The sequence below is a fragment of the Streptomyces sp. NPDC050534 genome (genome assembly GCF_044457745.1).
Taxonomy (GTDB): Bacteria; Actinomycetota; Actinomycetes; order Streptomycetales; family Streptomycetaceae; genus Streptomyces.
This window is the reverse complement of sequence record NZ_JBITHF010000010.1, coordinates 228,002-341,157: the sequence shown is the minus strand read 5'-3', so window position 1 is coordinate 341,157 and position 113,156 is coordinate 228,002. Positions and strand designations below refer to the sequence as shown.

Sequence of the window (113,156 nt, the reverse complement as noted above, 5' to 3'; positions counted from 1 at the left end):
TGCACGCCGAGGAGAAGGTGTCACCTGTCTCCGGGTGCCTGCCCGGGCTGCTCCAGCTCCCCGCGTTCTTCCTGCTGTACCACCTCTTCTCGAACGCCACGGTCGGCGGGGAGCGCAACGGTCTCCTCGCCCATCAGCTGTTCGCCGCGCCCCTCGGCGGACGCTGGGCGGACGCGCTGGCCGGAGGCGGGGCGTTCGGGGCGGCCGGGCTCGTGTACGTCGGGCTGTTCGCCGTGGTCGCCGTCGTCGCGAGCTTCAACTACCTGCGGGTGAAGCGCACCATGGACACCGCCGGCGCCGTCCCGGAGCAGATCGCCGGCGCCGCGGCCATCGGGAAGGCCGCGCCGTTCCTGTCCTTCTTCACGCTCGTCACGGTGGCCGTCGTACCGCTCGCGGCCGCACTGTACGTGGTGACGAGCACGACGTGGAGCGCGGTCGAACGGGCCGTGCTGTACCGCTAGGACGTGAGGTTACGGTCCAGTCCGTGAACCGGGTATTGCGGACTGGACGCCGACCTTGGAGGATCGACCAGTCCTCCGATGGCTGCACCCATCGGTCGGACGCCCGCGATCGAGGGAGACTGTGATCATGAAGCTGCTGCGAGTCGGTACGGCGGGAGCGGAGAAGCCCGCGCTGCTCGACGCCGAGGGGAATCTGCGGGACCTCTCCGGTGTCGTCCCGGACATCGACGGAGCGCTGCTCGCCGACGCCGGTGCGCTCCAGCGCATCCGTACGGCCGCCGAGGCCGGTGAGCTGCCCTCGCTGGACGCGACCGGGCTGCGTGTCGGGCCGCCGCTCGGGCGGATCGGCAAGGTCGTGTGCATCGGGCTGAACTACCACGACCACGCGCGCGAGACCGGCGCCGAACCGCCCGCCGAGCCGGTGATCTTCTTCAAGGCCGCGGACACGGTGGTCGGGCCCAACGACACGGTGCTGGTGCCCCGGGGCTCGTCGAAGACCGACTGGGAGGTCGAGCTGGCGGTCGTCATCGGGCGTACGGCGCGGTACGTGGAGTCGGCCGAGGAGGCGCTCGCGCATGTCGCCGGGTACGCGGTGGCGCACGACGTGTCCGAGCGGGAGTTCCAGATCGAGCGCGGCGGCACCTGGGACAAGGGCAAGAACTGCGAGACGTTCAACCCTCTCGGGCCGTGGCTGGTGACGGCGGACGAGGTCGCCGATCCGCAGAACCTGCCGCTGAAGCTGTGGGTCAACGGCGAGCTGAAGCAGAACGGCACGACCGCGGAGCAGATCTTCCCGGTGGCGGAAGTGGTGCGCTACGTCAGCCAGTTCATGACGCTGTACCCCGGGGACGTCATCAACACGGGTACGCCCGCCGGGGTGGCGATGGGGCAGCCCGAGCCGAAGCCGTATCTGCGGGCCGGGGATGTCGTCGAGCTGGAGATCGAAGGGCTGGGCCGGCAGCGGCAGGAGCTCAAGGACGCGTAGGCGTCATCGCTTGCTGAGGAACTCCTCCAGCGCCTCCACCACGAAGCGGTGGTCCTGCAGTTGGGGGAGGCCGCTCACCGTCACCGCGCCGACGACGCCCACGCCCTCGACGTTGATCGGGAACGAGCCGCCGTGGGCCGCGTAGGTGTCGGGGTCGAGGCGGGAGGAGTCCTCGAAGGTCGTGCCCTTGGCGCGGAAGCGGGTGCCCACCAGGTAGGAGGCCGAGCCGTAGCGCTCGACGACCCGGCGCTTGCGGGCGATCCAGGCGTCGTTGTCGGGTGCCGAGCCCGGCAGCGCGGCGTGGAAGAGCTGCTGTCCGGCGCGGTGGATGTCGATGGCGAGCGGGGCCTGGCGCTCCAGGGCCAGCTGCACCAGGAGCGAGCCGAGGGCCCACGCGTCCTCGAAGGTGAAGCGGCTGAACACCAGACGGCGTTCCTGGGCCTCCAGTTCCTCCACAGAAGGAGTGATCTCCGGGTGGAACTTGGGCGTGATCTCGTTGTGCGTCACAGCGTCACCGCCACCTGGTCGCGGGCCGAACGGCGGGCCGCCTCGAGAACGTCGAGGGTGGCGGCCGCCTCGAGAGCGGTCACCGGGTTGGGACCGCCGTCGGTGAGGGCCCTGGTCACGGCCGCATAGTACGCGGGGTAGTCGCCGGGGAGCGTCGGTTCGGGACGGCCGCCGCCGGTCACCGGGGACTCCCCGGCGCCGACCCGGCCCCACAACTCCTCCGCCTCCGTGCCCCAGTCGGCGGCCGTGCCGGGCCGCCGGCCCTCGCGCAGGGCCGCCTCCTGCGGATCGAGGCCGTACTTGAGGTAGCCCGCCTTGGAGCCCAGTACCCGGAAGCGCGGGCCGAGTTGGGCGGTCGTCGCGGAGACGTACAGGTGGGAGCGGACGCCGCCGGCGTGCGTGACGGCGATGAACGTGTCGTCGTCCGCCTGAGCGCCCGGGCGGCGGATGTCCGACTCGGCGTAGACCTGGACCGCGGGGCCGAAGAGGACCAGTGCCTGGTCCACGACGTGGCTGCCGAGGTCGTAGAGGAGACCTCCGATCTCTTCGGGGTCGCCCGATTCGCGCCAGCCGCCCTTGGGTTGCGGGCGCCACCGCTCGAAGCGGGACTCGAAGCGCCATACGTCGCCCAGCTCGCCCTCGGCGAGCAGCTTGCGCAGGGTCAGGAAGTCGTTGTCCCAGCGGCGGTTCTGGAAGACGGACAGGAGCAGACCGCGGTCCTCGGCGAGGGCCGCCAGCTCGCGCGCCCCGGCCGCGGTGCCGGCGATCGGCTTGTCCACGACGACCGGGAGGCCGGCCTCGAGAGCGGTGGTCGCCAGCGGGACGTGCGTCTTGTTCGGCGACGCGACGACGACCAGATCCAGCTCGGCGGCGCGGCCGAACAGCTCGTCGGCGGTCGCCGCGACGCGTACGTCCGGGAACTCGGCCAGGGCCTGCTTCTGCCGCTCCGGGTTCGAGGTCACCACCGTGTCGAGGGCGAGGCCCTCGGTGGCGGCGATCAGCGGAGCGTGGAAGACGGAGCCTGCGAGGCCGTAGCCGACGAGGCCCACGCGCAGAGGAGTACGAGTCATGGCTCCACTTTCGCAACGCTGTTGCCAAAGTGCAAGCGCGGGGGACAATGGCGGGGTGGACAGGACGAACGCAGGGGCGGGGACAGGGGCGGCGACGGCCGCCGGACGGGCGGGGCCGGCGAGTGCGCCGGTCACGGCCGGTACGTCGGGCGTCGTCGGCGCGAATCTGCCCGCGCTGCGCAGCCACAACATGGCGCTCGTCCTCGACCTGCTGCGCATGGCCGGCGCGGAGGGGATCAGCCGGCTCGAGCTCGCCGAGCGGACCGGGCTGACCCCGCAGGCCGTCAGCAAGATCACCGCCCGGTTGCGCGCCGACGGGCTCGCGACCGAGGCGGGCCGCCGCGCCTCCACGGGAGGCAAGCCCCGTACGGTGCTGCGGCTGGTGCCCGAGGCGGGTCACGCGGTCGGCCTGCACCTGGACCGGGACGAACTGCGGGCGGTCCTGGTCGATCTCACGGGCGCCGTGACGGGGGAGCGGCGCATCTCGCTGGACCTGGGGGCGGGGCCGGAGGCCGTGGTCGGCGCGGTGGCGGAGGAGGCGGGGGCGCTGGCCCGCGGAGTGCCGGGTGCCGGCTCCCCGCTCGGGATCGGGGTCGCGCTGCCGGGCCCGCTCGACCACACCCGCGGTGTCCTGCACCGCGTCACGGGGTTCCCCGAGTGGGACGGCTTCCCCCTGCGCGACGCGCTCGCGCGAAGGCTCGGCGTGCCGGTCGTCGTCGACAAGGACACCAACGCGGCCGCGCTCGGGCTGGCCGTCGGGGGCACGGGCGGGGCCGGTGAGAGCGGGTCGTTCGCGTATCTGTATCTCGGTACGGGGCTCGGCGCCGGGCTGGTCATCGGCGGCACCGTGCACCGCGGGGCCCGTACCGGAGCAGGGGAGTTCGGGCACCAGGTCGTGCAGCTGGACGGGCCGCCGTGCGGCTGCGGCAACCGCGGCTGCGTCGAGGCGCTGTGCCTGGCGGCGGTGGCGCGCGGCGAGGTCGACGAGGCGGCACGCGTGCTCGGCACCGCCGCCGGCAACCTCGTCGCGCTCCTCGACATCGACCGCGTCCTGCTCGGCGGCCGCACGATCACCGCCGCGCCCGGGGCCTTCGTGCGAGGAGTGGGCACGGTCCTCGGCGAGCGCGCCCGGCGCGCCGGCGAGGAGGCCGTCCCGGTCCGGGTCGCCTCCGGCGGCGTCGCGGAAGGGGCGGCGCACCTGGTGCTGGCGCCGTTGTTCGGGCGGGCGGACGGGTGAGACACGCGCGCGTGCGCTGATCGAGGGGACTTCCGGGGGCCCGCGGAGCGGCACCACCGGCCGCCCGCACCCGTCCGGCACAGTCCCATGATTATGCGACTGTGCACGACCGTCTCCCTCTGCCTGGCAGCGGCCGCCGCCCTCTCACCCGTGGCGACCGCGGCACACGCCGCCCCCGGTGCCGGCTGCGCCCCGGACGACCGCCACTTCCCCGTCACCACCCGTATCCACGGCGGCCCGGACGCCTACGAAGCGGGTGGCGGATACGGCACCTGGTATCTGGACCTCACCAACACCACCGCCCGGGCCTGCGGAAACATCCACCCGGTCGTGGTGCTCGTCGACGACAAGCGCGCGCTGAGGCCCCGGCAGCCGCGCCTGGACTTCTACGAGGGCGGCCGCCCGCACCCCGTGAGCTTCGTGAGAACCGACGAGGACGAGCTCGTCGGCGCCTTCGACGACGGCCTGCCCGGCTTCACCGTCGCGCCCGGCAAAACCGTCACCGTGAAGGTCCGCCTCGCGCTCACCTCGGACGCCGTACCCAACGAGGTCACCGCCAACGCCGCCGTCGTCCAGCGGCACAAGGACGACGGCGACTGGGTCGGGCAGTCCGGCGACTACCGCTTCCGCGTCCAGGGCGGCACGGGTCCGGCCCCGGACGGTACGAGCCCGGACCCGGACAACACGAGCCCGGCCACGGACGGCACGAGCCCCACCGGCACCGCGTCACCGGGCGTCGGCCCGGACCTCCCGTTCGCCGACGAGCTCGCCCGCACCGGCCTCGGCACCCCGGGCGGAGCCCTCGCCGCCACCGCGGTCCTGCTCGTCACCGCCGGAGCCGTGCTGCTGGCCGTCAAGCCGCGCAAGCGCCGCTGAGGAGCCGCGCCGGGGCCGGCGTGCGGCGTCTGCGACGATCCCTCCCGTGGACTACCCGAACGACCAGGCGCCCGGCGCCCCCGTGCGCGCCGGCATCCCGGAGCACGGCCGCGTGCCGAAGTACTACGCGGTGAAGGCGCGGATCGACCACCTCGTGGCCGAGCTGGGGGAGGGCGGCGCCATCCCCACCGAGCGCGACCTGTCCGAGGAGTACGGCGTCGCGCGGGAGACCGTGCGCCAGGCGCTGCGCGAGCTGGTGCTGGAGGGCAAGCTGCGCCGGCAGGGGCGCGGCACCGTCGTCGCCGGACCCAAGCTGGCACAGCCGCTGTCGCTGGCCAGCTACACCGAGGGCGTACGGCGCCAGGGCCGGACCCCCGGCCGCAACCTCGTCACCCTCGACCGGTTCCCCTGCCCGGACGCGCTCGCCGCCGAGACCGGCCTCGAACGCGGCGAACCCGTCTGGCACCTGGAACGCGTGCTGCTCGCCGACGACGAGCGGGTCGGCCTGGAGAGCACCTACGTCGCCGTGGCCCGCGTCCCCCGCCTCGGCACCGACTTCGAGCCCGACTCCTCCTTCTACGGCTACCTGCACGACATCGGCATCTTCTTCGGGGACGCCGACGAGCGGATCGAGACGGTGCTGGCCACCCCGCGCGAGGCCCTGCTCATCGGCACCCCGCCCGCCCTTCCGATGCTGCTCATCCACCGGGTCTCCCGGGACACCGGGGGCCGGCCGCTGGAGCGGGTGCGGACGCTGTACCGCGGGGACAGGTTCTCGTTCACGGCACACCTTCAGGGCTGAATACCTCCCGGCACCCGCGCACCCTCATCAATAACGAAAAGATAACGGGTCTAGCCCAGATGTTAGCGTGATCGCATGAAGGTGACAGTCGTCGGAGCAGGCGTGGTGGGCACCATGCACGCCTGGCAAGCGGTGGAGCGCGGCCACGAGGTCGTCCAGATCGAGCGCGAGGCCGAGGCGCGCGGCGCCTCGCTGCGCAACTTCGGGCAGATCTGGGTGAGCGGGCGGGCGGGCGGCGAAGAGCTCGACACCGCCCTGCGCGCACGGGAGTTGTGGGAGGAGATCGGCGCCCGGGTCCCCGGACTCGGCTTCCGGGCCAACGGATCGCTCACCCCGGTCCGCGGCGACCTCGAACTCGCCGTCGCCGAGGCCGCCGTGGCCCGGGAGGACGCCGCCGCCCGCGGCTACAAGCTGCTCACGCCCACCGAGGCCCGCGGCCTGAACCCCGCCCTGCGCGGCGAGTTCACGGCCGCCCTCCACTGCGAGCGGGACGCCGCGGTGGAGCCCCGTACCGCCCAACTCGCCCTGTGCGAGCGGCTGTCGGAGTCACCGGGCTACACCTTCCTGCCGGGACGGGAGGTGCGTGAGGTGACCGGCGCGGGCACGGTCAGGGACGACCACGGCGAGGTGCACCGCGCCGACGCCGTCGTCCTGTGCACCGGCGCCTGGCTCGGCGGGCTCGTCCGCGAACTCGCCGGACCGGATCTCCCCGTCCGCCGCGTACGCCTGCAGATGATGCAGACCGACCCGCTCGGCGAGTCGCTCACCACGTCGGTCGCGGACGCGGACAGCTTCCGCTACTACCCGGCGTACGCGTCCCCCGCCCTCGACGAGCTCGTCTCCGGGCAGCCGCAGGCTCCGACGGCACGCGACCACCGGATGCAGCTGCTCATGGTCCAGCGCGCCGACGGCGGCCTGACCATCGGCGACACCCACGAGTACGAGCACCCCTTCGCCTTCGACACCCTCGAGGACCCCTACGACCACCTCACCGAGGTCGTCGAGTCCCTCCTCGGGCGCCCGCTGCCTAAGGTCCGGCGCCGCTGGGCGGGCGTGTACGCGCAGTGCACCGACACCGGCCGGGTCGTGCACCGGCAGCGGGTCGCCGACGGCGTGTGGCTGGTCACGGGTCCCGGCGGGCGCGGCATGACCTGCTCGCCCGCGATCGCCGAAACCACCGCGAACGAACTGAACTGGTGAGGAAGTTGACCACAGACACGACCGCAGACGTCACCGCCCACGACATCCGCCTCGTCGTCCTCGACATGGCCGGCACCACGGTCGCCGACGGCGGGCTCGTCGAGCTGGCCTTTGCGGCGGCGGCACAGCGCCTCGGCGCGGACCCCGAGTCGATGCTCGACCACGTCCGCGCCACCATGGGCGAGTCCAAGATCTCCGTCTTCCGGCACCTGTTCGGGGAGGAGGCCAAGGCGCAGGAGGCCAACAGGGCCTTCGAGGAGGCGTACGCCGGGCTCGTCGACGGCGGCAGGGTCGAGGCCCTGCCCGGCGCCCGCGAGACCATCGAGGAACTGACGGCGCAAGGCCGCACGGTCGTCCTCACCACCGGCTTCGCGCGCACCACACAGGACGCGATCCTCGCCGCGCTCGGCTGGCGGGACCTGGTGCCGCTGACGCTGTGCCCCGCCGACGCCGGGGGCCGGGGGCGCCCGTACCCCGATCTGGTCCTCACCGCGTTCCTGCGCACGGCGGCCGCGGACGACGTACGTCAGGTCGCCGTCGTCGGCGACACCTCCTACGACGTGCTCACCGGCATCCGCGCCGGAGCGGGCCTGGTCGCCGGCGTCCGCACCGGCGCCCACGGCGACGAGGCGTTCCGCGCGGCCGGCGCCACCCATGTCCTCGACTCCGTCGCCGCCCTGCCCGCGCTGCTCGGGGGAGAGGACTGGAAGCCGGCCACCGGAAGCTGATCGATAGGCTGAGGGGCACGCACCATCGCGTACGGCAGGAGACGGCACCATGGCAGACCGCAAGCCCATCGAATCGTGGCTCACCGACATGGACGGCGTGCTGATCCACGAGGGCGTTCCGATCCCGGGCGCCGACGCCTTCCTGAAGAAGCTGCGCGAGTCCGGCAGGCCCTTCCTGGTGCTCACCAACAACTCGATGTACACCCCGCGCGACCTGCATGCCCGGCTGCGGCGCATGGGCCTGGAGGTGCCGGTCGAGTCGATCTGGACCTCGGCCCTGGCCACCGCCCAGTTCCTGGACGACCAGCGGCCGGGCGGCAGCGCCTACGTCATCGGCGAGGCGGGCCTGACGACCGCCCTGCACGACATCGGGTACATCCTCACCGACCACGAGCCCGACTACGTCGTCCTCGGCGAGACCCGTACGTACTCCTTCGAGGCCATGACCAAGGCCGTGCGGCTGATCGACGCCGGTGCCCGCTTCATCTGCACCAACCCCGACGAGACCGGCCCCTCCACCGAGGGCCCGCTGCCCGCGACCGGTGCCGTGGCCGCGCTGATCACCAAGGCGACCGGCAAGAAGCCGTACTTCGCGGGCAAGCCCAACCCGCTCATGATGCGGACGGGCCTCAACGCCATCGGCGCGCACTCCGAGACCAGCGCGATGATCGGCGACCGCATGGACACCGACGTGCTGGCCGGCATGGAGGCCGGGATGCAGACGTTCCTGGTGCTCACGGGGCTGACCCGGCCTGAGCAGGTCGAGGACTTCCCGTACCGGCCGTCCAAGGTCGTCGACTCCATCGCGGACCTCGTCGACCGCATCTGAAACCCGCCGGCACCCGAACGGAGCAGTGCGGGCCCCGCTGAGGATGCGGTGCCCGCCCCCGCGGGGGAGCCTCCTTGTATCTGGAGGTTTTCACGATGGGTTCACTGCGTCTCACTCTCTGTACCGGAATCCTGGCCGTCTGCGCCCTCGCGCCAGGGGCGGTGTACGCGGCCGACGCCGGCGGAGCGGGCCTCTCGGTGACTCCGTCGTCCCCCGCCGCCGGCAGCGAGGTGGCACTCCGGGCGACCGGGTGCACGCTGCGGACGGCCACCGCCGCCTCCAGCGCCTTCGTCGCGGACGCACGGCTCTCGGGCGCCGACGGCACCCTCACCGGGGACACCCGCGTCCGCGCGGCGGCCGAACCGGGCTCCTACGACGTACGGATTGCCTGCGGCGAGACCGTGATCAAGAACCGGATCACCGTCGTGGCGCAGACCCAGCAGCAGGCGCAGGCCCGGTCCGGGCAGCGGCCGCCGTCCTCGGCCGTTCGCGCCGCCCCCGCCTCGCCGGTCGCCCCCGTCGACGCCGGCGGCGGTGGCACCGCGCACTTCGCCTCCGTGGACGTCCGCGGGGCCGGGCCCGGCGCGGGACAGACGATCACCGGGCTGGTGCTCGCGGGCGCCGCCGCCGGCGCCGTGGGGTTGCTGAGCGCGCGCCGGAGGCGCGGGACGGACTGACCCGATGTCCGCCCCCGACCGCGAGCGTTCCACGGGCTCCGCACGCCTGCTGACGGCCGTGTCCTGGGTGGTGCTGCTGTGCGGGCTGTGGCTGTGGGGCAGCCGGGTGACCGACGTGTCGTGGAACGTGCCGGCGACGGCCACCGGTGACCCGGCCGCGATCGGGCGGCCGTCGGAAGCGGAACTCCCGCCCGCGGTAAGCCCGTTGAAGGACGCGCTGCCGCAGCGCGTCGACATCCCCGCACTGGGCGTGCAGGCACCCGTGATCGCCCGCGGCCTGGACGCGCGCGGTGCGGTCGAGCCGCCGTCCTTCGCCCAGGCGGGCACCGTCGGCTGGTACGCGGCCGGGACCACGCCGGGCGCCGACGGGGCCGCGCTGCTGGTCGGGCACGTGGACACCGAGACCCGGCCCGCCGTCTTCTACAGGCTCAGCACCGTGCGGCCCGGCCAGACCGTCCGCGTCCTGCGCGACGACGGCACGGTCGCCGAGTTCACCGTCGACGACGTCCGCGTCCAGAGCCGCGACCGCTTCGACGCCGCGCGGGCCTACGGACAGCACCGGGCGGGACGCGCCGAGCTGCGGCTGATCACCTGCGGAGGCACCTTCGACCGGACCGGCCGCACCTACACGGCGAACGTGATCGTCTCGGCGTATCTCACGGGAACCGGCCTGTGAACCGTCCCCCGCGCCGCCGGCATCCGGCCCGGTCGGCGGTCTGCTCCCCCCGAAACCGCCGACCGGGCTGGTCCTCGACCGCGCGCGCACGGGCTGCGGGAGTAACCCGGCGTCCGGCGCGGGAGGTTCTGGGGCCTGGTGAATCCAACGCGCCGGGGGCTGGGGCCGTCTGAGAAGACTCTAGAACGGATGAGCGCCCGAGCCTAGAGTCTGAATGACGCCAGGTTCCGCTACGGTGGCTCTCCGTCATCTCCGCTGGTGATCCAGGGTCTTACGGCTACCCTCCGGGTCCACGGGGCGTCCGACACCGCAGTTCGCCGGCGTCCACGGTCCCCTCATGCCTCGGCCGCCCGGCGGACGGCACCTCCACGCGGCAGTCGGCCACCCGTCGGGGCCGTAACAGCTGACCGACAAGGCGCGGGCGACCTCGTGGGCGCCGAGGGCCGTATGTCAGGATTGAGGCTTGGACCGGTGCACCCAAGGGGGAGTTGGATGTACGGCATGAGGGGGGCCGGACTGCGGACCTCCGCGGCGGTGCTGGGGGCGGCACTGCTCGTCGCGGGGTGTTCCTCCGGAGGCGGCGGCGACGACGCCGGCGCGAAGATCACCCAACAGCCCAAGGAGAGCGACCCGTTCTGGGTCAACCCGGACGGGAACGCGGCGCGTCAGGTGGCCGCCTACGAGAAGTCCGGCAAGGACGGGGCCGCCGGGCAGATCCGCAAGATCGCCGAGCAGCCGACCGGCGAGTGGATCGGGCCGGAGAACCCCGAGCAGGAGGCCAAGGGCTTCACGGAGGCCGCCGACAAGGCCGGCCGCACCGCGCTCCTTGTCCTCTACAACATCCCGCACCGCGACTGCGGCCAGTACTCGCAGGGCGGCGCGGCCGACGGCGACGCGTACCGCAGCTGGATCGACGGCGTGACGGCGGGTATCGGGGACCGGGCGGCCACGGTGATCCTCGAGCCGGACGCCGTGCTGCACCTCGTGGACGGCTGCACCCAGGGCGAGTTCCAGGAGGAGCGCTACGACCTCCTCAAGGGCGCGATAGCCAAGCTCAAGTCCCTGAAGAACACAGCGGTCTACCTGGACGCGGGCAACGCCGGCTGGGGCCACCCCGACCAGATCTTCCAGGCTCTGAAGCTGGCGGGCGTCGACCGCGCCGACGGCTTCGCGGTCAACGTCTCCAACTTCTACTCGACCAAGGACTCCATCGCGTACGGCAAGCAGCTGTCCGCGAAGGTGGGCGGCAAGCACTTCGTCATCGACACCAGCCGCAACGGCAACGGCCCGTACACGGGCGGCAATCCGGACGAACGCTGGTGCAACCCGCCGGGCCGGTCCCTGGGCGACACCCCGACGAAGAGGACCGCCGACCCCCTGGTGGACGCCTATCTGTGGGTCAAGCGGCCGGGGGAGTCGGACGGCACCTGCAAGGGCGGCCCCAAGGCGGGCCAGTGGTGGGCGAGTTACGCACTCGCCCTGGCCAAGGCCAGCAAGTAGCCCGTGGCTACGGCACCTTGACCCACTGCGCCTTGCTCGGCGTCCCCTGGTCGTCGTCCACGAACAGCATGTACCAGCCCGACTGAACGAGGTTCTTGTTCTTCGGCACGGTCACCGTGATCTTGCTGCCGGAGGTCTTGAAGTCCAGTGCGATCGACCGCTGATCGACGTCCGTGACGTGGGTCGACGCGCTGGGCCTGATCAGCCGTACCTTCTTGATGGCGGAGGCCTGCGGTGAGCTGAACGTCCCCGTCCCGCCCCGCGCGATCGTCTGCGGTCCGCCCGAGAGCGACGGCCGCGAGTCCCGGTACAGATACGGCGGCGTGTAGATCTCGATCCGCTGCTCGAACTTGCCCGGCTTGGTGTTGGCCTTGTCCGCGTAGAGCGAGTCCGAACCGAAGAACATCACCCGGCCGTCGGGCAGCAGGATCGAACCGGAGTGGTAGTTCCGGCCCACCAGCGGATCGGCGACCCGCTCGAACGTGTTGGTGTCCGGGTGGTACAGCCGTGCCTGCAGGATGTTGGAGTCGCCGCGCCCGCGGTAGTCCTCGGAACCGCCGGAGACCAGCACCGAGTCGTCGGGCAGCACCGAGGACTGCGGGTACCGCGTGCCCTTCTCCAGCGTCGGCCCGTCCGTGAACTTCGGGTTCTTGTCCTTCAGATCGATCAGCCGCGTCTTGTTGCTGGACGCCTTGGACTCGCCGACCCCGCCGCCGCCGATCACCATGAACTTCTCGTTCTGGGCGGGCGGCAGCAGCACCGTGCCGGACGTCTCCATCTCCTTGGCGTCGCTCAGCCCGGGCAGCTTGGAGAACTTGTTGGTGTCGACGTCCCAGACGCCCGGTATGCGGCCCACGTTGTCCGGCCCGTATCCCGCGTTCGAGCCCGAGTAGAAGATCTTGCCGTTCTGCATCAGGAACAGCGCCGGGTAGGTCGGGAACTGGCGGATCGTCGAGGTGTACGTCCACTTCTTGGTCTTCGGGTCGAAGACCTCGTTCTTGCCCGGCACCAGCTGACCGATGTCGTCCAGGCCGGAGACGCTCAGGATCTTGCCGTCGCTCAGGGTGGTGAGCGTCGGGTACCAGCGGGCCTCGTTCATCGGGTCGACCTTGATGTACTTCTCGGCGACCGGGTCGAACTCGTAGGCGTTCCTGATCCCCTGGAAGTCCTTCTTGTCGAGCGCGAGCTTCTGCGCGATGCCGTAGGTGTTGCGGGCCTCGGCGCCGGTCAGGCCCTGGATCCGGTAGTTGTCCTGGGTGCCGGTCTCGTACTTGGTGCCGCTCTTCTTCGCCTCGACGTAGATACGGCCGAGCCCCGGGTCGTTGCGCAGGAACTTCCCGGTCGCCTTGTCGAAGACCTTCTTCGCACGCGGCACGAGCACCGGGTCCTTCGAGACGAAGGTCTTGCCGTTCTCCTTGCCGGTGAACTTGGTGCCCGCGGGCAGCGTGATCGGCTTGTCCGGGTTCTCGTTGTGGACGACCATCAGGCCGCCGGCCTTGGTGACGTCGCCCTTCAGCTTCTCGTACCGCTTGGTGCCGCCCGCGATCAGCAGATTGCCGTTCGACAGCTGGGTGTGACCCGTGCAGAACAGGTCCGCCGGCGTCGGCACCTTCTTGATCGTGCCCTTGACCGGGTCCCAGATCCGGGAGTCGAACTTCTTCTTGTCGAAGTTGTCCTGGTTGTTGCCCGAACCGGCGACGAGCAGCACCTTGCCGGTGCGCAGCAGCGCCGCGTGGATGGTGTCCTGGCGGTACTCCGGCGGGAACTGGATGATGTCCCAGTGCCCGTTGTCCGCTTTGTACTCGGGCTTGTTGATCTGGTACTCGTGGTACTTCTCGGTGCTGAAGCGGTAGAGCCACGGCCCGTTCATCCCGGCCAGCGCGAGTACCACCGCCGTACCGATCGCGAGTCGACGGGCGCGGCGGTGGCCTGCACGGTCGTTCATTCCTTACGTCCCCCAAATCCACCCAGAGCGATCTGCATCGTCTGGTCATTTCCTGCGCCCGGGTCGGCGCCCGTGCCCGAACCCGGTGCCGTCCAGCTGGGCTTGTGCGCCGAACCGTGCGGCGCGTGCTGCGCCGGCAGCGGCTGCGGCTGGTACTCGGGCGCGTGCCCCGCCGGGACCTGCTGCTGTGCCGGCAACTGGACCGGCGCGGGCGGCTGCTTCTTCGCCTGCCGCACCGAGTACCGCCAGGCGAAGATCGGCGACGCGGTGATCAGCAGGGCGAACGTGGCCCAGATGATCATCGCCGGGTGCGAGTGCCCGAGCGTGAAACCGGCGGCGATCGAGCCGCCGAAGACCAGGATGAAGAACAGGTGGATCCGGAAGGTCCCGAACAGCGTGTCCGGGCTGGCGGAGTCGCCCTTGGGGGTCACCACGAACTTGCTCTTGCGGCGCAGCACCGTGTCCATCAGCGAGCGTGCGTAGATCGGCGCCGACAGGGCCGACATCACCATGCCCGCCACACCGCCGGAGCCCTCCGGCTCGTGCGGGGAGACGTTGTGCCGACGGTTCCAGACGTACAGGCCGATCTGGAGTGCGGACGCGTTGCCGTACAGCATCAGCCAGACCGTCGGATCGATGTTCACGCCGGAGGCACCCAGGCCCAGGAACAGCGCGCAGCTCAGCGCCGCCAGGATCCAGTTGAGGGCCGACATCGGGTAGAAGATGATCATCATCGTGTAGTTGAAGAGCTTGCCCGGGGGCAGCGAGAACCAGCCCTTCCAGTACTGCTTCAGGATCGTCTCGTACGTCCCCCGCGACCAGCGCAGCTGCTGGGTGAAGAAGTCCGTCCAGGCGGCCGGGCCCTCACCGACGGCGAGCACGTCCGGCGTGTACACCGAACGCCACTTCCTGCCCGTGGCCGGGTTCCTGTGGCGGTGGATCTCGAAGCCGGTGGCCATGTCCTCGGTGATCGAGTCGTACAGGCCGCCGATCTGCTTGAGCGCCCTGATCCGTACGGCGTTGGAGGTGCCCACGAACATCGGGGCGCCGTACCGGTTGCCCGCCCGCTGGATCAGCGCGTGGAAGAGGAACTGCTGGGACTCGGCCGCCTTGGTGATGGGGTTGTCGTAATTGCCGTACACCTGCGGGCCGATGACGAAGCCGACGTCCGGGTCGCGGAAGAAGCCGAGCATCCGCTCCAGGTAGTTGGGCAGCGGCACGTGGTCGGTGTCGACGGAGGCGAAGAAGTCGTAGTCGTCGCCGTGCGCCTCGAGCCAGGCGTTGTAGTTGCCGTGCTTGGTCCTGGCGCGGTGCGGGCCCTTCTTCTGGTTCCACTGCGGAACTCCCTTGCGGGAGAAGTGATGTACGCCGAGACGGGCACAGACCGCCTTCACCTCGGGGTCGTCGCCCTCGTCGAGGAGCCAGATGTGCAGAAGGCCCCGGTGCCGCAGCCGTACGGCCGCCTCCAGGGTCTTCGTGACCATCTCCAGTGGTTCCTTGCCGGGCACGTACGTCGTGATGAACGCCACTCTCGTGCCGGTCTCCGGCACCACCGGGATCGGGTCGCGGGCCACCAGCGTGGCGTGCGCGTTGGACAGTACGTTCATGCAGCGGAAGAACTCGATCAGGCCGATCGAGACAAGCATCACGACGTCGAGCACCGGCAGGAAGTCGAAAGCCGGGTAGTCGCGTTCGGTCCAGTGCTCCGGCTGCAGCAGCCAGGCGAGCAGGATCAGCGACAGCAGCGGCGCCGCGCCCAGCATCAGGGCGGCACGCAGACGGTGCGGTTCCTGCGAGAGCAGCGAGCGGTACTGCACTCTGTACGGCTTGCCGGGTTCGGGCTCGGTGAGGGGACCGGCCAGCCGGCTGTAGTGCTCGTAGTCGTATCTCGGCAGGTTCGACCTGATCCTGCGGAACTGGCCCGTCGTGCTGTTCCGGTGCGAAGGCACGCTGAGCTGGGTGGTTTCTGACGGGTCGAAGTTCTGCCGGGCGCCCTTCGGCGTCGACGTCATGAGTCATCCCCCCACACGCAGGTGACCGCGTGTCGTGTCGGTTCCTTCCGCCCGTGGCCGAGTCCCCTCGCGACTCTTCACAGACGTATCAGTGGCGGGCCGCAGTCCCCACACTTTCCACACCTATGGACATGGAACCGCGACCTTCCGGTTGCATGATGCCCCCCTCGGCATCGGCTCGTGCACGGGGCCCCTATCCCCGCAGAACCGGGCAACCGCTTACTTGCCCCCCAACTGCCGCGTATCCGCAGCATCTTGGAAAACAGGGTTCTACAGCGTTCATCATGATCGCAAGATGCGAAACACGGTGTTTACCGGTCATACGCGTTCATTGTGGCGCGTGTGAGGGTCTCGTGGATGCGTTGTGGACAACCGGGCGCGGATGTTGCCGAAGTGATCCCTTATCGCCTCCTCCGCCCGTACCGAGTCGCCCGACCGCACCGCGTCGAGGATGTCCCGGTGCTGTCGGCAGGTGACCTTGGGGTCCTGCGGCACGCCGCCGAGATCCGTCTGCACACGGTGGAAGGCCTCCCAGAACGCCTCCAGGACCTCACCCAGCAACACGTTGTCCAGACCCCGGTACAGGGTGGCGTGAAAGGCGCGGTCGGTGTCCGCGAGGCCGGCGCCCCCTTGCGCCGCCTGGTGTTCCATACGGATCACGAGTGCGTCGAGTTCAACGAGGTCCGTGTCCGGGATCCGGCCCGCGAGCCGGGAGACCAGACCCGTCTCCACCGCCTCGCGCAGTTCGAGCAGTTGGAGCAGGGAGTCCTCTCCCCGGTAGTGCCCGGCGACGGTGCGGAAGGCGAGGCCCTCGATCATCGGGGCCAGCGACATCGGGCCGACGTAGGTGCCGAAGCCGTGCCGGATCTCCACGATGCCCATCGCCTGGAGCGCCTTCAGCGCCTCGCGCACCGAGTTCCGGCTCGCACCCAGGTACTCCATCAGTTCGGGCTCGGTCGGCAGCGGCGCCCCGGAGGGAAGCCTGCGGTCGACGATGAGCTTCTTGATCCGCTCCTGAAGGTCACGCGCTGCCATGGCCAGAGAGTATCCGGCCAAACAGGAGAAAGGCCCCTCGCTTGCACGAGGGGCCTTCTTCTGCTCTGTGCGCCGCCAGGGACTCGAACCCCGGACCCGCTGATGCTGCATTTCCCGGGGGACGACCCCCGGACCCCCAGCCGCTTCCGCGGCACCGGAGGGAACCCGCCGTAACGCCGAAGGTCCCCCGCGTTTGCGAGGGACCTTCACTTCCGGTGCGCCGCCAGGGACTCGAACCCCGGACCCGCTGATGCTGCATTTCCCGGGGGACGACCCCCGGACCCCCAGCCGCTTCCGCGGCACCGGAGGGAACCCGCCGTAACGCCGAAGGTCCCCCGCGTTTGCGAGGGACCTTCACTTCCGGTGCGCCGCCAGGGACTCGAACCCCGGACCCGCTGATTAAGAGTCAGCTGCTCTAACCAACTGAGCTAGCGGCGCCTGCCGACGCCGTAACTCTACCGGACCGGCGGGAGTGGTCCCGACCATCCGGGGGCCGGGTCGGGGAAGGGGGCTGTACATCATTCGGACCGTCAACATGCGAGTCCGGAAGACCGTTGGCAAAGTGATCAGTGTGGACAAGCGCGGTCTTTTTCATCGGGAGTGTGAGGGGAATCGCATGGCGGCACCGGTATTCGAGGAATTCGATCCGGCGAGCGACTGCGACTGCCCCGGATGTGCGCACTGGCGCCGCGTCCTGCCGTATTCACGGACGGTCCGGCACCCGGCCGCCCGGCGGGCCGTGATCGTCGCCGCGGCCGCGTCCACCGCGCTCGGCGCGGGACAGGTGGCCCCGGCGCTCGCGGCCCCACAGGCACCGCCCGCCCCCGGCGTCCCCGCAGGTGACGGGCACCGGTCCCCGCAGGGCCACAAGGCCCCGCTGTACGGCCGCAGCGCCAAGACCACCGGGCCCGCGGACGTGCGGAAGACGCCCACGACCACCCGCGCGGAGATCATCAACCGGGCCAAGAAATGGGTCGACGCGCAGGTGCCGTACAGCATGACCGACTACTGGTCCGACGGTTACCGGCAGGACTGCTCCGGCTTCGTCTCGATGGCCTGGGGCCTGCCGCAGAACGAATGGACGGGCAGCCTCGGGCAGTACGGGAAGCAGATTTCCAAGGAGGAACTCCAGCCCGGCGACATCCTGCTCTTCCACAATCCGCAGAACCCGGAGAAGGGCTCGCACGTCGTCATCTTCGGCGGCTGGACCGACTACACGCACAGCAACTACATCGCCTACGAGCAGACGCCCCCGCAGGCCCGCAAGCAGGCCACCCCGTACGCCTACTGGACCAACTCCGACCGGTACGTCCCCTACCGGTACAACGGGCTCGCGCCCGACCCGACGCAGGCGCAGCCGGGTGCGCCGGCCACCCAGAGCACCCGGACGCCCTACCCGGGAGCGGCGTACTTCGGCCCCGGCGCGAACAACAAGTACGTCACCCAGCTCGGCGAGCTGCTCGTCGCTCGCGGCGCCGGGCGCTTCTACACCTCCGGCCCCGGCCCCCGCTGGTCGGACGCGGACCAGCGTGCCACCGAGGCGTTCCAGCTGGCCCAGGGCTGGCAGGGCGACGCCGCGGACGGGCTGCCGGGGCCGCGGACCTGGGAGCTGCTGGTGTCCGGGACCGGCAGGCCGGTCCCGGCGACCGGGAAGGCGGGCCATTCGGCGCCGTCGTCCAGCGGGGTGCCCGCCTATCCGGGGCGGGCGATGTTCCGGCCGGGGGCGGTCGACGACTACGTGACCCGGCTGGGGCAGCAGCTCGTGAAGAAGGGGTTCGGCACGTACTACACGACCGGGCCGGGGCCGCGCTGGGGCGAGGCGGACCGGCGCAACGTCGAGGCCTTCCAGCGCTCCCAGGGGTGGCGCGGCGGCGCGGCGGACGGCTTTCCGGGGCCCGAGACGTGGAGACGGCTGTTCTCCTGAACGGTTCCGCTCTCCCCAGGGGCCGCTCCTTCTGAACGGCTCTGTTCCACCCACCTGTTGTGACGCATCTGGCGCGGAGGCTGGAGGCACGCATGAGTACGACGACCACGTCACAGACACCCGAGTCCGAGGGGCCGGGCCGGCCCGGACGGCTCATCCAGAACGAGTCGACCACCGAGATCCCCGTCCATCTGCTGTTCCGCGACGACCCGGACCCGGTGTCCGTGCCGCTCAGGCCGACGGTCGTCGGCCGCCGGCACGGCACGGGCGAGCAGCCCCGGTTCCGCCGTCCGGCGCCGGCGACGCCGCGGGCCGTGCCGCAGGTCGACCCCGAGCTGGGCGAGCGGCGGGCGCGGGTGCTGCCCGGAGCGGCGGGCGTGCTCGCCGGAGCCTGCGGGGCGGCCGGGTGCGTGGCCACCTCGTGGTGGGCCGGCGTCCTGCCGCCGCTGGCCGCGGCGGCGCTGCGGCTGCCCGCGCACCCGGGGGCCGGGCTCGGTCCCGCGCAGTGGGCGGCCTACGCGGGCGCGGGCGCGCTCGGCGTCTTCGGGTTCGGCGGGCTGGCCCGTGGCCGGACCGGACGGGCCTGGGTGCTCGGTCTGTTCGGCCGCTACCGGGGCACCGTCCGGCGCACCGGGCTGATGTGGGTCAACCCGCTGCTGCTGCGCCGCCGGGTCGACGTACGGCTGCGGCACTGGCGCAGCGAGCCGATGCCCGCGGCCGACGGCAACGGCGTCGCGCTGCGCGTGGTGGTGCTCGTGGTGTGGCGGGTGCGGGACACCGCGCGGGCGGTGCTGGGCATCGAGGACCACGAGACCTATCTGCGCGAGTGCGTGGAGGCGGCCCTCGCCCGGGTGCCGGTCGAGACGCCCGACGGAACACGGGGTCCGGCGGAGGCGGCCGGGGACGCGCTGACCCGGCTGACCGCGGCGGACGCGGCACCGGTCGGCCTGGAGGTGTTCTCGGTCCAGCCGGTCAGGATCGAGTACGCCCCCGAGGTCGCCGCGGCGATGAACCGCCGCCGTATCGCCGCGCTGGACGCGCAGCACCGGGCGAGCGTGCTGACCTCGGTGGTCGACTCCGTGGAGGACACGGTGACGCGGCTGACCGTGCGCGGACTGGTGGACCTCGACGACTACGAACGCAAGGCGCTGGTCAAGGACTTGACGGTGGCGTTCTGCGCGGGGCGCGGCGAACAGATGCCGTGATTGGTATGGACACGTCTTGGTATGGACACAGCCAAGTAACCGCAATATTCTGCACTTGGTCTAGACCTGCACGCCTCATGGAACTTCCCCCACGTTCTTCAGGAGCGGCAGCATGCGCAGAAAGACCAAGTGGTACGCCGCCGCGCTCGGGCTCACCACGGCAGGAGCATTCGTGCTCTCGGCCGGAAGCGCGAGCAGCCACGGCTACACCGACCTCCCCATCAGCAGGCAGAAGCTGTGTGCCAACGGCACGGTGACGAACTGCGGCGACATCCAGTACGAGCCGCAGAGCGTCGAGGGCCCCAAGGGCTTCCCGGCCTCCGGGCCGGCCGACGGGTCCATCTGCTCCGGCGGCAACTCGCGCTTCTCCCAACTCGACAGCTCCAGAACGCCGTCCGGCGGCGCCTGGCCCACCACGAAGGTGACGGGCGGTCAGAGCTACACGTTCCGCTGGCAGTTCACCGCCATGCACGCCACGACCGACTTCAAGTACTACGTCACCAAGCCGGGCTGGAACCAGAACCACAACCTGGCCCGCTCGGACCTCAACACCACACCGTTCCTGACGGTGCCCTACAACGGTCAGCGTCCCCCGTCCACCCTCTCCCACAGCGGCACCCTGCCGTCCGGCCTGAGCGGCCACCACATGATCGTCGCGGTATGGACGATCGCGGACACGGGCAACGCGTTCTACGCCTGCTCGGACGTCACCTTCTGATCCCGCCGGACGGGGTGCGTGCGCCGGGAGGCTCGGTCCCGGCGCACGCGCCCGATCTCTGAGCCTTTCTTGAGCGACCGCGGCACTACCCGTGGGTAGGTTCCTGGCAGGCCGACCGTACGGGTGCGGCGGACCGAGACCGGGGGACCCCATGGACGTGCTTTTCTATCTCCTGCCCTGCCTGATCATGACGGTGGCCCTGGTCATGGCGTACCGCGTGATGCGCCGCTGGCTGCAGATGCGCCGCGCCTGGAACAGCGGGCTCACCGCCCAGGGGCGCTGTCTGCGGGTGTTCACCACGACCCATGGCGGCGGCAACGACACCTCCGTCCGCACCACCCTCCACCACGTCTACGAGTTCCAGGCCAAGGACGGCCGTCCGATCCGCTTCGAGGAGGAGGACGGCCCGGCGACCCGCCTGGAGGGCGATCCCGTCACCGTCTACTACTACGCGGACGGGCCGGACGTGGTGGCCACCGCCCAGGAGCCGGGCCGCGTCAAGCACGCGGCGTCGACGGTCGCGACGCTGGTGTTCCTCGGGGTGATGGTGGCGTTCTGCATCGGCTTCATGGCCACGTTCCACTCGATGTCCTCCTGGTCGGCCGACACCGGGTCCTCGACCACCATGCCGTAGCAATCTGACGGTCCGTCAATTACCGTGCGCGCCATGGAGTCCAGTGGCAGCGCGCGGGGCACGGTCGCGGAGCTCGTGGCGGAGCGGTTCGGTGACCACCGGCCGGGGCTGTGGTGCGAGGACCTGGTTCTCACGCAGCACGAGGTGGCCGCCGGAGCCGCGGCGCGGGCCGCGCTGCTGGCCGACCTGCTGCCGCCCGGCGCCGAGCCGCACGTGGGAGTGCTGCTCGACAACACTCCTGAATATCCGATGTGGTTGAGCGCGGCGGCGCTCGCGGGTGCCGCCGTCGCCGGGATCAACCCCACCCGCCGCGGCCCGGAGCTGGCCCGCGACATCCTGCACACCGAGTGCCGGACGGTCGTCACCGAGCGAGCCCATCTGCCGCTGCTCGCCGGCCTCGAACTCCCGGGCGTACGCATGCTGGTGACCGGCACCGAGGAGTACGACGCGCTCCTGGCGCCGTACGCGGGCGCCGAGCCGGACCCCTCCCGGGCCGCGCCCGGCGACCGCCTGCTGCTGTACTTCACCTCCGGTTCGACGGGCGCGCCCAAGGCCGCGATCTGCTCCCAGGGGCGGCTGGCCGCCGCCGGGCGTTCGCTGGTGGGCCAGTTCGGGGTGCGCCGCGACGACGTGCACTACGTCTGCATGCCGATGTTCCACGGCAACGCGGTGATCGCCGACTGGGCGCCCGCGCTCGCGGCCGGCGCGGGCGTGGCGCTGCGGCGGCGCTTCTCGGCCTCCCGGTTCCTGGCCGACGTCCGCTCGTACGGGGCGACGTACTTCACCTACGTGGGCCGGGCCGTGCAGTACATCCTGGCCACCGAGGAGCGCGCCGACGACCGCGACAACCCGCTCCGGCTCGGCTTCGGCACGGAGGCGGGGGCGGTGGACGCGGCGGCCTTCGAGCGGCGGTTCGGGGTGCGGCTGGTGGAGGGGTACGGCTCGTCGGAGGGCGGCGCGGCCGTGCAGTGGTCGCCGGGGACACCGGCCGGGGCGGTCGGGCGGGCGGCGCCCGGTCTCGTCGTACTCGACGCGCAGACGCGCAAGGAGTGCCCGCCCGCCTCCTTCGACGCGGCGGGGCGGCTGCTGAACGGGGACGAGGCGATAGGGGAGCTGGTGAACCGGGGGCCCAACCCCTTCGAGGGGTACTGGCGCAATCCGGCGGCCGAGGCCGAGCGGCGGCACGACGGCGGGTACTGGACCGGCGACCTCTTCTACCGGGACGCCGACGGCTACCTCTACTTCGCCGGCCGCACCGACGACCGCCTCCGCGTCGACAGCGAGAACCTGGCCGCCGCGACCATCGAGAACATCCTCGCCCGCTACGAGGGTGCCGCCGCCGTAGCCGTCTACGCGGTGCCGGACCCGGTGACCGGCGACCAGGTGATGGCGACCCTCGCCGGGACCTTCGACCCGGCGGGCTTCGCGGCCTTCCTCGAGGCCCAGCCCGACCTCGGGACGAAGATGGCGCCCCGGTTCGTCCGGGTCGTGGAGCGGATGCCGGTCACGGCCACGAACAAGATCCACCGGGCCCGGCTGCGGAAGGAAGGGGTCCGGTGCGCGGACCCCGTGTGGTGGCGGCCACCCGGGGAGCGGGCGTATCGGCGGCTCACCCCGGAGGACGCCGAAGGGCCCCTCGTGTCCACGAGAGGCCCTTCATCGGTGCGCCGCCAGGGACTCGAACCCCGGACCCGCTGATTAAGAGTCAGCTGCTCTAACCAACTGAGCTAGCGGCGCATGACTCTCGCCGCCCATCGGAACCGTGTCCGTGGATGGCGACGAAGAAAATACTACCTGGTCCGCGGGGGTGCTTCCGACCACCTCCCGGTCCGGCTAGATCGCCAGGGAGAGCAGTACCGGCGTCGCGTTCCGGTTCAGGGCGTCCGCGGCCTGGCGCAGGCGGTGGGCGTCCTCGACGGGCAGCGACAGGGCCAGGCAGCCGACCGACGTGCCGGCGCTGACCGGGACGGCCGCGCAGACCGTGCCGACCGCGTACTCCTGGAGATCGAGGTGGGGCACGGTGGACGGCTGGGCCTCGAGGTGCGAGAGCAGCAGCTTGTCGTTGGTGATGGTGCGCGAGGTCAGCCGGGCCGGCCTGTGCCGGGAGAGGTGGTCGCGCCGGCCGTTGTGGTCGAGCTGGCCGAGCAGGCTCTTGCCGATCGCGGTGGCGTGCGCCGAGGAGCGGAAGTCGACCCACTCGTGGACCACCGGGGTGGTGGGTCCGTCGGCGTACTGGGCGATCTTGACCTCGCCGTCGACGTACCGGCTGAGGTACACGGCTGCCCCCACCGAGTCGCGCAGCCGGTCCAGGGTGCGCTGGAGCTTCTCGTGCAGGGCCAGGTCCCGGCCCTCGGCCGAGCCGAGCCGGGTGAGGGCGTCGCCGGTGACGTACGCCCCCTCGGTGACCTGCTCCACGTAGCCCTCACGCCTCAGCATCCGCAGGAGGGTGGTCAGCCGCTCCGGGGCGAGGTCGGTGAGGCGGGCGAGTTCGGTTTCGGTGACTCCTGTCGAGTGCCGTGCCACGGCCTCCAGGACGCGCAGCGCGTCCTGGGCCGAGTGGTACGGCGCGGTCGGCTCGTGCTTCAGCGCCACGGTGCATCCCCCTGCGCTTGCTCGGTCGCTCTGCAACTTGGCCGTGATCCGTACAGCGGAACAGTTCCACGATAACGGTCAAGCGGCTTGTTGTGAGCGGCTGTTGACGAGATCTGGACCCCGCCGCACCGCTCTCAACAGCAGCGCAGGCACGCCGGCACATGCCAGTGACACGAACCGGCGCGCGGACCTCGTAGGTTGAATCGCGTTCAACCTACGACGTCAGAGGACCGCGCTGAGAAATTCCCGCGTGCGGTCGTTCTCGGGCTCGCTGAAGATCTTCTCCGGCGGGCCCGACTCGATGACCCTGCCGGAGTCGAACATCAGCACCTGGTCCGAGATGTCCCTTGCGAAGTTCATCTCGTGGGTCACGCAGAGCATCGTGATGTCCGTGGTGCGGGCGATGTCGCGCAGCACGTCGAGGACACCGGCGACCAGCTCCGGGTCGAGCGCGGAGGTCACCTCGTCCAGGAGCAGCACCTGCGGCCGCATCGCCAGCGCGCGGGCGATGGCCACCCGCTGCTGCTGGCCGCCGGAGAGCTGGGTCGGGCGGGCGTCGCACTTGTCGGCGAGGCCCACCATCTCCAGCAGCTCGCGGGCCCGCTCCGTCGCCTCGTCCCTGGACATGCCGAGGACGGTGACCGGGGCCTCGGTGATGTTGCGCAGCACCGACATGTTCGGGAACAGGTTGAACTGCTGGAAGACCATGCCGATCTTCTTGCGGACCTCGCGGATCTGCTTCTCCGGGGCCGGGAAGAGCTGGTCGCCGGCGACCGTGATGGTGCCCTCGTCCGGCTTGGTGAGGGTCATCAGCAGCCGCAGGATCGTCGTCTTGCCGGACCCGGACGGGCCGATCAGCGTGACGTGCTTGCCGGAGTCGACGGAGAAGTCGAGCCGGTCGAGCACGGTGTTCGACCCGAACCGCTTGGTGACGTGGTCGAAGCGGATCAGTTCGCCGCCGTCCACCGGCGGGTTGGCGTCGGCGCCGGGTTCTTTCATCAAAGGGGTGTCAGCGGACAAGACGTCGCTCCAGGGCTCGTACGAGAAGGGAGGCCGGGTAGGCGATGACGATGAAGGCCACGCCGATCACCGTCAGGGGCTCGGTGAACTGGAAGTTCTGCTGCGAGAACAGCCGTGCCTGGCCGAGCATCTCCAGGACCGTGATCGTCATCAGGATCGGGGTGTCCTTGAGCATCGAGATGACGTAGTTGCCGAGGGCGGGGACCACCCGGCGGATCGCCTGCGGCAGGATCACCGCGGTCCAGGTGTGCCGTACCGGCAGGTTCAGCGCGGTGGCCGCCTCCCACTGGCCGGCGGGGACCGCCTCGATACCGGCCCGGTAGACCTGCATCGTGTACGTCGAGTAGTGCAGCCCGATCGCGACGACACCGGTGGTCAGCGCCGACCAGGTCAGGCCCCACTCGGGCAGCACGTAGAAGAAGAAGAACAGCTGCACCAGCAGCGGGGTGTTGCGGATGAACTCCGTGACGACACCGATCGGCCAGCGCACGAAGCGCGTCGGCGCGCGCATCAGCAGCGCCCACACCAGGCCCAGCGCGAAGGAGATCAGCGAGCCGAGGACGAGGATCTGCAGGGTGACCAGCAGTCCCTCCCAGAACTTCGGCATGAAGTCGGCGACAGCGCTCCAGTCCCATTTCATCCGAGCGAACCTCCCGCGCCCACGCCGGTCGTCTCAGGACGGTGCAGCTCCTGGTCGGCCGAGCGGCCGACCGGCCTGCCCAGGCCCGACTTGAGCTTGCGTTCCAGCCCGCGCATCCCCCGCGTGAGCACGAAGGCGATGACGAAGTAGATCAGCAGCACGTACGTGTAGATCTCCGCGCTCTGCTGCAGCGCGAGGCGCACCAGGTTGGCACTGAAGGCCAGGTCGCCCATGCCCATGATCGACACCAGCGCGGTGCCCTTGAGCAGCTCCACCAGGAGGTTGGAGAAGGGCGGGATCATCTCCGGCACGGCCTGCGGCAGCAGGACCAGCCGCATCCGCTGCCACGGCGTGAAGCTGAGGGCGATGCCGCCCTCGCGCTGCGCCGGGTCGACGGAGTTCAGCGCGCCGCGCACGATCTCGGCGCCGTAGGCCCCGTAGGTCAGTCCGAGCGCGAGGGTGCCGGCCCACAGCGGGACCAGCTGCCAGCCGAAGGCGATCGGCAGCACGAAGAACACCCAGAAGATCATGATCAGCGCAGAGGTCCCGCGGAAGATCTCGGTGTAGGCGCCCGCGAGGAAGCGGACGATCCACAGCCGGTGGGTGCGGGCGATGCCGACCCCGAAGGCGACCGCCGTGGCCAGCAGCCCGGCGAGGACCAGCAGCTGGATCGTGACCCAGATGCCGTGAAGTACGAGTTCCCAGAGTCCCGAGGTCATCCGCCGCACAGCTCCTTCGCAGTGAGGTCGGTCATCTCGGCCTTGGTGAAGCCGAAGGGCCGGAGTATGCGGAACAGCTCACCGCTCTGCTTGAGCTTGCGCAGCTCCACGTTGAAGGCGTCCCGCAGACCGGTCTCGGTCGGGCGGAACGCGAAGGCGCCGCCGTCGACATGCGGCTTGCCCTTGACGAGGGGCGCGAAGGCTTTGGTGGACTCCGTCTTGCCGGACTTCTTGACCACCTCGCGGACGGTCAGCGCGGTACCGGCGAAGGCGTCGACGCGGCCGGCCTCTACGGCGTTCAGCCCCGCGACCTGGTCCGGCACGATCAGGATGTCGCTCTGCTTGTACCCCGCCTCGACGGCGTACTGGATCTCGGCATAGCCCGTGCCGGTCGCGAACTTCGCCTTCTTCGCGACGATGTCCTTGTAGTCGTGCAGCCCCTTCGGATTGCCCTTGCGGACGATGAAGGCGTCGAGCATCTGGTAGTCGGGGTCGGCGAAGATGACCTGCTGGCAGCGCTCGGGATTGACGTACATCCCCGCGGCCACGACATCGAACTGCTGCGAGTTCAGGCCCGGGATGAGCGAGCCGAACTCCGTCGGGACGGGCTGCACCTTGTCCACGCCGAGCCGCTTGAAGATGATTTTGGCCAGTTCCGGCGCCTCGCCGGTCAGGTCGCCGTTCTTGTCGATGTACCCGAAGGGGATCTCACCGGCGATACCCAGCCGTACGACGCCTGCCGCCTTGAGCCGGTCGAGCAGGTCACCGCCCTCCTTGCTCGAAGCGGCGGCCACGCGACTGCATCCGGCGGCGCCCAGCGCACCGAGCGCCGCCACCCCCGCGAGCAGCGATCGACGGGTGGGCCCGGGTGTGTGTCTGTCGTTCCCAAAAGGTGGAGCCATGGCGGCGCGGCTACCCGAGTCCATGCGATGTATGCACCATAGGCTTTATGGCTGATCGCTACATCGAAGTCTCGCTGGCCAAACGTGGAATTACCTGCACGGCGAAACTGCTGGACGAGCGCGCGCCTCTGACCTGCGCGGCTGTGTGGGACGCCCTTCCACTGGGCAGCGATGTCTATCACGCAAAATACGCCCGAAATGAGATCTATGCTCTTTTCCCACCCTTCGCGGCGAAAGAGCCGCCACTGGAAAATCCGACCGTCACACCGATTCCCGGAGATCTTTGCTATTTCTCCTTCGCGGGGACGGAGCTCGGCACGAAGGCGTACGGATACGACCGCGAGGTCCGAGCGGGCACCACGGTCGTCGATCTCGCCCTCTTCTACGAGCGCAACAACCTGCTGCTGAACGCCGACGTCGGCTGGGTCCCCGGCATCGTCTGGGGCCAGATCGTCGAGGGGCTGGAGGCGATGGCCGAGGGCTGCAACGACCTGTGGCGGTCGGGTGCGGCGGGGGAGACGCTCAGCTTCCGCCGCGCGTGATCCCGGCCTCGTAGAGCGCGTGGGCCGCCCGCAGCACCAGTTCGTCCCGGTGCCGGGCGGCCACCAACTGCAGGCCGATCGGCAGACCGTCCCCGTCGGTCCCGACGGGGACGGTCGCCGCCGGCTGCTGGGTCATGTTGAACGGGTACGTGAACGGGGTCCAACCCGTCCAGCGCCGGTGACCGGAGCCCTTCGGCACCTCCTCGCCCGCCTCGAATGCGGTGATCGGCAGCGTCGGCGTGACGAGCAGGTCGTAGGAGTCGTGGAAGCGGCCCATCCGGCGGCCCATCTCCATACGGACGTCCACCGCGGCGAGGTAGTCCAGCGCCGAACGGCGGGCGCCGGCCGCGCAGATCTCCCGCAGCCCGGGGTCGAGCAGCCCCCGCTGGTGCGGGCCGAGCTGCTGGGTCACCCGGGCCGCCCCGGAGAACCACAGGGTGTGGAAGGCCTCCACCGGGTCGGTGAAGTCGGGGTCGGTCTCCTCGACGTACGCGCCGAGCCCGGCCAGCCGCTCCACCGCCCGCCGCACCGCCGCGGCGACCGCGGGCCGCACCGCCACCTGGCCGCCGAGCGACGGCGAGTACGCCACCCGCAGGCCCTTCACCCCGCCCGCCAGCCGCGCCGAGAACGGGCCGGAGGCGGCCGGGAGCCCGGACCAGTCGCGGCTGTCGGGGGCGCCGATCACGTCGAGCAGCAGCGCCGCGTCCGCCGCGTCCCGGGCCATCGGGCCCACGTGTGCCAGCGTGCCGAACGCGCTCGCCGGATACAGCGGCACGCGCCCGTACGTCGGCTTCAGTCCGAAGATCCCGCAGAAGGCGGCCGGGATGCGGACGCTGCCACCGCCGTCCGTGCCCAGCGCGAGGGGGCCCGCGCCGAGCGCCACGGCCGCGGCGGCGCCGCCGCTGGAGCCGCCCGCGGTGCGGGAGAAGTCGTGCGGATTGCGGGTCACGCCGGACTGCGGCGAGTCCGTGACGCCCTTCCAGCCGAACTCGGGTGTCGTGGTCTTGCCGATGAACACGGCGCCGTGCTCGCGCAGCCGGGCGACCGAGGGGGCGTCCTCGTCCCACGGGCCGGCCTCGGAGATCGTCCTCGAGCCCTTGAGGGTGGGCGTGCCGCGCAGCAGCAGGATGTCCTTGACGGTCGTCGGGACGCCGTCGACCAGCCCCCGCGGCTCACCGCGCCGCCAGCGCTCGGTGGACTCACGGGCCTGTGCGAGGGCCTCGTCGGCGAGCAGGCGCACGAACGCGTTCACATCTGGCTGGATCTGCTCGGCCCGTTCCAGCGCGGCCCGCGTGGCCTCCTCCGGACTGAACTCGCCCGTGCGGTACCCCTCGACGAGTCGTACGGCGGTCAGCTCGGTGAGGTCGAGGTCCGTCATCTGCCCTCCAGGCCTAGGCGGTTCAGCGTCCCGGTACGTACCCGCGTTTCTTGTCGACCACGTTCAGCAGAGGTCTGCCCGTCTCCCAGCGCTCGTACAACTCCACGAACTGGGTGCCGAGCTGATCACGCCAGCCGATCGTGTCGCCGCTCATGTGCGGGGACACGATCAGCCCCGGCACCTCCCACAACGGGCTGTCCGGGGTGAGGGGTTCATGCTCGAAGACGTCCAGGGCGGCGCCCGCGATCCACCGCTTGACAAGCGCCTCCGCGAGCGCGTCCTCGACGACGAGCGGACCGCGCCCGATGTTGATGAACCGCGCGGAGGGCTGCATCACGCCGAAGCGCCGGGCGTCGAACATGCCGTAGGTCTGCTCGGTGAGCGGGGCGGCCGCGATCACCCAGTCGGCGCGCGCGAGCAGCCGGTCCAGGTCCTCGGGTCCGTGGAGGCCGGCGCGCGGCTCGCGGCCGACGAGTGCCGTCTCGATGTCGAGCGCCTTGAGGGCGCGGGCGATCGTACGGCCGATGGGTCCCGATCCGACCACGCACGCGCGCGTGCCGGCGACCCGCTGTGTCTCGCGGTGCCGCCAGGTCCGCTCCCGCTGGAGCTCCAGCGTCCTCGGCAGGTCCTTGGCCATGGTCAGCACGAGGGCGGCGACGTACTCGGCGATGGGCTGGTCGAAGATCCCCCGCGCGTTCGTCACCACCGTGTCGGAGGCGGCGAGTTCCGGACACATCAGGTGGTCCACGCCGGCGCTCGCCGTGTGCACCCAGCGCGGCCGCGGGCCCTCGCCCGGCCAGGCGGAGCGCACGGCCCGGGATGCGAAGTCCCACACGAGGAGCACGTCCGCGTGCGGCAGCCGCTCGGCGAGCGCCGACTCGTCGGTGTGCTCGATCCGGGCCCGGCCGGTGAGCCGGCCGAGGCGAGGCGGCGGATCCGCGTCGAGGACGAGAAGGGTGGGTGGCGCGGCGGCCATCGGAACACCTTTTTCTGCACGGCGATCAAGGGTCTGACGTGGGGCGGGACGCCGCTGTTAGCACCAGCGTGATCTGCGGGTGACATGAGCGGATTGACCACGCTCGCACCCGAACCTACCTTCGTCAACACGGGCGTTGCGTACGGTCCGTTGCTCTCCCCTTTCTTACCGTGAGGGCGGTGCCCGCTGTGGACGTTTCCTTCCTGGGTGGACCTCAGCCGCAACGCGGTGTCGGAGTGGTCGCCCCCTTCGACTTCGCGCTCGATCGCGAACTGTGGCGATGGATGCCGGACGATGTCTCGCTGCATCTGACGCGGACCCCGTACGTCCCGGTTGAGGTCAGTCTCGACCTGGCCCGCCTGGTCAGCGAGCATCAGACGCTGGACGACGCGGTGCTCACGCTGAACGCGGTCGCGCCGGAGGTCGTCGCGTACGCCTGCACGTCGGGCAGTTTCGTCGGCGGGATCGCCGGGGAGCTGGCGATGTGCGCGGCCATGACGCGCGCGGGCGCGGTCCCCTCGGTCACCACCTCCGGCGCGCTCCTGGAGGCGCTGGTGGCGCTCGATGCGCGGCGGGTGGCGCTGGTGACGCCGTACACCGTGTCGGTGACGCGCGCGCTGGAGAAGTACGTCGCCGAGGCGGGGGTGAAGGTCACCGGGCGCGCGTACATGGGGCTGACCCGGCACATCTGGAAGGTGCCGTACCGCGAGGTGGTCGCCATGGCGCACAAGGCCGCGCGGCGCCGCGCGGACGTGCTCTTCATCAGCTGCACCAACCTGCCGACCTACGACGTCATACCCCAGCTGGAGGCGGAGCTGCGCATACCGGTGATCTCGGCCAACCAGGTGACGATGTGGGCGGCGCTCGCCCGATTGGGTACCCGAGCGGTGGGGCCGTATCAGGCGCTGATCGATCCGGCGGCGCGCTCCGGTCCTGTGCTGCCGGAACTCCCGGACGGTGAACAGCAGCAGGAAGGCAGGTCATGACCGCACTCGGATTCCTCTACCCGGGGCACTCCGCCGAGGACGAATACCCTCGCATCGAGCAGTTGCTGGGCAGCGACATCCGTCTCGACGTCGTCCACACCGACATCGGTACGGACGCGCACCGGGTGGACGCCCTGCTGGAGATGGGCTCGGCCGACCGCCTCGCGGCCGGCGTCGAGCGACTGCGCATGGCGGGTGCCGAGTCGGTGGTGTGGGCGTGCACCAGCGGGAGCTTCGTCTACGGCTGGGAGGGCGCCCACGAGCAGGTGCGCTCACTGGCCCGTTCGGCCGGGATGCCGGCGTCCTCGACGTCCTTCGCCTTCGTGCACGCGGCGCAGGAACTGGACGCGCGGCGGGTGGCGGTCGGCGCGACCTATCCCGCGGATGTGGCCGGGCTGTTCGCGGACTTCCTGCGGGCCGGCGGCGTGGAGGTGACCTCGGTGAGCGACGCCGGGATCATCACGGCGGCCGAGGTCGGCACGTGGGGCGAGGCGGAGGTGTTCGCGCTGGCGCGGGAGGCGGACAGGCCCGACGCCGAGGCGCTGCTGCTGCCGGACACGGCCCTGCACACGGCGGCCCACATCCCGGCCCTGGAGAAGGAACTGGGCAAGCCGGTCCTCACGGCCAACCAGGTCACGGTCTGGGAGGCGCTGCGCCTCGCGGACCGGCGGGTGAACGCGCCCACGCTGGGCGCGCTGTTCACGCGCGAGCCGGTGGTGCAGGTCTGACGGGTCCCGGCACGCCGCGCTCCCGGCTCGGGGAATAAAGCGGAGAGTGCCTCCTGTTAGCCGCGCAGGACAGCGCACGGCCGACAACAGGAGGCACCCACCGTGACGGCAGACGACGAGATCCGGGGCGGCGTACAGGGCACCGCGCCCGTACCCCTCTCCGTACTGGACCTGGTGACCGTCGGAGCGGGCCACACCGCCACGGACGCGCTGCGCACCAGCGTCGCCCTGTCCCGTCTCGCCGAGTCCCGCGGATTCCACCGGTACTGGGTCGCCGAGCACCACTCGATGCCCGGCGTGGCCTCCTCCTCGCCCGCCGTGATCCTGGCCCACCTCGCGGCCCACACGGACCGCATCCGCCTCGGCTCGGGCGGCGTGATGCTCCCCAACCACGCGCCGCTCGTCATAGCCGAGCAGTTCGGCACGCTGGAGGCGATGGCCCCCGGGCGGATCGACCTCGGCCTCGGCCGCGCGCCCGGCACCGACGGCGCCACGGCGGCCGCCCTGCGGCGCACGGACCACCTCAATGAGGGCGCCGACGACTTCCCCCAGCAGCTCGCGGAACTCACCCGCTTCCTGGACGACGACTTCCCGGACGGCCACCCCTACCGCCGCATCCACGCCGTGCCGGGCCCGGTCCAGGCGACGTCCCCCGGCGGCGTCCAGTCCCCGCATCGCCCGCCGGTCTGGCTGCTCGGCTCCTCGGGCTTCAGCGCGCGCCTGGCGGGCGTCCTGGGCCTGCCCTTCGCCTTCGCGCACCACTTCTCGGCGCAGAACACCGTCCCGGCGCTGGACCTGTACCGCGAGTCCTTCCGCCCGAGCGAGGTACTGGACGCCCCCTACGCCCTCATCGGCGTATCGGCCCTGGCCACGGACGAGGAGTCGGAGGCCCGCCGCCAGGTCCTCGCCGCCGCCCTGAACATGGTCCGCCTGCGCACCGGCCGTCCCGGCCTCGTCCCCACCCCCGAGGAGGCCGAGTCCTACGAATTCAGCCCCATGGAGCGGGACTTCATCACCTCCTGGAACGCCAATGTCGTCCACGGCACCCCCGACGAGGTCCGCGCCGGCCTCGACGACCTCCAGAAGCGCACGGGTGCGGACGAGTTGATGATCACGTCCAACGCCCACAGCGGGGATGTGCGCCTGCGCTCGTACGAACTCATCGCGGACGCTTATGGGTTGCCGGCCGCCTGAGCCGAACAGGCGCGCTCGCCTACGAGTTGCCGGCCACGGTTTCGCTCGCGCCGTGGAGCGGGACGCGGAGGTCGGAGATACGATCCGGCGGGACCGGGCGGGAGTAGAGCCAGCCCTGCCCGGTGTCGCAGCCGATGCGGCGCAGGCGGGTGGCCTGGGCCGAGGTCTCGACGCATTCGGCGGTGACCGTGAGGCCGAGGCGGTGGGCGAGCTGGATCATCGCCTCGACCACGACCTCGTCGGCCGGGTTCGGCGGGACGGTCCCCTCCTTGTCGCTCTCGTACTGGAAGCCGCGCACGAAGGAGCCGTCCAGCTTCAGGACCGAGACCGGCAGCCGGCTGAGGTACGCCAGGTTCGAGTAGCCCGTGCCGAAGTCGTCGATGGCGATGCCGACGCCCATGTCGCTGAGGGCCTGCAGGACCTGCAGCGGGCGGCCCGCCGAGCCCATGACGGCCGACTCCGTGAGCTCCAGCTGGAGCAGGTGCGGCGCGAGACCCGTCTCGGCGAGGATCTCCGCCACGTCCGCCACCAGGTCCGAGTCCCAGACCTGACGGACCGCCACATTGACGCTCACGAACAGCGGTTGCTCGTCGGGGTGGTCCAACTGCCAGCGCCGCGCCTGCCGGCAGGCCGTGGCGAGCACCCAGCGGCCCAGCGGCACGATCGAGCCGTCCTCCTCCGCCAGTCCGATGAACCGATTCGGCGTCAGCAGGCCGAACTGCGGATGGTTCCAGCGGACCAGTGCCTCGACTCCGTGCAGCCTGCCGTCCTCCATCCCCACCAACGGCTGGTACTCCAGCACGAATTCACCGCGCTCGATGGCGGGCCGGAGCGTGGAGGCGAGCGCCTGCCGGGTCATGCGATGGGCGTTGCGCTCCGGGTCGAAGAGCGTCCAGCGTGACTTCCCGTCCGCCTTCGCCCAGTACAGCGTGGTGTCGGCCGCCTGCATCAGGGCGGTCGGCGTGGTGCCCGCCGCACGGCGCTCCACGACCCCGATCGACGCCGACACCGACAGCCGCCGGCCCGAGAGGTCGAAGGGCGCCTGGATCGCCTCCAGCACCGACTCGGCCAGATCGGCGAGTTGGTCCGTGCCGGTCGAGTCCTCCACCAGCAGCGCGAACTCGTCGCCCCCCAGCCTCGCCACCAGTGGGGCGCTCGCTCTGGCGTACCCCGCCTCGTCGGCGCAGCGCGTCAGGCGCTCCGCGACGGCGGCCAGCAGCCGGTCGCCGACGCGATGGCCGAGCGTGTCGTTGATGGCCTTGAAGCCGTCCAGGTCGAGATAGCACAGACCGATCCGCCCGGTGCCGGTCTCCGCGTAGGACTCCGCTTCCAGCGCGGTCGTCAGCCGCTCGAAGAAGAGCGTGCGGTTGGGCAGCCGCGTCACCGGGTCGTGCATCTGCAAGTGCCGCAATCTGCCCTGGAGTTCGCGGTGTGCGCTGATGTCGGTGACGGACATCAGCACGCCCTCGTCCGGGGCGGCCAGCGGTGAGACGGTGACCTCGACCCAGACCGTGCGCCCGTCGGCGTGCTTCAGCCGGCGGGTGCAGTGCAGCCGCGCCTCGCGCCCGCGCAGCACCTCGCGGTACGAGTGCCAGGTGCGCGCGTCGGACGCCAGATCCACCAGGTCGGCGGCGAACCGGCCGACCAGGGAATCCGGGGGACTGTCGATCAGCTCGCCGAAGCCGCTGTTCGCGCTGACCACCAGGCCCTCACGGTCGACCACCGCCATGGCGAGCGGTGCAGCCGTGAAGACCGAGTGGTACGCCGACGGCTCCTTACGAGTCGTCAGCTGCTCGGTACGAGGCGACGCATAGGCGTCACTCTCTGTGACGGCGACCCGGTCGAGGTCAGCCGCGGGCGCCGGCCCTTCGGACGTTCCGCTCACCGCTCGCTCCCGCAGTGCACTCGATCTCTGTCCGTGCAGGAAAGTGTGCCGATCATAGAGGCAGACCCGGAGGCCATGCAGCTACTGTCCAGTGTCCCGGATGGACCGGCACTTCAGACAGATCGTTTCTGCCCGCAGGTGGACGGCTTCATAGGTCCCCCGATCGCTTGTGACGTTCCGTGAGCGTTTCGGGGGTGTCGGTCCTGACGGTTCTGTGGGCGCCTCACTCGTCTGGGGCAGACAAACAGGGCGTAGTACTACAAATCAACACAGGCTGGGTGCGGAGTACCGCGAACCGCACCCGGAGGTCCCTGTGTCGCGTCAGTTTCCCCTCAGGACGTACAGGGGTCCCCGACTGCGCAGCACCGCCGCCGTGTTCAGCACTCTGTCCGCGATCGCCGCGACCTCGCTGGTGACCGGACCCTCGGTCGCCGAGCCGTTCTCGGCGGTGCCCTGCGCGCTCCAGCGCACCTCGGTCCATCACTCGGAAGGCCTCGACACCTGGAACGCCGCCTACCCGCGGCCGAGCCGGGCGCTCGACGCCGTGATGGTCTTCCTGTCGTTCCCGGACGCGGCCCCACGGACCACGCCCGCCCAGCTGGCCGCCGACCACTTCCCGGCCACCAGCCGCTTCTTCGAGCAGGCCTCCTACGGCAAGTTCACCCTGCGCCCGCATCCGGTGAAGCACTGGATCCGGATGCCGCGGCCGTCGACGGCGTACGCGATAAAGCGCGACTGGAGCTCCGGGAGCCGTGCCGCGTATCTGCGTGACGCGCTCTCGGTCGCCGACCCCCAGGTCGACTTCTCGCGCTACGACGTCGTCTACTTCGTCGCCGACCCGGACGCGCCCGGCGTGGACTCGGACGCGACGAAGGTCGTCAATCTGGACACCCCGCTCCGGGCCGACGGCACGAACCTGCGCCGTGTCGTCACGGTCTTCGAGAAGCACCCGCCCGACCGGCTGGTGCTGGCCCACGAGACCGGGCACGTCTTCGACCTGCCGGACCTGTACCACCGGCCCGACGACGGCAAGGGCGACTGGGACACCTACGTCGGCGACTGGGACCTGATGGGCAGTCAGTTCGGGCTGGCGCCCGACCTGTTCGGCTGGCACAAGTGGAAGCTGGGGTGGCTGGATCCGCGCCAGGTGGTGTGCGTACGGGAGTCGGGCGTCACGCGCGTGACGCTGGAGCCGCTGGGTTCGGGGCCGGGTGTCGCGGTGACGGGCGCGGCGGGGCCGCCGGCCTTCGGGCTCGGCGAGGGTGTGAAGCTCGCGGTGGTGCGGACCGGCCCCGACAGCGTGCTCGCCTTCGAGGCGCGCGGCCAGGTCGGCGCCGACGCGGCGGCCTGCAGGTCGGGCATCCTCGTCTATCGCGTGCAGGGCACCGCCCAGTCCGGCGGCGGCCCCATCCAGGTCGTCGACGCCCACCCCCACACCGAGGCCTGCTGGGAGAACTCCGTCTACCCGCCCCTGGCGGACGCCCCGGTCGGACTGGGCGAGACCTTCGAGGTGCCGCACGAGAACATCCGGGTGGCGGTCGAGGGCCGCACGCCGTCGGGCGCCTGGAACGTGAAGATCACGGCCGGCCCGCAGGAATGAAAAAACCCTCCACAGCTGTGGAGGGCTTTTCTGTCGGTGCGCCGCCAGGGACTCGAACCCCGGACCCGCTGATTAAGAGTCAGCTGCTCTAACCAACTGAGCTAGCGGCGCCTGCTGACGTCGTAGACCTTAGCATCCTGATCGGTCGGGGGAAAAATCGATATGCGCACGGCGGCACGGGCCGCCCGCACGGCGGCCCAGAGCAGGATCTCCGCGCCCGGCAGCCAGGGGTGACGGGTGTCCGGGGCGGCGAGCCAGCGGGAGTCGCAGGAGGCCGGCGGGGTGGGCGAGAGCAGGGCCGGGACGGTCACCGCGTCGCCGTTGCCGTGGCACAGCAGCGGCGGGATCGCGGCCGTACGGCCGAACTCCTCCCAGTGCAGCAGTGAGGGCAGCCGCTGGGCGGTGCCGGGCGCGGCGAACAGGAGCATCCGGCCCCGGAAGGCCGCCACCGGGCCCGAGCCCGGGCCCTCGTGCCACAGCCGGTCGACCATGCGGCGGCCGAAGACCGCGGGGACGCTGACGACGTCGAAGACGGAACCGCAGGGAAGGACGACCGGGGCCTCGGGGCGCTCCTTCCAGAGGGCGAGCGTGGAGCGCGGATACGTTCCCGCCGAGGCGAGCCAGGCGGCTCCGTCCGCGGTGACGCCGCAGACGTCGAAGCGGTCGGCGAAGGGTTCGTTCCGTGTGCTGCTCATGGCAACTACATCTACCGGGTGTGAACGTACCGCTCCGGGGAGTTGCCGGAATCCGGGACAGGTGGGAGCGGGAAGGGGTATCTTGCCCGCCTGGCATATGCCACAGCGAAACGGTCCGTGTTCACACCGGGTCGGCGGACGTGGTCCCCTCGGCGCCGCTCATCAGGCCGCGGCCGTACTCCACCATCTTCTTCGCGTAGTCCTCGGTCCACTCGGCGCGCTCCGCGATGTCCGCCGCGGTCAGCCGGTCGAACCGCCGGGGGTCCGCCAGCTGGGCGGCCGCGATGGCCTGGAACTCCACCGCGCGGTCGGCGGCCGCGCGGAACGCCTGCGTCAGCTCCGTCGCGCGGGTCAGCAGCGCCTGCGGATCGTCGATCGACTCCAGGTCGAAGAAGTGCTCCGGGTCGGAGGCCGCTTCCGCGGGCTCGAAGAGCAGGGGCGCGGGGCGTAGCCGCGGTTCGTTCCGACGCGGCGTGGGCTCCGCCATGTCTTGTCCTCCTCGTACGTCGTGCACGGCCCGTCCGGTAAGAGGGCCACCGTCCATTGTCCCGCGATCGCGCAAGTGGGCCTCGGTCGCAGGGCGCCCCCCTCGGTGCGCCCCCTCGGCGCGCCCCCCTCTCAAGGCCGCCAGCCGACGCGATGTTCCCGCAGCCGCGCGAGCACCGCGTGGTTAGCCTCCCAGCCGTCCGGGAACTTCACGAGCGTGCCCAGCTGGACCGGCTCCGTCGACGGGTAGTCGTCCAGCAGGTCGCTCACGCCCGCCCGGCAGACCACGATGCACGCGTGCCGGTGGCGGGAGGCGAGCACGCACAGGCGGCCCGTCTCCAGGTGGAAGGCGGTGGCGTCCGGGCGGCCGGAGAGCGGGTGGAGGACGACCGTGACGTCGTACTCGCGGCCCTGGAGGCGGTTCGCGGTGTCGACCGTGACCTCCGTGACGCCCAGCCCCGCGAGCGCCGCGCGGACCGCCGCCGCCTGGTCCCGGTGGGCGGTGCCGACCGCGACGCGGTCCGGGGTCAACGGCACGGGCTCCCCGGGGTTGCGCTCCGACGTCGCCGCGCCGCCGCGGTCCAGCAGCCGCCGTACGATCGCCGCCACCGCGCCCACCGCCTCCGGGTCCGTCCGCGGGGTGTGCCGCGCGGGCAGCTCCAGCAGGCCCCAGCCGGACACGGCCGCCTCGTCGATCACCCGGTCCGGGCCCGAGCCGTCGGACGGGACGGCGAACGACAGGGAGCGGTCGCCGTGGTCCGTGCCGCTGCGGAAGGGCGTGTACGGGTAGAAGGCGTCGGAGACCAGGGGAGCCGCGGAGGCGGGCAGGCGCCAGGACACCGGCAGGCGGTGCTGCGGAAGGTCGGGGTTGTGGGCCAGCAGAGTGGTGACGGCGGAGGCCGAGGGGTCGTACGACAGGCCCGCCCACTGCTCGCCGCCCACGATCGAGAACGGGTCCAGCTGGCCTGGGTCGCCCACGAACAGCGCCCGCTCGAACAGCCCGGCCACGGCGAGCAGCGCGTCCGAGCGCATCTGGTACGCCTCGTCGACGATCGCGTGCCGCCACGGCTCGTCGACCTTCACATGCGCCCACTTCGCGGCCGTGGAGACGACGACCGGGAGGCCGGTCAGCTCCGCCGCCTTCGCCGACGTGCGGACCTGCGGCAGGTCGTCGAGCGCCTTGTCGTACGCGTCGGCGTCGCTGCTGTGCAGCCGGCCGACCGGCAGCCCGGGGCTCTTCTCCGCGAGCCGCAGCACCAGGTCGTCCACCTGCGCGTTCGTCTGGGCGACGATCATCAACGGGCGGCCCGCGTCGGTCAGTTCGAGCGCCGCGCGGACGACCAGTGTGGACTTGCCGGCGCCGGGTGGGGAGTCGACGACCACGCCGCGGTGGGTGCCGTGCAGGGTGTCGCGGAGGATCGCGTCGGTGGCCTCGGTGGCCGCGGCCCCCGGGTCGAGAACGGTGGTCACAGGACGTCCTCCGCGGTCACGGGATCGGCGCTCTCGTGGACGGCTTCGCCCGGCGGCCCGCCGTGGGTCCACGGCGTCTGCTCCGGGTCGGGCAGCTTCGGGCCGCCGCGCTGCTCGTGCTCGAACGTCGTGAAGCAGAGCAGGTCGCCCTTCTCCGGCACCGAGCCCGCCTCGGGCACCTTGCCGCGGCCCATCTTGTCGACGATCCGCAGCACGAACAGGTCGTCCGCCTCCTGTCCGATGAACTCCGCCGCCTGCGGCTTGCCGCCCAGCGAGCGGTACACCTTGGCCCGCTCGCCCAGGTGCGGGCGGTCCTCCGTACGCACGGTGACCAGCGGGCGCGGGCGGGGCTGCTTGCCCTCGCTGTACGCCATCACCACGTCCGTGACCTCGCCGGCGAACGCCTCCCCGGACAGCCGCCGCCCCGCCATCACCAGCGGGTCGTCGAGCGCCTCCTGGGCTTCCAGCCGGGCCTGCTCGCGCTCGCGTGAGGCCAGCTTGTTCGCCGCGGTGACCGCGTCGTCCCGGCGCGGCTGCGGGGGCTCGCCCGCGACGACCCGGTCGCGGTGGGAGGTGAACGACCAGCGGTCGCGCGTCCACCGCTCCTCGACATGTGCGCCCTCGGGCAGAGCCCGCAGCAGGTCCAGGCCGCGCCAGACCTTCTCCCAGGTGGGCAGGGTGCACTGGAGCACCAGCTCGCGGATGTCCCGCTCGGCGGCGGTCAGTTCACCCAGCCGGTCGTCCGCCTGCAGACCGTCCTCGGCGGCGGCGAGGGCGGTACGCGCGCGGTCGTAGCGCTCGATGGCGGGGGCGAGCAGTTTGTTGTCGAAGGCCGGGTCGGTGGCCGGTCCGGCGGGCGGGCAGACCAGTTGACCCCTCGCGTCCCGGGCGAGCTCGGCCGCGAGAGCCGCCTCCGCGCCGGACGCGCCCTCGGGCGGGTCGATCCAGGCGAGCAGCGCGCCGAGGTGCTGGTCCTCCAGGCTGGACTGCCCCGTCGCCCAGTGCCGGGCCAGGACGTCCGTGGCCGCCAGCAGCAGTGCGGAGCCGGGCACTCGGGCGCGCTCCCCGAAGTGCGTCAGCCAGCGGCCGAGCAGCGGCACGCGCGGGGGCGCCGGATAGGGGGTCTCCGGGTCCTGCTCCGCCGTGCGCCGAAAGCGCATGGAGCGGCCGAGGAGCCGTACGAAATCGACGCCCGCGCGGCTCGGCACGATCAACTGAGGAGCGTCCGCGCACAGTTCGACCTCGACCTTGACCCGCTTGCCGGTCTCCGGGTCGGTGTCGGTGCGCTCCGCGGCCTCCACCTCGCCGGCGTACCCCTCCAAGTGCGGCAGGACGACGTCGGCGAGCTCGGCCAGGAACGCGAACCTGAGGTCGCGGTCGCGCGGCTGCGGTACGGCCAGCAGCCGCGGGGCCTCCCGGTCGGTGCCCACGAGCGCGCCGAGCGGGGCGCCGGCCTCGCCCGCGGTGGTGAGCGGCACGAAGACCAGGGGCCGCCCGGACAGGTGCCGATGCCGGACGGTGGCGGCGGGCCGGGCCCGTCCGGTGCTGACGGCTTCGAGGCGGGCGAGGGTGGCGATCAGTGACACGGGGCGGCCTCCTCACCGGGGACGGCCATCGTGTGCCGGGCGGCCGACAGGGCCTCCTCGCGCAGCCGAGCCGCCCTGCGCAGCGCCGCCACCGCCGGGTCCTGCGGGTCGCCGCTCGCGCCGCTCGCCGCCGACAGGACCTCCTCGACCGTCGTCAGACCGCCCAGTTCGGCGCGGACCGGGCGGCCCAGCGAGGTCACGGCCCCTTCCGCGCGTGCCCGGCCGCGGCAGTGGAAGGCCAGCTCGCAGGCGGACAGGCACTCCGGCGCGTACGTCGCCGGGACCGACTCGACGGCGGCCGTCAGCTGTGCCGCGGGCAGTTCGGGGGAGAAGCACGTGCCCTCGGGGAGCGTGTCGGCGATGTCTTCCATACGGGTCAGACGGGTCAGCTGCCGACCTGTGACGGCGCGCTGCTTGCGCACGTCGACCGCCGAGGCGGTGGGCAGGTTGGAGAAGTCCTTGGGGCAGACGAGCAGGATCCGGTGCCGCACGACGGGAGCCGGGTCGATACGCTCGGCGACCTCCTCGAGGGCCAGCACGTAGACCGCCGCCTGGCGGGCGGCCGCGCCCACCTTCGACGGGTCCGCCGAACCGTCCAGCATCGGGAAGGACTTGATCTCGACGACCGTCCAGCTGCCGTCGGGGTGCACCACGACGGCGTCCGGCTCCAGGAACGCGGGGGAGCCGGCCACCTCGAGCGCGAGCATCGGGTGGTCCAGCAGGGTCCAGGCGCCCGGGGCCGCGGTGGCCACGCGCAGCGCCAGTTCCGTACGGGCCGCGCGTCCTTCGGGGCCGGTCGCCGCGAGGTCGGGCACCTGTGCCCCGGCGGGCGGCCGCGCGCGCGGGTCCAGCTTCTCGTGCACCAGGCGCAGCAGCTCCGCGCCGCCGTCCGCCTTGACCTTCGCCTCGAACGCGTTGCCCCGCGTGAACGCGAACTGCGACTGCCCGAAGACCGACGGGGAGCCCAGCCTGCTCGCCACCGCCGCCTTGTCCACCCCGGCGCCGTCCAGGATCGCGCGCCGCTCACAGCCCGGGTTGGCGGCGAGTGCCGCGAGGGCGCGGGCGTCCAGCGCCTTGGCCGGTACCTCGGGACCGCGCAGCTCAGCGAGCCGCTGCCGGAGCGCCTTCCCCCGCGTCCTTGGGAGAGGCACTCGGCTCGGCTCCGGATCCGTCCCGGGACTCGCGCTGCCGTGGAAATCGCTCACCCGCGGAAGTCTGGCATCCGCCACTGACAATTGAGGAGCCTGTGCCGCCGGAGTGCCCTGCGGCGGACGGGAACTGGGCCCACAGCCGGTCGGCACCCCGCATCACGTGCGGCGTCAGGAACAGGCCGAGACCCATCACGGCCGCGCCCGCGACCGCGTCGAGGAAGTAGTGGTTCGCGGTACCCATGACCACGATCGTGGTCAGCAGCGGGTAGGCGACGGCGGCGACCTTCGTCGCGGGCGTCCTGCCGTGGCGCCACAGTATGACGCCGCACCACAGCGCCCAGCCCACGTGCAGGCTCGGCATGGCCGCGTACTGGTTCGTCATGCCCCCGAGGCCCTTCGGGGCGCTGGCCGCACCGCCCCACCAGCCGTACGAGCTGTACTGGGCCATCGTGTCCACGAACCCGTGGCCGGCCGAGAGCAGGCGCGGCGGGCACGTCGGCAGCAGCGTGAAGCCGATCAGGCCGATGAAGGTGGACGTCATCAGCCAGGTGCGGGCGGCGCGGTAGTGCACGGCGCGCGCCTGGAACAGCCAGATCAGGATGGCCGGCGTGACCAGGTAGTGCAGCGACGCGTACCAGAAGTCGGCCGGGACACCGAGCCACGTCTCGCGCGTGAAGAGCCGGTTGAGCGGGTGCTCGGCGTTGAGGTGCAGGAACTTCTCGACGCGCAGGATCGCCACGCCGTGGTGGACGGCGCCGGCGGTGTCGCCGCGGGCGAGGAGCCGGCCCGCCGAGTAACACCCGTAGACCAGGAGGATCAGCGGCAGTTCGGTCCACCAGCGCAGGCGGGTCCGTGGGGCTGCTGCCTCGATGCCCGGTGTCGTCTCGGTCCTCGGCATCCGATCGCCTCCCCCTTCATTCTCGCGCGGCGCCCGCCGGCCGGTCGGGTCGTGCCACCTTACGGCGTACGTGCGCGCCCCCGTCGGGCGCCCCCGGCCCTCAAAGACGCAGAGATCGCCCGTCGGGTTGCCCCAGGCAGACCATGGTCCAGGGTGCGCGATGATGGAGAGGTTCCGCCTGTTGTTTGTTACGGAAGGTCCCTCTCCGCATGGCACCGCGCATCCTGCTGGCCCGGCACGGACAGACCGAGTGGTCGCTGTCCGGAAAGCACACCGGGAGGACCGACGTGCCGCTGCTGGAGGAGGGCCGGCGCGGCGCCAAGTTGCTCGGCGAGCGGCTGCACCGGGCGCCCTTCGACGGACTTCCGGACGTCGAGGTGCGCACCAGTCCGCTGCTGCGCGCGCGTGAGACGTGCGAGCTGGCCGGGTTCGGCGAGCGGGCGGCCGTCTGGGACTCGCTCATGGAGTGGGACTACGGCGCGTACGAGGGCCTGACGCCGGACGACATCCAGGCCGCACGGCCGGGCTGGCTGATCTGGCGGGACGGCGTCCCCGAGGGCGAGTCGCTCGCCGAGGTGACCGCCCGGGCCGACGAGGTGGTGGCCTGGGCGCGGTCCGCCGACCGGGACGTGCTGGTCTTCGCCCACGGGCACATTCTGCGGTCGATCGGGGCGCGATGGCTGGGCCTGCCGATCGACTTCGCGGCACGGATCCGGCTGAATCCGACGTCGCTCTCGGTGCTGGGATGGGCCTACGGGGAGGCGGCCGTCGAGAGCTGGAACGACCTCGGGCACCTCGCGGGCTAGCCGCCTCGCCGGGTGCGGGTCACGCGGTGCGCGGCAGCGACGCGTGCCGCTCCAGGAAGCCCGAGACCCCCGACGCCCGCCGGTGCGGCAGCAGCACCCGTGCCGTCCCCGCCAGCATCGTCTGGATCCGCGACGACTGGACCTGGTCGAGCAGGTCAAGCACCCGCATTCCGGCAGCCGCGGCCTCGTCCGGGCGGCCGCCGCGCGCGAGGTCGTCGGCGAGTTCGGCCGTGTACAGGGCGATGTTGCGGGTGAAGTGCGGGTCCTGGAGGTGTGCCGCACGGCGCGCGTGGCGGGCGGCGCGCGTCCAGTCGCCGAGCGTCGACCAGCACTGCGCCTCCAGGCCCTCCAGTTCGGCCTCCCCGTAGAAACTCATCCACTCGGGGTCCGCGTCCGACGGGCCTCGCTCGTAGAGGATCTGCGCGCGGACGAGGGCCTGTTCGCAGCCGGTGCGGTCGGCGAGGCCCGCCCAGCCGCCAGCCTCGCGCAGGGCGAGCAGCGACATCAGGCGCGCCGAGCCGAGCGAGCGACCGACGCGTTGCGCGGCCTGCGCGGCCCGCACCGCCTCGCGCGGACGCCCGGCGTCGCGTGCGAGGAACGCGCTGTTGCAGAAGGCGTGCGCCTCCAGGCCGTCGTCGCCGGTCATCCGGGCGGTCGCCAGCGCCTCCGCGTAGTGCGAGCGGGCGTCGTCGAAGCGGCCCGAGTCGTGCGCCAGCCAGCCGACGGAGATGGCGAGTTCACCGGCGCCCGAGTGCAGCCGGTCGGCGGTCGTCTGCCGGGTCGCGCCGGCGTCCAGCAGCGCGTAGGCGGCGCGCAAGGGCGTCGACGCACGCCGGTAGAGCCCGTCCGCGCCGTGCCGGTCGTCGAGCAGCCTGATTCTGCGTACGGCCTCTTCGACCGCGTACACATCGCTCGTTCCGGGGCGGCGGACGGGTCGTCCCGCTGCCGCCGCGTCGAATGCGGGCCCCATCTGGCCCATCGAGGCGGCGGCCACCGTGGCGCCACCGCCGGTCATGAATGCGCGACGTAGCACGTCGCTCTCCTCGTAGGTTTCGTGAAGCGCATGGATCTCGTGATGCCCGAGCGGGTCGTGCGTGTTCTGCGTCTCATACGGCTCGTGGCTCCCGTGCGTCTCACCGGGAACCTGCGCCCGGCGTCCGCGGACGGACGCGCGCGGCGCGAAGCCCAGGTCGGTGAGGGCTCGGCCGGGGAACATGTGCAGGAACACCCGTTCGTATGCGTAGTTGGGGCAGCGGATCTCGCCCGCCTCGACCCGGCCCACGTAGCGCGCGTCGCAGCAGACCCGCTCGCCGATCTCGCGCGCGGCCCGTCGAACCGCCGCGGCGAACTCGGCCGGGGAGCGCTGACCGCGCAGTTCCCGGAAGACGAGGTTCGGCCGCGGTGGCCGTGCGGGCGTGGGCTGAGACGAGGTCACCTTTGACGACGCCATGGCCGGGTCCTCTCGTGCGAACCGTCGAACCATGCCGGATTCGGGGTGAGTTGTCCGTGTGGCTTCCCCGCTCCCGGCGGGCATGAACGTACCGGCTGTGCCGGACCCGCCACGCAGGGTTTGGCTACAAACCGGATATCTCATACCGGATCTGCCATGAAGTGCCATCCTTTGTGGCTGACTTGCGCCGTAGCCGTTGACGCGGCGCCGCGTTGAACCCTGCGGGCCGGGAGCCGCCCGACTCCCGACCGCTTCGTTCAAGGAGGGGTTCCGTGGTGGAGGCCGGGATGGAGACCAGCCAGAGCGTCGTTCCTCGTCCGCCGTCGACGGCCGCGGGCCGTGTCCCGTCGGCGGAGTGCGGCGCGCCACCCGGCGACGGCAGCCCGTGCGACCTGGTCACGGTGCCCTCGCGGCAGGGCCTGGAGGCGGTCGACATCCTGCGGCGCGGCGCCGGCGACGCGGTCGGTCCCGTACTGCACGACGACGGCGGCCACCACCTCGGCTTCGTGGTGCCGCCGGGCACCGCCGCCGCCTGGGACCTGCCGGGCAGCACCTGTACGGAGACCGACGGACGCGGTCTGCGGCTGAATCCCGAACCGCCGGTGGAGGGATCGGACTGGCTGCTGCCGCCCGGCGAGGCCGACCTCGCGACCGACCCGGCGGTGCTGCGCGCCGCGCTCGGCGAGGCGGCCCGCATCATCGAGGCCGCGGACAGCTGCCGCTGACCGCACCCGCGCAGGCGTGACGGTCACGGGCCCCCGATAATGGCGCAATGGGAAGGTCCAGGAACCCCGACCGCCCGCGCGGCGGCGTGGAAGCCGTCGTCGAGACCGTCGACGGCGGGCTCGCCGAACTCCTGCCGGACCGCGACCGGGCACGCGCCTGGACCCTGCTGATCGACGGGGCGCCGCAGTCGTACGTCGACCTGGACGACCCGACCTACCTCTCCTTCGAGTACCAGCGCAGGCTCGGGCACGTCATCGATCTCGTCGCGCCTGCCGGGAAGCCCGTGCACGCCGTGCACCTCGGCGGGGGCGCCTTCACCCTCGCCCGCTATGTCGCCGCCACCCGCCCCCGCGCCACCCAGCAGGTCGTCGAGCGGGACGCGACGCTGGTCCAACTCGTCCGCCGGGAACTGCCGCTGGACACGAACGCCCGGATCCGGGTGCGCGCCGTGGACGCCCGCGAAGGGCTCGCCAAGGTGCTCGACGGCTGGGCCGACCTCGTCATCGCCGACGTGTTCAGCGGGGCCCGCACACCCGCCCACCTCACCTCGACCGAGTTCCTCGACGACGTCCGCCGGGCGCTGAAGCCGGGGGGCTGCTACGCCGCCAACCTCGCCGACGGGCCGCCGCTCGCCCATCTGCGCCGCCAGATCGCCACCGCGGCCGCTCGTTTCGCCGAGGTCGCGCTGATCGCCGACCCGGCCGTGCTGCGCGGCAAACGCTTCGGCAACGCGGTCCTCGTCGCCTCCGACGCGCCCCTGCCGATCGCCGAACTGACCCGGCGCGCCGCCTCCGACCCGCACCCGGGCCGGGTCGAACACGGCCGCGCGCTCCTGGACTTCACCGGCGGGGCGACCGCGGTGACGGACAGCGCGGCGACCGCCTCGCCGGCGCCACCGCCCTCGGTGTTCCGCTAGGGAGCGTCAGACACCCCCTGGCGCACAGCGGGCGCCGGTCAGTAGGTGCCGATCTCGACATGCGGCGGCCCGTCGTGCCAGGTGCAGAAGACCGACACCCGGTCCGCTCCCGAGCTGAACTCCACCCGGATCCACGACTCCGTCTTCCACACCTGCATCGACCAGCCCGCGCCCGGCGTCGCCGACACGAGCGTCGCGTCCGCCTTGCCGAGCGAGAACACCGCCCGCCCGCCGTCCGTGTCGTAGGCCTTGACCTGGCCGGACGCGGTGGGCGTGGGGGTCGGGCTCGGTGCCGGCCGCAGCGACGGTGTGGAGGTCGCGGAGGGCTTGGCCTGCGCCTTGTTCGACGGCGAGGGCGACGAGGAGGGGCGTCCCGTCGAGGAGGCCAGCGGCTTCGACTCCTGTGTGGTCGCGTCGGCCGCCGTGATCGGCAGGGCGCGCGGCGGGTCGTACGCCGTGCCCGCCATCACCGTGTGGACGCCCCACCACGACAGCGTGACCGCCGCGCCCGTGGCGAGCGACCAAGCCAGTACGTGTACGAGTCCTCTGCGCATCGCGGGCCATACTGCCTCACGCGTCCCACCAGTGTCCCGCCCGTGTCCACAAGAGCGGAGTTGTCCACAGGCCCGGACCCGGTTCCGCCGCATGGCGTACGGTGCGGCGCATGGCAAGTGTGCTCGTGGTCGAGGACGACCAGTTCGTGCGCTCGGCGCTGATCAGGCACCTGACCGACGCCGCGCACACGGTGCGCAGTGTCGGGACGGCGCTGGAGGCGCTGCGCGAGGTCGCCCATTTCTCCTTCGACGTCGTCATCCTCGACCTCGGACTGCCCGACCTGGACGGGTCCGAGGCGCTGAAGATGCTGCGCGGCATCACCGACGTGCCGGTGATCATCGCCACCGCGCGGGACGACGAGACGGAGATCGTCCGCCTGCTGAACGCGGGCGCCGACGACTATCTGACCAAGCCCTTCTCGGTCGAGCACCTGTCCGCGCGGATGGCCGCGGTCCTGCGCCGGGCCCGCTCCGCCCCCGCGGACACCCCGCCGTCCGCCGTCCTGCGCGTCGGCGGCCTCACCGTCGACCCGATGCGCCGCCAGGCCGAGCTGGACGGCCTCCGCCTCGACCTCACCCGCCGCGAGTTCGACCTGCTCGCCTTCCTGGCCGGACGGCCCGGCGTGGTCGTCCCGCGCAAGGAGCTGCTCGCCGAGGTCTGGCAGCAGTCGTACGGCGACGACCAGACCATCGACGTCCATCTGTCCTGGCTGCGGCGGAAGTTGGGCGAGACCGCGGCACGGCCGCGCTATCTGCACACACTGCGCGGGGTCGGCGTGAAGCTGGAGCCGCCCGGTGGGGAGCCGCCACGATGAGATGGGCACTGGTCAAGGTCTGTCTGGCGGTCACCGCCATGGTGGTGGTCGCCTTCGCGGTGCCGCTCGGGCTCGTCATCAAGGAGATGGCCCGGGACCGCGCGTTCTCCAACGCCGAGCGCCAGGCGGCCGCGGTCGCCCCGGCGCTGTCCATCACCACCGAGCGCGACCAGTTGGAGCGGGTCGTGGCCTCCGCGGGCTCGGACTCCGGCATGGCCGTGCACATACCCGCAGCCGCCGGACAGCCGGCCGTCGACATCGGCCGGCAGCGCGCCGCCGCCAAGGACATCGCGACCGTGCGCAGACTGGGCCGCGCCTCCACCACCGAGGTGTCCGGCGGATCCACGCTGCTCCAGCCGGTCGCGCTGAGCACCGGCGCGATCGCCGTCGTCGAGGTCTACGTCCCCGAGTCCGAGGTCAGCAACGGCGTCGGGACGGCATGGGCGGTGCTCGCCGGGGTCGGCGTCGCGCTGATCGTCGGCTCGGTCGCGGTCGCCGACCGCCTCGGCATACGGATGGTGCAGCCCGCGCAGCGGCTGGTCGAGGGCGCGCACGAGCTGGGGGAGGGGAAGCTGGGGGCGAGGGTGCCGGAGGAGGGGCCGACCGAACTGCGCCTGGCCGCCGTCGCGTTCAACTCCATGGCCGACCAGGTCGTCCAGCTCCTGGCGAACGAGCGCGAGCTGGCGGCCGACCTGTCCCACCGCTTGCGCACCCCGCTGACGGTGCTGCGGCTGAACGCCGCGTCGCTGGGCGAGGGACCCGCCGCCGACCAGACCCGGGCGGCCGTCGCCCAGCTGGAACGGGAGGTCGACACCATCATCCGCACCGCCCGGGACGCCAAGCCGCAGACCGCGGCGGCCGGGCCCGGCGCCGGGTGCGACGCGGCCGAGGTGGTCCGCGAGCGCATGGCGTTCTGGTCGGCGCTCGCGGAGGACGAGGGCCGCAAGTGGCGGGTGGCCGGCGCCGACCGGCCGGTGCGCATACCCGTGGCCCGGTCGGACCTCGCCGCGGCGCTCGACGCCCTGCTCGGCAACGTCTTCCGGCACACTGCCGAGGGCACGGCCTTCGCGGTCGACCTGCACAACGGCGAGGACGCGGTGATCGTGCTCGTCTCGGACGCGGGCCCGGGCATTCCCGACCCCGAGGCGGCGATGGCGCGTGGCCGCGGATCGGGCAGCGACGGCTCGACGGGCCTCGGGCTGGACATCGTGCGCCGGCTCGCGGAGTCGACCGGCGGTGACGTACGGCTCGGTTCGTCCGTGCTGGGCGGGACCGAGGTGCGCATCTGGATCCAGCTGGACGGGCGGGTGCGCACCCCCGGCGGACGGGGGCACCGGTCGGTGCGGCGACGGCGGAAGGCGTTCGCCAGGTGACCCGCCGTAGCCGGATTGGTCTCGACCTTTAACCGTCTCCGATCCCTTCCTTAAGCGCACCCTAAGATCCTCAACCCCCGTCCGGATCAGGCGCTTTGCCCGATTCCGGATCGCTAGCGTGCTGCCGCACCCCCCACCCGTAACAGCGAAGGCAGGCACGCGATGAGCACGCATCGGCGCAAGGTCAGCGGCAGAAGCAAGGCGATAGGCGGTCTGGTCGCCGCGGCCGTCGTGGGCGGCGGCGCCCTTGCGCTGACGGGCACCGCGCAGGCGGCCGGCGTGGGCGCCGCATACACCAAGACCAGCGACTGGTCGACGGGTTACACCGCGCAGTACGTGGTCACCAACAACACCGGCAGCACCGAGAAGAACTGGAAGCTGGAGTTCGACCTGCCCACCGGCGCCAAGCTCAGCTCGCTGTGGAACGCCGAGTCGAGCGTGAGCGGACAGCACGTCACCGTGACTCCGGCCAAGTGGGACACCGACGGCCTCGCGCCCGGCAAGTCCGTCACCGTCGGCTTCGTCGTCAACGGCAGCGCCGACCCGAAGAGTTGTCTCATCGACGGCGCCAAGTGCTCCGCCGACGACGGCGCCACGCCCGAGCCGAGCGGCCGCCCGACCGAATCCGCGACGCCGACCGCCACCCCCACGCCGACCAAAACGGCCACGCCCACCTCGACGCCCACCCCCACGGCCACGCCCACCCCCTCGCAGAGCACGGGCACCGGCACCGGCACCAAGGCGAGCGCCGGCTTCGCGCCGTACGTCGACACCTCGCTCTACCCGGCCTTCGACCTGGTCGCGAGCGCCGAGGCGACCGGTGTGAAGAACTACAACCTCGCCTTCATCACCGACGGCGGCGGCTGCACGCCCAAGTGGGGCGGTGTCACCGACCTCGGCAGCGACGGCGTCGCCTCGCAGATCGGCGCGCTGCGCGCCAAGGGCGGCGACGTCCGCGTCTCCTTCGGCGGCGCGTCCGGTTCCGAACTGGCGACGACGTGCTCCTCGGCGGACGCGCTGGCGGCGGCGTACGGCAAGGCCGTGGACCAGTTCAAGCTCACCAAGGTCGACTTCGACATCGAGGGTGGCGCGCTGCCCAACTCCACCGCGAACACCAACCGCGCGAAGGCCATCGCCAAGCTCCAGCAACAGCACCCGGACCTGGACGTCTCCTTCACCCTCCCGGTCATGCCCGAGGGCCTCACCCAGGACGGCGTGAACCTGCTGTCCGACGCCAAGTCCAACGGCGTGAAGATCTCCGCGGTCAACATCATGGCGATGGACTACGGCGCCTCGTACAGCGGCGACATGGGCACCTACGCGGAGCAGGCGGCCACCGCCACCGAGGCGCAGGTCAAGAGCGTGCTGGGACTGTCCGACGCGGACGCCTGGAAGACGGTCGCGGTCACCCCGATGCTCGGCGTCAACGACGTCTCGTCGGAGATCTTCAAGGTCGACGACGCCACCCAGCTGGTGAACTTCGCCAAGTCCAAGGGCCTCGGCTGGCTCTCCATGTGGTCGGCCACCCGTGACAAGCAGTGCGACGGCGGCTCCAAGCCCACCGCGGACGCCACCTGCAGCTCGATCGTGCAGGACAAGTTCGCCTTCTCGAAGGCCTTCGGCGCCTTCAACTGACCTCCGCGCAGCGGGGGCTGACGCGTCCCGGCCGGCTCTCCCCCCACCCGGCCGGGGCGCACTTCTGCGTCTCCCCCGAGGTGAAGTGCCGCGGCCCGACGACGTTCGGGGCGCGACGCTCCCCTCGTGCGCCGCGCCCCGCCCCCGCCTGTGTTCCCCCTAGGGCCTGTTGCGAAAGTCCCGCCTGCCCGGCGGGCGGACGACGGGACTTTCGCAACAGGCCCTAGTCGGTCGTCACCTCGGGCAGCGTCCCCGTCCGGGCCGCCTGCCCGTACCAGAGGGCGCTCGACTTCGGCGTACGGGCCAGCGTCGCGTAGTCCACGTAGACCGCGCCGAACCGCTTCTCGTAGCCGTACGCCCACTCGAAGTTGTCCATCAGGGACCACAGGTAGTAGCCCCGGACGTCCGCGCCGTCGGTGATGGCGCGGCGGACCGCCGCGAGGTGGCCGTGGAGATAGGCGACGCGCTCCGGGTCGTGGACGCGGCCGTCGGGGTCGGGCTTGTCGTCGTAGGCGGCGCCGTTCTCGGTGATGTAGAGCGGCAGGCCGGGGGCCTCGCGGGTATAGCGCATGATCAGCTCGTGCAGGCCGGTCGGGTCGATGGTCCAGCCCATCTCCGTGCGCTCGCCCGGCGTCTGGTGGAAGAGGACGTCGTCCGCGCCCGGCCAGGGGGAGTGCTCGCTCGCGCCGTGGCCGTCGGTGCGCGGTCCTGCCACCGGGCCGTCCGCCGTGGAAACCAGCGCCGGCGTGTAGTAGTTGAGGCCCAGCGCGTCCAGCGGCTGATGGATCGCCTGCAGATCGCCGTCGAGGACGTACGACCAGTCGGTGATCGCCTCGGTCGCGGCGAACAGCGACTCGGGGTACGCGCCGTGCAGGATCGGGCCGTGGAAGACGCCGTTGGCCAGGTCGTCGATCTTCCGCACCGCCGCCAGATCGCCCGGGTTCTGCGGCGAAAGGGGCCTGACGACCGAGGAGTTGAGGCTGATCGCGACCGAGTTGCGCGCGGGCATCACCGAACGCAGGGCCGTGGCGCCGAGTCCGTGCGCCAGGTTGAGGTGGTGGGCGGCCCGCAGCGACGCCTCCGGGTCCGTGCGGCCCGGGGCGTGCACACCGGAGCCGTAGCCCAGGAAGGCGCTGCACCACGGCTCGTTGAGCGTGATCCACTGCTCCACCCGGTCGCCGAGGGCCTCGCCGACGATCTGCGCGTACTCGGCGAACCGGTACGCCGTGTCCCGCTCCGGCCAGCCGCCCGCGTCCTCCAGCTCCTGCGGCAGGTCCCAGTGGTAGAGGGTGACCGCCGGCTTGATGCCGTGCGCGAGCAGCTCGTCCACCAGGCGCCGGTAGAAGTCCAGGCCCCGCTGCACGGCCGGGCCCCGGCCGGTCGGCTGCACGCGCGGCCAGGAGATCGAGAAGCGGTAGCCGGCCAGCCCCAACTCGGCCATCAGCGCGACGTCTTCGCGATACCGGTGGTAGTGGTCGACAGCGATGTCACCGTGGTCGCCGCCGACCGTCTTGCCCGGGGTGTGGCTGAAGGTGTCCCAGATCGAAGGCGTACGGCCGTCCTCCCGCACCGCACCCTCGATCTGGTACGCGGAGGTCGCGGCGCCCCAGAGGAAGGCGGGAGGAAAGGTCACCGAATTCGCAGGTTGTGCGGACTCAAGCATGGAAGCGCTCCCATAAATGGTCGTTCAGACCGAAGAGTTGAGGAGGAAGGGGGCCAGGCGGTGACCCGGCCCCGCGTACGTACGGCGAGAACGAGGCGGCCGGGGCTCAGCCCTTGATCGCGCCCTGCATGATGCCGCCCACGATCTGCTTGCCGAACAGGATGAAGGCGATCAGCAGCGGCAGCGTGCCCAGCAGCGCGCCCGCCATGATCACGGCCTGGTCGGGGACGTAGCCGGTACCCAGCGAGTTCAGGGCGACCTGGACGGTCGGGTTCTGCTGGGTGAGGGCGATGATCGGCCACAGGAAGTCGTTCCAGGCGAACACGAAGGTCAGCAGGCCGAGCACGGCCATCGCCGGACGGGCCGCCGGGAAGACCACGTGCCACACCACCCGCAGACTGCTCGCCCCGTCCACCCGGGCCGCCTCGATCAGCTCGGTCGGCAGCGCCTGCACCAGGTACTGCCGCATGAAGAACGTGCCGAAGGCCGTCACCAGGGTCGGCAGGATGACCGTCTGGAGCTGGTTCGACCAGCCCAGGTTGCTCATCCACAGATACAGCGGTACGACGGCCAGCTGCGGCGGGATCATCATGGTGCCGATCGTCAGCAGCAGCAGGGCGCCGGAGAACCTGAACCGCAATTTGGCGAAGGCGAAGCCGGCGAGCGTGGAGAAGACCACCGTGCTGAGGGTGATGGTGCCCGCGACGATCACGCTGTTGACCATGGCGGTGCCGAGGCCCGCCTGGTCCCAGGCGGCCTGGAGGTTCTTGAACAGGTTCCCGCCGAACCACAGCGGCGGCGGGGTCTGAGCCAGCCGCCGGTCGGTGCGCGAGGCAGCGATCGCCGTCCACACCAGCGGTGCCAGCGAGATCAGCGCGAAGACCGTCAGGACGATGTACGTCACCGGTCCGGCGTGCAGCTGCTTGCCCGCGCCCATCACCCGGCGGCCCGGGCCCCTCTTCCGCCTCGCCTGAGGCAGGGTCAGTTCACTGGTGGTCATTGCGACTTCCTCAGGCGTCGGGTGAACAGCATGTTGATCACGGCGACGATCAGCAGGATCAGGAACATCGACCAGGCGATCGCGGACGCCTTGCCGAGGTTTCCGATGATCCAGCCCTGGTCGTACATGTACAGGCCGAGCGTCTGGTACTGGTGCTCCGAGCCGCCCTTGGAACCGCTGACCCCGCCGAACAGCAGCGGCTCACCGAAGAGCTGGGTCGCGCCGATGGTGGACACCACCACGGTGAACAGGATCGTCGGCCGCAGCTGCGGGATCGTCACGTGCCGGAACTGCTGCCAGCGGTTGGCGCCGTCGATCGCCGCCGACTCGTACAGGTCGGCCGGGATCGCCTGCATCGCCGCCAGATAGATCAGCGCGTTGTAGCCGGTCCACCGCCAGATCACGATCGAGGACACGGCGAACTGCGAACCCCAGTCGGACTCACGCCAGTTGATCGGGTCGATCCCCACGAAGTGCAGGAACCAGTTGATCATGCCGCCGTCCCACGAGTACAGCAGCGTGAAGACCAGGGTGGCCGCCGCCACCGAGGTGGCGTACGGCGTGAGCATCACGACCCGCCACACGGTCGAGCCGCGCAGCCGGTAGTTGAGCAGATGCGCCAGGCCGATCGCCGCCATCAGCTGCGGGACGGTCGAGATCACACCGATGGTGAACGTGTTCTTCAGCGCGTTCCAGAAGAAGTCCGAGCTGAGCAGGTTCTTGTAGTTGTCCAGGCCCGCCCAGGTCTGGTGGTTCAGGTCGGACAGCTGCACGTCGTGCAGCGAGTACCAGGCCGTGTACAGCAGCGGGATCAGGGAGAACGCCCCGAAGATGATGAAGAAGGGGGAGATGAACGCGTACGGCGACGCCTTCATGTCCCAGCGGTACAGCCGGCTGCGCCAGGAGCCGTGGTCCGGCGGCTGTGTACCGCTACCGTGAGCGCCCCGGGCCGCGCCCGGCTGGGAGCCGGACGCGGCCTCGGCGCTCGACGCGGGATGCGCGAGAGCCTGCTTGGAGCTGGTCACTGGCCGAGCACGTCCTTGATTTCCTTGGTCGCAGCGCTCCAGCCCTGGTCGGGCGTCTTGCCCTTCTGCTCGACCTGGAGGATGCCGACGTCGGTGATCGCCGTGTTGATCGGCTGGTCCTTGATACCGAAGTACTGGACCGGGATGGTCTTCGCCGAGTCGGCGAAGATCTGCGTGATCGGCGCGTTGGAGAAGTAGGCCGTGGTGTCCGCGGCCGGCTTCAGACCCGCGTAGGCCGACGGGGTCGACGGGAAGCTGGCCTGCTTGGCGAAGACCTTCGCCTGCTGCGCGGGGTCGGTCAGCCACTTCGCCAGGGCGATGGCCTCCTTCTGGTGCTTGCCCGCCGTCGGCACGCCGAGGAAGGAGCCACCCCAGTTGGCCGCGGTCGGGGCCGCCGCCACGTCCCAGTTGCCCTTGCCGGAGTCACCGGACTTCTGCTCGATGTAGCCGATCATCCAGGCCGGGCAGGCCACCGTGGCGAAGGTGGCGTTGGCGAAGCCCTGGTCCCACGGCTTGTCGAACTGCTTGAGCTTGGCCGACATGTTGCTGGTCGCCACCGACATCGAGACGTCCCAGGCCTTGCTCACGCCCTGGGACTTGTCCCAGATGACGTTGCCGTCCTTGTCGTAGTAACGCTCGCTGCCACCACCGAGAGCCGCGTTGTAGACCGAGGAGGCGGAGTCCACGAACTTGGTGCCCTTGGGCGCCTTCTTCATGTAGTCCTTGCCGACATCGACGTACTTCGCCCAGTCGCCCTTCCACATCGCGGCGAGCTTGGTGCGGTCCGTCTCCAGGCCGGCCTTCTTGAACAGGTCCTTGCGATAGCAGATGGCCATCGGGCCGACGTCCGTGCCGAGCCCGATCAGCTTGCCGTCCTTGGAGGTGGCCTGGGCGTTCTTCCAGTCCAGCCACTGGGACTTGTCGACTTCCTTGCCGAGGTCGACGAACTTGCTCGCCTGCGTCTGCACGGCCTCGGTGATGTTGCCGACCTCGATCGCCTGGATGTCGTCGGTGCCGGAACCGGCCTGCAGCCGGGTGAGCACCTTCGGCCAGTACACGTCGGTACGGGTGGTGACGTTCTCCTTGATGCTGATGTTCGGGTGCAGCTTCATGTACTCGTCGTAGAGGCCGGCCTGCTTGTAGCCGAAGACTCCGAAGGTGCCGACGGTCAACGTGGTCTTGCCCTTGGTGTTTCCGCCACCGTTGTCCGAGCCCGACGAGTTGTCGTCACTGGCACAGCCGGCCAGCAGCCCCGTGGCCAGCGCGGCGACGGCCGCGAAGGCCACCACCCGATGGGACCGGCGGGTACTCGTGCGCATTGGGTCCTCCTGTTGCCTGACGTGCCGACCCCCCGGCCAACTGCACTGGTTGGGCCCGTTCGTACTCGCTGCGGCTCGGGCGGGGAACGTGCGGGATGTGTATGTGTCAGGTACTGTGGGAGCGCTCCCACAGGTGATGTGTTGAAGGTTCGCCGGTTCGGGCGGGGGTGTCAAGGGTGGAAGCGGGGCGAGACGTGTTCAGTTATCGGGCTGTTAAGTGGACGCGATGACTCCGGTGCCGGTCAATGCTCTCAGGTCTTCCGGTGGGTAAGGCGAGGCTCTTGGGAAGCCCGGGCCGGGGTCTGCGGGCGGCGGTCCCCGGACCGGTCACTCCAGCAGGCAGGACTGTTAGATTCCAGGCCAGCAGCAACAACGGCGGAAGGCGGCGGAGCCCATGGCAGGCCACGGAGCGCGGAGCCGGAGCGGGGGCCGGCCCACCCTCGAAGAGGTCGCCGCGCGCGCCGGCGTCGGCCGCGGCACCGTCTCCCGGGTGATCAACGGCTCGCCCCGGGTCAGCGATGCGACGCGCGCCGCGGTCGAGGCGGCCGTCGCGGAACTCGGCTACGTCCCCAACACCGCCGCCCGCGCCCTGGCGGCCAACCGAACGGACGCGATCGCGCTGGTCGTTCCCGAGCCGGAGACCCGCTTCTTCGCGGAGCCGTACTTCTCCGACATGCTCAAGGGGGTCGGCGCCGAGCTGTCCGAGACCGAGATGCAGCTCCTGCTGATCTTCGCGGGCAGCGACCGCGAACGACGCCGGCTGGCCCAGTACCTGGCCGCCCACCGCGTGGACGGCGTCCTGCTGGTCTCGGTGCACGCCGACGACCCGCTGCCCGACCTGCTGTCCCAGCTGGAGATCCCGGCGGTGATCAGCGGTCCCCGGTCCGCCGCGGAGACCCTGACCTCGGTCGACTCTGACAACTACGGCGGCGGCCGCTCGGCCGTCGAGCACCTGATCGGCCGGGGCCGGCGGCGCATCGCGCACATCACCGGCCGCCTCGACGTCTACGGTGCGCAGCGCCGCGTCGAGGGGTACCGGGACGCCCTGCGGGACGCGGGCCACAGGGCGGACGAGAAGCTGATCGAGCCGGGCGACTTCACCGAGGAGGGCGGCCGCCGGGCGATGACGAACCTGCTCGCCCGCCATCCCGATCTGGACGCGGTCTTCGCCGGCTCCGACGTGATGGCGGCCGGTGCCCGCCAGGTTCTGCGCGAGAAGGGTTACCGCATCCCCGACGACGTGGCGCTGGTCGGCTACGACGACTCCGCCATCGCCCGCCACATGGACCCGCCGCTCACCAGCGTCCGCCAGCCCATCGAGGAGATGGGCCGCCGCATGATCGACCTCCTCCTCGGCGAGATCGCCGACCGCCGCCCGCCGGCCTCCCGCGACCTGGACCGCCGTCAGGTGGTGCTGGCGACGGAGCTGGTGACGCGTACGTCGTCCTGATCGGGCGGGGGCCTGCGGCGGTTCCCCGGAAACGACTCAGCCGATGACCCTGTTTCCAGGGCCACCGGCTGATCACGCAGGGTGAGTGACGGGACTTGAACCCGCGGCATCCTGGACCACAACCAGGTGCTCTACCAGCTGAGCTACACCCACCATGACCGGCAGCGGACTTTGTGCTTTCCCCACCGGCCGAGAAAAAGTGTACAGGGTCCGAAGGGGTGCTCGCGCACGGCTTTTCGCGGCGCCCCTTCCGGCCCCCTAACGCGCAGGCAGGACGTGTTTCGCCGCGATCGACCTGGCCGTCTCCGAGTCGGGCCCGGGCTGCGGCACGAAGATCGCCTCGCGGTAGTAGCGGAGCTCCGCGATGGACTCGCGGATGTCGGCGAGCGCGCGGTGGTTGCCGTTCTTCTCCGGGCTGTTGAAGTACGCCCGCGGGTACCAGCGCCGGGCCAGCTCCTTGATGCTGGAGACGTCGACGATCCGGTAGTGGAGGTAGCTCTCCAGCGTCGACATGTCCCTGAGCAGGAAGCCGCGGTCGGTGCCGACCGAGTTGCCGCACAGCGGGGCCTTGCCGGCCTCCTTGACGTGCTCGCGGATATAGGAGAGGACCTGCTCCTCGGCGTCCGCCAGGGTCGTGCCGCCGGCGAGTTCCTCCAGCAGCCCGGACGCGGTGTGCATCTGACGCACCACCTCCGGCATCGTCTCCAGCGCCCGGTCCGGCGGGCGGATGACGATGTCCACACCGTCGCCGAGCACGTTCAGCTCGGAGTCGGTGACGAGGGCGGCCACCTCGATGAGCGCGTCGTCGGACAGCGAGAGGCCGGTCATCTCGCAGTCGATCCACACCATGCGATCGTTCATGCGACCACCCTAAGGCGGGCGTCCGTATTTAGGCGCCCCGCGGTGCAGGGAGGCGTATCAGGGAGCCCTCGCCCCCTGATACGCCACTCGCTCATGTGCCGCTGCGCTGCCCGGGCACGCTCGCCCGGCTGGTGACGTAGGACTCGCGGCCGTTCTCCGCGGAGGCGGCCGCCGCGGACAGTGACGCGCCCGAGCCGATCGCCGACGCGGCCGCGCGGCGGCTCTGCAGCGGAACAGGACTCTCCGGATGCAGCGGGCTCGGCAGGGCCGGGCTCGCCGGCCCCTCCAGGTCTGCCGGTTTGTCGATCTGCGGCCGGCGCGCACGGTACGCGGCGCGGTAGGCGGCCGGAGACGAACCCAGCTGACGGCGGAAATGGCCGCGCAGGGCCACCGGCGAGCGGAAGCCGCAGCGGCCCGCGACCTCGTCCACCGAGTAGTCCGACGTCTCCAGCAGCCGCTGCGCCTGCAGCACCCGCTGGGTGATCAGCCACTGCAGGGGAGCGCTACCGGTCAGCGAGCGGAAGCGGCGGTCGAAGGTGCGGCGGCTCATGTACGCGCGTGCCGCCAGCGTTTCGACGTCGAACTGCTCGTGCAGGTGCTCCAGCGCCCAGGCGACGACCTCGGCGAGCGGGTCGGCGCCGATCTCCTCCGGTAAAGAGCGGTCCAGGTAGCGTTCCTGGCCTCCCGTCCGGCGTGGTGGGACGACCAGCCGGCGGGCCAGCGCGCCGGCCGCCTCGTTGCCGTGGTCCGTCCGCACGATGTGCAGGCACAGATCGATTCCGGCCGCCGTACCGGCGGACGTCAGCACGTCGCCGTCGTCGACGAAGAGTTCTCTCGGATCGACGTGCACCGACGGATAGCGCTTGGCCAGCGTCGGTGCGTACATCCAGTGTGTGGTCGCGGGCCGGCCGTCCAGCAGGCCGGCCGCCGCCAGTACGAAGGCGCCGGTGCACAGCCCGACGATGCGGGCGCCCTCCTCGTGCGCCCGGCGCAGTGCGTCGAGCGCCTCCTCCGGCGGTGGCGAAGTGATCGAGCGCCAGGCCGGCACGACGACCGTGCCTGCGCGTGAGATCGCCTCCAGGCCATGTGGCGTGGTGAGTTCCAGGCCCCCTGTGGTCCGCAGCGGGCCTTCCTCGCCACCGCACACCAGCAGTCGGTAGCGCGGTACGCCGGCGTCCTGGCGGTCGATCCCGAACACCGACAGCGGTATGGAACTCTCGAAGATGGGGCCGCCGCTGAACAGCAGCACCGCGACGATCTCCTTGCGGCGTCGCCCGGAAAGCTTCCGGGCCGCGGCTTCCGGCGCGGCAGTGGAGTCGTGGCTCATACTGCTAAGCCCCCCTCGGTGGTCGCGGCTCCTCGGTTGTGTCGCTCCTGCACGTTTCCCCTCGGTCCTGCACGAGTCCCCCGCCGTAAGACGTCAAGATCGAATCTACTGTGTCCCGTGGTGCCGGGGTGACCCAGTTCGGGAACCGGCACATTGTCGACATGGCAACTTGGCGTGAAGCATTCGATCACGAAGCGTTGCACTCACAGGCCGTGCAGGGAAGTGCGCCTTGTCGCAGTGGCCAATCCACATAGGGTGCGCGGGGCCCCGGAGCCCCTGTTCGTGCAGGTGGAACGGGGGTTGGGGGGTGGTTGCGGCACGGGATGCACGAGGTCCGGAAGTTGGCTGAAAAGCGACGTGCGCGTGCGCGGAAACCGGTCAGCCGACCGGTGTGTTTCCACCGGTCCGCCGTCCGCCTCTGTGAGCGCCCGTGCCGTTTCTGTGACGGCGCCCCCGGCTCGAGGCGGGCTCCTCCGGCGGGCGCCGGGCCGCACCGCGTTCGGACTGGCGCAGCAGCAGGCGGCAGACCGCGGTGACGGCGGCGAGGCCGAGCGCCGTGCCCGCGGCGCCGGCGAGCGAGGTGCCGTACCAGACGAGTACCACGGGAACCAGGACACAGCTGAAGGCCGCCCAGCGGACCACGTCGGTCGCGGTCTCCTGGGACGGATTGGACGCTCGGGGAGTATCGGGGGTGGGGCGCGGTCCGGACATGCGTGCTCCCTGGGGCCTGGGTCACGGTGTTCAACGCCTGTTCGACCGGTCGGTCACTGGGTGCCGCCGGGTTCCGGACCCGTGCGCGTCGCCGTGCTCCGGGCCGCGAGATACGTGAACCCTGTGCAAAGCGCCTGTACAGCGCAGCAACCATTGCGTTACGGGCGCACCCTCGTGCATGCTCCCTGGAACCCCCACGACGGGGGTCCTCGCGTTCGAGCGAGCCGACAGCGGGGGAGCGGGCGGGAACTGGGCTAAGGAGGCGTGCCGCCGTACCCTTGGGGGTATGGGGTTGGGAAGATGATTCCCGGACACAGCTCCGCCGCACACTGTCGTCCCTCCCATAAAGGATCAAAACGCCGAGACAGCCATGGCCGGTCACGAATTCTTCGAACCCGCGGACCGCAAGCGGCCCGTCGCCGATCCCACGGCGGCCGAGCCCGAGGCGGCGGAAGAGCCACGCCACTCCTGCGATCCAGCGTTCAAGCACGGCGTCGTCGTCGGATTCGACGGCTCCACGTCCAGTGAGCGCGCACTCGCCTATGCCATCGGGATGGCGCATCGCACCCGCTCGGGCCTGATCATCGTCCATGTCGCCAACCGGCTGCCCACCACGGTGTGGGCCGGCTGTGAGCCACCGGTCTTCGTCGACGTGCCGGACCACCGCACCGAGGTTCTCGGCCTCGAGCTCGCGTGCGCGGAGTACCTGTCCGAGGTGCCGTGGATCCTGGTCGAGCGCGGCGGCGACATCTGCCACGAACTGGAAGAGGTCGGGCGGGAGTACGAGGCGGACGCGATCGTCGTCGGTTCCACGCACGGCATCGTCGGGCGCATCTTCGGCTCCGTCGCGGGGCGGCTCGCCAAGCGGGCCAGGCGTCCCGTCGTTGTCATTCCGTGACGCGCCGTTCTCCCTGGTGAGATGCGATCCGGGAACGGCGGGTCTCCTTTGTGCAAAGCGCCAACCTACTGGCGCGTAGAGGTGTTTGTGCTTTTGTGAAGGGCATATATCGCTCACCGCACAACTGCACATGCATGAAGGGAGCCCGCCGTGGACAACGACGTCTCCGCGGGAAGCGGAACCACCACCGTGGTCGGCCGACTCGCCCTGGGAATCACCCTGTTGGCGTTCGGACTCGGGAACACCGACGTGATCAACGGTGTGTCGGCCGCTGACGCCGTCTCACTGGCCCACTACGTAGGCGGCGTTGCGCTGTTCGTCGCCGGACTCTTCGCCTTCCGCGACCGTGACACGACGACAGGTACGGCCTACTCGGCGCTCGGTGCCCTGTGGTTCACCTGGGCCGTCACCGCCGGCAACTCGATGTCCGCCAACGCGGCAGGTCTGTTCCTGCTGCTGTTCGCCCTGGTGGCGCTCACCCTGACCCTCGCGGGCGGGGACCAACTCGCCCAGGGGACCTACGGGTTGCTCTTCGTCTCCCTCGTGCTGCTCGCTCTCGCGGAGTTCGGGGCCGGCGGGTCCCTGACGAAGGTCGGCGGCTGGTTCGCCGTCGCCGCGGGTGCGGTCGCCTGGTACGCGGCGACCGCTGCACTGGCTCACTGGCCGACGGTGCTTCCTCGGCGCGCTGCAGGCCGGGGGGTGACGGCCACCGGCTGACGCAGCGGCGGGCCGGGGCATTGGGCGGCTCCGGCCCCTGAAGGAACGACCCCCTGCGCTGGTGGCGCGCAGGGGGTCGTTCACGTCCGGGAAGGGGAGTTGCTACTCCACCGTCACCGACTTCGCGAGGTTCCTCGGCTTGTCGATGTCCCGGCCGAGGGACAAGGCCGTGTGGTAGGCGAGGAGTTGGAGGGGGATGCCCATCAGGATGGGGTCGAGTTCGTCCTCGTTCTTCGGGACGACGATGGTCTCGTCGGCCTTCGCCTCCCGCTGGTGGGCCACGGCGAGGATCTTGCCGCTGCGGGCCTTGATCTCCTCCATGGCCGCGCGGTTCTTCTCCAGCAGGTCGTCGTCGGGGACGATCGCGACCGTGGGGAGGGCCGGCTCGATCAGGGCCAGCGGGCCGTGCTTGAGCTCGGAGGCCGGGTAGGCCTCGGCGTGGATGTACGAGACCTCCTTCAGCTTGAGGGAGGCCTCACGGGCCACCGGGTAGCCCCGGACGCGGCCGATGAAGAGCATCGAGCGGGCCTTGGCGAACTGCTCGGCCAGGCGCTTGATCTCGTCCTCCTGCTTGAGGACCTCGGTGATCTGCTCGGGGAGCCGCCTGAGGCCCTCGATGATCCGCTTGCCGTCGCGGACCGAGAGGTCCCGGGTGCGGCCCAGGTGCAGGGCGAGCAGCGCGAAGGCGACCGTGGTGTTGGTGAAGCACTTGGTGGAGACGACACAGACCTCGGGGCCCGCGTGGACGTAGATGCCCGCGTCGGCCTCCCGCGCGATCGCCGAACCGACCACGTTGACGATGCCGAAGACCCGCGCGCCCTTGCGCTTCAGCTCCTGCACGGCGGCGAGGACGTCGTAGGTCTCACCGGACTGGGAGACGGCGACGTAGAGGGTGTCGGGGTCCACGACCGCGTTGCGGTAGCGGAATTCGGAGGCCGGCTCGGCGTCCGCGGGGATGCGGGCCAGCTCCTCGATCATCTGGGCGCCGATCATGCCCGCGTGGTACGAGGTGCCGCAGCCGAGGATCTTCACGCGGCGGATCTGGCGGGCCTCACGGGCGTCCAGGTTGAGGCCGCCGAGGTGCACGGTGGAGAAGCGGTCGTCGATGCGGCCGCGCAGCACGCGGTCCACGGCGTCGGCCTGCTCGTGGATCTCCTTGTGCATGTAGGTGTCGTGGCCGCCCATGTCGTAGGAGGCGGCCTCCCACTCGACGGTGGTCGGCTCGGCCGTCGTGCGGGTGCCCTCGGTGGTGTAGGTGCGGAAGTCGTCGGCCGTGAGGGTGGCCATCTCGCCGTCGTCGAGGGTCACTATCTGCCGCGTGTGGGCGACCAGCGCGGCGATGTCCGAGGCGACGAACATCTCCTTCTCGCCGATGCCGAGGACAACCGGGGAGCCGTTGCGGGCGACGACGATGCGGTCGGGGAAGTCGGCGTGCATGACGGCGATGCCGTACGTGCCCTCGATGACCCGCAGGGTCTCGCGGACCTTCTCCTCCAGCTTCTCGGCCTGGGAGCGGGAGATGAGGTGGACGAGGACCTCGGTGTCGGTCTCCGAGAGGAACTCGACGCCGTCCGCCTCCAGCTTGCGGCGCAGGTCGGCGGCGTTGTCGATGATGCCGTTGTGGACGACGGCGACCTTGCCCTCGGCGTCCAGGTGCGGGTGGGCGTTCGCGTCGGACGGGGCGCCGTGGGTGGCCCAGCGGGTGTGGGCGATACCGGTCGTCCCCTTGAAGCGGGCCGGGACCTTGGCCTCCAGGTCGCGTACGCGCCCCTTGGCCTTGACCATCTTCAGGCCGGCCGTCTTCGGGGAGGCGACGACGATGCCGGCCGAGTCGTAGCCGCGGTACTCCAGGCGCTGCAGGCCCTCCAGGAGAAGGGGGGCGACGTCACGCTTCCCGATGTATCCGACGATTCCGCACATGTATGGATATCCCGTTCCCGGCCTTGCGACTCAGCCGTAGACGATGCGGCGCAGCTGCCTGAGCGTAAGCTCCGGCGGTGCCACCGCCCGGTATTTCAGGTCCGCCCCGATCCGTTCGAAGATCGTCGCGTTCACCAGGCCCTGGGCCTGGAGCTCGCGGTGGCGGCGACGGACGTACTCCTCGGTCGTCTCGTCGAAGTACGCGAGCACGTCCTGGATCACCCGCAGCGCCTCGCCCCTGCTGAGGGGCGAAGACCGGGTCAGGTGATCAACAAGTTCGTCGTGCACCCGACGATCCTGGGGTACGAAAGACCGTTTCGCAAGAATCCTGCCCGATTTCGGGCAGGCTGCTGGGGACGATCTTTGGTGCTCTCATGGACACCTGTTTACAGTCCGTCCACTCCGAGTCAGGTGCCCCGTCGCTCATGTGGACGAGTTTCAGACGTCATGGACATACCTCGTATGGGAGTACCGGAGCAGCTGGCCGCGCGCATGAGCCTGGCCGAGCAGCACGAGTACCTGCGCGCGAGATTCTCGCGGCGCAACCTGATGAGAGGCGGCGCCGTGACCATCGGCGCCGTCGCCGGTGGCGCGTTCGTGCCGGGAGCGGTGGCCCAGGCCGCGGTTCCCGCCCGGAGCTCCGCCCCCGCGACCGAGGCCGTCGACGGCGCCTACGTCGCCCCCTTCGGCCGCCACCTCGCCTACGGCAACGACCCGCGCACCGAGATGACCGTCTCCTGGCAGGTCCCGGTCGCGGTGAAGAAGCCCTTCATCCGCGTCGGCGCCCACCCCTGGGACCTCTCGCGCAAGATCGAGGCCGAGGTCCGCTCGCTGTACACGCCGGCCGGCGTCGGTGCGAGCGGTGACCACACGCAGTACTACGTCCACGCCAAGCTGACCCATCTGCGTCCGGGCAGGACGTACTACTACGGCGTCGGGCACCAGGGCTTCGACCCCGCCGAGCCGCACCTGCTCGGCACCCTGGGCACGTTCACCACCGCGCCCGCGCACAAGGAGCCGTTCACCTTCACGGCCTTCGGCGACCAGGGCGTCAGCTACCACGCGCTGGCCAACGACAGCCTGATCCTCGGCCAGAACCCGGTCTTCCACCTGCACGCCGGTGACATCGCCTACGGCGACCCGGCCGGCCAGGGCAAGTCCAGTGACACCGGCTTCGACTCGCGCACCTGGGACCAGTTCCTCGCACAGACCGAGTCGGTCGCCAAGTCCGTCCCCTGGATGGTCAGTTACGGCAACCACGACATGGAGGCCTGGTACTCGCCCAACGGTTACGGCGGCGAGGAGGCGCGCTTCACGCTGCCCGACAACGGGCCGGACAAGGCGCACCTGCCGGGCGTCTACTCCTTCGTCTACGGCAACACCGCGGTCATCTCGCTGGACCCGAACGACGTCTCCTTCGAGATCCCGGCGAACCTCGGCATCTCCGGCGGCACGCAGACCACGTGGTTCGAGGGCCAGCTCAAGAGGTTCCGCGCAGCGAAGGACATCGACTTCATCGTCGTGTTCTTCCACCACTGCGCCTACTGCACCTCCACGGCGCACGCCTCGGAGGGGGGCGTGCGGCAGGAGTGGGTGCCGCTGTTCGAGAAGTACACGGTGGACCTGGTCATCAACGGCCACAACCACCAGTACGAGCGCACCGACGTCATCAAGGGCGACAAGGTCGTCAAGAAGCTCCCGATCGGCGAGACGGCGTACCCCGAGACCGAGGGTGTCGTCTACGTGACGGCGGGCGCCGCGGGCCGCAGCCTGTACGCGTTCTCCGCGCCGGACTCCTACGAGGGGCACCTGAACGAGCGCGACTCCGTCGCCTCCTTCGTCAACACCAAGGACGGCAAGGTCAACGAGACCGTCGCCTGGTCCCGGGTGCGCTACCTCAACTACTCGTTCCTGCGCGTGGACGTGGAGCCCGCCGCGCGCGGCCACTACGCCAGGCTGAAGGTGTCGGGCATCGCCGAGACCGGTGACCGCATCGACCACTTCACGGTGGCCCGCAAGGCCAAGTAGCCGCAGCCGCGGCCCGCGAGGCCGGACGGACACCACGCGGGCGGTCCCCGGGCGCTACATGCGCTTGAGGACCGCCTGCTTGGCCAGGGTGAACTCCTCGTCGGTCAGCACGCCCGTGCGGTGCAGCTCGCCGAGCTCGCGCAGCCGCCGCAGCAGCGCGTCATGGTTGTCCTCGCGCTGTTCCGCGGGCGCGAGCCGCTTGTGGCTGCGCGGCTCCTCGGCAGGGGCGTCCGTCACGGCCGTCGCCGACGGGTGTGGCAGGCGTGCCTGCACGGCGGCCGCGAGCAGCGCCATCAGCGGGTCCTTCTTGAAGCCCCACAGCTCCACGGAGTTGGGGTCGTACTTGGGCGGCGCCTTGGTGGGCGCGCCCTGCACGGTGAAGCGCAGATGCCCGTTCTCCAGGCCGGCCGCGGGCTGCCACTCCACCGCGACCAGTTCCGCGACGGCCAGGGTGCGGGCGCCGGCGGCGGCCTTGGCGTCCTCCGTCTTCCAGTTCCACTCCAGGCGGATGAACTCGCCGTCGAAGCTCGCCGTGCCGTCCCCGGCCGAGACGGAGAGCGGGAGGGGCGGGCCCGGCAGCAGGTACTCGCTCACCGGGTCCGCCGGAACCCCGTCGAGCAGCAGGGCGTTGCGGACCTCGTCCACGAAGTACTCGGCCACGCCGTAGCGGTCGGACTCCACGATCAGCTGGTAGGGGTCGTTGGGCTCGGTGAGCCGGCCGCCGGAGGCGTGCAGCAGCGGGTCGGCACCGTCGCGCAGCCGCAGTCTGAGCCGACCCGACTTGCGGCCCTGCTCGAACGAGATCCCCGCCAACGCCCCGAGCGGGATGACGAGTTCACCCAGCGTGCGGCGGAGCAGGCTGACGTTTCTGTCCCGCCCCGGCGTCAGTCGAAGGGCATCGCCGTCGAAGGCCCAGGTGCCGTCCTTCTGGATGATTTCCGCCATGGGGTGATTGTTTCACCGGATCTGCGAGAGAGTGGTCTCTACCATTCGTGGTCCCTCAGGGGTCCCTGTGAAGGGAGCGCATGTGAGACGGCACCACAGAACGACTCCCCGTACGGCCCGTGTCCTCGGGTCCCTGCTGCTCGTAGCGGCGGCCGGGGCCTTCACCGTCGGCGCGGCGCCGGCGGCGAAGACCGGGGCGACCCCGCTCGACCGGGTGGTTCCGGCACCCGCGTCGGTCGCCCCGGGCGGATCCCCGTACCGCATCACCCGCGACACCCGCATCCGCGTGGACGACTCGCGGGAGGCCCGCCGGGTCGGCGAGTACCTCGCCGGCATCCTGCGGCCCTCCACCGGCTACCGTCTGCCGATCACCACGCAAGGCGGTGCGGGCATCCAGCTCCACCTGCACAAAGGCCCCTTCGGCGCCGAGGGCTACCGCCTCGACAGCGGCGGCAAGGGCGTCACCATCACCGCCGCCGAGCCCGCCGGACTCTTCCACGGCGTGCAGACACTGCGCCAGCTGCTCCCGGCGGCGGTGGAGAAGAACGCCGTCCAGCCCGGACCCTGGCTGGTGGCCGGCGGCACCGTCAAGGACAGCCCGCGCTACGCCTACCGCGGGGCGATGCTCGACGTCTCCCGCCACTTCTTCAGCGTCGGTCAAGTCAAGCGCTATATCGACGAGTTGGCCCTCTACAAGGTCAACAAGCTGCATCTGCACCTCAGTGACGACCAGGGCTGGCGCATCGCGATCGACTCCTGGCCGCGCCTTGCGACCTACGGCGGCTCGACGCAGGTCGGCGGCGGCAAGGGCGGTTACTACACCAAGGCCGACTACAAGGAGATCGTCCGCTACGCCGCCTCCCGCTATCTGGAGGTCGTCCCCGAGATCGACATGCCCGGCCACACCAACGCGGCCCTCGCCTCGTACGCCGACCTGAACTGCGACGGCAAGGCGCCCCCGCTCTACACGGGCACGGACGTCGGCTTCAGCTCGCTGTGCGCCGGCAAGGACATCACATACGCCTTCGCGGACGACGTGATCCGCGAGCTGGCCGCGATCACCCCCGGACGCTATCTGCACATCGGCGGCGACGAGGCGCACTCCACCAGCCATGAGGACTACGTGACGTTCATGGACCGCGTGCAGCCGATCGTGGCCAAGTACGGCAAGACGGTGATGGGCTGGCACCAGCTGACCGGCGCGCACCCGGTGAAGGGCGCCGTCGCGCAGTACTGGGGCCTGGACGACACCGACGCGGCCGAGAAGGCGCAGGTGGTGAAGGCCGCGCAGAACGGCACCGGGCTGGTCCTCTCGCCCGCCGACCGGCTCTACCTCGACATGAAGTACACCGAGGACACCCCGCTCGGCCAGGACTGGGCCGGCCTGGTGGAGGTACGGCGGTCCTACGACTGGGACCCGGGCAACTACCTTGCAGGGGCGCCCGGTTCGGCGATCAAGGGCGTCGAGGCGCCGCTGTGGACCGAGACCATCGTGACGAACGCCGACATCGACTACATGGCCTTCCCGCGGCTGCCCGGTGCCGCCGAGCTCGGCTGGTCGCCCGCGGCCACGCACGACTGGGACGGCTACAAGGTGCGGCTCGCGGCGCAGGCGCCGCGCTGGGACGCGCTGGGGATCGGCTACTACCGGTCGCCGCAGGTCCCCTGGCCCGCCAAGTAGGTCCGCCGTTCAGTTCGGACATGCAGGCCGGACAGGGCGGACGGGCACCCCGGAGGACCGTACTCCAGGGTGCCCGTCCGCGTTGATCAGAACCCCGCGACGGGATTCTTCAGGGTTCCGATCAGCTGGAGGGCGCCCGCCGGATCGGCCAGGTCGACCATCTGCCGGTTGTCGCGCAGCTGGAGCCGGTTGAGGCAGGACAGTGCGAACTCCGGGGCGAACATGTCGTACTGCTCGAACTTGTCGGCCAGTTCGGGCACCGACTTCTGGTACTCGCGGACGGCCTCGGCGACCGTGCGCCAGAAGTCGTCCTCCTCCAGGATCCCCTCGCCGGCGAGGTCCGCGGCGAGGAAGCGGAAGAAGCAGTCGAAGACGTCCGTGAAGATCGACAGGAGCTTCTTGTCCTCCGGGACCCGCACACGCAGCCGCTCGACCGCCGGCGGCAGCACCGCGTCCGGGTCCATGACGGCGATCTCCTCGGCGATGTCCTTGTAGACCGCGCGCTGGACGACGCCGTCCTTCAGGACCAGGATGACGTTCTCGCCGTGCGGCATGAACACCAGGTCGTAGGCGTAGAAGCTGTGCAGCAGCGGGGTGAAGTACGCCCGCAGATAGCGGCGCAGCCACTCGGTGGGCGCGAGGCCCGACTGCTCGATCAGCGCGCCCGCGAAGGACGCGCCCTCGTGGTCGACGTGGACGAGGGAGGCCATGGTCGCCAGGGACTCGCCGTCCCCGAGGGAGGAGACCGGGCTCTCGCGCCACAGCGCCGCCAGCATCTTGCGGTACGGCGAGTAGCGGTCCGTCGCCTTCTCGTACTCCAGGTGCCGGTAGCCGACCGCGGCCCGCTCGCGGATGATCGACAGACCGGTCGACCGCAGGACCGGGTCGCCCTCGACAAGCTGGGCGAGCCAGTCGTTGATGGCCGGCGTCGCCTCCATGTAGGCGGCCGAAAGCCCGCGCATGAAGCCCATGTTGAGCACCGACAGAGCCGTCTTCACATAGTGCTTCTCGGGGTGCGAGCGGTTGAAGAAGGTCCGGATGGACTGCTGGGCCAGATACTCGTCGTCGCCCTCGCCCAGGCACACGAGGTTGCGGCGCGCGACCTCGGCGGCGAAGGTGACCGTGAGCTTGTTCCACCACTGCCAGGGGTGGACGGGGATGAGCAGGTAGTCGGCCGGGTCCAGGTCCTGCTCGCGCAGGATGCCATGGAAGCGCTCGACGGTCTCCTCGCCCAGCTCCTGCCGTACGAAGGACTCGTACTCGATGCCCACGCCCGGCGTGAACGCGGCGCGCGAGCGGTGGGCGGCCAGCCACACCAGGCGGACCGGGCTCGCTGTCTCGGGGGCGTACGACAGGTACGCGTGGATGCCGAAGCCGAGCCGTCCGTTGTTGGCGACGAAGCAGGGGTGGCCCTCGGTCATGCCGGTCTCGATGTCCTGGAAACCGGAACGGGCGAGCTCGGCGGACGGGATCTGCGGTTTGGTGAGCTTGTAGCAGGTGCCGGAGAGGGTGGAGGAGATCTCCTCCAGATAGACGGGCAGGACCTCGTCGCTCAGGCCCAGGGACTTCTGCAGTTCGATGAAGAAGTCCATTGCGGAGAGCGGGAGTTCGGCGCCGTCACGATGGCGGGTGACGGAACCGGCGTCCACCTGCCAGTGATCGAGGGCGCGGAGCACGGCCGTGAAGGTGTACCGGGTCAGGCCGTCGTCGCTGCGGACGACGTACCGGTCGCCCTGCCGCTCCGGGGTGATCAGCCGCTCGTGGGCGAACTCGGCGAGCGCCTTGCGGATCAGCAGGCGGTTGGCCTTCTCCCAGCGTTCGGGGGAGAGGTGGGCGACGGCGTCGGCGAGGCTCATGCGGTCACCCCCGTGGCGGACAGGCTGCGTTGGACGGCGAAGAAGCGCTCCCGGGTGCAGAAGCTCAGCAGCGCCTTCTTCTCCGGCTTCTGTATCTCGCGGTCGGGCACGAACCCGACGGCCTCGTTCAGTGCGTGTACGGGCTTGTTGGCCACGTCCGGCTCGACGACGACGCGCCGCACCGCCGGGTCCTCGAAGAGCCGGGCCATCACGGCGGTGACGACGGCCCTGGTGAAGCCGTGGACGGGCGTGTCGGTGGCGGGCGTGAGGAAATGCATGCCGATGTCGCCCGGCTGCGGCTCGTACAGGCCGGCCAGTTCGCGGTGGGCGGGGTCGTAGTACTCCATCAGGAAGGCCGGTTCGCCCTCCCGCAGCCCGAGCAGCGCGTGGTGGTGCTCATCGGCCGCGATCTCCATGTAGGCACGCTCGACGTCCACCAGCCTCGCGTCCTGCATCATCCAGAAGGCCGCCTTGGGGTGGGTGACCCAGGAGTGCAGCAGCTCGGCGTCCTTGAGGGGGTCGAGGGGGCGGAAGGTGAAGATGCCCACCCGTGGCGCGGTGGTCATGGGGACTCCTTGAGTACGTGGTTCGTGGGTCGAGGTCGAGCGAGACGGATGCGTAGATCCTGGGCGATGCGAGTTTCGTGAATTCCGCACCGCGATTTTCCGGTTCCACTACCTTTGAGTGCACGGGGGAGCAAGGTGTGAAACGGGCCTTCAAGTACAGGTTCTATCCGAACGCGGAACAGGCGGAACAACTGCTGCAAACCTTTGGCTGTGTCCGTAAGGCCTACAACCTCGCTTTGGAAGCACGCAGTCGGGCCTGGACCGAGGAACGCCGCAGAATCTCCTACGGGCAAACCTCGGCGATGTTGACCGAATGGAAGCGAACTGAAGAGTTGTCCTACCTGGCGGAGGTGTCTTCGGTTCCGCTCCAGCAGGCGTTGAGGCATTTGCAGTCTGCATTCACGAGCTTCTTCACCAAGCGGTCTGCCTACCCGCGCTTCAAGTCGAGGAAGCGGTCCTGTGCTGCTGCCGAGTACACGCGGTCGGCGTTCACCTGGAGAAACGGCAGACTGACGCTGGCGAAGATGCGTGGGGCCATCGACATCCGTTGGTCGCGACCGCTGCCGGACGGCGCGGACCCCTCCACCGTGACGGTCTCCCGCGACGCTGCCGGGCGTTGGTTCGTGGTCCTGCTCGTCGAGGTCCGTGCGGAGAAGATGCCTCGAGCCGCCGGCCCGGGCGTCGGAATCGATCTCGGACTGAACAGTCTCGTGACGTTGTCCACGGGAGAGAAAGTCGCCGCCCCCGGCTTCGGGAAGCGGGAACGCGCTCGCCTGGCGAAGGCCCAGAAGGAGTTCGCTCGCAAGAAGAAGGGATCGAGGAATCAGGCGAAGGCGCGGCGGAAAGTTGCCCGAATCCACGCCGGAGTCGCCGACAGGCGGCGCGACCATCTTCACAAGTTGTCCACCCGTATCGTCCAGGAGAACCAACTGGTCGCGATCGAGGACCTGCCGGTCCGGAACCTGATGGGAAATCGGAATCTCGCTCGGGCGATTTCGGATGCGTCGTGGGCGGAGTTGCGCGTCATGCTGGCGTACAAATGTGCTTGGTACGGACGTGAACTGGTCGTTGTTGATCGGTTCTTTCCGTCGAGCAAGACGTGCTCGACGTGTGGCTCGATCCGCGGCCCGCTGCCGCTCGGAGTCCGCGCATGGACGTGCGAGAACTGCGGCGCCCAGCATGATCGGGACCACAATGCCGCACAGAACATCGTGGCCGCCGGGCAGGCGGTGTCGGCCTGTGGAGGCCGCGTAAGTCCTCAACGGAATTCCTCCGGACGGGCAGCGGGCGATGAAGCAGGAAAACTCGTGGCGCGAGCCGTGAGAGTTCCCGCCCCGGAGGGGCGGGAAGATGTCAAACGGCGAACTCCTGGAACGCGATCGTCTTCTCGACCGGGTAGTACGCCGTGCCGAGCAGCTCGCGGATGATGCAGCTGTTGCGGTACGCGCCCATGCCCAGGTCGGGGCTGGTGATGCTGTGGGTGTGCACGCCGGCGTTCTGCAGGAAGACGCCGCGGCCGGTGACGTCGACGGCGTAGTTGCGGGCGACGTCGAAGCGGCCGTGGCCGTCGAGGCGCAGGCGGTCCTCGACGGGAGCCAGGAAGGCCGGGGGCTCGTAGTGGTAGCCGGTCGCCAGCACGAGACCCTCCGTGCGGATCTCGAACTCCTTGGCCTGCTCGTCCTGGTGGAAGCCGAGCTGGTACGCCCCGTCCGTGTAACGGGCGCTCGTCAGCGACGAGTTGGTCAGCAGGCGCGTCGGCACCGGCCGGCCGCCGCTCTCGACGTTCTTCTGGTACAGCAGGTCGTAGATCGAGTCGATGAGGTCCGAGTTGATGCCCTTGAAGAGGCCCTTCTGCTGCTTCTCCAGCCGGTAGCGGGTCTCCTCGGGCAGCGCCCGGAAGTAGTCGATGTAGTCCGGAGAGGTCATCTCCAGGGTCAGTTTGGTGTACTCCAGCGGGAAGAACCGCGGGGAGCGGGTGATCCAGTTGAGCTGGTAGCCGTGGACGTCGATCTCGGCGAGCAGTTCGTGGTAGATCTCGGCGGCGCTCTGGCCGCTGCCGACGACGGTGATCGACTTCTTCGACTGGAGCTCCTTCTTGCGGTGCATGTACCGGGAGTTGTGGAAGAGGCCGCCGTCGAGCCCCCGGCAGGCCTTGGGCAGGTACGGGACCGTCCCCGTGCCGAGGACGAGGTGCCGGGCGCGGTGGACGTCGCCGGCTTCGGTGCGCACGAGGTAGTGGCCGTCCTCGTACGTCACCTCCGTGACCGTCGTGCCGAACCGGACGCTGCCGAGCTGATGCGCGGCCCAGCGGCAGTAGTCGTCGTACTCGACGCGCAGCGGATAGAAGTTCTCGCGGATGTAGAACGAGTACAGCCGGCCCTTCTCCTTCAGGTAGTTGAGGAAGGAGTACGGCGACGTCGGGTCGGCGAGCGTGACCAGGTCCGACATGAACGGGGTCTGGAGGTGGGCGCCGTCCAGGAACATGCCCGCGTGCCACTCGAAGTCCGGCTTCGACTCCAGGAAGAGACCGTCGAGTTCGGCGATCGGCTCGGTCAGACACGCCAGGCCGAGGTTGAAGGGGCCGAGCCCGATGCCCACGAAGTCGTAGGTCCTCGGAGCGGAGCCGGTGGGCTCAGGAAGCGCGGTCAAGGGATTCTCCCAGGTACTGCTCGGCGTGGCCGGCGATCAGGTCGAGTACGGCGGCGATGTCGTCGGTCGTCGTCTCGGGATTGAGCAGGGTGAACTTCAGGTAGTGGCGGCCGCCCACCTTGGTGCCCGCGACCACCGCGTCGCCGGAGGCGAACAGGGCCTTGCGGGCGTAGAGGTTGGCGCGGTCGATCTCGGCCGGGTCGGTGACGGCTGCCGGGATGTAGCGGAAGACGAGGGTGGAGAGGGCGGGCCGGACGACGACGTCGAAGCGCGGGTCGGCGGCGAGCAGCCGCCAGCCGTCGGACGCGAGGTCGCAGACCTGGTCGAAGAGCTCGCCGACGCCGTCGGCGCCCATCACCCGCAGCGTCATCCACAGCTTGAGGGCGTCGAAGCGGCGGGTGGTCTGCAGGGACTTGTCGACCTGGTTGGGGATGCGCTCGGTGACCATGCGGCGCGGGTTGAGGTACTCGGCGTGGTAGGTCGCGTGCCGCAGCGTGGAGGCGTCCCGCACCAGCACGGCCGACGAACTCACGGGCTGGAAGAAGGACTTGTGGTAGTCGACGGTGACCGAGTCGGCGCGCTCGATGCCGTCGATGCGGTCCCGGTACTTCAGCGAGGCGAGCAGACCGCAGCCGTAGGCCGCGTCCACGTGCAGCCAGGCGCCGTACTGGGCGCACAGTTCGGCGATCTCGGGCAGGGGGTCGATGGAGCCGAAGTCGGTGGTGCCTGCGGTGGCGACGACGGCCATGGGGATCAGGCCGTCCTTCCTGCAGCGCTCCAGCTCGTGGGCGAGGGCGACGGTCTGCATCCGCTTGTCGTGGCCGACGGGGACGGGCACCACCGCGTCCTGGCCGAGGCCGAGGAGTTTCGCCGACTTCTGCACGCTGAAGTGGCCGGCCTTGGAGGCGAAGATGCGCAGTCTGGCGAGGGAGGCCCCCTCTTCCCGCTCTGCCCACCCTGGCTTGGCCTCCTCCCTGGCCAGCAGCAGTGCCTGGAGGTTGGACTGGGTGCCGCCCGAGGTGAACACGCCGTCGGCGTTGTCGCCGAGGCCGATGCGGGCGGCCGTCCAGTCGATGATCCTGCGCTCGATCAGGGTGCCGCCTGCCGACTGGTCCCAGGTGTCGAGGGAGGAGTTCACGGCGGACAGGACGGCCTCGCCGAGCACCGCCGGGATGACGACGGGGCAGTTGAGATGGGCGAGGTAGCGCGGGTGGTGGAAGTAGACCGCGTCGCGGAGGTAGACGTCCTCGAGTTCGTCCAGGGCGGCGCCGGTGTCGCCGAGCGGCCGGTCCAGGTCGATCGCGGCGATCCGGGGAGCGAGGGTGTCGACGGTGACACCGGTGAACGGACGGTCGGTGGTGGCGAGTTTGGCCGCCACCCGCTCGACTCCTTCGGTCACGGAGCTGCGGTACCGCTCCGCGGTCAGGTCATTGAGCAGGTGCGAGCGCATGTGGGGGTCCTCCGGTGGGGACAGTCCGTGCGGGGTGGGAGAGCGGGGAAGCCCAAGGCCTTCCGGCTTCAATTTAGGTTAGCCTAACCTAAGTTCATTGCCTCCAATCCTGTCCCTCCAGTGACCGCCGTCACCCCGTTTCGCGCAGCTGCTCCTCGCTCAGGCCCTGCCGCCAGTAGCCGACGAAGGTGACGCGCCGCCGGTCGATCCCGCGCTCGCCGACGAGATGCCGGCGCAGCTGCCTCACGCATCCGCTCTCGCCCGCGATCCAGGCGTACGGACGCTCCGCGGGCGGGAGTTGGGCCGTGCGCAGGGCGTCGAGGGCCATGGGGGACCCCTCGGCGCCGCCGGCGTCCGCGTCCTGGACCAGCCAGGTGATCTCGGCGTCGGCCTCGGTCGCCAGGTCCTGGATGTCCCCCGCGTCCCGCACCTCCAGCCAGACGCGGGCGGGGGCGCCGGCGGGCAGGGACTCGAGGATCGCGGAGACGGCCGGGACGGCGGTCTCGTCGCCCCAGATCAGCGTCAGGTCGGTGTCCGCGGGCGGCCGGAACCGGATCGCGCGGTTGTCCGCGACGGCGGGGCCGAGCAGGACGACCCGGTCACCGGCGCCGGCCCGTGCGGCCCAGCCCGAGGCGGGGCCGCACGGGGTGTGCAGGACGAAGTCGATGTCGATCTCGTCGGGGTCGCGCCGCAGCGAGCGCAGGGTGTACGAGCGCATCACCGCCCGTACGCCGTCGGGCAGTTCACGCCATGCCTGCCACCAGCCGTCGCCGAGCTCGTACGGCACGGCCGGCTCGCGCTGCCCGGGGTGCGGCAGGAACAGGGACAGGGACTGGTCGCGCCCGTCGGAGCGGAACGCGTGCAGATCCTCCCCGCCGAAGGTGACGCGCACCAAGGACGGCCCCAGCCGCCTCGTCCGCACGACCTGAAGAGAGAAGAAACGGAACGGGGCGGCTACGGCCGTCGTCATGCGGAACTCCTGAATCGACGTCAGGGGATGCGTACCTCAGGGGCGCGTCAGCTGACCTTCTTCGCGTTCTCCAGCGCCTCGGCCAGACTGGTGAGCAGCGGAACGCACTTGTCGTAGGACAGGATCGGTTCGGGGGACCGGGGGATGACCTGTCCCGCCTTCACCGCGGGGAGCTTCTTCCAGGTGGGCTTGGTGATGTCGGCGGGCTGAGTCGCCGAGGTCCGGTCGTCCATCATGATGATGTCCGCCGCGTACTTGTCGACGTTCTCCCAGCTCAGCGACTCGTACCAGCCGCCTCCCTTGGCCTTCGCCTTCTCCGGGGGCTCGACGAAGTTCACGCCGAGCGCCTTGAAGTACTCCAGGTCGACGGAGAGGTTCGTGCCGGAGACGTAGAAGAGCGTGTCGGCCGCCGAGGCGGCCATCACCTTGAGGTCCGGCTTGGCCTTCGCGGCCTTGCGCAGCCGGGCCGCCGCCTCCTCGAACTTCTTCTTGGCATCGGTGGCCTTGGCCGCCTTCATGTCCGCGCCGAGCGACTCCGCGAGCGCCCACATGCGCTGGAGCGGCTCGGTCAGCTGGCGGTCGTAGACGGAGATGCCGACGCTGGGGGCCAGCTGGGCGATCTTGTCCTTGGACGCCTCGGGGACGTACCAGAGCGTTCCGGCGTCGTCGAACATCGTGCTGATGAGCACGTCGGGCGCGAGGGCCGCGTACTTCTCGACGTTGAACTGGTCCCAGACGTTGCCGAGGATCGTGACCTTGCTGATGTCCATGTCGCCGGCCTGGACGTCGGGCTTGCCGCCCGTGGTCTTCGTGGGGCCGAAGACGCCCTTGACCCCGATGCCGTAGTCGTGGAGGGCGGCGGCGACACCGGTGAACGCCACGATGTTCCTGGGCGCCTCGTCGAGCTTCACCGTCTTGCCGCGGTCGTCCTTGAAGGTCCAGGGGCCGGATTTGGCCGCGGTCGTCGCGTCGGAGCCCCCGCTTTTCGCGTCGTCGTCACCGCAGGCGGCGAGCGCGGCACCGAGGCCGAGGGCGCCGCCCGCGGCGAGGATGCCGCGGCGGGTGAGGTGAGTGGCTCTGGCGTTGGACATGGTGAGGCTGCTTTCGAACGGGGCGGAACGCCCGCCGGACAACTGTCAACATAGGTTAGCCTAACCTCAGTCGATGTCCAGGGGGCGTTCCGCGCCCGGGTCCGGTCAGCCGGTGAGGCCCAACTCCCGTGCGATCAGCATCCGTTGCACCTCGCTCGTGCCCTCGCCGATCTCCAGGATCTTGGAGTCGCGCCACATCCGTGCCACCGGGTACTCGTTCATGAAGCCGTAGCCGCCGTGGATCTGGGTGGCGTCTCGGGCGTTGTCGACCGCGACCGTGGAGGAGTGGAGCTTGGCGAGGGCGGCCTCCTTCTTGAAGGGGGCGCCGGTCACCAGCCGGGCGGCCGCGTCCCGCCAGGCGAGCCGGGCGGTGTGGGCCTTCATCTCCATGTCGGCGATCTTGAACTGGATGGCCTGGTTGGCGCCGATGGGGCGGCCGAAGGCGTGGCGCTCCTTGGCGTACTTCACCGACTCGTCCACACAGCCCTGGGCGAGGCCGGTCGCGAGTGCCGCGATGGCGACACGGCCCTCGTCAAGGATGCGCAGGAACTGGGCGTAGCCGCGGCCCTGGGTGCCGAGCAGGTTCGCCGCCGGGACGCGCACGTCCGCGAAGGACAGCTCGCGGGTGTCCGAGGCGTTCCAGCCGACCTTCGAGTACGGCGCCGCCACCGTGAAGCCCGGGGTGCCGGACGGGACGATGATCGACGAGATCAGCGGCCTGCCGTCGGGCTTGCGGCCGGTGACCGCGGTGACCGTGACCAGGCCCGTGATGTCCGTGCCCGAGTTGGTGATGAAGCACTTGGTGCCGTTGATCACCCACTCGTTCGTCGACTCGTCGAGGCGGGCCGTCGTGCGGGTCGCGCCCGCGTCCGAGCCGCCGTCGGGCTCGGTGAGGCCGAACGCGCCGAGGATCTCGCCCGAGCACAGGCGCGGCAGCCACTCGCGCTTCTGCTCCTCGGTGCCGAACAGATGGATCGGCATGGCGCCCAGCGAGACGCCGGCCTCCAGGGTGATGGCCACCGAGGAGTCGACACGGGCCAGCTCCTCCAGCGCCACACCGAGCGCCAGGTAGTCGCCGCCCATGCCGCCGTGCTCCTCGGGGAACGGCAGCCCGAACAGGCCCATGCGGCCCATCTCGCGGACGATCTCGTACGGGAACTCGTGGTGCTCGTAGAACTCGCCGATCTTGGGTGCCACCACGTCGTGGGCGAACGCCTCGACGGTGCGGCGGAGTTCTTCGAGCTCGGGGGAGAGACGGAAGTCCATGACGGTCACTGCTCCTCAGTGGCCTCGGCGGCCTCGGTGTCCTTGTGGGACAGCGCTCGGACGGTGCGGGACGGGCTGGGTCGGCCCAGTTGGCCGGCCATCCACTCGCTGGTGGCGACGAGACGGCCGAGGTCGACTCCGGTGTCGATGCCGAGACCCTGCAGCATCCACACGAGGTCTTCGGTGGCGAGATTTCCGGTGGCGGACTTGGCGTACGGGCAGCCGCCGAGGCCGCCCGCGGAGGCGTCGACGGTGGTGACGCCGTGTTCCAGGGCGGCGTAGGTGTTGGCCAGCGCCTGGCCGTAGGTGTCGTGGAAGTGGACGCCCAGCCGCTCCGCGGGAGTGCCGTGTTCGGTGAGCTCGGTCAGCAGCGCCCGCACATGGCCGGGTGTCGCGACCCCGATCGTGTCGCCCAGGCTCAGTTCGTCGCAGCCCATGTCCAGCAGGGCCCTGCACACCCGGGCCACCTGGGGGATCGGGACCGCTCCCTCCCAGGGGTCGCCGAAGCACATGGAGAGGTAGCCGCGGACATGGACCTGCTGGGACTTGGCGCGGGCCACCACGGGTTCGAACATGGCCAGGGCCTCGTCCACCGTGCGGTTGAGGTTGGCCTTGGCGAAGGACTCGGTGGCGCTGGCGAACACGGCGACGCGGCGGGCCCCGAGCGCCAGCGCACGGTCCAGGCCGCGTTCGTTCGGCACGAGGACCGGGAGGTCGACGGACAGCCCGCCGACCATGGGGAACAGCTGTTCCGCATCGGCCAGTTGGGGCACCCACTTCGGGTGCACGAAGCTGGTGGCCTCGATCGTCGTCAGTCCGGCGTCGGCCAGGCGGCGCACGAACTCCGCCTTGACCTGCGTCGGTACGGTGGTCTTCTCGTTCTGGAGTCCGTCGCGGGCGCCCACCTCGTGGATGCGGACGCGGGCCGGCAGACCGGAGGCCGGTACGACCATGGGCAGCGTCATTTCTCCTCCACCGAGTTCTCCACCGGGGCGATGACCGCCAGCACCTGGTCCATGGCAACCGTCGTGCCCGGCGCGACGTCCAGTTCGGCGACCGTGCCGGCGTGCGGGGCGGAGATGACGTGCTCCATCTTCATCGCCTCGACGACCAGCAGGCTCTGACCCGCGCCCACTTCGTCGCCGACGGCGACCTTCACCACGGTGACCGTGCCGGGCATGGGCGCGGTCAGCGAGTCGGCGCCGGCGTGGCCCGCGCGCGTGAGGGACGCGGCGACCGGGTCGTGGTCGCGCACGTGCCAGGCGTCGCCGTCCCGGCCGATCCAGTCGGCGGCGCGGTGGAAGGTGTGCCGGACGCCGTCCAGGGTGACCGCCACGGTGTCGGCGGTGACGGTGTGGGTGCCCCGGGTCTCATGGGTGACGGGTTCGAGTCCCGGCACCCGGAGGGGAAAGGCGACGGGACGGGGTGTGCCGCCGAGACGCCACCCGCTCGGCACCGAGAAGGGGTCGCGCCAGCCGTCGCCGCCGGGCTTCAGCGCCTCCAGCCGCACGGCCGCGGCCGCCTCGTACACCTCGTCCGGTACATCGGTGGAGACGAGCGAGTCCACCTCCCGCTCCACCAGGCCGGTGTCCAACTCGCCTGCCACGACGGCCGGATGGGCCAGCAGCCGGCGCAGGAACCCGGCGTTGGTCTGCACGCCCAGCGTCACCGTCCCGGCGAGGGCCGAGCGCAGCTTGCGGAGCGCCGTCTCGCGGTCCGGGCCGTAGGCGATGACCTTGGACAGCATCGGGTCGTAGAGGCTGCCGACCTCGGTGCCCTCGCTGAGCCCGGAGTCGGTGCGGATGCCGTCGCCCTGGGGTTCGTGCAGCCGAAGGACCGTGCCGCCGGAGGGCAGGAACCCGCGCGCGGGATCCTCCGCACAGACCCGGGCCTCGACCGCGTGCCCGGTCAGCGTGATGTCGCCCTGCTTGTAAGGGAGTTGCTCGCCCGCCGCCACCCGCAGCTGCCACTCCACCAGGTCCAGGCCCGTGATCAGCTCGGTGACCGGGTGCTCGACCTGGAGGCGGGTGTTCATCTCCATGAAGTAGTACGACGACGGGTCGCCGCCCGGCACGATGAACTCCACCGTGCCCGCGCCGCGGTAGCCGCAGGACCGGGCGGCCTGCACGGCCGCCTCGCCCATCGCCGCGCGCGTGGCCTCGTCGAGGAGCACGCTGGGCGCCTCCTCGATGATCTTCTGGTGCCTGCGCTGGAGCGAGCACTCGCGCTCGCCCAGGTGCACCACGTTCCCGTGGCCGTCGGCCAGGACCTGGATCTCGATGTGCCGGGGCCGGTCCACCCAACGCTCCACGAGGAGCGTGTCGTCGCCGAAGGAGGCGCGGGCCTCGCGGCGGGCGGCGGCGATCTCGTCCGCCAGCATCTCCGTGTCCCGCACCAGCCGCATGCCCTTGCCGCCGCCGCCGGCCGACGGCTTGAGCAGCACCGGCATGCCGATCTCGCGGGCGGCGCCGGCGAGTTCGCCGTCCGTCAGGCCGCTGCCGCTGGACCCGGGGACGACCGGCACCCCGGCCGCCTTCACCGTCTCCTTGGCGCGGATCTTGTCGCCCATCAGGGAGATGGCGTCCGCGGGCGGTCCGATGAAGACCAGCCCGGCCTCCGCGCAGGCACGCGCGAAGGCGGCGTTCTCCGCGAGGAAGCCGTAGCCGGGGTGGACGGCCTGGGCGCCGGTGCGGGCGGCCGCCTCCAGCAGCCGCTCCACCGACAGGTAGCTCTCGGCCGCCGGGGCCGGGCCGATCCGTACCGCCGTGTCGGCCTCGCGGACATGGCGCGCGTCGGCGTCCGCGTCGGAGAAGACGGCCACCGAGCGCACGCCCAGCGAGCGGAGCGTACGGATCACGCGGACGGCGATCTCGCCCCGGTTGGCCACGAGCACTGTGTCGAACATGGGTCCCCTCCTCACATCCGGAAGACGCCGAACTGGGGCTCACCCAGCGGCGCGTTGGCACAGGCGGTCAGTGCGAGACCCAGCACCTGGCGGGTCTCCAGCGGGTCGATGACGCCGTCGTCCCAGAGGCGGGCGGTGGCGTAGTAGGCGCTGCCCTGCCGCTCGTACTGCTGCCGGACCGGCGCCTTGAAGGACTCCTCGTCCTCGGCCGGCCACTGTTCGCCCCGGGCCTCCATCTGGTCCCGCTTGACGGTCGCGAGGACCGAGGCGGCCTGCTCGCCGCCCATGACGGAGATCTTGGCGTTCGGCCACATCCACAGGAAGCGGGGGGAGTAGGCCCGGCCGCACATCGAGTAGTTGCCCGCGCCGTACGAACCGCCCACCACGACCGTCAGCTTCGGCACGCGCGTGCAGGCCACGGCCGTCACCATCTTGGCGCCGTGCTTGGCGATGCCGCCCGCCTCGTAGTCCTTGCCGACCATGAAGCCGGAGATGTTCTGCAGGAACACCAGCGGGATGCCGCGCTGGTCGCACAGCTCGATGAAGTGGGCGCCCTTCTGGGCGGATTCGGAGAACAGGATGCCGTTGTTGGCGACGATCCCGACCGGGTGGCCCTGGATGCGGGCGAAGCCGGTGACCAGCGTCTGCCCGAACTCCGCCTTGAACTCCGCGAACCGGGAGCCGTCGGCCACGCGCGCGATGATCTCGCGCACGTCGTACGGGGTGCGGGAGTCCACCGGCACCGCGCCGTAGAGGCCGTAGGGATCGACCTTCGGCTCGGCCGCGGGCCGCACCTCCCAGGGCAGTGCCCCGCGCGCGGGCAGCGTGGCGGCGATGTTCCGCACGATGCTGAGCGCGTGCCCGTCGTCCTCGGCCAGATGGTCGGTGACGCCGGAGATCCGGGAGTGCACCTCGCCGCCGCCGAGCTCCTCCGCGGTCACCACCTCACCGGTGGCGGCCTTCACCAGGGGTGGGCCGCCCAGGAAGATGGTGCCCTGGTTGCGGACGATGACCGCCTCGTCGCTCATCGCGGGGACGTACGCGCCGCCGGCCGTGCAGGAGCCGAGGACCGCGGCGATCTGCGGGATGCCCGCCCCGGACATCCGCGCCTGGTTGTAGAAGATCCGCCCGAAGTGCTCCCGGTCCGGGAAGACCTCGTCCTGCATGGGCAGGAAGGCGCCGCCGGAGTCGACCAGGTAGATGCAGGGGAGGCGGTTCTCCAGGGCCACCTCCTGGGCGCGCAGGTGCTTCTTCACCGTCATCGGGTAGTACGTCCCGCCCTTGACGGTGGCGTCGTTGGCGACGATCACGCACTCGCGCCCGCTCACCCGCCCGATCCCGGCGATGACGCCGGCGGCCGGGGCCGCCCCGTCGTACAGCCCGTCGGCGGCGAGGGGGGCCAGCTCCAGGAAGGGCGAGCCCTGGTCGAGCAGCGTGTCCACCCGGTCCCGCGGCAGCAGCTTCCCGCGCGCGGTGTGCCTGGCCCGCGCCTTCTCGCCGCCGCCGAGCCGGGCCGCGGCCAGCTTGCCGTGCAGCTCCTCGACGAGTGCGCGGTGCGCCGCCTCGTTGGCCCTCCAGGCCTCCGACGCGGGATCTGCCGCGCTCGTCAGCTCCGGTGCCTCGTGCATCGTGCGGTCCCCTCACCCAGTGGTCGGACTGTTAATGAGCGTTAACCATTTCCATCAGGTTAACGACCGCTAACCTCCCTGTCTAGAATTACCTCCATGGCCACCAGAACCGACGCACCCACCCGCCGTGAGCAGATCCTCAAGGAGGCCGCGCGGCTGTTCGCCGAGCGCGGTTTCCACGGGGTCGGAGTCGACGAGATAGGTGCCGCCGTCGGCATCAGCGGCCCGGGCCTGTACCGCCACTTCGCGGGCAAGGACGCGATGCTCGCCGAACTCCTGGTGGGGATCAGCGGCCAGCTGCTGACGGGCGCGAAGCGGCGCCTTCAGGAGGCCGACGGGACGCCCCCCGAGGCGGTCCTCGACTCGCTCATCGAAGGACACATCGACTTCGCGCTCGACGACCGCCCCCTGATCACCCTGCACGACCGCGAGCTGGACCGCCTGCGGGACAGCGACCGCAAGCTGGTGCGCCAGCTCCAGCGGCAGTACGTCGAGCTGTGGGTGGCGGTGCTGCGGGAGGTCTACCCGGGTATCGCGGAACCCGCGGCCCGGTCCGCCGTGCACTCGGTCTTCGGCCTGCTCAACTCGACCCCGCACCTGGGCCGCCCGGGCTCGCTGCCCGGCCGCGGGACGACGGCGGAGCTGCTGCACCGCATGGCCAAGGGGGCCTTCGCGGCCGCGGCGGCGTGACGAGCGTTACGGGATCTCCTCTGGACGCCTCTCCCTACCCGCCGGTACCTTAAGTGTCTGAGCAAGCGCTTAGACACGGGAACCAGGAGGTGGCGGCGGTGCGCCGTACGGTGTTCAACGAGGACCACGAGGCGTTCCGGGAGACCATCCGGGCCTTCATCGAGGCCGAGGTCGTGCCCGTCTACGACGAGTGGTTCGCAGCCGGCCAGGCGCCGCGCGACTTCTACCACAAGCTCGGCGAGCTGGGCATCTTCGGCATCAACGTGCCCGAGGAGTTCGGCGGCGCGGGCCTGGACACCCACAAGTTCGAGGCGGTCCTGTACGAGGAGACCGCCCGCGCGGGCGTCCAGTTCGGCGGCTCCGGCGTGCACGTGCTGCTCGCCCTGCCGTACATCAAGATGCTCGCCACCGACGAGCAGAAGAAGCGCTACCTCGAGAAGTTCGTCACCGGCGAGGAGATGTGGGCCCTCGCGATGACCGAGCCGGGCACCGGCTCGGACCTCGCGGGCATGAAGACCACCGCCAAGCTCTCCGAGGACGGCACGCACTACGTCCTCAACGGCTCCAAGACCTTCATCACCGGCGGCGTCCACGCCGACCGCGTCATCGTCTGCGCCCGCACCTCCGCGCCGACCGCCGAGGACCGCCGCTTCGGCATCTCCCTCTTCGCCGTCGACACCAAGTCCGAGGGCTACTCCATCGGCCGCAAGCTGGACAAGCTCGGCCTGAAGACCTCCGACACCGCCGAGCTGGCGTTCGTCGACGTGAAGGTCCCGGTCGAGGACCTGCTCGGCGAGGAGAACAAGGGCTTCTACTACCTCGGCCACAACCTCGCCTCCGAGCGCTGGGGCATCGCCTTCGGCGCCTACGCGCAGGCCAAGGCCGCTGTGCGGTTCGCCAAGGAGTACGTCCAGGAGCGCACCGTCTTCGGCAAGACCGTCGCGTCCTTCCAGAACACCAAGTTCGAGCTGGCCGCCTGCCAGGCCGAGGTGGACGCCGCCGAGGCCGTCTCCGACCGCGCGCTGGAGGCCCTCGACGCGGGCGAGCTGACCCCCGCCGAGGCCGCCAGCGCCAAGCTGTTCTGCACCGAGGTCGCGCACCGCGTCATCGACCGCTGCCTCCAGCTGCACGGCGGCTACGGCTTCATGAACGAGTACCCGATCGCCCGCCTGTACGCGGACAACCGGGTCAACCGCATCTACGGTGGCACCAGCGAGATCATGAAGACGATCATCGCCAAGGACATGGGCCTGTAAGGCCCGCGAAACCCCGAGAAATAACTGGCGGGTACAACTGTCTGCCATGAGCCAGGCACTTCAGGATCTCCTCGATCTGCTCGACCTGGAGCAGATCGAGGAGAACATCTTCCGCGGCCGGTCCCGGTCCGCCGTCGTCCCGCGGGTCTTCGGCGGGCAGGTGGCGGCCCAGGCGCTGGTCGCCGCCGGGCGCACGGTCCCCGCGGACCGGCACGCCCACTCCCTGCACGCGTACTTCCTGCGGCCGGGTGACCCGGGCGCGCCGATCGTCTACGACGTCGACCGCATCCGGGACGGCCGCTCCTTCACCACCCGCCGCGTGGTCGCCGTCCAGCACGGCAAGCCGATCTTCCACCTCTCGGCCTCCTTCCAGGCCGACGAGGACGGCCTCGACCACCAGGCGCCGATGCCGTCCGCGCCCGACCCGGCCACGCTGCCCACCTCCCAGGAGCGGCTGCGCGGCTACGGCCACCTCGATGCGGTGGTGGTCGAGAAGTTCCTGGAGGCGCGCGAGGCGGTCGACCTGCGGTACGTCGAGGAGCCGCCGTACGGGAAGTTCGGCGAGCCGCGCGAGCCGCACTCCCAGGTGTGGTTCCGCACCAACGGCAAGCTCGACGACGACCCGCTCCTGCACGTCGTCCTCGCCACCTACGTCTCCGACATGACCCTGCTCGACTCGGTCCTGCTCGCGCACGGCCGCGGCGGCTGGGCCGTGGGGGACGTGGTCGGGGCCTCGCTCGACCACGCCATGTGGTTCCACCGGCCCTTCCGCGCCGACGAATGGCTGCTGTACGACCAGGAGTCGCCGTCGGCCCACGGCGGGCGCGGGCTCGGCCAGGCCCGTATCTACACCCAGGACGGGCAGCTCGCCATCTCGGTCATCCAGGAAGGTCTGGTTCGCGTTCCGCGGGAACACTGACAGGCATGACCTCTCCAGAGGCGGGCGGCGGCGAGAGCACCTTCACGGTCGTCGTCGCCGCCGTCGCCAATCTCGGGATTGCTCTCGCCAAGGTGGTCGCCGGAATCATCAGCGGGTCCAGCGCGATGCTCTCCGAGGCCGCGCACTCGGTCGCCGACACGGTCACCGAGGTCCTGCTGCTGACCGCCCTCAAACGCAGCGAGAAGCCCGCCGACGAGGAACACCCGCTCGGCTACGGCCCCGAGCGCTACATCTGGGCGATGCTCGCCGCCGTCGCCACCTTCGTCGGCGGCGCCGTCTTCTCGATCTACGACGGCGTCCACACCCTGGTGGCGGGCGAGGGCCTGGGCGATCCGCTCGTGTCGTACGTCGTCCTGCTGATCGCCTTCGTGCTGGAGGGCTTCTCGCTGCGGACGGGGCTGCGCCAGGCGCGCGGCGAGGCCCGGCGCGTCCGGGCGCCCTTCAGGTTCTACCTCCGCCACACGCCCGACACCGCCGTGAAGGCCGTCGTCCTGGAGGACTCGGCCGCGCTGATCGGCCTCGTGCTCGCCGCGGGCGGTCTGCTCGGCGGGCAGCTCACCGGATCCGGTGTCTGGGACGGGATCGCCTCGCTGCTGATCGGCCTGCTGCTGCTCGTCGTCGCCTGGGTGCTGGGCCGCTCCAACGCCGAGCTGCTCATCGGCCGCTCGCTGCCCAGGTCCGTACGGGAGCGGATCAAGGCCGAGCTGCTGGACGTGGAGCACATCGAGGCCGTACTGGAACTGACGACCCTCGTGCAGGGGCCGCGGGAGGCCCTGATCGCCGCCAAGATCGACTTCCGGGACCGCTCGACGGCGGCGCAGGTCGAGTGGGCCTGCGAGACCGCCGAGCTGCGGCTCCGGTCGGTCTTCCCGACGGTGACCAGGGTGTACCTGGACCCGACACCGGGGTTCGCTCAGCGGCGGACCGAGGGGCTGAACCCCTGGCCGTGAAGGGCCGTGAAAGTCGGTTGAGCCGGGCGTGCGGCCACGGTGGGATGGTGGCATGGAGGAGACATCGGCGGGGACATCGGCGGAGACGTGGAACTGTCGGGGCGGGCGGATCAGGGCTGCGTTCCTGGAGGCCGCGGACATCGCTGCCGGGCTGCTGGGTGAGGCGGCCGTCGCCGACGGGTGGGAGAAGCCGAGCGTGCTGGAGCACTTCGGTGTGCGGGGGCTGGCCGGGCACATGTTCTGGCAGGAGCTGGCGCTGCCCGGGCTGCTCGCGGGGCCGGTGCCCGCGGAGCCGGTGGTGTCCCTGCGCGCGTACTACCTGGAGAAGGTGAGCTGGCTGGACGCCGGCCCCGGCGCGCCCGTCAGCGGGCGCATCCGGCAGGGCGGCGAGGCGACCGCCGCGGACGGGCACGCGGCGCTGCACGCGCGCGTGCGTGAGGCGCTGGACCTGCTGCGGACCGAGGTGCCCGGCGCGCCCGCCGCGCGGCCCCTGCACATCCCCTCCTGGGGCGACTGGTCCCTCGAACTCGACGACTTCCTGCTCACCCGGCTGCTGGAACTCGTCGTCCACAGCGACGACTTGGCCGCGAGCGTGGGCCTGCCGACGCCGGCGTTCCCGGAGCACGTCAGCGCACCCGTCGTCGAGCTGCTCGCGCGCCTCGCGGTCCGCCGCCACGGCACGATGGACGTGATCAGGGGACTCGCCCGCGCCGAGCGCGCCCCCGCCTCGATCGCCGGTATCTAGTGCCGCAACAGGCACTGGCGACGGCTCGGGAGGCTCAGGAGAGCCCCGCCTCCGCCAGCAGGTACGCCGTCATCGGGTCGTAGTGGCGCGGGCTGACGACATGGTCGTCCAGCGGGACCACGACCTGGACGGTGCCCTCCGCCTCCGCCAGGAACAGCGCCGGGTCGTTGCAGTCGGCGTAGCCGACGGAGTCGACGCCGTGCTGTCCGGCGTAGCCCGCCCAGCCGTGGTCGGCGACGACCAGGTCGGGCAGCGGGCGGCTGGAGTTGCCCAGCGCCGTCAGGATGGCCTTCATCGGCTCGCCGGAGTGCGTGTGCCACAGGGAGGCGCCGTGCTCCAGGACCGCGACGTCCGCGAGCTGCCAGACGTAGCCCTCCTCCGTCTGGAGCCCCTCCGGGATCACGGTGATCTCGCAGCCGGCCGCCCGCAGCGCGGCGGCCGTGGCGCGGTGCACGTCGAGCAGCCCGCCCGGGTGGCCGGTCGCGAACAGTACCCGCTGCTGCCCGTCGGCCGCCTTGCGCAGCCGCGCCGCCATCCGGTCCAGGGCGTCGACGGTCAGCTCGGGATCGATGGTGTCCTGGCCGTACCGGTACTCGGCGTCGTCGTTCACGCCCACCCGCTCCGCCATCACCGCGAGCACGTCCTGCTCGTCCCGCCAGCGGTCGCCGAACTCCAGGCCGAGCCAGTAGTGGCGGTCGCCGTTCGCCAGCTTGCGGTAGTGGCTGAGATTGTTCTCGCGGGGCGTCGCGACGTCGCCCGCGATGCGGGTCCGTACGAGGTGGTCGACGAGCTCGGCGCGGCTGGGTGTCCCGGATATCGGCATGCAGCCCATTGTGGAGCAGGTGACCGCGCCAGTCCCTGGCGTCCCGCACCCTGGGACGTGGCTCACGTACTCATCGCCATGGGTCTTCGTACCTATTGCCGTGCCGCGAACGCCCGTGCCGGTGGCCGGGAACCGCCGCACCTACCGCTGCCGCAGCGCGAACCACAGCTCCATGCGTACGTCCGGGTCGTCCAGGTCGGTGTCGAGGAGCGCGGCGCAGCGGGCGATGCGCTGGCGGACGGTGTTGCGGTGCACGGACAGGGCGACCGCCGTACGGTCCCAACTGCCGTGCAGGGAAAGCCAGGTGCGCAGCGTCTCGGCCAGCGCGGGGGCGGCCGCGATCGGCGCGAGCAGCAGCCGGGCGTGGGCCTCGGCCTCCTCGGGCGGCACCAGGCCGGCGAGGCCCGCGCGGTCGCCGTGCCGGACCAGCGGGGTGCGGGTGGCGCGGGCGCGGGCCAGCGCGCGGGCGGCCTGCGTGTCCGCGGACGGCCACTCGGCCGGGGCCACGGCGGCGCTCACGCCCAGCGTCCAGCCGGGCTGCGCGGCCGGTTCGCGGTCGGCCGGCACGAGGACCCGTACGACGTCCTGCGCGAGGTCGACCAGCGGTGACCCGAGGGCCGCGCCCAGCGCCGAGGCGGCGACCGGGTCGGGGGACTGCGCGTCCGGCCGGGCGTGCACCACGAGCCAGCGCCCGGGCCCGAGGAGCGGGGCGACGTCGGGCGGTGGCGCGCCCAGCAGCAGCCGTACCAGCGCGGAGGACCGGGCCGCGCCCGTGCCGCTCTGGTGCTCACCGGTGAGCAGGGCGAGCAGGACGGCGGCGACGGAGGCGATGGTGTGGTCGCCGGGGTCGCGCCGCGGTGCGGCGACCCCGAGCACGAAGCCCTGGCCGGCGCCGAGGGCGTAGGCGGCGAGGTGGGTGCCGGCCTTGCTGTCGGTGGCGGAGGTGGGGGTGCCCGGGCCCGAGGGGCGTACGACGCCGGCGAGTCCCGCGAGCGCCACCGCGAGGTCCGCCTCCGCTGGGCGCCCCGCGGAGGCGATCTCCGCGCCGTCCGGTCCGTACAGCACCGCCCATCCGCTCACGCGCTGGGCCAGCTGCCGCAGCACCGACGGCACCGGGTCCGGGCGGGAGGCCGCCGCCGCGAGGCTCTGCTGGGCCTCCGTGACCCGGCGCAGCTCCGCGAGCCGGGCCTGCGCCATGAGCTGCCAGACGGCGCGGGCCACGCCCGAGAACGTGGTCCTCGGCGGGACCTCCAGCAGCGGGAGCCCCTGTGTCTCGCAGGCCGTCACCAGGGCGGGCGGCACCGTGTCGAACACGGGCGCCAGGCCGAAGCCGAGAGCGGCGCCGCCCGCCGCGACGATCCGCGCCACGTAGTCGTCGAAATAGGAGGGGTGGGCGTCCGAGCCCGCGCCCTCCGGGACGTGGACGCCGGCCGTCAGCAGCAGCTCCCCGCCCAGCAGGTACGGATACGGATCGGCCATCTCCGAGGTGTGCGCCCAGTGGATCACGATGCCCGGGTCGGACGGCCCGGCGATCTGCCGCAGAGCCAGGTCCTCACGGGCCAGGAGCGATGCCAGGGACACCGGTGGCGTAGGGGGGACAGCGGGGTCCGGCATGGTGTGCGTTGCCTCCATCCGACGCCGTACGAATGGATGAAACGTACACTTCGCAGTCGCTTTCCGGCCACCTAGTGTCAGTGCTCATCACCCGCCGGCGAGACCGAGCGAAGGAGGCCCCGTGGCCGTCGACTACACCGTCATCGTCATCTACCTGGCCGGCATGCTGGCCATGGGCTGGTGGGGCATGCGCCGCGCCAGGTCCAAGAGCGACTTCCTGGTGGCCGGGCGCCGCCTCGGGCCCGCGATGTACTCCGGCACCATGGCCGCGATCGTCCTCGGCGGCGCGTCCACCATCGGCGGCGTGGGCCTCGGTTACCAGTACGGCCTCTCCGGCGCCTGGATGGTCTTCACCATCGGCCTCGGCCTGCTCGCGCTGTCCGTCTTCTTCTCCGCCCGCATCGCCCGGCTGAAGGTCTACACCGTCTCCGAGATGCTGGACCTGCGCTACGGCGGCCGGGCCGGCGTCATCTCCGGCGTGGTCATGTGGGCGTACACGCTGATGCTCGCGGTCACCTCGACCATCGCGTACGCCACGATCTTCGACGTCCTGTTCGACATGAACCGGACCGTCGCGATCGTCCTCGGCGGCTCGATCGTCGTCGCGTACTCGACGCTCGGCGGCATGTGGTCGATCACCCTCACCGACATGGTGCAGTTCGTGGTGAAGACCATCGGCGTGCTCCTGCTGCTGCTCCCCATCGCGGTCGTCAAGGCGGGCGGCTTCAGCGAGATGAAGGCCAAGCTGCCGACCTCGTACTTCGACCCGCTGGGCATCGGCGGCGAGACGATCTTCACGTACGTCCTGATCTACACGTTCGGCATGCTGATCGGGCAGGACATCTGGCAGCGCGTGTTCACGGCCGGCAGCGACAGGACCGCCAAGTGGGGCGGCACGGTCGCGGGCACCTACTGCCTCGTCTACGCCCTCGCCGGCGCCGTCATCGGCACCGCGGCCAAGGTGCTGTACCCCAAGCTCGGCAGCCCGGACGACGCCTTCGCGACCATCGTCAAGGACGAACTCCCCGCCGGCGTGAGGGGCCTGGTGCTCGCCGCCGCCCTGGCCGCAGTGATGTCGACCTCCTCCGGTGCGCTGATCGCCTGCGCGACCGTCGCCAACAACGACATCTGGTCGCGGCTGCGCGGAGCGGTGCGCCGCTCGGACGAGCCGCACGACGAGGTCAGGGGCAACCGCGTCTTCATCCTGGTGATGGGCCTCGCGGTGATCGCCACGGCGATCGCGCTGAACAACGTCGTCGAGGCGCTGACGGTCGCCTACAACCTCCTCGTCGGCGGCCTCCTCGTCCCCATCCTCGGCGGACTGCTGTGGAAGCGCGGCACCGCGCAGGGCGCCCTCGCCTCGGTCGTCGTCGGCGGCCTCGCGGTCGTCGGCCTGATGGCGGGCTACGGCATCCTCGCCAACGAGCCCGTGTACTACGGCCTGCTGTCCTCCCTCGTGGCCTACGTGGCCGTCTCGCTCGCCACGCCCGCCACCGACGCGGCCGTCCTCGCCGCCTGGCGGGAGCGCCTGGCCGGACGGACCACGGAAGCCGCCGCCGAGCCGGTGCCCGCGGCCCAGTAGAGTCGTACAAGAAGCAGTACATATCGCTCCATACGCGATGAAGCGCAGGAAAGAAGGCAGCACCCCATGAGCAGCAACGAGACGCCCCGCGGACCCGTCGACTCCTCCCGCATACCGCGGTACGCCGGACCCGCGACCTTCGCCCGGCTGCCCCGCCTCGACGAGGTCGGCCGCGCCGACGTCGCCGTCGTGGGCGTGCCGTTCGACTCGGGCGTCTCCTACCGGCCGGGCGCCCGCTTCGGCGGCAACGCGATCCGCGAGGCGTCCCGGCTGCTGCGGCCCTACAACCCGGCGCAGGACGCGTCCCCCTTCGCGCTGGCGCAGGTGGCGGACGCCGGCGACATCGCCGCGAACCCCTTCAACATCAACGAGGCCGTCGACACGATCGAGGCGGCCGCCGACGAGCTGCTCGGCACGGGCGCCCGGCTGATGACCCTGGGCGGCGACCACACGATCGCGCTGCCGCTGCTGCGGTCGGTGGCGAAGAAGCACGGCCCGGTCGCCCTGCTCCACTTCGACGCCCACCTCGACACCTGGGACACCTACTTCGGCGCCGAGTACACGCACGGGACGCCGTTCCGGCGCGCGGTGGAGGAGGGCATCCTCGACACCTCCGCCCTCTCGCACGTCGGCACCCGCGGCCCGCTCTACGGCAAGCAGGACCTCACCGACGACGAGAAGATGGGCTTCGGCATCGTCACCTCGGCGGACGTCTACCGCCGCGGCGCCGACGAGGTGGCCGACCAGCTGCGCCAGAGGATCGGCGACCGCCCGCTCTACATCTCCATCGACATCGACTGCCTGGACCCGGCGCACGCGCCCGGCACCGGCACCCCCGAGGCCGGCGGCATGACCTCCCGCGAGCTGCTGGAGATCCTGCGCGGGCTGGCATCCTGCAACCTGGTGTCGGCGGACGTCGTCGAGGTGGCACCGGCCTACGACCACGCCGAGATCACGTCGGTGGCGGCCTCGCACACCGCGTACGAACTGACCACGATCATGTCCCGCCAGATTGCAGAGGCCCGCGAGCAGTGACGCACGACCACGACCTGGAACTCCGCCCGACGGCCGCGCAGACCGAGGCCGCGCTGAACCCGCCCGGCGGCCGCAACGGCGGAGACCTGGTCGTGGAGACGCTGTCCGGGCTCGGCGCGACGACGGTGTTCGGGCTGCCCGGCCAGCACGCGCTCGGCATGTTCGACGCGCTGCGCCGCTCCGACCTGCGCTACGTCGGCCTGCGGGTGGAGAACAACGCGGGGTTCGCGGCGGACGCGTACGGCCGCGTCACCGGCGAGGCGGCGCCGCTGCTGCTGTCGACGGGCCCGGGCGCGCTCACCTCGCTCGCGGCGCTTCAGGAGGCGCGCGCCGCCTCCGCCCCCGTGCTGGCGATCAGCAGCCAGGTGCCGACGCCGGGGCTGGGCGGCGGCCGCCACGGCTACCTGCACGAACTCCCCGACCAGGCGGCCTCGTTCAGGGGCGTGGTGAAGTCCGTCCACACCGTGCGTACCCAGTCGCAGATCCCGTCGGCGATCGCGGAGGCATGGAAGTCGGCCCTGACCGCCCCGCACGGGCCGGTGTGGGTGGAGATCCCGCAGGACGTGCTGCTCGCCGGGACGCACCTGCCGGTGGTGACGGCGCTCGACGCCACCCCGGACGACCTGCCGCCGCGCCCCGAACTCACCGCCGTGGCCGCCGACCTGCTGTCGCGCGCGGAGCGGCCCGCGATCATCGCGGGCGGGGGAGTGGTACGGGCGGACGCCTCGGGCAAGCTGCGCCGGCTCGCCGAGCGGCTGCAGGCACCGGTCGTCACGACCTTCGGCGGCAAGGGCGCGTTCCCCTGGACGCACCCCCTCTCCCTGCAGTCCTGGCTGGAGGACCGCCACACCACCGACCTTCTGGAGGACGCGGACGTCCTGCTCGTGGTCGGCTCGGGTCTCGGTGAACTCTCCTCGAACTACCACACGTTCAGGCCCCGGGGCCGGGTGATCCAGATCGAGGCGGACCTCGGCAAGCTGGAGTCCAACCACCCCGCGCTCGGCATCCACGCGGACGCGCGGCTCGCGTTGCAGGCGCTGCTGGAGACGGTGGCCGAGCGCGTCGACCCGACGGCTCCGGAGCGCGTACGGGATCTTCTCGCGAAGGTCGCCGACCGCATCCGCGCGCAGGAACTCACCCTGGAACAGGACGTGTTGGCGTCGGTCCGCCGGGCCCTGCCCGGCGACTCCCCGTCCTTCTGGGACATGACGATCCTCGCGTACTGGGCCTGGTCCGCCTTCGACGCGAAGTCCCCCAACACCATGCATTCGGCCCAGGGCGCGGGCGGCCTCGGCTACGGCTTCCCGGCCGCGCTCGGCGCGGCCGCCGCCGACCCGACCCGGCCGGTCCTCGCCGTGTCCGGGGACGGCGGCGCCCTGTACTCCATCGCCGAACTCGCGACGGCCCGCCAGTACGACCTCGACGTCACCTGGCTGATCGTCGACGACGGTGGCTACGGCATCCTGCGCGAGTACATGACGGACGCCTTCGGCCGGCCGACGGCGACGGAGCTCACGCGCCCGGACTACGTGGCCCTCGCCGAGTCCTTCGGGGTCCCGGGGGTGCGGACGACCCCCGGGACCCTGGAGACCGACCTGGCGAAGGCGCTGTCCCAGCCGGGCCCCGCGGTGGTCGTACTCCCGGCGGTGCTGCGGATGTTCGCGCCGACGCATCAGGTGACGTCGGACGGGTCCAGCCGGTAGAGCGACGAGGACGTCGTGGACGAGCTGGTCGTGGACTTGGAGGACGTGGAGCTCTTGCTGTAGGCGCTCTCCTTCACGGCCGTTCCGTGCTTCTGCACCCAGGTGCTGATCTCCTGGCTCAGGGTGTTGCTGCCGCCCATGCCTATGCCGCCGCCGGTCTGGATGTAGTGCAACTCGCCCTTCTTCACCAGCTCCTTGAGCTTGGCCAGGGTCATCGCCTTGTCGGAGCCGGTGAAGCCGAACATCGAGATGACGGGGGCCTTGGCGCTCAGCTCGATCTGAGCGGCGCTCTGGGAGTTGGACACCGCGAGGAGCCACTTGGCGCCGTCCTGGTGCTTCTTGAGGTACGAGACGAGCTCGCTGTCGGCGCCGCCCATGCCGCTGCCCATTCCGCCGCGGCCCCCGGAGGGTGCGGTGCCGCCGCCCGGGAACTCCCGGCCGGTACCGCCCTGTTGGCCGCCCTGGCCGGTGGGAGCGCCGCCGCCCTGGGGGAGTTCGCCGCCGCCCGGCATCTGACGGCTGTCGCTGGGGAGTTCGCCCATGCCGCCGGGCATCTGCCCGTTGCCACCACCGGGGAACTCGCCGCCCCGCTGCGTACCGCCCGCCCGAGCGCCGCCCGGCAACTCGCCGCCCCCGAAACCGCCACCGGGCCCGCCCATCCCGCCCGTCGACGGTCCCGCCGTGGGGTTCGTGCCGCCCATCATGCCGCCGCCGGAGGATTCGAAGGCGGGTGAGGCGGCGTAGGCCGTCGGGCCGGCGAGGGACGCCAGGATCGCCGCGGCGGCGGACGCGGCGAGCAGCCGTACGCGGTTGCCCGAGCGGAAGACGACCAGGCCCGCGATCGCCAGGACCATGACGACGGCGACGGCCGGCCAGAGCCAGGTGTGCCAGCCCGTGGCCCGGCGCAGCAGCACGACCGCCCAGATGCCGGTGACCGCGAGCCCGGCGGGCAGCACCCAGGACCAGCGGGCGTCGCCGCCGCGGAAGGCGCGCCACAGCAGGACGCCGCCGCCTCCGGTGAGCGCCGCGATGCCGGGGGCGAGGGCGGTCGTGTAGTACGGGTGCATGGTGCCTTCGGCCATCGCGAAGGTCAGGTAGTGCAGCACGAGCCAGCCGCCCCACAGCACCAGCGCGGCGCGGGTGGGGTCGGTGCGCGGGGCGCGCCCGCACAGCACGAGGCCGGCGACGAGCGCGATGCACGAGAAGGGGATGAGCCAGGAGATCTGGCCGCCGAGGATGTCGTTGAACATCCGGCCGAGGCCCGCGGTCCCGGCGAAGGTGCCCCCGCCGCCACCGGCACCCCCACCGCCACCGCCGTTGCCCTCGCCGCCGAGGACCCGGCCCAGTCCGTTGTAGCCCGTGATCAGGTTCCAGGCGGAGCCGTCGGTCGAACCGCCGATGTAGGGACGGTCGTCGGCGGGAACCAGGGACACCGCGGTCGCCCACCAGAAGCTGGAGACCGCCAACGCCCCGGCTGCCAGCGCCAGGTTGACGGCCTTCTTCTTCCAGCCGAGGCGGGACGCGAAGACGTACACGGCGAAGACGGCCGGCAGGGCGATGTAGCCCTGGAGCATCTTCGTGTTGAAGGCGAGCCCGAAGCAGACCGCGGAGCCGATGAGCGGCAGCAGCCTGTCGTTGCGCACCGCGCGCAGGGCGAGAGCGGCGCCCCCGGCCATCAGCAGGACCAGGATCGTGTCGGGGTTGTTGTCGCGGTCGATGGCGACCGTGATGGGTGTGAGCGCGAGCACCAGCGCCGCGATCGCGGCCGCCGCATGCCCGAAGTACCGCCTCACGGACGCGTGCAGGATCCAGATCGTGCCCAGCGCGGCGGCGATCTCGGGCGCCATCATCTGCCAGGTGCCGAAGCCGAACACGCGGCAGGACAGGCCCATGACCATGAGCGCGAACGGCGGCTTGTCGACGGTCATGAAGTTTCCGGCGTCGAGCGAGCCGAAGAACCACGCCTTCCAGCTCTGCGTGCCGCTGTAGACGGCCGCGCTGTAGAAGCTGTTGAGGCTGCTGCCGGACAGGTTCCAGGCGTACAGGACCGCCGCCAGGACCAGGATCGCGACCAGGGCGGGCAGCGACCAGCGCGGGGCCTTGTCCGGGGGCGCCGTGTGCGGGGCCGGCGGCGGCCGGTCGGCGGACATGGTCGGGGTGTGGGGGAGGGGATCGGTGGCAGATGTCACCCGCGCATCGTGCAGAGGCGGAGTGAGTGCGCGCTGTGCTGAACCTGGCTCCCGCCTGTGAATGCGCAAGGGGAGTGATAACGCCGTGTGCGGCCTTTGCCCAACGAGTCGGGGGAGGCGTACAACCATTCATGTCGATCTGTGCGTCAACAGGGCATGACTCACGGCAGATTCACCGGACGCGCAAGAGCGCTCGCCATCGGACTCGGTGTCCTCATACCCGGCGTGGCCGCCGCCGCGCCCGCCGCCGCGGCCACGACACCCACCGTCAGCTGCACATCGGCCAAGGCGGGCCTGGCCACCAAACTCCAGAAGGACATCAACGCCGCCCTCACCAACCGCAAGGGCACGATCGCGGTCGGCCTCTACGACCGCTCCACCAGCACCACCTGCTCGCTCCGCGCGACCAGCTCGTTCGACTCCGCGAGCGTCGTCAAGGTCACCGTCCTCGCCACGCTGCTGTGGGACGCGAAGAAGCACAACCGGTACCTCACCGACACCGAGGTCACGCTCACCAAGGCCATGATCACCAAGTCGGACAACGACGCGACCACCAAGCTGTGGAAGCAGCTCGGCATGACGAAGATCAAGGGCTTCCTGGCCGCCGCCGGGATGACGAGGACCGTGCCGGGCGCGAACGGCTACTGGGGTCTGACCCAGATCAACGTCACCGACGAGCAGAAGCAGCTCAAGCTGATCACCGCCAGGAACACGGTGCTGAGCGACAACTCCCGTGCCTACATCCTGAAGTTGATGGGCCAGGTCATCTCCTCCCAGCGCTGGGGCACGCCGTACGGCCGCCCGGCCGACGTCACCTGGCACGTCAAGAACGGCTGGCTGCAGCGGTCCACGCACGGCTGGCGGGTGCACAGCGTCGGCACCTTCACCGGCGGCGGGCACGACTACATGATGACCGTGCTCACCTGGGGCAACAGCGACATGAGCTACGGCATCAACACGATCCAGGGCGTCGCGAAGGTCATCCACAAGGACCTGGCGGCGAGCTGACGCTTCATGAGCGGGTCTCCCGCCCGTCACCGGCCCGTCCTACGGTGGCGCCCATGCGCCTGAGAACCGTACTCGCGACCGTCACCGCGGCCCTGGCGGCGGCCACCATGCCGACCGCCGCCGGGCCCGCCGCGGCCAACCCCGTGACGAACCACGCCTGTTCGTCGTCCGTCTCCATCGACCGCTTCTCCGACGCGCTCGACAAGACGACGTACCAGGGCACCTTCGTCGGCAACTTCTCCGCGCTCGCCGTGGACCGGGACGGCTCGCTCGCCGCCCTGGAGGACCGCTCCTCGCTCTTCAGCCTCGACGCGCGGACGCTCCGGCCGAAGGGCGTGGTCCGGCTCGCCGACGAGAAGGGCGCCGCGCTCGACAGCGAGGGCCTCGTCATCGACAGGGACGGAACGCGTCTGGTCACCTCGGAGACCGAGCCGTCGATCCGCCGCTACTCCCGCGACGGGAAGATCCTCGACCGCCTCCCGGTCCCCGCCTCCCTCGTCGTCGCCCCGGCCGGGCGCGCCACCTCCAACCAGACCTTCGAGGGCCTGACCCTCCTGCCCGGCGGCCGCACCCTCCTCGCGTCCATGGAGAACGCGATCTCCGGCGACTCCACGGACCTCGTCCGCTTCCAGACCTGGACCCGGACTAAGGGCAACCACTTCCGGCTCGGCGCGCAGTACGCGTACCGCATCGACGCCGGCCTCGGCGTCCCCGAGGTCCAGGCCACCCCCGACGGCCGGCTGCTCGTCCTGGAGCGCGGCTTCACCGCGGGCGTCGGCAACACCGTCCGCCTCTACCTGGCCGACCCGCGGCACGCGACGGACACGAGCGGCGTCGAGAACCTCACCGGCCAGGCCGGCGTGCGCGTGATCACGAAGACCCTCCTGGCCGACATCGCCGACTGCCCCTCCCTCGGCGCCACCGCGAAGCAGCCCCAGCCCAACCCCCTGCTCGACAACATCGAGGGCATGACGATCACGGGCCGTGACCAGGGCCGTCTGAAGGTCCTCCTGGTCAGCGACGACAACCAGGGCGCGACCCAGACCACGCGGTTCTACTACCTGCGGGTCCGTATCTGACCCCCGTCCCCTCCCGAATTGTTGCGGAGGGATGAAATCCGCTTCATTCCGCGTTGGTGCCTTCCGGTAGATCAGGACAGCTGACGGAGGGCACCCGCGTGAGTATGCAACGGGGATGGGTACGACGACTGGCGGGGTACGCATGGCGTCACCCCAAGGACGTCGTGCTGGCCCTGGGCTCCTCCCTCGGCGGCATGGCCGTCCTGGCGCTGGTCCCGCTGGTCACCAAGGTGATCATCGACGACGTGATCGGCGACCACAGCCGCACCATGGCCCCGTGGGCCGGCGTCCTCATAGGCGCCGCCGTCGTCGTCTACGTCCTCACCTACGTACGCCGCTACTACGGCGGCCGCCTCGCCCTCGACGTCCAGCACGACCTGCGGACCGAGATGTTCGAGACGATCACCCGGCTCGACGGCCGCAGACAGGACGAGCTCTCCACCGGCCAGGTCGTCGGCCGCGCGACCAGCGACCTCCAGCTGATCCAGGGCCTGCTCTTCATGCTCCCGATGACCATCGGGAACCTGCTGCTCTTCGTGGTCTCCCTCGTGATCATGGCGTGGCTGTCGCTGCCGCTCACCCTGGTCGCCCTCGCCGTGGCCCCCGCCCTGTGGTTCATCGCCAGGCGCAGCCGCTCCAAGCTGCACCCCGCCACCTGGTACGCCCAGGCCCAGGCCGCCGCCGTCGCGGGCGTGGTCGACGGCGCCGTCAGCGGCGTACGCGTGGTGAAGGGCTTCGGGCAGGAGGACCAGGAGACGGGCAAGCTCCGGGAGGTCGGGCGCCGGCTGTACGCCGGGCGGCTGCGCACCATCCGCCTGAACAGCAAGTACACCCCGGCCCTCCAGGCCGTCCCCGCGCTCGGTCAGGTGGCCATGCTCGCGCTCGGCGGCTGGCTGGCGGTGCGCGGGCACATCACCCTCGGTACCTTCGTCGCCTTCTCCTCCTACCTCGCCCAGCTGGTCGGCCCGGTCCGGATGCTCGCCGTGGTGCTCACGGTCGGGCAGCAGGCGCGGGCCGGCACGGAGCGCGTCCTGGAGCTGATCGACACCCAGCCGTCGATGGCGGACGGCACCAAGACCCTCCCCGCCGACGCGCCCGCGACGGTCGAGTTCGACGACGTGTCGTTCGGCTACGACCGCGCCGGCAGGACCGGTCCGGTGCTCGACGGGCTCAGCTTCGAGATCCGCCCCGGCGAGACCCTCGCCGTCGTCGGCTCCTCCGGCTCCGGCAAGTCGACGGTCTCGCTCCTCCTGCCGCGCTTCTACGACGTCACCCACGGCGCCGTCCTGATCGGCGGCCACGACGTCCGCGAGCTGACCCTCGACTCGCTGCGGGCCGCGATCGGACTGGTCCCCGAGGACTCCTTCCTCTTCTCGGACACGGTCCGCTCCAACATCGCCTACAGCCGCCCCGACGCTACCGACGAGCAGATCGAGACCGCCGCCCGCGCCGCCCAGGCGGACCGTTTCATCCGGGAGCTCCCGGAGGGCTACGACACCAAGGTCGGCGAGCACGGCCTCACCCTCTCCGGCGGCCAGCGCCAGCGCGTCGCCCTCGCCCGCGCGATCCTCGCCGACCCGCGGCTGCTCGTCCTCGACGACGCCACCTCCGCCGTGGACGCCCGGGTCGAGCACGAGATCCACGAGGCGCTGAAGCAGGTCATGCAGGGGCGCACCACCCTGCTCATCGCGCACCGCCGCTCCACCCTGGGCCTCGCCGACCGGATCGCCGTGCTCGACGCGGGCCGCCTCGCCGACGTCGGCACCCACGAGGAGCTCCAGGAGCGGTCCGCGCTCTACCGCCGGCTGCTCACCGACCCGGACGAGCTGGGCGGCGTCTCGCCCGGCCACGCCCAGCCCGCCTGCCCGCCGGAGGACACCTCCGTCCGCGCGGAGCTGGACGCCGAGTTCGACGCCGAGCGCGGGGTCACCCCGCGGCTGTGGACCGGCGACCGTGAGCCCAAGGACACCGCGCTGGAGGGCATGCCGGCCACCCCCGAACTCCTCGCCCAGGTGGACGCGTTGCCCCCGGCGACGGACGTCCCGGACATCGACGAGGCGCGGGCGGTGCGGCCGGAGGAGTCGTACGGACTGAGGCGTCTGCTGCGTGGCTTCGGGCTCCCGCTGCTCGTCAGCCTGGGGCTGGTCGCCGTGGACGCGGGCATGGGGCTCGCGCTGCCCGTCCTGATCCGGCACGGCATCGACCAGGGTGTCACCAGGATGGCCCTCGGAGCGGTCTGGTCGGCCGCGCTGCTGGGGCTGCTCGCGGTGCTGGTGCAGTGGGCGGCGCAGCGGGGCGAGACCCGGATGACCGGACGCACCGGCGAGCGGGTCCTGTACTCCCTGCGCCTGAAGATCTTCGCCCAGCTCCAGCGGCTCGGACTCGACTACTACGAGCGGGAGTTGACCGGCCGGATCATGACGCGCATGACGACGGACGTGGACGCGCTGTCCACGTTCCTGCAGACGGGGCTGGTCACCGCCTTCGTCTCGGTCGTCACCTTCTTCGGCATCATGGTCGCCCTGCTGGTGATCGACGTACAGCTCGCGCTCGTCGTCTTCGCCACGCTGCCGCCGCTGTTCGTGGCGACGTTCTTCTTCCGGCGGGCGAGCGTGAAGGCGTACGAACTCGCGCGTGAGCGGGTGTCGGTGGTCAACGCCGACCTCCAGGAGTCGGTGTCCGGGCTGCGGATCGTGCAGGCGTTCCGGCGCGAGCGCGACGGCGGACGGCGGTTCGCGGAGCGCAGCGACAGCTACCGCCAGGCGCGGATCCGGGGGCAGTTCCTGATCTCGATCTACTTCCCCTTCGTGCAGCTGCTGTCGTCCGTCGCCGCCGCGGCCGTGCTCGTCTCGGGCGCGGGGCGGATCGACGACGCGACGCTGACGACCGGCGCGCTGGTGGCGTACCTGCTCTACATCGACCTGTTCTTCGCACCGGTCCAGCAGCTCTCCCAGGTCTTCGACGGCTACCAGCAGGCCACGGTCTCCCTGGGCCGCATCCAGGAACTGCTCCAGGAGAAGACCTCCACCCAGGCCGCCGGCGCGCCGCGTGAGGTGCCCGCCCTGCGGGGCGAAGTCGCCTTCGAGGACGTGCACTTCGCGTACGGCGACGGCGAGGAGGCGCTCGGCGGCATCGAGCTGCGGATACCCGCGGGACAGACGGTCGCGTTCGTCGGCGAGACCGGCGCGGGCAAGTCGACCCTCGTCAAGCTCGTGGCGCGGTTCTACGACCCCACGGGCGGCCGCGTGACGGTCGACGGCCAGGACCTGCGGGCGCTGGACATCACCGCCTACCGCCACCGGCTCGGCGTGGTCCCGCAGGAGGCGTACCTCTTCCAGGGCACCGTCCGGGACGCCATCGCCTACGGCCGCCCGGACGCCACCGACGCCGAGGTCGAGGCCGCGGCCCGGGCGGTCGGCGCGCACGAGATGATCGCCACGCTCGACGGCGGCTACCTCCACGAGGTCGCCGAACGCGGCCGCAACCTCTCCGCCGGGCAGCGCCAGCTGATCGCGCTGGCCCGCGCCGAGCTGGTCGACCCCGACGTCCTCCTCCTCGACGAGGCGACGGCCGCCCTCGACCTGGCCACGGAGGCCCAGGTCAACCAGGCCACGGACCGCCTCGCCGGCCGCCGCACCACCCTCGTGGTGGCCCACCGCCTCACCACCGCGGCCCGCGCCGACCGTGTGGTGGTCATGGATCACGGCCGCGTGGTGGAGGACGGCACCCACGAGGAGCTGCTGCAACTGGGCGGCACGTACGCGGAGTTGTGGCGGACGTTCATCGGGGAGGGTGAACCCGAGGAGCCGGTGAGGGTCTCCCGGTAGGGGGCGGGGGTGTCTCGCTGACGTTCGTGCAACCATCCGACATACGTCGTGCGTCCGTACACCAGTACGCTCATTGCCGGGGTGCGGGAGGGACGACAGTGGACTGTGGTGCGATACGGCGGCGAGGCGTGACGCTTTTTGCCGTGCTGGCCGCTTCCGGGCTGCTCGCCGTCCTGGGGCCCGCGGCCGACGCGCAGGCCGCGTCGTCGTCCTGCCCGGGCCGCAACATCCGGACGTTCACCTTCTCCACCGGTTCCGTGAAGCTGTACAGGAGCGGCAACTACCTCTGCGCCCTCACCGTCCCCGAAAACCCCGGCGCCCGGCGCCAGATGATGGTCAGCCTCCAGGTGCGCGGCTTCGAACCCGTCGTGGACAAGGGGCGGTTCGCCCAGCACGCCGGACCGGTGCGGGCGTACGTCGGCCACCGCACGGTGTGGATCAAGGGATCGGTGGGTCGCGGCTCGTACGACTCCCGCGGCTGGAAGCGCTTCTGACCCTCACGGCCCCTGGTGCGCAAGGGAGTTGCTCCGTAGGCTCCGCACGCACATCTGTCTCACAGGGGAGGGTGCATGCGCAAGGCGCTCAGATGGCTGATGGCGCTCACGGTGTGCATAGGCACGGTGAGCACGGCAGGCGCGGCCACCGCCGCGGAGCCGACGGCCACCACCACCAAAGCGACCACCGACATCAAGGATCAGCTGCTCGCGATACCGGGCATGAGCCTGATCGAGGAGAAGCCGTATCCCGGCTACCGCTTCTTCGTCCTCGACTACACCCAGCCGATCGACCACCGCCACCCGTCCAAGGGCACGTTCCAGCAGCGGATCACCGTGCTGCACAAGGACGTCAGCCGCCCGACGGTCTTCTACACCGGCGGCTACAACGTCTCCACCACGCCCAGCCGCCGCGAGCCGACCCAGATCGTGGACGGCAACCAGGTCTCCATGGAGTACCGCTTCTTCACGCCGTCCCGGCCCGACCCGGCCGACTGGTCGAAGCTGGACATCTGGCAGGCGGCCAGCGACCAGCACCGCATCTTCAAGGCGCTGAAGAAGATCTACAGCAGGAACTGGATCTCCACCGGCGGCTCCAAGGGCGGCATGACCGCCACCTACTACGAGCGCTTCTACCCGCGCGACATGGACGGCGTCGTCGCGTACGTCGCCCCCAACGACGTGGTCGACGACGAGGATTCGGCCTACGACCGCTTCTTCACCCAGGTCGGCACCAAGGAGTGCCGCGACCGGCTGAACGCGGTGCAGCGCGAGGCGCTCGTGCGCCGCGAGCCGCTGGAGAAGAAGTACGCGGCCTACGCCGCCGACAACGGCTACACCTTCACCACCATCGGCAGCCTGGACCGCGCCTACGAGGCCGTCGTCCTCGACTACGTCTGGGGCTTCTGGCAGTACAACCTGCTCGCCAACTGCGGTGACGGCAGCCTGGTCCCGCCGGACGCGAAGAGCGCGACCGACGACCAGATCTGGAACTCGGTCGACACGATCTCCGGGTTCTCGTTCTACACCGACCAGGGCCTGGCGCCGTACACGCCGTACTACTACCAGGCGGGCACGCAGCTGGGCGCGCCGACGATCCACTTCCCGTACATCGAGAAGAAGTACGTCCGCTACGGCTACCAGCCGCCGCGCAACTTCGTGCCGCGCGACATCCCGATGACGTTCCAGCCGTACGCGATGCGCGACGTCGACTCCTGGGTGCGTCACCACGCCCACCACATGCTCTTCGTCTACGGCTCGAACGACCCGTGGGGCGCCGAGCGGTTCGGCGTCGGCAAGGGGTCCAAGGACGCGTACGTCTTCACGGCCCCGGGGATGAACCACGGCGCCAACGTCGCCGGCCTGGTCGCCGGCCAGAAGGCGCTGGCCACCGCCCGCATCCTGGACTGGGCCGGTGTCCCCGCCGCCACCGCGGCGCAGGCGAAGCCGCTGGCGAAGTTCGACAGCAGGCTGGACGTGCGCGACGCGGAGCGCGATCCGGCGCTGCGTCCGTAGGAGCCGGCAACTCCGCTGCTGCGTCCGGCCGTTGGTCACACCGGCCGGGCGCAGCCCACCGGCGCCTTGCCCTCCAGCCGTACGTACAGCGCCGTCGCCGCCGGGCACCGGGTGCGCTCGGCGACGGCCTTCACCACCTTGTACTGCGGCTTCTTCCCGCCGCTGCCGTCGCAGGCGGTCTCGCGGACCTGGCCGCTGCCGGAGCCGTAGACGCAGTCCCCGACGATGGTGCGGGGACCGCCCCCGCCGCCCGGGTCGCCGGGATGCGGCGGCTCCAGATCGCGCATGCAGGCGTAGCCCTGCGGTACCGGGCTCTCCCCGCCGGACGAGGACTTCTGCGCGCTGATGTGCAGGACGAAGTCCGTCGTCGCCGGGCACAGCGGGCCCCGGCCCACCGGGCCGTCGAAGCGCGCCACGACCCGGGCCGCCGCCCGCTCGCTGGTGCACGGCACCTCGGTGAAGCTCGTAGTGCCGAACGAACTGCACTCGTCGACGGCGAGGAACACCTCGCCGTACCCCGATGCCGGCGTCGAGCTCGTAGCGCCGCCAGCCGTGGGCCGCTCGCCGGTCGCGTCCTCGCCCGTACCGGACGACGACAGCATCTGGCAGCCGGTCAGCAGAGCCATGGCCAGAACCAGCAGTGCGCAGACCACCCCCACGGAACTTCTCTCACGCATCGCCAACCCCCCGGATACCCCGGTCCAGCGTGACCCGCCGCAGCGGGCACACGCCAGAGACGCGGGAGGCTTTGGGCCGGTTGACGGGTGCACGCCGGGTGTGCGGCGTATGCGCCCTACGTCCCGTCTAGTACGACAGTCCGTGCCCGATGGGGTACAGCACCTGCGTCGGGTCGTCGGCCCGCTGCACCGGCACCGGCAGGCGTCCGCGCGGCCCCACCTGCCCGGCGATCACCCGCGCGGCGGCCCGCAGCTCGACGTCGGTCCAGGAGTAGCTGGCCAGGTAGGCCCGGACGGTGGGGAGTTGGGCCACGTCGTAGGGGTTGCGGACGGCGATCGCCACCACCGGTTTCCCGGTCGTCACGAGTTGCTCGACCAGCGTCTTCTGCGCGTTGCCCGCGGTGACGTTGTAGGTGCCCACGACCACCGCGTCCGCGTCCTGTGCCGCCGCGACCGCCTTCGCGATCGTCGCGGCGGAGGGGGCGGTGCCCGTGGACAGGGCCGTGGCGCTGAAGCCCAGCCCGGAGAACGCGGTCGCGAGGACGCCGGTGGGCGGGCCCGTGGTGCCGGACGGCGAGGCCGGGTCGGCGCCCACCACCAGGAGCCTGCGGTGCGCGGCCCGCGACAGCGGCAGCAGCTGCCCGTCGTTGACGAGCAGGGTCGTCGTGCGCTCCGCGATGCGGTCGGCCGCTGCGAGGTGGGCGCGGGTGCCGACCGTGCCGTCCACGCCGTGACCGCTGACGTAGGGCTGCTGGAACAGCTTCAGGCGTGCCTTGAGGCGCAGGATGCGCAGGATCGACTCGTCGAGGCGCGCCTCGGTCAACTCGCCGCCCTGTACGGCCTTCAGGACGGCGTTCCAGGCGACGGGGAGGTCGGGCGGGTTGAGGAGCTGGTCGACGCCGGCCTTGAGCGCGAGCACCGGGACGCGGTCGTCGCCGTACTTCGTCCGTACGCCCTCCATGCCCAGCGAGTCCGTCACCACCACGCCGTCGTAGCCGAGTTCCCCGCGCAGGATGCCGGTGAGGATCGGGTGGGAGAGGGTGGCCGGGTCGCCGGAGTCGTCCAGGGCCGGGAACTGGATGTGCGCGGTCATGATCGCGTCGATGCCCGCCTTGACGGCCGCCCGGAAGGGGACGGCGTCCAGCTTCTCCCACAGCTCCCGGCTGTGGGTGATGACCGGGAAGCCGTAGTGGCTGTCGACGGCCGTATCGCCGTGGCCCGGGAAGTGCTTGGCGGTCGCGGCGACCGAGGAGCGCTGGTACCCGCCGACCTCGGCGGCCACCATCGCGGCCACCGCGTCCGGGTCGGCGCCGAAGGAGCGCACGCCGATGACCGGGTTGGCCGGGTTGATGTTGACGTCGGCGTCGGGGGAGTAGTCCTGGTTGATGCCGATCGCGCGCAGTTCGGCGCCGGAGATGCGGCCGAGGGTGCGGGCGTCCTCGCGGGAGCCGCCGGCACCCATGGCCATCGCGCCCGGGAAGAGTGTCGCGGGCGCGCCGACGCGGCAGACGATGCCGTGCTCCTGGTCGGTGGTGACGAGCACGGGCAGGCCGCGGGGCAGGGTCAGCGAGGCGCGCTGGATCCCGTTGGACAGTTCGGCGATCTGGTGGGGGTCGCGGGTGTTGTGCGCCCAGGTGAAGTAGATGATGCCGCCCACGCGGTATTTGGCGATCAGCTCGGCCGCCGTGCGCACGCCGATCTCGCTGAGGTTGGCGTCGATGTCGGCCTGGTCTGGGTCGGTCGCGGAGTGGCCGTAGACGCGCATGACGAAGAGCTGGCCGACCTTCTCCTCCAGCGTCATGCGGGAGATGAGGGACCGGAGCTTCTTGTCGTCCACCGCGGCGGCGTGTGCGGGGGTGCCTAGGGCCAGGGCGGCGGTGACGCCCGCGGTGGCGGCGAGAACGGTACGTCTGGAGGGCACGTGCGCTCCTTCCGGAGGATCCACTGAAGGAAACTTCCAAGGAGTCACCAATAACCGGGAAGTTTCTGCCAGTCAAGGGAACGCACAGGACGCGAGGGGGACGAAAAGGGGCCGCCATCGGCGCTGTTGGAGGGGGGCGCGCCGATGGCGGCGTGCTGCCGGCCGCAGTACGGCGGAGAGGGTGGGTCAGCGATCGCAGCCAGCAGCGAGGGCCGACACCGCACGGCGGAGACTCATCCGGCAGCTTGCGGGTTGGACGAACCGTAAAGGGGCCGGGTTCCCCCGTTCCGGGCGAATGCGGGAAGTCGGGGGCCGAGGGGCGGGCGGGACGACTGTGACGCGATGTGCGGCCACGGCTCCTGCAGTGTGCGTACGGTCTCTGCGGTCGGCGGGCGGCTCCTTTGCGCCACCGGGCGTACGGGAACGGTGGGGGCGGAGCCGGTGCCGGTGACGGGTGGGCGACGGGAAGCGGTCCATCCCGTGGACGCACCGGCGTCGCCGGTGACGGTCGGCCGATCATGAAGGCATGCCCGTAGTCGACATCCCCGGTTCCAAGTCCATCACCGCCCGCGCGCTCTTCCTCGCGGCGGCGGCCGACGGCGTCACCACCCTGCGGCGCCCCCTGCGTTCGGACGACACGGAGGGCTTCGCCGAAGGGCTGACGGCTCTCGGCCACCGCGTCGGCCGGACCCCGGACGCCTGGCAGGTGGACGGCTGCCCGCAGGGCCCTCCGGCGCGCGAGGCGGACGTGTACTGCCGCGACGGCGCCACGACCGCCCGCTTCCTGCCGACGCTCGCGGCGGCGGGCCACGGCACCTACCGCTTCGACGCCTCGCCCCAGATGCGGCGCCGTCCGCTGCTGCCCCTCACCCGCACCCTGCGCGACCTCGGCGTGGACCTGCGGCACGAGGGGGCGGAGGGGCACCACCCGCTGACGGTGCGGGCGGCGGGTGTCGAGGGCGGCGAAGTGGTCCTGGACGCGGGCCAGTCGTCGCAGTACCTGACGGCCCTGCTCCTGCTCGGCCCGCTCACGCGCAAGGGCCTGCGCATCCGCGTCACGGACCTGGTGTCGGTGCCGTACGTGGAGATCACGATCGCGATGATGCGGGCGTTCGGCGCGGAGGTGGTGAGGGAGACGGTCCTGGGGGAGGACGTCTTCGCCGTCCCGCCCGGCGGCTACCGCGCCACCACCTACGCCGTCGAACCGGACGCCTCCACGGCGAGTTATTTCTTCGCGGCGGCCGCGGTGACACCGGGCGGCGAGGTCACGGTGCCGGGGCTGGGGGAAGGGGCACTCCAGGGCGACCTCGCTTTCGTCGACGTGCTGCGCCGGATGGGCGCGGAGGTGTCGGTACGCCCGGACGGCACCACGGTCCGCGGTACGGGGTCGCTGCGCGGCCTCACCGTCAACATGCGGGACATCTCGGACACGATGCCCACGCTGGCGGCGATCGCCCCGTTCGCCTCCGGTCCGGTGCGGATCGAGGACGTGGCCAACACCCGCGTGAAGGAGTGCGACCGCCTGGACGCCTGCGCCGAGAACCTGCGGCGCCTGGGAGCCGACGTGCGCACGGGCCCCGACTGGATCGAGATCCACCCGGGCGCGTCCGCCACGGCGGGCGCGGAGATCAAGTCCTACGGCGACCACCGCATCGTGATGTCCTTCGCGGTCGCCGGGCTGCGGGTGCCGGGCATCTCCTTCGACGACCCCGGCTGCGTACGGAAGACGTTCCCGGGTTTCCATGAGGCGTTCGCGGCGGTCCGGGCCGGTCTGCCCGGATAATCGTTCGACGGAGCGCGGCGGGCCCGGCAGACTCGCCGGGGTGACGTTCACATGTGAAGCACCGGTGCTGCAGGGCTGGTTGGTGAGGCTGGAGCCGCTGGGACACCGGCACGTGGCCGACCTCGCGGTCGCGGCGGAGGAGAACCGCGGCAGCTACGGGTTCACCTGGGTGCCGCGGGCCGACGAGGTCGGGCGGTACGTCGACGAGCAGCTCGCCCGGGCGAAGACGGGGCGCCTGCTTCCCTACGCCCAGGTGTCGCTCGCGACGGGCCGTGCGGTCGGCGCCACCTCGTACTGGGAGCCCCGGTGCTGGCTGGCCGACGGCCGACTCGACGCCGTGGAGGTCGGGTTCACCTGGCTCGGCGCCTCCGCGCAGGGCACGGGCATCAACGCCGAGGCCAAGCTGCTGCTGTTCCGGCACGCGTTCGAGGAATGGGCGGTGTCGCGCGTCGACCTCAAGACCGACGCCCGCAACGCACGCTCCCGCGCGGCGATCCAGAGCGTGGGCGCCCGCTTCGAGGGCGTGCTCCGCAACTGGTCGCGCTCCTGGGCCCCGGGCGAGGACGGATGCCTGCGGGACTCGGCGATCTACTCGATCACGTCCGACGAATGGCCCGACTGCCGGGGGCGGTTGGAGGAGCGGGTGGCCCGCTCACTCGCGCGGGCCACGGCACGAGGCTGACCGGACGGCCGGCTACGCGCACTCGTTCAGCAACCGCCCCAGATGCTCCCGCCCCGCCGCCAGCAGATCCTGCAGCGGCGCGGCGTCCTCGTACCACCGCTTCTCGTACTCCCAGCACAGCCAGCCGTCCCAGCCGTGGCGCGAGAGGACCTCCACGCACTCGGTGAGGGGGAGGACCCCGGCGCCGAGTGCGAGCGGAGTCGTGTCGTCGGCGGAGGCGATGTCCTTGACCTGGACGTAGCCGAGATACGGCGACAGGGCCGCGTACGACTCCGAGGGCTGCTCGCCGCCCAGCCAGGTGTGCATGACGTCCCACAGGGCGCCGACATGGCGGTGGCCGACCAGGCCGAGGACGCGGATCGCGTCGGCGCCGGTGCGGTGCGAGTCATGGGTCTCGAGCAGGATGCGTACGCCCAGGTCGGCGGCGTACTCCGCGGCCGTGCCGAGCCGCCGGGCGGCCGTCGCGTCGGCGCGCTCGCGGGTCTGCTCGGCGCCGGCGCCCGGGAAGACCCGGACGTAGGGGGCGCCGAGGTCGCGGGCCAGGTGGAGCAGGTCGCGGATCTCGTCGATCACCGGCCCGTCGTCGCCGGGCGCGGCCACGCGCGCGTACCCCGCCAGTCCCAGGAGCTCGATGCCGCCCGCCTTGAACTCGGAGGCCACATCCGCCCGTTGGTCGAGGTTGAGGCCGGGGTGGACCGGCTCCTCCGGGTGCGCGCGCAGCTCGACGCCGTGGTAGCCGTGGGTGGCCGCGAGGTTGATCACGTCCGTGACGGGCAGGCCGGGGACACCGAGGGTGGAGAAAGCCAGTCTCATGGTCCCTACTGTCACCCCGGGGTGCCGTGCAGGTCCAGCCGCCAGTCCTGGCCGTTCAGGTCCTTTCCGAAAGATCGGTGCGGTTTCTCCCCGACGAGCACGAATCCGTGACGCTGGTAGACGCGGCGGGCGGAGGCGAGCACGTCGTTGGTCCACAGGACGAGCTCGCGGTAGCCGACGCCGCGCGCGAAGTCGATCACCGCGCGCACGAGCCGGTCCCCGATGCCGAGACCGCGCACGTCGGGCTCGACCAGCAGCAGCCGCAGCCGGGCGGTGGCCGGGGCGTCGTCCCGTACGCACATCACGCAGCCCACCGGGCGGCCTTCGAGCTCGGCGATCCACACCCGCTCCAGATGCGGGTCGTGGTCCTCGGCGAAGTCGGCGACGATCCGCGCGACCAGCCCCTCGTAGTCGGCGTTCCAGCCGAACTCGGAGGCGTACAGGGCGGCGTTGCGCTGGACGATCCACCCGAGGTCGCCGGGGGAGGGGTCGCGCAGCACGACGTCCTCGCGGCGGGGCGCGCGGCCGTCGGAGAGGATCTCGCGGACCGTGCGCATCGCCTCGGACAGCCGGGGGCGGTCGGCGGAGGGCACGGAGGCGAGCAGCGCGCCGACCGACTCGTTGGCCCGCTCGGCGAGCAGCGCGGCGGTCTCCCGGCCGCGGGCCGTGAGCGTGACGCGGACCCGCCGGGGGTCACGCGCCGACGGCGTCCGCTCGACCAGCCCGTCCTCCTCGAACTTGTTCAGGATCCGGCTCAAGTACCCGGCGTCGAGGGTGAGTTCGGTCCGCAGATCGGCGGCGTCCGTACGCGGCGAGTGCGCGAGTTCGTAGAGCACACGGGACTCGGTCAGGGTGTACGGGGCGTACAGCTGGCGGCTGTAGTCGAGGGCGCCGATGACGTTCGTGTAGAAGCGGTTGAAGGTGCGGATGTCCTGGACGGTCATGAGCATCGAACCCCCGGATACTTGACTCAGTCAGAGATGCCGTCGGTTCGAGACTAGGACACCCGCACCGCGCGGGCTACCCCTCGGCGGCCACGGGCCGGTAGACGCTCACCTGCACGCCGGTCCTGCCCGTCGCCGCGGAGTCCAGCTCGAAGCCCCGCTTCGCGCCGTCCTCGGGGAAGACGGACTTCCCGCCGCCGAGGATCACCGGCATGTGGATGAGCTGCAGCTCGTCGACCAGCCCCGCGCCGATCAGCGTCCGCACGAGCGTGGGGCTGCCCATCATCGCCAGGTCGCCACCGGGCGCCGCGCGCAGCTCCCGGATCCGCGCGACCGCCTCGCTCCCCGCGATCCGCTCCGTGTTGGTCCAGGTCAGCTCGGCGTCGGAGAGGGTGTCGGTCACGACGTACTTCTTCAGCGCGTTCAGCCGGTCGGCTGGGGGTGCCCCGCTCGCGGGGGAGGATCATCCCCGGCGCGCTCGGGTCAGGCCCCCGCCATCGTCAGATACGTCCGCCGCCCGTACAGCAGCGCCTCGGCGTTCTCCAGCCCCGCGGCGAAGGCCCCGCCCACCAGAGGACACGGACGGGGGGTTCGCGCACGGCGGGTGGTCTCGTCCGTACTTCGATCCCGAGGGACTGATGGGCCGCGCGGAACTCATCGGCCGGGTCCGGGCCAGGACCCATGGCCTGCCCCGGGGGGCCGAACGCCCTCGAGCGGCCCGCGGTGGCAGCGGGAGCTGCGCAAGGACAGGTGACCGCCGAACGCGTCGCCGACGCGAGGGCCCGGCCGCCCGCGGGCGGTCAGGCGGACACGTGCTGCCGCGGCGCCCCGGACGACCCCCGCACCATCAGCTCTCCACGCACCGTCGCGATACCCCCGGGCGGCGCGTCCTCGCGCCCCATGGCGATCCGCCCCGCCCGGGCGCCCGCCTCCGCCAGCGGCAGCCGCACCGTCGTCAGCGCGGGCACCGCGTCGATGCTGAACGGCAGATCGTCGAACCCGGCGACGGACACGTCCTCCGGAATCCGCAGCCCCGACTCCCTGAGCGCCGCACAAGCCCCCAGCGCGACGGAGTCGTTGGCCGCGACCACGGCGGTCAGCGAGGGGTCCCGCCGCAACAGCTCCAGCGTCGCCTCGAACCCGGAGGTCCGGTCGTACCGCCCGTGCACCGTCCACCCCGGGTCCTCGGAGATCCCCGCCGCGGCCAGCGCGGCGCGATGCCCCTCCAGCCGGTGCCGCGTCGTCGTCCGCTCCTCCGGCCCCGCGATGTACCCGAGCCGCCGGTGCCCCAGCCCGATCAGATGCTCGGTCAGCCGCTGCCCGCCGCCGCGGTTGTCGAAGGTGATCGCGATCGCTCCGGTGTCCTCGGCCTGCGGCCGCCCGCACAGCACCACGCGCGTGCCCGCCTCCGTCAGCCTGCGCAGCTTGGAGGCGACCGCCGCCGCGTGCGGCGCGTCCTCCATGGCACCGCCGGTCAGCACGACCGCCGCCGCCCGCTGGCGCTGGAGCAGGGTCAGATACGTCAGTTCGCGCTCCGGCGAACCCCCGGTGTTGCAGACGACCGCCAGCCGCTCGCCGCCGGCCCGCCCGCCCGGCCCGCCGATCTCCGCCTGGATCGCGCTCGCCATGATCCCGAAGAAGGGGTCGGCGATGTCGTTGACCAGAATTCCGACCAGGTCGGAGGTGGCGGCGGCCAGCGAACTCGCGGGACCGTTCAGCACGTAGTCCAGCTCGTCGACCGCCTTCAGCACCCGCTCCCGGGTGGAGGCGGCCACGGGATAGTTCCCGTTCAGCACGCGCGACACCGTCGCGGGGGAGACCTGCGCGCGGGCCGCCACGTCCGCCAGGGTCACCGTCATCTCGTCGTCCTCCGGTCACGCATCTCGTCGCACCTCGTCGTACGCCCTCGTAGACAGGCACCAGGGGCCCACGGTTCCGAGTACGTCGAGCAGACCTTACGGCCAGATGCCCCCACTGTTCGTCCCCTCGAACAACTCGAAGCGGTCACGGTCTTGTCTGGACCGGTGGTCAGAGGCTAGCTTCTCATGAGAGATAGAAAGCGCTTGCTGTGACGCTCAACAGGAGGGCCATCGCGGCGCGCACACCCGCGAACGACGCTGAGTACGACGCCTGCGAAGGGAATGACGTGACACGCAAGACGGTGCGTATCGCCATGAACGGCGTGACCGGGCGCATGGGCTACCGCCAGCACCTGG

At 71.2% G+C, this 113,156-nt stretch carries 98 protein-coding genes, 4 tRNA genes and 2 pseudogenes (2 of these 104 running past the window's edge); 50 read left to right on the top strand and 54 right to left on the bottom strand.

What is annotated here, in order from left to right; all coding sequences use genetic code 11:
* A protein-coding gene (locus tag ACIBN2_RS31620; protein WP_399139461.1) for a YidC/Oxa1 family membrane protein insertase crosses the window boundary here: on the top strand, positions 1–461 show its 3' portion. It extends 250 nt beyond the left edge of the window; only the last 461 of its 711 coding nucleotides appear in the window; its start codon lies beyond the left edge, outside the window; it ends in the stop codon at positions 459–461.
* A gap of 127 nt (positions 462–588) precedes the next feature.
* Positions 589–1,446, top strand: coding sequence for a fumarylacetoacetate hydrolase family protein (locus tag ACIBN2_RS31615; RefSeq protein ID WP_399139459.1), 858 nt, complete (start codon positions 589–591; stop codon positions 1,444–1,446).
* A gap of 3 nt (positions 1,447–1,449) precedes the next feature.
* Here the strand turns inward: ACIBN2_RS31615 and ACIBN2_RS31610 are convergent, their stop codons facing one another.
* Together ACIBN2_RS31610 and ACIBN2_RS31605 are read right to left on the bottom strand one after the other, a co-directional pair.
* Positions 1,450–1,953 (bottom strand): heme-degrading domain-containing protein, encoded by a 504-nt coding sequence (locus tag ACIBN2_RS31610; RefSeq protein WP_399139457.1) that lies wholly within the window; start codon positions 1,951–1,953, stop codon positions 1,450–1,452.
* The gene (locus tag ACIBN2_RS31605; RefSeq protein ID WP_399139455.1) at positions 1,950–3,023 is read right to left on the bottom strand and encodes a Gfo/Idh/MocA family oxidoreductase; all 1,074 of its coding nucleotides are present in this window, start codon (positions 3,021–3,023) and stop codon (positions 1,950–1,952) included. Before ACIBN2_RS31605 ends, ACIBN2_RS31610 begins: the two co-directional genes overlap by 4 nt.
* Positions 3,024–3,213: 190 nt before the next feature.
* Between ACIBN2_RS31605 and ACIBN2_RS31600 the strand changes: the two genes are divergently transcribed.
* The 9 genes from ACIBN2_RS31600 (at position 3,214) to ACIBN2_RS31560 (ending at position 11,548) form a co-directional block, all read left to right on the top strand.
* Positions 3,214–4,260: an ROK family protein gene (locus tag ACIBN2_RS31600; RefSeq protein WP_399139602.1), complete on the top strand. Its 1,047-nt coding sequence runs from the start codon at positions 3,214–3,216 to the stop codon at positions 4,258–4,260.
* A gap of 87 nt (positions 4,261–4,347) precedes the next feature.
* Positions 4,348–5,136 (top strand): hypothetical protein, encoded by a 789-nt coding sequence (locus ACIBN2_RS31595; RefSeq protein WP_399139454.1) that lies wholly within the window; start codon positions 4,348–4,350, stop codon positions 5,134–5,136.
* Between the two features lie 46 nt (positions 5,137–5,182).
* The gene (locus ACIBN2_RS31590; protein ID WP_399139453.1) at positions 5,183–5,938 is read left to right on the top strand and encodes a GntR family transcriptional regulator; all 756 of its coding nucleotides are present in this window, start codon (positions 5,183–5,185) and stop codon (positions 5,936–5,938) included.
* A gap of 75 nt (positions 5,939–6,013) precedes the next feature.
* Positions 6,014–7,138 (top strand): TIGR03364 family FAD-dependent oxidoreductase, encoded by a 1,125-nt coding sequence (locus ACIBN2_RS31585; RefSeq protein WP_399139451.1) that lies wholly within the window; start codon positions 6,014–6,016, stop codon positions 7,136–7,138.
* Between the two features lie 5 nt (positions 7,139–7,143).
* The gene (locus tag ACIBN2_RS31580) at positions 7,144–7,866 is read left to right on the top strand and encodes a phosphonatase-like hydrolase (RefSeq protein WP_399139449.1); all 723 of its coding nucleotides are present in this window, start codon (positions 7,144–7,146) and stop codon (positions 7,864–7,866) included.
* A gap of 49 nt (positions 7,867–7,915) precedes the next feature.
* The gene (locus ACIBN2_RS31575; protein WP_399139447.1) at positions 7,916–8,695 is read left to right on the top strand and encodes an HAD-IIA family hydrolase; all 780 of its coding nucleotides are present in this window, start codon (positions 7,916–7,918) and stop codon (positions 8,693–8,695) included.
* Between the two features lie 95 nt (positions 8,696–8,790).
* A complete protein-coding gene (locus tag ACIBN2_RS31570; protein WP_399139446.1) occupies positions 8,791–9,372 on the top strand; it encodes a hypothetical protein in 582 nt (193 codons plus the stop codon).
* Between the two features lie 4 nt (positions 9,373–9,376).
* Positions 9,377–10,048, top strand: a complete 672-nt coding sequence (locus ACIBN2_RS31565) for a class F sortase (RefSeq protein WP_399139445.1) — start codon at positions 9,377–9,379, stop codon at positions 10,046–10,048.
* 492 nt (positions 10,049–10,540) lie between these two features.
* Positions 10,541–11,548, top strand: a complete 1,008-nt coding sequence (locus ACIBN2_RS31560) for a glycoside hydrolase family 6 protein (protein WP_399139444.1) — start codon at positions 10,541–10,543, stop codon at positions 11,546–11,548.
* A 7-nt stretch (positions 11,549–11,555) separates the two neighbouring features.
* Here the strand turns inward: ACIBN2_RS31560 and ACIBN2_RS31555 are convergent, their stop codons facing one another.
* The 4 genes from ACIBN2_RS31555 to ACIBN2_RS31540 form a co-directional block, all read right to left on the bottom strand.
* Positions 11,556–13,493 (bottom strand): galactose oxidase-like domain-containing protein, encoded by a 1,938-nt coding sequence (locus ACIBN2_RS31555; RefSeq protein ID WP_399139442.1) that lies wholly within the window; start codon positions 13,491–13,493, stop codon positions 11,556–11,558.
* Entirely contained in the window at positions 13,490–15,505 is a 2,016-nt protein-coding gene (locus tag ACIBN2_RS31550; RefSeq protein ID WP_399139441.1) for a glycosyltransferase family 2 protein, read from the bottom strand. The genes ACIBN2_RS31555 and ACIBN2_RS31550 overlap by 4 nt, the downstream gene beginning before the upstream one ends.
* 318 nt (positions 15,506–15,823) lie before the next feature.
* Positions 15,824–16,540, bottom strand: a complete 717-nt coding sequence (locus ACIBN2_RS31545; protein WP_399139439.1) for a FadR/GntR family transcriptional regulator — start codon at positions 16,538–16,540, stop codon at positions 15,824–15,826.
* 364 nt (positions 16,541–16,904) lie between these two features.
* Positions 16,905–16,978: transfer RNA gene (locus ACIBN2_RS31540), tRNA-Lys, on the bottom strand.
* A 178-nt stretch (positions 16,979–17,156) separates the two neighbouring features.
* Between ACIBN2_RS31540 and ACIBN2_RS31535 the strand changes: the two genes are divergently transcribed.
* The 5 genes from ACIBN2_RS31535 (at position 17,157) to ACIBN2_RS31515 (ending at position 22,719) form a co-directional block, all read left to right on the top strand.
* Positions 17,157–18,464, top strand: coding sequence for a peptidoglycan-binding protein (locus ACIBN2_RS31535; protein WP_399139437.1), 1,308 nt, complete (start codon positions 17,157–17,159; stop codon positions 18,462–18,464).
* Positions 18,465–18,556: 92 nt separating this feature from the next.
* On the top strand, positions 18,557–19,669 hold the full coding sequence (locus ACIBN2_RS31530; protein ID WP_399139435.1) for an SPFH domain-containing protein: 1,113 nt from the start codon (positions 18,557–18,559) through the stop codon (positions 19,667–19,669).
* Positions 19,670–19,781: 112 nt separating this feature from the next.
* Entirely contained in the window at positions 19,782–20,387 is a 606-nt protein-coding gene (locus ACIBN2_RS31525) for a lytic polysaccharide monooxygenase (protein WP_399139434.1), read from the top strand.
* Positions 20,388–20,538: 151 nt separating this feature from the next.
* Positions 20,539–21,021, top strand: coding sequence for a DUF3592 domain-containing protein (locus ACIBN2_RS31520; protein ID WP_399139432.1), 483 nt, complete (start codon positions 20,539–20,541; stop codon positions 21,019–21,021).
* Between the two features lie 33 nt (positions 21,022–21,054).
* A complete protein-coding gene (locus tag ACIBN2_RS31515) occupies positions 21,055–22,719 on the top strand; it encodes an AMP-binding protein (RefSeq protein WP_399139430.1) in 1,665 nt (554 codons plus the stop codon).
* Here the strand turns inward: ACIBN2_RS31515 and ACIBN2_RS31510 are convergent.
* The 6 genes from ACIBN2_RS31510 to ehuB form a co-directional block, all read right to left on the bottom strand.
* Positions 22,685–22,758: transfer RNA gene (locus ACIBN2_RS31510), tRNA-Lys, on the bottom strand. The genes ACIBN2_RS31515 and ACIBN2_RS31510 overlap by 35 nt on opposite strands.
* 96 nt (positions 22,759–22,854) lie before the next feature.
* Positions 22,855–23,613, bottom strand: a complete 759-nt coding sequence (locus ACIBN2_RS31505; RefSeq protein WP_399139429.1) for an IclR family transcriptional regulator — start codon at positions 23,611–23,613, stop codon at positions 22,855–22,857.
* 222 nt (positions 23,614–23,835) lie between these two features.
* Positions 23,836–24,612 carry an ectoine/hydroxyectoine ABC transporter ATP-binding protein EhuA gene (ehuA, locus tag ACIBN2_RS31500; protein ID WP_399139428.1) on the bottom strand — a complete coding sequence of 259 codons (777 nt, stop codon included), beginning with the start codon at positions 24,610–24,612 and terminating at the stop codon, positions 23,836–23,838.
* Positions 24,613–24,622: 10 nt separating this feature from the next.
* A complete protein-coding gene (gene ehuD, locus ACIBN2_RS31495; protein WP_399139426.1) occupies positions 24,623–25,273 on the bottom strand; it encodes an ectoine/hydroxyectoine ABC transporter permease subunit EhuD in 651 nt (216 codons plus the stop codon).
* Complete coding sequence (gene ehuC / locus ACIBN2_RS31490; protein WP_399139424.1) at positions 25,270–25,992, bottom strand: ectoine/hydroxyectoine ABC transporter permease subunit EhuC; 723 nt, start codon at positions 25,990–25,992, stop codon at positions 25,270–25,272. Before ehuC ends, ehuD begins: the two co-directional genes overlap by 4 nt.
* Positions 25,989–26,894, bottom strand: a complete 906-nt coding sequence (ehuB, locus tag ACIBN2_RS31485; protein WP_399139422.1) for an ectoine/hydroxyectoine ABC transporter substrate-binding protein EhuB — start codon at positions 26,892–26,894, stop codon at positions 25,989–25,991. Before ehuB ends, ehuC begins: the two co-directional genes overlap by 4 nt.
* 47 nt (positions 26,895–26,941) lie before the next feature.
* On the opposite strand from ehuB, the gene ACIBN2_RS31480 reads away from it, so the two are divergent.
* Positions 26,942–27,436 (top strand): DUF3830 family protein, encoded by a 495-nt coding sequence (locus tag ACIBN2_RS31480; RefSeq protein ID WP_399139420.1) that lies wholly within the window; start codon positions 26,942–26,944, stop codon positions 27,434–27,436.
* Here ACIBN2_RS31480 and ACIBN2_RS31475 read toward each other — a convergent pair.
* Positions 27,417–28,814 carry an amidase gene (locus ACIBN2_RS31475; RefSeq protein WP_399139418.1) on the bottom strand — a complete coding sequence of 466 codons (1,398 nt, stop codon included), beginning with the start codon at positions 28,812–28,814 and terminating at the stop codon, positions 27,417–27,419. The genes ACIBN2_RS31480 and ACIBN2_RS31475 overlap by 20 nt on opposite strands.
* 22 nt (positions 28,815–28,836) lie before the next feature.
* The gene (locus ACIBN2_RS31470; RefSeq protein WP_399139417.1) at positions 28,837–29,790 is read right to left on the bottom strand and encodes a D-2-hydroxyacid dehydrogenase; all 954 of its coding nucleotides are present in this window, start codon (positions 29,788–29,790) and stop codon (positions 28,837–28,839) included.
* 188 nt (positions 29,791–29,978) lie between these two features.
* On the opposite strand from ACIBN2_RS31470, the gene ACIBN2_RS31465 reads away from it, so the two are divergent.
* The 3 genes from ACIBN2_RS31465 (at position 29,979) to ACIBN2_RS31455 (ending at position 32,698) form a co-directional block, all read left to right on the top strand.
* Positions 29,979–30,776 carry an aspartate/glutamate racemase family protein gene (locus tag ACIBN2_RS31465; RefSeq protein ID WP_399139600.1) on the top strand — a complete coding sequence of 266 codons (798 nt, stop codon included), beginning with the start codon at positions 29,979–29,981 and terminating at the stop codon, positions 30,774–30,776.
* A complete protein-coding gene (locus tag ACIBN2_RS31460; protein WP_399139416.1) occupies positions 30,773–31,504 on the top strand; it encodes an aspartate/glutamate racemase family protein in 732 nt (243 codons plus the stop codon). The genes ACIBN2_RS31465 and ACIBN2_RS31460 overlap by 4 nt, the downstream gene beginning before the upstream one ends.
* 102 nt (positions 31,505–31,606) lie before the next feature.
* The gene (locus ACIBN2_RS31455; protein WP_399139414.1) at positions 31,607–32,698 is read left to right on the top strand and encodes an LLM class flavin-dependent oxidoreductase; all 1,092 of its coding nucleotides are present in this window, start codon (positions 31,607–31,609) and stop codon (positions 32,696–32,698) included.
* Positions 32,699–32,717: 19 nt separating this feature from the next.
* On the opposite strand, the gene ACIBN2_RS31450 is transcribed toward ACIBN2_RS31455, so the two are convergent.
* Positions 32,718–34,583 (bottom strand): putative bifunctional diguanylate cyclase/phosphodiesterase, encoded by a 1,866-nt coding sequence (locus ACIBN2_RS31450; RefSeq protein WP_399139413.1) that lies wholly within the window; start codon positions 34,581–34,583, stop codon positions 32,718–32,720.
* A 313-nt stretch (positions 34,584–34,896) separates the two neighbouring features.
* On the opposite strand from ACIBN2_RS31450, the gene ACIBN2_RS31445 reads away from it, so the two are divergent.
* The gene (locus ACIBN2_RS31445) at positions 34,897–36,183 is read left to right on the top strand and encodes a M6 family metalloprotease domain-containing protein (protein WP_399139411.1); all 1,287 of its coding nucleotides are present in this window, start codon (positions 34,897–34,899) and stop codon (positions 36,181–36,183) included.
* Between the two features lie 37 nt (positions 36,184–36,220).
* On the opposite strand, the gene ACIBN2_RS31440 is transcribed toward ACIBN2_RS31445, so the two are convergent.
* The 7 genes from ACIBN2_RS31440 to ACIBN2_RS31410 form a co-directional block, all read right to left on the bottom strand.
* A tRNA-Lys gene (locus ACIBN2_RS31440) sits at positions 36,221–36,294 on the bottom strand.
* Positions 36,285–36,878: a bifunctional DNA primase/polymerase gene (locus ACIBN2_RS31435; RefSeq protein WP_399139410.1), complete on the bottom strand. Its 594-nt coding sequence runs from the start codon at positions 36,876–36,878 to the stop codon at positions 36,285–36,287. Before ACIBN2_RS31435 ends, ACIBN2_RS31440 begins: the two co-directional genes overlap by 10 nt.
* A 121-nt stretch (positions 36,879–36,999) precedes the next feature.
* Entirely contained in the window at positions 37,000–37,365 is a 366-nt protein-coding gene (locus ACIBN2_RS31430; RefSeq protein WP_399139409.1) for a hypothetical protein, read from the bottom strand.
* Positions 37,366–37,496: 131 nt separating this feature from the next.
* Positions 37,497–38,834: an AAA family ATPase gene (locus tag ACIBN2_RS31425; protein WP_399139408.1), complete on the bottom strand. Its 1,338-nt coding sequence runs from the start codon at positions 38,832–38,834 to the stop codon at positions 37,497–37,499.
* Complete coding sequence (locus ACIBN2_RS31420; protein WP_399139406.1) at positions 38,831–40,420, bottom strand: hypothetical protein; 1,590 nt, start codon at positions 40,418–40,420, stop codon at positions 38,831–38,833. The genes ACIBN2_RS31425 and ACIBN2_RS31420 overlap by 4 nt, the downstream gene beginning before the upstream one ends.
* Positions 40,411–41,571: a hypothetical protein gene (locus ACIBN2_RS31415; RefSeq protein WP_399139405.1), complete on the bottom strand. Its 1,161-nt coding sequence runs from the start codon at positions 41,569–41,571 to the stop codon at positions 40,411–40,413. Before ACIBN2_RS31415 ends, ACIBN2_RS31420 begins: the two co-directional genes overlap by 10 nt.
* Entirely contained in the window at positions 41,522–42,469 is a 948-nt protein-coding gene (locus ACIBN2_RS31410) for a phosphatase PAP2 family protein (RefSeq protein ID WP_399139404.1), read from the bottom strand. The genes ACIBN2_RS31415 and ACIBN2_RS31410 overlap by 50 nt, the downstream gene beginning before the upstream one ends.
* 209 nt (positions 42,470–42,678) lie before the next feature.
* Here ACIBN2_RS31410 and ACIBN2_RS31405 point away from each other — a divergent pair, with 209 nt between their 5' ends.
* Positions 42,679–43,275, top strand: a complete 597-nt coding sequence (locus ACIBN2_RS31405) for a histidine phosphatase family protein (protein ID WP_399139402.1) — start codon at positions 42,679–42,681, stop codon at positions 43,273–43,275.
* A 19-nt stretch (positions 43,276–43,294) separates the two neighbouring features.
* Here ACIBN2_RS31405 and ACIBN2_RS31400 read toward each other — a convergent pair whose 3' ends face one another.
* Positions 43,295–44,725, bottom strand: a complete 1,431-nt coding sequence (locus tag ACIBN2_RS31400) for a hypothetical protein (protein WP_399139401.1) — start codon at positions 44,723–44,725, stop codon at positions 43,295–43,297.
* A gap of 287 nt (positions 44,726–45,012) precedes the next feature.
* Between ACIBN2_RS31400 and ACIBN2_RS31395 the strand changes: the two genes are divergently transcribed.
* Both ACIBN2_RS31395 and ACIBN2_RS31390 read left to right on the top strand, forming a co-directional pair.
* Positions 45,013–45,450 carry a hypothetical protein gene (locus ACIBN2_RS31395; RefSeq protein WP_399139598.1) on the top strand — a complete coding sequence of 146 codons (438 nt, stop codon included), beginning with the start codon at positions 45,013–45,015 and terminating at the stop codon, positions 45,448–45,450.
* Between the two features lie 47 nt (positions 45,451–45,497).
* A complete protein-coding gene (locus ACIBN2_RS31390) occupies positions 45,498–46,367 on the top strand; it encodes a spermidine synthase (RefSeq protein ID WP_399139399.1) in 870 nt (289 codons plus the stop codon).
* Positions 46,368–46,405: 38 nt separating this feature from the next.
* On the opposite strand, the gene ACIBN2_RS31385 is transcribed toward ACIBN2_RS31390, so the two are convergent.
* Positions 46,406–46,921 carry a hypothetical protein gene (locus ACIBN2_RS31385; protein WP_399139397.1) on the bottom strand — a complete coding sequence of 172 codons (516 nt, stop codon included), beginning with the start codon at positions 46,919–46,921 and terminating at the stop codon, positions 46,406–46,408.
* Positions 46,922–47,031: 110 nt separating this feature from the next.
* Between ACIBN2_RS31385 and ACIBN2_RS31380 the strand changes: the two genes are divergently transcribed.
* The 3 genes from ACIBN2_RS31380 (at position 47,032) to ACIBN2_RS31370 (ending at position 50,744) form a co-directional block, all read left to right on the top strand.
* Positions 47,032–47,736 (top strand): response regulator transcription factor, encoded by a 705-nt coding sequence (locus ACIBN2_RS31380; RefSeq protein ID WP_399139395.1) that lies wholly within the window; start codon positions 47,032–47,034, stop codon positions 47,734–47,736.
* Complete coding sequence (locus ACIBN2_RS31375) at positions 47,733–49,109, top strand: sensor histidine kinase (protein ID WP_399139393.1); 1,377 nt, start codon at positions 47,733–47,735, stop codon at positions 49,107–49,109. Before ACIBN2_RS31380 ends, ACIBN2_RS31375 begins: the two co-directional genes overlap by 4 nt.
* 162 nt (positions 49,110–49,271) lie before the next feature.
* Positions 49,272–50,744, top strand: coding sequence for a cellulose binding domain-containing protein (locus tag ACIBN2_RS31370; protein ID WP_399139391.1), 1,473 nt, complete (start codon positions 49,272–49,274; stop codon positions 50,742–50,744).
* Between the two features lie 223 nt (positions 50,745–50,967).
* Here ACIBN2_RS31370 and ACIBN2_RS31365 read toward each other — a convergent pair whose 3' ends face one another.
* The 4 genes from ACIBN2_RS31365 to ACIBN2_RS31350 form a co-directional block, all read right to left on the bottom strand.
* Entirely contained in the window at positions 50,968–52,407 is a 1,440-nt protein-coding gene (locus tag ACIBN2_RS31365; RefSeq protein WP_399139390.1) for a GH1 family beta-glucosidase, read from the bottom strand.
* A gap of 106 nt (positions 52,408–52,513) precedes the next feature.
* Entirely contained in the window at positions 52,514–53,407 is an 894-nt protein-coding gene (locus ACIBN2_RS31360; RefSeq protein ID WP_399139388.1) for a carbohydrate ABC transporter permease, read from the bottom strand.
* Positions 53,404–54,432 carry a carbohydrate ABC transporter permease gene (locus tag ACIBN2_RS31355; protein WP_399139386.1) on the bottom strand — a complete coding sequence of 343 codons (1,029 nt, stop codon included), beginning with the start codon at positions 54,430–54,432 and terminating at the stop codon, positions 53,404–53,406. The genes ACIBN2_RS31360 and ACIBN2_RS31355 overlap by 4 nt, the downstream gene beginning before the upstream one ends.
* Positions 54,429–55,751 (bottom strand): ABC transporter substrate-binding protein, encoded by a 1,323-nt coding sequence (locus tag ACIBN2_RS31350; protein WP_399139384.1) that lies wholly within the window; start codon positions 55,749–55,751, stop codon positions 54,429–54,431. The genes ACIBN2_RS31355 and ACIBN2_RS31350 overlap by 4 nt, the downstream gene beginning before the upstream one ends.
* A 394-nt stretch (positions 55,752–56,145) precedes the next feature.
* Here ACIBN2_RS31350 and ACIBN2_RS31345 point away from each other — a divergent pair, with 394 nt between their 5' ends.
* On the top strand, positions 56,146–57,201 hold the full coding sequence (locus ACIBN2_RS31345; RefSeq protein WP_399139382.1) for a LacI family DNA-binding transcriptional regulator: 1,056 nt from the start codon (positions 56,146–56,148) through the stop codon (positions 57,199–57,201).
* 80 nt (positions 57,202–57,281) lie between these two features.
* Here the strand turns inward: ACIBN2_RS31345 and ACIBN2_RS31340 are convergent.
* From ACIBN2_RS31340 to ACIBN2_RS31325, 4 genes are all read right to left on the bottom strand, one after another.
* A tRNA-His gene (locus ACIBN2_RS31340) sits at positions 57,282–57,354 on the bottom strand.
* Positions 57,355–57,459: 105 nt separating this feature from the next.
* Positions 57,460–58,062, bottom strand: coding sequence for an oligoribonuclease (gene orn / locus ACIBN2_RS31335; protein ID WP_399139381.1), 603 nt, complete (start codon positions 58,060–58,062; stop codon positions 57,460–57,462).
* Positions 58,063–58,153: 91 nt separating this feature from the next.
* The gene (locus ACIBN2_RS31330; RefSeq protein ID WP_399139379.1) at positions 58,154–59,389 is read right to left on the bottom strand and encodes a helix-turn-helix domain-containing protein; all 1,236 of its coding nucleotides are present in this window, start codon (positions 59,387–59,389) and stop codon (positions 58,154–58,156) included.
* A gap of 378 nt (positions 59,390–59,767) precedes the next feature.
* Positions 59,768–60,100 carry a hypothetical protein gene (locus ACIBN2_RS31325; RefSeq protein WP_399139377.1) on the bottom strand — a complete coding sequence of 111 codons (333 nt, stop codon included), beginning with the start codon at positions 60,098–60,100 and terminating at the stop codon, positions 59,768–59,770.
* A 370-nt stretch (positions 60,101–60,470) separates the two neighbouring features.
* Here ACIBN2_RS31325 and ACIBN2_RS31320 point away from each other — a divergent pair, with 370 nt between their 5' ends.
* Both ACIBN2_RS31320 and ACIBN2_RS31315 read left to right on the top strand, forming a co-directional pair.
* Positions 60,471–60,998 (top strand): universal stress protein, encoded by a 528-nt coding sequence (locus ACIBN2_RS31320; protein ID WP_399139375.1) that lies wholly within the window; start codon positions 60,471–60,473, stop codon positions 60,996–60,998.
* A 150-nt stretch (positions 60,999–61,148) separates the two neighbouring features.
* Complete coding sequence (locus ACIBN2_RS31315; RefSeq protein WP_399139373.1) at positions 61,149–61,715, top strand: GPR1/FUN34/YaaH family transporter; 567 nt, start codon at positions 61,149–61,151, stop codon at positions 61,713–61,715.
* 102 nt (positions 61,716–61,817) lie between these two features.
* On the opposite strand, the gene glmS is transcribed toward ACIBN2_RS31315, so the two are convergent.
* Together glmS and ACIBN2_RS31305 are read right to left on the bottom strand one after the other, a co-directional pair.
* On the bottom strand, positions 61,818–63,635 hold the full coding sequence (gene glmS, locus ACIBN2_RS31310) for a glutamine--fructose-6-phosphate transaminase (isomerizing) (RefSeq protein ID WP_399139372.1): 1,818 nt from the start codon (positions 63,633–63,635) through the stop codon (positions 61,818–61,820).
* A gap of 30 nt (positions 63,636–63,665) precedes the next feature.
* Positions 63,666–63,923, bottom strand: a complete 258-nt coding sequence (locus tag ACIBN2_RS31305; protein ID WP_399139370.1) for a hypothetical protein — start codon at positions 63,921–63,923, stop codon at positions 63,666–63,668.
* Positions 63,924–64,097: 174 nt separating this feature from the next.
* Between ACIBN2_RS31305 and ACIBN2_RS31300 the strand changes: the two genes are divergently transcribed.
* Positions 64,098–65,663 (top strand): purple acid phosphatase family protein, encoded by a 1,566-nt coding sequence (locus ACIBN2_RS31300; RefSeq protein ID WP_399139368.1) that lies wholly within the window; start codon positions 64,098–64,100, stop codon positions 65,661–65,663.
* A 54-nt stretch (positions 65,664–65,717) separates the two neighbouring features.
* Here ACIBN2_RS31300 and ACIBN2_RS31295 read toward each other — a convergent pair whose 3' ends face one another.
* Positions 65,718–66,608, bottom strand: a complete 891-nt coding sequence (locus ACIBN2_RS31295) for a DUF4429 domain-containing protein (RefSeq protein WP_399139366.1) — start codon at positions 66,606–66,608, stop codon at positions 65,718–65,720.
* Between the two features lie 82 nt (positions 66,609–66,690).
* Here ACIBN2_RS31295 and ACIBN2_RS31290 point away from each other — a divergent pair, with 82 nt between their 5' ends.
* Complete coding sequence (locus ACIBN2_RS31290) at positions 66,691–68,289, top strand: beta-N-acetylhexosaminidase (protein WP_399139365.1); 1,599 nt, start codon at positions 66,691–66,693, stop codon at positions 68,287–68,289.
* Between the two features lie 86 nt (positions 68,290–68,375).
* Here ACIBN2_RS31290 and ACIBN2_RS31285 read toward each other — a convergent pair whose 3' ends face one another.
* Together ACIBN2_RS31285 and ACIBN2_RS31280 are read right to left on the bottom strand one after the other, a co-directional pair.
* On the bottom strand, positions 68,376–70,145 hold the full coding sequence (locus ACIBN2_RS31285; RefSeq protein ID WP_399139364.1) for an IucA/IucC family protein: 1,770 nt from the start codon (positions 70,143–70,145) through the stop codon (positions 68,376–68,378).
* Positions 70,142–70,711, bottom strand: coding sequence for a GNAT family N-acetyltransferase (locus tag ACIBN2_RS31280; RefSeq protein ID WP_399139362.1), 570 nt, complete (start codon positions 70,709–70,711; stop codon positions 70,142–70,144). Before ACIBN2_RS31280 ends, ACIBN2_RS31285 begins: the two co-directional genes overlap by 4 nt.
* Positions 70,712–70,848: 137 nt before the next feature.
* Between ACIBN2_RS31280 and ACIBN2_RS31275 the strand changes: the two genes are divergently transcribed.
* Complete coding sequence (locus ACIBN2_RS31275; protein WP_399139361.1) at positions 70,849–72,138, top strand: RNA-guided endonuclease InsQ/TnpB family protein; 1,290 nt, start codon at positions 70,849–70,851, stop codon at positions 72,136–72,138.
* Here the strand turns inward: ACIBN2_RS31275 and ACIBN2_RS31270 are convergent.
* The 8 genes from ACIBN2_RS31270 to ACIBN2_RS31235 all read right to left on the bottom strand — a co-directional run bounded on the left by ACIBN2_RS31270 (position 72,065) and on the right by ACIBN2_RS31235 (position 82,670).
* Entirely contained in the window at positions 72,065–73,360 is a 1,296-nt protein-coding gene (locus tag ACIBN2_RS31270; protein ID WP_399139360.1) for a lysine N(6)-hydroxylase/L-ornithine N(5)-oxygenase family protein, read from the bottom strand. The genes ACIBN2_RS31275 and ACIBN2_RS31270 overlap by 74 nt on opposite strands.
* Entirely contained in the window at positions 73,344–74,810 is a 1,467-nt protein-coding gene (desA, locus tag ACIBN2_RS31265) for a lysine decarboxylase DesA (protein WP_399139359.1), read from the bottom strand. Before desA ends, ACIBN2_RS31270 begins: the two co-directional genes overlap by 17 nt.
* 130 nt (positions 74,811–74,940) lie before the next feature.
* Positions 74,941–75,780, bottom strand: coding sequence for a siderophore-interacting protein (locus tag ACIBN2_RS31260; RefSeq protein WP_399139357.1), 840 nt, complete (start codon positions 75,778–75,780; stop codon positions 74,941–74,943).
* Between the two features lie 47 nt (positions 75,781–75,827).
* Positions 75,828–76,871: an ABC transporter substrate-binding protein gene (locus ACIBN2_RS31255; protein WP_399139355.1), complete on the bottom strand. Its 1,044-nt coding sequence runs from the start codon at positions 76,869–76,871 to the stop codon at positions 75,828–75,830.
* A 105-nt stretch (positions 76,872–76,976) separates the two neighbouring features.
* Positions 76,977–78,137 carry an acyl-CoA dehydrogenase family protein gene (locus ACIBN2_RS31250; protein ID WP_399139353.1) on the bottom strand — a complete coding sequence of 387 codons (1,161 nt, stop codon included), beginning with the start codon at positions 78,135–78,137 and terminating at the stop codon, positions 76,977–76,979.
* 5 nt (positions 78,138–78,142) lie between these two features.
* Entirely contained in the window at positions 78,143–79,102 is a 960-nt protein-coding gene (locus ACIBN2_RS31245) for a hydroxymethylglutaryl-CoA lyase (RefSeq protein WP_399139352.1), read from the bottom strand.
* The gene (locus tag ACIBN2_RS31240) at positions 79,099–81,042 is read right to left on the bottom strand and encodes an acetyl/propionyl/methylcrotonyl-CoA carboxylase subunit alpha (protein ID WP_399139350.1); all 1,944 of its coding nucleotides are present in this window, start codon (positions 81,040–81,042) and stop codon (positions 79,099–79,101) included. The genes ACIBN2_RS31245 and ACIBN2_RS31240 overlap by 4 nt, the downstream gene beginning before the upstream one ends.
* Positions 81,043–81,053: 11 nt before the next feature.
* A complete protein-coding gene (locus ACIBN2_RS31235) occupies positions 81,054–82,670 on the bottom strand; it encodes a carboxyl transferase domain-containing protein (RefSeq protein ID WP_399139348.1) in 1,617 nt (538 codons plus the stop codon).
* Positions 82,671–82,766: 96 nt separating this feature from the next.
* On the opposite strand from ACIBN2_RS31235, the gene ACIBN2_RS31230 reads away from it, so the two are divergent.
* From ACIBN2_RS31230 to ACIBN2_RS31210, 5 genes are all read left to right on the top strand, one after another.
* Positions 82,767–83,360, top strand: coding sequence for a TetR/AcrR family transcriptional regulator (locus tag ACIBN2_RS31230; protein WP_399139346.1), 594 nt, complete (start codon positions 82,767–82,769; stop codon positions 83,358–83,360).
* A 98-nt stretch (positions 83,361–83,458) separates the two neighbouring features.
* Complete coding sequence (locus ACIBN2_RS31225; protein WP_399139345.1) at positions 83,459–84,616, top strand: acyl-CoA dehydrogenase family protein; 1,158 nt, start codon at positions 83,459–83,461, stop codon at positions 84,614–84,616.
* A gap of 46 nt (positions 84,617–84,662) precedes the next feature.
* Complete coding sequence (gene tesB, locus ACIBN2_RS31220) at positions 84,663–85,535, top strand: acyl-CoA thioesterase II (RefSeq protein ID WP_399139343.1); 873 nt, start codon at positions 84,663–84,665, stop codon at positions 85,533–85,535.
* Between the two features lie 5 nt (positions 85,536–85,540).
* Positions 85,541–86,506, top strand: coding sequence for a cation diffusion facilitator family transporter (locus ACIBN2_RS31215; protein ID WP_399139341.1), 966 nt, complete (start codon positions 85,541–85,543; stop codon positions 86,504–86,506).
* A 52-nt stretch (positions 86,507–86,558) separates the two neighbouring features.
* A complete protein-coding gene (locus ACIBN2_RS31210; RefSeq protein WP_399139339.1) occupies positions 86,559–87,251 on the top strand; it encodes a maleylpyruvate isomerase N-terminal domain-containing protein in 693 nt (230 codons plus the stop codon).
* Positions 87,252–87,285: 34 nt separating this feature from the next.
* Here ACIBN2_RS31210 and ACIBN2_RS31205 read toward each other — a convergent pair whose 3' ends face one another.
* Both ACIBN2_RS31205 and ACIBN2_RS31200 read right to left on the bottom strand, forming a co-directional pair.
* Positions 87,286–88,074 (bottom strand): phosphatase, encoded by a 789-nt coding sequence (locus tag ACIBN2_RS31205; protein WP_399139337.1) that lies wholly within the window; start codon positions 88,072–88,074, stop codon positions 87,286–87,288.
* 141 nt (positions 88,075–88,215) lie between these two features.
* On the bottom strand, positions 88,216–89,688 hold the full coding sequence (locus tag ACIBN2_RS31200) for a helix-turn-helix domain-containing protein (protein WP_399139335.1): 1,473 nt from the start codon (positions 89,686–89,688) through the stop codon (positions 88,216–88,218).
* A gap of 121 nt (positions 89,689–89,809) precedes the next feature.
* Between ACIBN2_RS31200 and ACIBN2_RS31195 the strand changes: the two genes are divergently transcribed.
* The 3 genes from ACIBN2_RS31195 to ACIBN2_RS31185 all read left to right on the top strand — a co-directional run bounded on the left by ACIBN2_RS31195 (position 89,810) and on the right by ACIBN2_RS31185 (position 94,008).
* Positions 89,810–91,270 carry a sodium:solute symporter gene (locus ACIBN2_RS31195; RefSeq protein ID WP_399139333.1) on the top strand — a complete coding sequence of 487 codons (1,461 nt, stop codon included), beginning with the start codon at positions 89,810–89,812 and terminating at the stop codon, positions 91,268–91,270.
* A gap of 66 nt (positions 91,271–91,336) precedes the next feature.
* Positions 91,337–92,305 carry an agmatinase gene (speB, locus tag ACIBN2_RS31190; RefSeq protein WP_399139331.1) on the top strand — a complete coding sequence of 323 codons (969 nt, stop codon included), beginning with the start codon at positions 91,337–91,339 and terminating at the stop codon, positions 92,303–92,305.
* A complete protein-coding gene (locus ACIBN2_RS31185) occupies positions 92,302–94,008 on the top strand; it encodes a thiamine pyrophosphate-binding protein (RefSeq protein WP_399139329.1) in 1,707 nt (568 codons plus the stop codon). Before speB ends, ACIBN2_RS31185 begins: the two co-directional genes overlap by 4 nt.
* Here ACIBN2_RS31185 and ACIBN2_RS31180 read toward each other — a convergent pair.
* The gene (locus tag ACIBN2_RS31180) at positions 93,978–96,197 is read right to left on the bottom strand and encodes a glycosyltransferase family 39 protein (RefSeq protein ID WP_399139327.1); all 2,220 of its coding nucleotides are present in this window, start codon (positions 96,195–96,197) and stop codon (positions 93,978–93,980) included. The two genes, ACIBN2_RS31185 and ACIBN2_RS31180, sit on opposite strands and share 31 nt — an antisense overlap.
* A gap of 156 nt (positions 96,198–96,353) precedes the next feature.
* Here ACIBN2_RS31180 and ACIBN2_RS31175 point away from each other — a divergent pair, with 156 nt between their 5' ends.
* The 5 genes from ACIBN2_RS31175 to ACIBN2_RS31155 all read left to right on the top strand — a co-directional run bounded on the left by ACIBN2_RS31175 (position 96,354) and on the right by ACIBN2_RS31155 (position 104,120).
* Positions 96,354–97,205 carry a serine hydrolase gene (locus tag ACIBN2_RS31175; RefSeq protein ID WP_399139326.1) on the top strand — a complete coding sequence of 284 codons (852 nt, stop codon included), beginning with the start codon at positions 96,354–96,356 and terminating at the stop codon, positions 97,203–97,205.
* A gap of 53 nt (positions 97,206–97,258) precedes the next feature.
* Positions 97,259–98,284 (top strand): esterase-like activity of phytase family protein, encoded by a 1,026-nt coding sequence (locus ACIBN2_RS31170; protein ID WP_399139324.1) that lies wholly within the window; start codon positions 97,259–97,261, stop codon positions 98,282–98,284.
* A gap of 104 nt (positions 98,285–98,388) precedes the next feature.
* Complete coding sequence (locus ACIBN2_RS31165; protein WP_399139596.1) at positions 98,389–102,111, top strand: ABC transporter ATP-binding protein; 3,723 nt, start codon at positions 98,389–98,391, stop codon at positions 102,109–102,111.
* Between the two features lie 143 nt (positions 102,112–102,254).
* Positions 102,255–102,605: a hypothetical protein gene (locus tag ACIBN2_RS31160; protein WP_399139322.1), complete on the top strand. Its 351-nt coding sequence runs from the start codon at positions 102,255–102,257 to the stop codon at positions 102,603–102,605.
* A gap of 75 nt (positions 102,606–102,680) precedes the next feature.
* The gene (locus tag ACIBN2_RS31155; RefSeq protein ID WP_399139320.1) at positions 102,681–104,120 is read left to right on the top strand and encodes a S28 family serine protease; all 1,440 of its coding nucleotides are present in this window, start codon (positions 102,681–102,683) and stop codon (positions 104,118–104,120) included.
* Between the two features lie 35 nt (positions 104,121–104,155).
* Here the strand turns inward: ACIBN2_RS31155 and ACIBN2_RS31150 are convergent, their stop codons facing one another.
* Both ACIBN2_RS31150 and ACIBN2_RS31145 read right to left on the bottom strand, forming a co-directional pair.
* On the bottom strand, positions 104,156–104,797 hold the full coding sequence (locus tag ACIBN2_RS31150) for a hypothetical protein (protein WP_399139318.1): 642 nt from the start codon (positions 104,795–104,797) through the stop codon (positions 104,156–104,158).
* 127 nt (positions 104,798–104,924) lie between these two features.
* Positions 104,925–106,718, bottom strand: coding sequence for a glycoside hydrolase family 3 protein (locus tag ACIBN2_RS31145; RefSeq protein WP_399139316.1), 1,794 nt, complete (start codon positions 106,716–106,718; stop codon positions 104,925–104,927).
* A gap of 526 nt (positions 106,719–107,244) precedes the next feature.
* On the opposite strand from ACIBN2_RS31145, the gene aroA reads away from it, so the two are divergent.
* Together aroA and ACIBN2_RS31135 are read left to right on the top strand one after the other, a co-directional pair.
* Entirely contained in the window at positions 107,245–108,501 is a 1,257-nt protein-coding gene (aroA, locus tag ACIBN2_RS31140; protein WP_399139315.1) for a 3-phosphoshikimate 1-carboxyvinyltransferase, read from the top strand.
* Positions 108,502–108,541: 40 nt separating this feature from the next.
* Positions 108,542–109,183: a GNAT family N-acetyltransferase gene (locus tag ACIBN2_RS31135; protein ID WP_399139313.1), complete on the top strand. Its 642-nt coding sequence runs from the start codon at positions 108,542–108,544 to the stop codon at positions 109,181–109,183.
* 12 nt (positions 109,184–109,195) lie between these two features.
* Here ACIBN2_RS31135 and ACIBN2_RS31130 read toward each other — a convergent pair whose 3' ends face one another.
* The 3 genes and pseudogenes from ACIBN2_RS31130 to ACIBN2_RS31120 all read right to left on the bottom strand — a co-directional run.
* Entirely contained in the window at positions 109,196–109,996 is an 801-nt protein-coding gene (locus ACIBN2_RS31130; protein WP_399139311.1) for a sugar phosphate isomerase/epimerase family protein, read from the bottom strand.
* Between the two features lie 11 nt (positions 109,997–110,007).
* On the bottom strand, positions 110,008–110,940 hold the full coding sequence (locus ACIBN2_RS31125; RefSeq protein ID WP_399139309.1) for a GNAT family N-acetyltransferase: 933 nt from the start codon (positions 110,938–110,940) through the stop codon (positions 110,008–110,010).
* A gap of 76 nt (positions 110,941–111,016) precedes the next feature.
* Positions 111,017–111,513 (bottom strand): annotated as a pseudogene (locus ACIBN2_RS31120) (dihydrofolate reductase family protein); the annotation flags it as partial.
* Between ACIBN2_RS31120 and ACIBN2_RS31115 the strand changes: the two are divergent.
* A pseudogene (locus ACIBN2_RS31115) lies at positions 111,507–111,584 on the top strand (dihydrofolate reductase); the annotation flags it as partial. The pseudogenes ACIBN2_RS31120 and ACIBN2_RS31115 overlap by 7 nt on opposite strands.
* Positions 111,585–111,740: 156 nt before the next feature.
* Here the strand turns inward: ACIBN2_RS31115 and ACIBN2_RS31110 are convergent.
* Complete coding sequence (locus ACIBN2_RS31110) at positions 111,741–112,799, bottom strand: LacI family DNA-binding transcriptional regulator (protein WP_399139307.1); 1,059 nt, start codon at positions 112,797–112,799, stop codon at positions 111,741–111,743.
* 287 nt (positions 112,800–113,086) lie between these two features.
* On the opposite strand from ACIBN2_RS31110, the gene ACIBN2_RS31105 reads away from it, so the two are divergent.
* Positions 113,087–113,156, top strand: the beginning of a protein-coding gene (locus ACIBN2_RS31105) for a Gfo/Idh/MocA family protein (protein WP_399139306.1). It continues 1,082 nt past the right edge of the window; 70 of the gene's 1,152 nt are visible here — the first part of the coding sequence; it begins with the start codon at positions 113,087–113,089; the stop codon falls past the right edge of the window.

Bases quoted from the DNA above. Each gene is read 5' to 3' on its own strand.
- ACIBN2_RS31615 (WP_399139459.1), top strand. From the start codon at position 589: ATGAAGCTGCTGCGAGTCGGTACGGCGGGAGCGGAGAAGCCCGCGCTG.
- ACIBN2_RS31605 (WP_399139455.1), bottom strand. From the start codon at position 3,023: ATGACTCGTACTCCTCTGCGCGTGGGCCTCGTCGGCTACGGCCTCGCA.
- ACIBN2_RS31600 (WP_399139602.1), top strand. From the start codon at position 3,214: ATGGCGCTCGTCCTCGACCTGCTGCGCATGGCCGGCGCGGAGGGGATC.
- ACIBN2_RS31595 (WP_399139454.1), top strand. From the start codon at position 4,348: ATGATTATGCGACTGTGCACGACCGTCTCCCTCTGCCTGGCAGCGGCC.
- ACIBN2_RS31585 (WP_399139451.1), top strand. From the start codon at position 6,014: ATGAAGGTGACAGTCGTCGGAGCAGGCGTGGTGGGCACCATGCACGCC.
- ACIBN2_RS31575 (WP_399139447.1), top strand. From the start codon at position 7,916: ATGGCAGACCGCAAGCCCATCGAATCGTGGCTCACCGACATGGACGGC.
- ACIBN2_RS31570 (WP_399139446.1), top strand. From the start codon at position 8,791: ATGGGTTCACTGCGTCTCACTCTCTGTACCGGAATCCTGGCCGTCTGC.
- ACIBN2_RS31565 (WP_399139445.1), top strand. From the start codon at position 9,377: ATGTCCGCCCCCGACCGCGAGCGTTCCACGGGCTCCGCACGCCTGCTG.
- ACIBN2_RS31560 (WP_399139444.1), top strand. From the start codon at position 10,541: ATGTACGGCATGAGGGGGGCCGGACTGCGGACCTCCGCGGCGGTGCTG.
- ACIBN2_RS31555 (WP_399139442.1), bottom strand. From the start codon at position 13,493: ATGAACGACCGTGCAGGCCACCGCCGCGCCCGTCGACTCGCGATCGGT.
- ACIBN2_RS31550 (WP_399139441.1), bottom strand. From the start codon at position 15,505: ATGACGTCGACGCCGAAGGGCGCCCGGCAGAACTTCGACCCGTCAGAA.
- ACIBN2_RS31545 (WP_399139439.1), bottom strand. From the start codon at position 16,540: ATGGCAGCGCGTGACCTTCAGGAGCGGATCAAGAAGCTCATCGTCGAC.
- ACIBN2_RS31535 (WP_399139437.1), top strand. From the start codon at position 17,157: ATGGCGGCACCGGTATTCGAGGAATTCGATCCGGCGAGCGACTGCGAC.
- ACIBN2_RS31530 (WP_399139435.1), top strand. From the start codon at position 18,557: ATGAGTACGACGACCACGTCACAGACACCCGAGTCCGAGGGGCCGGGC.
- ACIBN2_RS31525 (WP_399139434.1), top strand. From the start codon at position 19,782: ATGCGCAGAAAGACCAAGTGGTACGCCGCCGCGCTCGGGCTCACCACG.
- ACIBN2_RS31520 (WP_399139432.1), top strand. From the start codon at position 20,539: ATGGACGTGCTTTTCTATCTCCTGCCCTGCCTGATCATGACGGTGGCC.
- ACIBN2_RS31515 (WP_399139430.1), top strand. From the start codon at position 21,055: ATGGAGTCCAGTGGCAGCGCGCGGGGCACGGTCGCGGAGCTCGTGGCG.
- ehuA (WP_399139428.1), bottom strand. From the start codon at position 24,612: ATGAAAGAACCCGGCGCCGACGCCAACCCGCCGGTGGACGGCGGCGAA.
- ehuD (WP_399139426.1), bottom strand. From the start codon at position 25,273: ATGAAATGGGACTGGAGCGCTGTCGCCGACTTCATGCCGAAGTTCTGG.
- ehuC (WP_399139424.1), bottom strand. From the start codon at position 25,992: ATGACCTCGGGACTCTGGGAACTCGTACTTCACGGCATCTGGGTCACG.
- ehuB (WP_399139422.1), bottom strand. From the start codon at position 26,894: ATGGCTCCACCTTTTGGGAACGACAGACACACACCCGGGCCCACCCGT.
- ACIBN2_RS31480 (WP_399139420.1), top strand. From the start codon at position 26,942: ATGGCTGATCGCTACATCGAAGTCTCGCTGGCCAAACGTGGAATTACC.
- ACIBN2_RS31475 (WP_399139418.1), bottom strand. From the start codon at position 28,814: ATGACGGACCTCGACCTCACCGAGCTGACCGCCGTACGACTCGTCGAG.
- ACIBN2_RS31470 (WP_399139417.1), bottom strand. From the start codon at position 29,790: ATGGCCGCCGCGCCACCCACCCTTCTCGTCCTCGACGCGGATCCGCCG.
- ACIBN2_RS31460 (WP_399139416.1), top strand. From the start codon at position 30,773: ATGACCGCACTCGGATTCCTCTACCCGGGGCACTCCGCCGAGGACGAA.
- ACIBN2_RS31435 (WP_399139410.1), bottom strand. From the start codon at position 36,878: ATGAGCAGCACACGGAACGAACCCTTCGCCGACCGCTTCGACGTCTGC.
- ACIBN2_RS31430 (WP_399139409.1), bottom strand. From the start codon at position 37,365: ATGGCGGAGCCCACGCCGCGTCGGAACGAACCGCGGCTACGCCCCGCG.
- ACIBN2_RS31410 (WP_399139404.1), bottom strand. From the start codon at position 42,469: ATGCCGAGGACCGAGACGACACCGGGCATCGAGGCAGCAGCCCCACGG.
- ACIBN2_RS31405 (WP_399139402.1), top strand. From the start codon at position 42,679: ATGGCACCGCGCATCCTGCTGGCCCGGCACGGACAGACCGAGTGGTCG.
- ACIBN2_RS31400 (WP_399139401.1), bottom strand. From the start codon at position 44,725: ATGGCGTCGTCAAAGGTGACCTCGTCTCAGCCCACGCCCGCACGGCCA.
- ACIBN2_RS31395 (WP_399139598.1), top strand. From the start codon at position 45,013: ATGGAGACCAGCCAGAGCGTCGTTCCTCGTCCGCCGTCGACGGCCGCG.
- ACIBN2_RS31390 (WP_399139399.1), top strand. From the start codon at position 45,498: ATGGGAAGGTCCAGGAACCCCGACCGCCCGCGCGGCGGCGTGGAAGCC.
- ACIBN2_RS31385 (WP_399139397.1), bottom strand. From the start codon at position 46,921: ATGCGCAGAGGACTCGTACACGTACTGGCTTGGTCGCTCGCCACGGGC.
- ACIBN2_RS31380 (WP_399139395.1), top strand. From the start codon at position 47,032: ATGGCAAGTGTGCTCGTGGTCGAGGACGACCAGTTCGTGCGCTCGGCG.
- ACIBN2_RS31375 (WP_399139393.1), top strand. From the start codon at position 47,733: ATGAGATGGGCACTGGTCAAGGTCTGTCTGGCGGTCACCGCCATGGTG.
- ACIBN2_RS31370 (WP_399139391.1), top strand. From the start codon at position 49,272: ATGAGCACGCATCGGCGCAAGGTCAGCGGCAGAAGCAAGGCGATAGGC.
- ACIBN2_RS31365 (WP_399139390.1), bottom strand. From the start codon at position 52,407: ATGCTTGAGTCCGCACAACCTGCGAATTCGGTGACCTTTCCTCCCGCC.
- ACIBN2_RS31360 (WP_399139388.1), bottom strand. From the start codon at position 53,407: ATGACCACCAGTGAACTGACCCTGCCTCAGGCGAGGCGGAAGAGGGGC.
- ACIBN2_RS31350 (WP_399139384.1), bottom strand. From the start codon at position 55,751: ATGCGCACGAGTACCCGCCGGTCCCATCGGGTGGTGGCCTTCGCGGCC.
- ACIBN2_RS31345 (WP_399139382.1), top strand. From the start codon at position 56,146: ATGGCAGGCCACGGAGCGCGGAGCCGGAGCGGGGGCCGGCCCACCCTC.
- orn (WP_399139381.1), bottom strand. From the start codon at position 58,062: ATGAACGATCGCATGGTGTGGATCGACTGCGAGATGACCGGCCTCTCG.
- ACIBN2_RS31330 (WP_399139379.1), bottom strand. From the start codon at position 59,389: ATGAGCCACGACTCCACTGCCGCGCCGGAAGCCGCGGCCCGGAAGCTT.
- ACIBN2_RS31325 (WP_399139377.1), bottom strand. From the start codon at position 60,100: ATGTCCGGACCGCGCCCCACCCCCGATACTCCCCGAGCGTCCAATCCG.
- ACIBN2_RS31320 (WP_399139375.1), top strand. From the start codon at position 60,471: ATGGCCGGTCACGAATTCTTCGAACCCGCGGACCGCAAGCGGCCCGTC.
- glmS (WP_399139372.1), bottom strand. From the start codon at position 63,635: ATGTGCGGAATCGTCGGATACATCGGGAAGCGTGACGTCGCCCCCCTT.
- ACIBN2_RS31300 (WP_399139368.1), top strand. From the start codon at position 64,098: ATGGGAGTACCGGAGCAGCTGGCCGCGCGCATGAGCCTGGCCGAGCAG.
- ACIBN2_RS31295 (WP_399139366.1), bottom strand. From the start codon at position 66,608: ATGGCGGAAATCATCCAGAAGGACGGCACCTGGGCCTTCGACGGCGAT.
- ACIBN2_RS31285 (WP_399139364.1), bottom strand. From the start codon at position 70,145: ATGAGCCTCGCCGACGCCGTCGCCCACCTCTCCCCCGAACGCTGGGAG.
- ACIBN2_RS31280 (WP_399139362.1), bottom strand. From the start codon at position 70,711: ATGACCACCGCGCCACGGGTGGGCATCTTCACCTTCCGCCCCCTCGAC.
- desA (WP_399139359.1), bottom strand. From the start codon at position 74,810: ATGCGCTCGCACCTGCTCAATGACCTGACCGCGGAGCGGTACCGCAGC.
- ACIBN2_RS31260 (WP_399139357.1), bottom strand. From the start codon at position 75,780: ATGACGACGGCCGTAGCCGCCCCGTTCCGTTTCTTCTCTCTTCAGGTC.
- ACIBN2_RS31255 (WP_399139355.1), bottom strand. From the start codon at position 76,871: ATGTCCAACGCCAGAGCCACTCACCTCACCCGCCGCGGCATCCTCGCC.
- ACIBN2_RS31250 (WP_399139353.1), bottom strand. From the start codon at position 78,137: ATGGACTTCCGTCTCTCCCCCGAGCTCGAAGAACTCCGCCGCACCGTC.
- ACIBN2_RS31245 (WP_399139352.1), bottom strand. From the start codon at position 79,102: ATGACGCTGCCCATGGTCGTACCGGCCTCCGGTCTGCCGGCCCGCGTC.
- ACIBN2_RS31240 (WP_399139350.1), bottom strand. From the start codon at position 81,042: ATGTTCGACACAGTGCTCGTGGCCAACCGGGGCGAGATCGCCGTCCGC.
- ACIBN2_RS31235 (WP_399139348.1), bottom strand. From the start codon at position 82,670: ATGCACGAGGCACCGGAGCTGACGAGCGCGGCAGATCCCGCGTCGGAG.
- ACIBN2_RS31230 (WP_399139346.1), top strand. From the start codon at position 82,767: ATGGCCACCAGAACCGACGCACCCACCCGCCGTGAGCAGATCCTCAAG.
- tesB (WP_399139343.1), top strand. From the start codon at position 84,663: ATGAGCCAGGCACTTCAGGATCTCCTCGATCTGCTCGACCTGGAGCAG.
- ACIBN2_RS31215 (WP_399139341.1), top strand. From the start codon at position 85,541: ATGACCTCTCCAGAGGCGGGCGGCGGCGAGAGCACCTTCACGGTCGTC.
- ACIBN2_RS31210 (WP_399139339.1), top strand. From the start codon at position 86,559: ATGGAGGAGACATCGGCGGGGACATCGGCGGAGACGTGGAACTGTCGG.
- ACIBN2_RS31205 (WP_399139337.1), bottom strand. From the start codon at position 88,074: ATGCCGATATCCGGGACACCCAGCCGCGCCGAGCTCGTCGACCACCTC.
- ACIBN2_RS31200 (WP_399139335.1), bottom strand. From the start codon at position 89,688: ATGCCGGACCCCGCTGTCCCCCCTACGCCACCGGTGTCCCTGGCATCG.
- speB (WP_399139331.1), top strand. From the start codon at position 91,337: ATGAGCAGCAACGAGACGCCCCGCGGACCCGTCGACTCCTCCCGCATA.
- ACIBN2_RS31175 (WP_399139326.1), top strand. From the start codon at position 96,354: ATGACTCACGGCAGATTCACCGGACGCGCAAGAGCGCTCGCCATCGGA.
- ACIBN2_RS31170 (WP_399139324.1), top strand. From the start codon at position 97,259: ATGCGCCTGAGAACCGTACTCGCGACCGTCACCGCGGCCCTGGCGGCG.
- ACIBN2_RS31165 (WP_399139596.1), top strand. From the start codon at position 98,389: ATGCAACGGGGATGGGTACGACGACTGGCGGGGTACGCATGGCGTCAC.
- ACIBN2_RS31155 (WP_399139320.1), top strand. From the start codon at position 102,681: ATGCGCAAGGCGCTCAGATGGCTGATGGCGCTCACGGTGTGCATAGGC.
- ACIBN2_RS31150 (WP_399139318.1), bottom strand. From the start codon at position 104,797: ATGCGTGAGAGAAGTTCCGTGGGGGTGGTCTGCGCACTGCTGGTTCTG.
- aroA (WP_399139315.1), top strand. From the start codon at position 107,245: ATGCCCGTAGTCGACATCCCCGGTTCCAAGTCCATCACCGCCCGCGCG.
- ACIBN2_RS31130 (WP_399139311.1), bottom strand. From the start codon at position 109,996: ATGAGACTGGCTTTCTCCACCCTCGGTGTCCCCGGCCTGCCCGTCACG.
- ACIBN2_RS31125 (WP_399139309.1), bottom strand. From the start codon at position 110,940: ATGACCGTCCAGGACATCCGCACCTTCAACCGCTTCTACACGAACGTC.
- ACIBN2_RS31110 (WP_399139307.1), bottom strand. From the start codon at position 112,799: ATGACGGTGACCCTGGCGGACGTGGCGGCCCGCGCGCAGGTCTCCCCC.